Here is a 114,442-nt window from a genome sequence, read left to right on the forward strand (position 1 = left end):
GCCGCCAAGGTCGCGCAGGCTCCCGAGGCCGCCGAGGCCCCGGAGGCCGAGGCCAAGCCGCGCCGCACCCGCAAGACCGCGGCCGCCAAGGCGGAGACCGCCGCCGACACGGCCGCCGACACCGCCGAGGCGACGGACGCCAAGCCCCGCCGGACCCGCAAGACCGCCGCCAAGGTCGCGCAGGCTCCCGAGGCCGCCGAGGCCCCGGAGGCCGAGGCCAAGCCGCGCCGCACCCGCAAGACCGCGGCCGCCAAGGCGGAAGCCGCCGCCGACACCGCCGAGGCCACGGAGACCAAGTCGCGCCGACGCACCCGCAAGGCCGCCGACACCGCCGAAGCCACCGCCGGCATCCCGGCCCAGGCCTCGCAGGAGCCGGAGGCCGCCCCGCGGCGCCGGACCCGCAAGGCCGCCGCGGCTCCCGTCGACGGCGCCGAAGCGGCCGAGGCGAAGCCGAAGGTCCGCCGCACCCGCAAGGCGGCCGCCGCCGCCACGCAGCCCGCGGAGTCGGCCGAGAGCTGATCCCCCGCTCACCCGGCCGCCGGCCCGGTCCCGCGATCCACGCGGGGCCGGGCCGGCGTCGTCGTCCCCTGTCCGCGCGGCACCCCTTGGGCCCACCGTGAGTCGGCCCGGCGTCCCCGGGCCGGATAGCCTCTGCCCGTGAGCACGAACGCCAGTTTCACCCAGCCCCCCGGTGCCCGCGCCTACCGGCTGAGTACCGCACGCGGTGAGTTCGCCGTCGTCGACTCACCCGTGGCCGGCGGCGGTGAGCCGAAGGGGGTCGTGCTGATGCTGCCGGGGTTCACCGGCAGCAAGGAGGACTTCACTCTGCTGCACGAACCGCTGGCCGAGCGCGGGTACCGCACGGTCGCCGTGGACGGGCGCGGCCAGTACGAGTCCGACGGCCCCGAGCACGACGAGGCCGGCTACGCCCGGGACGAGCTGGCACGGGACGTGCACGCGCAGGTCGCGGCGCTCGGGACGCGCGTGCACCTGCTCGGGCACTCCCTGGGCGGCCAGATCGCCCGCGCCGCCGTGCTCCTCGACCACTCCCCCTTCCTCTCCCTCACCCTGATGTCGTCGGGCCCGGCGCGGATCTCGGTCTCCCAGCAGCAGCGCGTGAAGCTCCTGCGGGACGCGCTGGAGACCATGACGATGGCCGAGGTCTGGAACGTGATGCAGGCGATGGGCCCGCCCGAGGAGGTCGGCGGCCCGGTCCGCGGCCCCGGCGACCAGGAGCGGCTGCGCGACCGCTGGCTCGGCACGAGGCCCGCGCAGCTCCTCGCCACGGGACGCCAGTTGTGCACCGAGCCGGACAGGGTCGCGGAACTGGCCGCGGTTCCGCTGGCGGTCCACGTGATCTCGGGCGCCTACGACGACACCTGGCCGGTGCCCCTCCTGGACGAGATGGCGGTACGGCTGGACGCGCGCCGGACGGTGATCGAGGGGGCCGAGCACTCGCCGAACACGGACCAGCCGCCGGCGACGGCCCGCGCCCTCGCCGACTTCTGGGACGACGTCCCGGCGCGGTGAGCGGACGGCGGTCCGGCTAGTACTGCGCCCGCAGGTGCTCCCAGAAGCCGTCCCGCAGCGCCCGGCGCAGGTCGGCCTGGCCGCGCAGCGAGTACTGCAGCAGTCCCTCGGCCTCCACCAGCAGGTCCTGGTCCACCGAGCCGGGGAGGTAGGGGTGGCCGGGGAGCAGTTCCATCAGGGACTCGCGGCCCCGCGCCGCCAGCCACTTCGCCGCGATCTGCGCACCCACGAAGCGGACGTCCTCGCGGGCCGGCCGGGCCGCGCCCGTCGCCTCGAAGGCCTGGGCCGTGCGCCGGGAGACGTACGGCTTGAAGAACTCGAGGTCGAACGTGCGCTGGCTGTCGACCTCCCAGAGCAGCGGTTCGGCCTGGTTACGGCCCTCGGGGGCCTCGATGCCCCACAGGTGGACGCGGGCACCGTAGCCCTGGGCGGCCTCGACCGCGGACACCAGGTCCTCGTCGCCGCCGAGCAGGGCCGCGTCGCTGATGGCGCGGTGCCGGGCGAGGGACTCCAGGTCGGAGCGGATGAGGGAGTCGACGCCCTTCTGCTGGTTGTTGGCGTTGAGGTTGCCCAGGCGGACCTTGACGTCCGGCAGCTCGGCGATGGACTGCTGCTCGGCGGTGTGGATGCGGCGCCGGGCGCCGTCGTACCAGTAGACCCGCAGCAGACGGCTGTCGGCGAAGATCGTGCGGGCCTTGTCGATGAGCGCGTCGATCAGTCCCTCGGCGTCCAGGTCGAAGGCCCTGCGGTCCTCGGTCCCCGCGACCAGGCGGCCCGCCGCCGCGTAGAGGTACCCGGCGTCCACGAAGATCGCGTGGGTCGAGGGCGTCTTCGCCACCTCGGCGAGCATGCGCTGCAGCAGCTCGTTGGTCGCTTCGATGCGGGCGTTCAGGGACGCGAGGTCGTCGTTCATCACGTCCATTGTCCCGGCGGTCACGCTGCGAACACAACCGGTCCCGGTCAGTCTTGTGCCATGCGCAGATCGCTCCGAAACGGTCTCCTTACGTGTCAGTAATTAGATGTTCGAAAAATTTCCTTAGCGTAGGGAATGTTCCCGGCCCCCGGCCCGTTGACCCGTATGGACGCCCGGGCACCGACGATCCGGGGTCCGCACGAGTAGTTCTCCTCAGGAGGATGACCAGATCAAGGGAGAGGCCATGCGCTTTGAAGTCATGCGACTCGACGACGTCGACGGCACGCCCGTGGACACCACCGTCGTGGACGCCGCCTCCGTCAACCGAATCGTCCAGCAGGCGGCCGCCATCGGGCAGCGCCTGTGGATCCGCCCGGCCGACACGCCGACCCTGTAGCGCGTAGCGCCGCACACGCCGCGAGCCCCCGTACGGCACCTTCACCGGTGCCGGGCGGGGGCTCTGCCGTGGCCGGGGCTCAGGCGCCCCGGATCACCTGCGTGACGCCGTTGATGATCTGCTGCACGGCGATCGCGGAGAGCATCATGCCCGCGAGGCGGGTCACCAGGACGACGCCGCCGTCCTTGATGACGCGGATGATGAGCAGCGAGTACCGCATCACCAGCCACAGCACCACGTGGATGGCGAGGATCGCCGACCACACCGAGACCTGCGCGGTCACGCTGTCGGCCTTCTGCACGGCCAGGATGACCGACACGATCGCACCGGGCCCGGCCAGCAGGGGCATGCCCAGCGGCACCAGCGCGACGTTGACGTCCTTGGTCTGCTTGGGCTCGTCCGTCTTGCCGGTGAGCAGGTCGAGCGCGATCAGCAGGAGCAGCAGCCCGCCCGCGATCATCAGCGCGGGCACGGACACGTGCAGGTAGTCCAGGATCTGGTGCCCGAGCAGGCCGAACACCGTGATCACTCCGCCGGCCACGCAGACGGCCTGGAACGCCATCCGCTTCTGCATCTTGGCGGGCCGGCCGGCGGTAAGGGCCAGGAAGATCGGGGTGATCCCGGGGGGATCCATGATGACGAAGAGGGTCAGGAAGAGGGAGCCGAAGACGGCGAGGTCGAACATGAGCGTGACAAAGCCTTGCGATGACAGGAACAACGAACGGGGATGCGGTGCGGGAGCGGCGCGAAGCGGCCCTCAGGCTCCGCCGGCCCCCGGCACGGGGAACGCCCCGAACGCCCGCCGTGTGATCTCCCCGTACACGTCGGGGTCGGTCGTGTACTCGCCGAGCACACAGGTCTTCCGGCTGCCGTGGTAGTCGCTGGACCCGGTCACCAGCAGCCCCAGCTCCGCGGCGAGCCCCCGCAGCCGCGCGCGGGTGTCCGCGTCGTGGTCCATGTGGTCGACCTCGATGCCGTCGAGCCCGGCGGCGGCCAGCTCCGCGACGGCGGACTCCGGGACCGTCCGCCCGCGCTTCGCGGCGGCGGGGTGCGCGAACACGGCGACACCGCCGGCACCCTTGATCAGCCGCAGCGCCTCGAACGGGTCGGTCTCGTGCTTCTCGACGTAGGCCCGGCCGCCGTCGGCCAGCCACTCCTCGGTGAAGGCGTCGCTCACGGTCGGCACGACGCCGAGCTCCACGAGCGCGGAGGCCACGTGCGGGCGCCCGACCGAGCCCCCGCCGGCGATCCGCGCGACCTGCTCCCAGGAGACGGGCACACCGAGCGCCTGGAGCTTGGCGACCATGCTCCGGGCCCGCGGCACCCGGTCGTCGCGGACCAGCTCGCGCTCGGCGAGCAGCGCGGGCTCCTCGGGGTCGAAGAGGTAGGCCAGCATGTGCATGCTGACGCCGTCGAGACGGCAGGAGAGTTCGGCGCCGGTGACCAGCGTCAGCCCCTCGGGCAGCGCGGCGACGGCCTCGGCGTGTCCGCGGGTGGTGTCGTGATCGGTCAGCGCGACGACGTCCAGCCCGGCCGCGGCGGCCTTGCGCACCAGTTCGGCAGGGGTGTCCGTGCCGTCGGACGCGGTGGAGTGGGTGTGCAGATCGATGCGCACGACGCTGACTCCAGGGCGATGACGGGACGGAAGGGGACGCTCAAGGATAACCGGATTTTCCACCCCTGATGTCACACCCGCAGCGGCCCTGCGCCCCCTACGCACACGGGTTCACCCGGCGTGGTGCCCCGCCCCCCTTCGCGCACCGGGCCGGGTACGCGCGCACGGGCGAGCCCCGCGCCCCTCAGGGCGAGATCAGCCGCGGCGACAGCGCACCGCACGGCACCAGGTCTATCTCGGCCCCGGCGTCCCGCAGGTCGGTGAGCACCAGCTCGTCGTACATCAGCAGCCCCGACTGCTCGGGCCACAGGACGGCCCACAGCCACATCCCGAGCGCCTCCCCCGCGAACACCGCGCGGTCGCTCGGGGCGCCGGAGACATGCCACAGGGGGGTCGGACGGCCGGCGGCGAGCACCTTGGCCTGCGGCGGCTTCTCGACGTTCAGATAGGGACCGGGGTCGGGGGCGTCGATGCCCGCGTACCGCGCGCCGAGCCCGACGCCCAGTTCCTCGGCCACCAGGATCAGCTCACCCGGACCACCGAGCGGGCCCGGCCCCGAGCAGGCCACGGCGGTGGCCCGGCCGCCGCTGCGGTCGTCGCCCGCGCAGGCCACGCCGGTGAACAGCCAGCCCACCGGCAGGGGCCACGGCATCCACACCGGGACCTGGGTGCGGTGCACCACGACGCCGAGCGCCTCGACGCTGGGCGGGATCACGGGCTGCAGCGGATACACCGTGCCGTGCACGTCGCACTGCCAGGAATCGGCGAAGAGGCCGGGAGCCCTGACCCGGCCACCACACTTCGGGCAACTGGGTTCGCCCCTCATACAGCCCCACGGTCCTACCCTCACTCCCCCACGTCAAGGACGATCACCCATCCGAGCGGAACAGGCGGCCGGCGAAACTAGATGCGTGTTGCATTAATTAGCCACACTAACTTAGTGTGTGTATACGCCAACCATCACGCCATCCCTCTCCTGTCCGCATTGGAGCAACCATGGACCCCTTCGACGCGGGTGCGGGCGGCATCCTGCGACAGCCCAAGGCCGTATGGGCGACCGCCGGTGCGTCCGTCGTCGCCTTCATGGGCATCGGGCTCGTCGACCCGATCCTGCCGTCCATCGCCAAGGGCCTGGACGCGAGCCCCAGCCAGGTCTCCCTGCTGTTCACCTCGTACTTCCTGATCACGGCCGTCGCCATGCTGGTCACGGGCTTCGTCTCCAGCCGCATCGGCGGACGCAAGACCCTGCTGCTCGGCCTCGCCTTCGTCGTGGTCTTCGCGGGCCTGGCGGGCACCTCCGACACCGTCGGCCAGCTCGTCGGCTACCGGGCGGGCTGGGGACTGGGCAACGCCCTGTTCGTCTCGACGGCCCTCGCGGTCATCGTCGGCGCGGCGGCCGGCGGCAGCGCCGCGGCGATCCTGCTGTACGAGTCCGCCCTCGGCCTCGGCATGGCCTGCGGCCCGCTGCTGGGCGCGCTGCTCGGCGACGCGAGCTGGCGCTACCCCTTCTTCGGCACCGCGTTCCTGATGGCGATCGGCTTCCTGTGCATCACGGTGTTCCTGAAGGAGCAGCCGAAGCCGGCCCGCAGGACGTCCCTGCTGGACCCGGTCAGGGCGCTCGGCCACGGGGGCCTCGCCTCCGCCGCCGTGTCGGCGTTCTTCTACAACTACACGTTCTTCACCGTGCTGGCCTTCACGCCGTTCGTGCTGAACATGACCCCGTACAAGTCCGGTGCCGTGTTCTTCGCCTGGGGCGTGCTGCTGGCCGTCTTCTCGGTCCTGGTGGCACCGCGCATGCAGAGGCGGTTCGGCTCGCTGAAGGTGCTCGGCGGCTCACTGGTGCTGCTCGCCGCCGACGTACTGGTCCTCGGGTACGGCAACCACACGGCGGCGATCGTGTGCACCGTCCTGTCAGGTGCCTTCATCGGCGTGAACAACACCGTCTACACCGAGCTGGCCCTCGGCGTCTCGGACGCGCCGCGCCCGGTGGCGAGCGCCGGGTACAACTTCGTGCGCTGGTTCGCGGCCGCCGCCGCGCCGTACTTCGCGCCGAAGATCGAGGAGTGGACCGACGTCCACGTCCCGTTCGTGGTGGCCGCGGTCACCGCCGTGCTGGGCGCGGCCGTGGTCGTCGTACGGCGCCGCGCGCTCACCCACACGGCCGTGGAACTGGAGCCGAGGCACGCGACCGAGGACGGGGTCACCGTCTTCGCCGACTGAGCCGCGGCCCACGGCACTTGGTGAGTTGCGTCACTCCAGCGGGACGGACCTGCGGGACGGGTCCCGCAGGTCCGTCCCCTGGGTCAGCCAGCGCTCCTGGAGTGCCTGCGCGCCGTGCACCCGCTTCCAGGCGGCCTCGTTGGGCGTCATCGGCAGCAGCGGCAGGAACCGTACGGGGTCCAGCGGCGCGTCCAGCTCCAGGTCCTCCACCAGACCGCCCGGCTCGGCGACCAGCACCGAGGTGAAGGGGGCGCCGGGCCACAGCGGCTCGCCGACGTCCAGGGAGGCGCCGGGGGCCACGACGACACCCTCGACCTGCGGGGACGCGGCCAGCACGGCCAGCGGACGGAGCACCTTGTCGGTGTCGGCGACGCCCGCGCGGACGGAGAGGACCAGCTCGGCGCGGGGGCCCTTGACCGGGTCGGCGAGGACCGCCGTGGGGTCGGACATGGGCTGCGCGGACATGCCGAGGGTGGCGTAGCGGACGATGTCGCCCTCCGGGCCGCCGGCGGGGAAGCGCAGCACCTCGATGCGGTCGGTGCCGAGGAAGGTGACCGCCGCGCGCGCGTCCGGTTCGCCCAGTGCCGTACGCAGCCGGGCCTCGACCAGAGGAAGAACATCAGCCATGCGGCGAGCATAGAACTCGTCAGTACGCGGCAAAGCGGCACCTTGACACGTCGGGTGACTGATACTCTGGGCCAGCGATTCTGGGGCAGCCCGCTGAAGCGGTGCGATCACCGCCCCGACGCTGGGAACACTCCCCTACGGGGAACCCCTTCAAACAAGGGGTATGGATCGTCCCTCACGAGGGACCGGCCGGAGGAGGTGGGCGGCATGGACCGAAGTCGACCGTGCAGTACCACTCGCTCTTCCCGCCGCTGACGCAGTAGCTCCGGCTCTTCCCGCCGCCGCTCTCTGCCCGCGCGCTTCTCCACGGAAGAGCACTTCGTCTCGTATTGCCTGATCTGCCTGCCTGCGACAGCAGTCTGAATCAGCAGTGAAGCCGGCCACCGCGACGGTGCGGTGCCCCCCGCTTTGTGGACGCGCCGAGCACGCGTGGTCTGGACGTCCTCATTCCGGGTGGTTCCACCCTTCGCCGGCACGCTCGCTGCCCGTAGCGAAGGAGCCTGCCATGTCGATGATCCGTGACCTGCGCGCCGCGGTCCGCCCGTCCCGCGTCTCGCTGCGCAAGGACAGCGGCCCCTACGACACCACCCGGGACCCGGAGACCGCTTCCGCCGTCGTCGACTGCGCCGTCTACCGCGACGGCACCCGCGTGCCCTCGGACACGCCGCTGAGCCCGCACCGGGCGATGCGCCAGGTGCGCCGCGACGGCGGCTTCGTGTGGATCGGCCTGCACGAGCCCACCGAGGACGAATTCGCCGGCATCGCGCGGGAGTTCGGGCTGCACCCGCTGGCCGTCGAGGACGCCGTCCAGGCCCACCAGCGGCCCAAGCTGGAGCGCTACGACGACTCCCTGTTCACCGTCTTCAAGACCGTCCACTACGTCGACCACGACGAGCTCACCGCGAACAGCCAGGTCGTCGAGACCGGCGAGGTGATGTGCTTCACCGGGCGGGACTTCTTCATCACCGTGCGGCACGGCGGGCAGGGCTCGCTGCGCGCGCTGCGCCACCGGCTCCAGGACGACCCCGAGCTGCTGCTCAAGGGCCCCTCCGCGGTGCTGCACGCCATCGCCGACCACGTGGTCGACGGGTACATCGCGGTCGCCGACGCCGTGCAGGACGACATCGACGAGGTCGAGACGGAGGTCTTCTCGCCGGGCCGCAAGGGCACCCCGCGCGGCACCGACGCCGGCCGGATCTACCAACTCAAGCGCGAGGTGCTGGAGTTCAAGCGGGCGGTGGCTCCTCTGCTGCGGCCCATGCAGCTCCTCAGCGAGCGGCCGATGCGGCTGATCGACCCGGAGATCCAGAAGTACTTCCGGGACGTCGCCGACCACGTGGCCCGGGTGCAGGAGCAGGTCATCGGCTTCGACGAGCTGCTGAACTCCATCCTCCAGGCCAACCTCGCCCAGGCGTCCGTCGCGCAGAACGAGGACATGCGCAAGATCACCTCGTGGGCCGCGATCATCGCCGTGCCGACGATGGTGTGCGGGGTGTACGGCATGAACTTCGACTACATGCCCGAGACGCACTGGAAGTTCGGCTACCCGATGGTCCTGTCGATCACGGTCGTCATCTGTCTGGGCATCCACCGCACCCTCAAGCGCAACGGCTGGCTCTGAGGCCGCCGCCGGGCGCCTGGATAGGCTGACCGCATGACACGCGAGCTGCTCGACCAGGCCCTCGTCGAGGAGGCCACGAAGAAGTCCGGCCTCATCTGGGTCAAGGGCCCCGGGGTGCCCGCCCGTGCGCTGTGGCACGTCTGGCACGAGGGCGCGGCCTGCGTCGTCGGCGACGGGCCGGGCGAGCAGCCGCTGCCGGGGCTGGCCGACGGGGCCGCGGCCGAGGTGACCGTGCGCAGCAAGGACAAGGGGGGCCGGCTGGTCTCCTGGGCGGCGAAGGTCGTGGAGCTGCCCTCGGGATCCGAGGCGTGGCAGGCGGCGGTCGCCGACCTCAAGGGCAAGCGGCTGAACGCCCCGGACGGCGAGGCGATGACCGACCGCTGGGCCCGTGAGTGCCGGGTGCTGCGGCTGGAGCCGACGGGGACGCTCGCGCCGCTGCCCGACGGTTCGCTGGCCGAGGCGCCGCTGCCGAGCCCGGCGACGACGCGGGAGCCGGCCCCGGCGGGGCTGCCGCGGCTGCTGCTGAAGAAGCGGCGCCGCCGGTAGCCGGGGCGGCGGGGGTCAGGACGTCGGCAACTGCTTGCCGTAGTCGAGGGTGTCGTCCTTGGCCGGCTCGGTGAGCGGGAAGTCCTTGTTCCAGTCCGAGAAGCTGAGCGTGCCCGCGCTGCCCGCCCGCGTCAGGCGCAGCGGATAGGGCGTGCCCTCCAGGGAGACGTCCAGCGATCCGCCGGATCCCTTGTCACCGGTGATCCGGACGGTGCGGACGCCCGCCTGCTCGTGCCGGCCGTCCGTCTCGACCGTGCCGTGCAGGGTCAGCAGTCCGTCGAGGAGGACGTCCTTGTCGGTGAAGCCGCTGAACTTCTGGTACGCCGGGTCGCCCTCGGGCACCTTCACGTACTTGTCGGCGAGCTTCTCGGCCGCGGCCGCGTCGCCGCCGTCGTGGCTCCAGAATCCGGCGTCGGCCTTGAGGAAGAGCTGGTCGCCGACCCTCAGCAGCCCGAACGTGGCGCCCTCGGCGGCGACCGACCCGGTGCCGCCGTCGGACTTCAGACGCATGTCGAGGGTGTACGTGCTGCCGCCGGCGGCCACCGTGCCGTGCAGCCGTACCGCTCCGGCGGCCTCGGCGGCGGCGCGGGTCTTGGCCTGGATCTTCTGGGCGGAGAGCTTGCCGACCCCGTTGGTGCCCGCGTCCGGGTCCTCGCTGCTGCATCCCGTCAGCCCCGCTCCCGTCACGGCCAGGGCGCACACGGCGCCCAGCCAAGCGGCCCTGCGGAGTCGGCGCCGGGGAGTCACGGTCACAGGTGGTGCTGCCTTTCTGACGGAGGTCCAAGCGGCGTACGGCAGCGTACCGGGGTGGCGTGCCCCGGCCGGAGCCAGACCGTCCGGACCGGCCGCCGGAGCGGACCTCTTCGGGACGGGCTAGCCTGAAGGCCGTCCGAGCGGGCAATCCGGAAAAGAGACACCGTACGAAACACCTCTTACGGACCGACCGACGAAAAGGAGCCGCGGGCCATGGCAGCGGGCGCCCCCCGGATCTTCGTCTCCCACCTCTCCGCCATCGCCGTCTTCGACCCGGCCGGCGACCAGGTGGGGCGGGTGCGCGACGTCGTCGTCATGCTGCGCGTCGGCCGCAAGCCCCCGCGGGTGCTCGGCCTGGTCGTCGAACTCTCCACGCGCCGCCGCATCTTCCTGCCGATGACGCGGGTCACCGGGATCGAGTCGGGCCAGGTCATCACCACCGGGGTGGTCAACGTCCGGCGGTTCGAGCAGCGGCCCACCGAGCGTCTCGTCTTCGGCGAGCTGCTCGACCGTCGGGTGACGCTCACCGGCACCGGCGAGGAGGTCACCGTCCTGGACCTGTCGGTGCAGCAGTTGCCGGCCCGCCGGGACTGGGAGATCGACAAGGTGTTCGTCCGCAAGGGTCGCAAGGGCGGCGCGTTCCGGCGCAGCAAGGGGGAGACGCTGACCGTGGAGTGGTCCGGCGTCACCGGTTTCTCGCTGGAGGAGCACGGGCAGGGCGCCGAGAACCTGCTCGCCACCTTCGAGCAGCTCCGCCCCGCCGACCTCGCCAACGTGCTGCACCACCTGTCGGCCAAGCGCCGCGCCGAGGTCGCCGCCGCCCTCGACGACGACCGCCTGGCCGACGTGCTGGAGGAGCTGCCCGAGGACGACCAGATCGAGATCCTCGGCAAGCTCAAGGAGGAGCGTGCGGCGGACGTGCTGGAGGCGATGGATCCGGACGACGCGGCCGACCTGCTCGGGGAGCTCCCGGAGGCCGACAAGGAGCGGCTGCTGAGCCTGATGCAGCCCGGCGACGCGGCCGACATGCGGCGCCTGATGGCGTACGAGGAGCACACGGCCGGCGGTCTGATGACGACCGAGCCGATCGTGCTGCGGCCCGACGCGACCGTCGCCGACGCCCTGGCCCGCATCCGCAATCCCGACCTGTCGCCGGCGCACGCCGCGCAGGTCTACGTGTGCCGTCCGCCCGAGGAGACGCCGACCGGCAAGTACCTCGGCACGGTGCACTTCCAGCGGCTGCTGCGCGACCCCCCGTACACCCTGGTCGGCTCGATCCTCGACGACGACCTCCAGCCCCTGGAGCCGGACGCCGCGCTGCCGGTGGTCGCCGGGTTCTTCGCCACGTACGACATGGTGGCGGCGCCGGTGGTCGACGAGTCGGGGTCGCTGCTCGGCGCGATCACCGTGGACGACGTACTGGACCACATGCTGCCGGACGACTGGCGGGAGACCGAGTACCACCTCGACGAGGACGAGGCGGCGGAGGTGAGTGCCGATGGTGCCTGAGCGCGAGACGACGACCCGTGAACGCGCGGTGTCGGGGGCCACCGCGGCCTCCCGCCCGCGCGGCGCCCGTCTGGACCAGCCCCGGCCGCCGCGCCGCCGGCTCCTGCCCGAGTGGGACCCTGAGGCCTTCGGGCGGCTGTCGGAGCGCATCGCGCGCTTCCTGGGCACCGGACGGTTCATCGTCTGGATGACGGTCGTCATCATCGTCTGGGTGCTGTGGAACGTGTCCGTGCCGGGCAGCCTGCGGTTCGACGAGTACCCGTTCATCTTCCTGACGCTGGCGCTCTCGCTCCAGGCCTCCTACGCGGCCCCGCTGATCCTGCTCGCGCAGAACCGGCAGGACGACCGGGACCGGGTGAATCTGGAGCAGGACCGCAAGCAGAACGAGCGGTCGATCGCCGACACCGAGTATCTGACGCGTGAGATCGCCGCCCTGCGCATCGGCCTCGGGGAGGTCGCCACGCGGGACTGGATCCGCTCCGAGCTCCAGGACCTGATCAAGGAGATGGAGGAGCGGCAGAACGGCCATCACCGCGGTGAGGGCGTATTCCCGGCGGACCGGACCGCCGGGCGTGACGTACACGACCGCTGACGGGGCTTTCCGTGCCCGGTGGGCGGCGCCGTACCATCGTCCCTATGGCTACGGAAGACGCGGTGCGCGAGGCACTGGCGACGGTGAACGACCCCGAGATCAACCGGCCCATCACCGAGCTGGGGATGGTCAAGTCCGTGGAGATCGGCGCGGACGGAGCGGTCGCGGTCGCCGTGTACCTGACCGTCTCCGGCTGCCCGATGCGCGACACCATCACGCAGCGGGTGACCGACGCCGTCTCGCGGGTCGAGGGTGTCACCCGGGTCGACGTCGAGCTGGACGTGATGAGCGACGAGCAGCGCCGTGAGCTGGCCTCCGCGCTGCGCGGCGGCCAGACCGAGCGCGAGGTGCCCTTCGCCAAGCCGGGCAGCCTGACCCGGGTCTACGCGGTCGCCTCCGGCAAGGGCGGCGTCGGCAAGTCGTCGGTGACGGTGAACCTGGCGGCGGCGATGGCGGCCGACGGGCTGAAGGTCGGTGTCGTGGACGCCGACATCTACGGCCACTCCGTGCCGCGCATGCTGGGCGCCGACGGGCGTCCCACCCAGGTCGAGAACATGATCATGCCGCCGTCGGCGAACGGCGTGAAGGTCATCTCCATCGGCATGTTCACCCCGGGCAACGCGCCGGTCGTCTGGCGCGGCCCGATGCTGCACCGCGCGCTCCAGCAGTTCCTGGCGGACGTGTACTGGGGCGACCTGGACGTCCTGCTGCTCGACCTGCCGCCCGGCACCGGCGACATCGCGATCTCGGTCGCGCAGCTCGTGCCGAACGCCGAGATCCTGGTGGTGACGACCCCTCAGCAGGCCGCGGCCGAGGTGGCGGAGCGAGCCGGCGCGATCGCCGTGCAGACCCACCAGAAGATCGTCGGCGTGGTCGAGAACATGTCCGGCCTGCCCTGCCCGCACTGCGGCGAAATGGTCGACGTGTTCGGCACGGGCGGCGGCCAGACGGTCGCCGACGGCCTGACCCGCACGACCGGTGCCTCGGTGCCGGTGCTCGGCTCCATCCCGATCGACGTCCGCCTGCGCGAGGGCGGCGACGACGGCAAGCCGGTCGTGCTGTCCGACCCGGAGTCCCCGGCGGGCGCGGCCCTGCGGTCGATCGCGGGCAAGCTGGGCGGCCGTCAGAGGGGCCTGTCGGGGCTGTCCCTGGGGATCACCCCGAAGAACAAGTTCTAGGCGGCCGGGCCCGCGAGGCCCGCTGCCGAGGGGGCGCCGTGCGTGTGCGGCGCCCCTGCGTCACGTGTACGCGCTCGCGCCTGCGCGAGGCTCACGCGTACGCGGCGATGTCCTTCACCACGGCGAAGGCCAGCCCGTACGCGCTCATCCCCCGGCCGTACGCGCCCAGGTGGACGCCCCGGCCGGTGGTGCCGGCCAGCACCCAGCCGAATGCGGACTCCCGGTAGTGGAAGGGCGTCGGCACGCCGTCCACGGGCAGGGACAGGGTCGTCCAGTCCTCCCCGTCGAGGTCGTCGGCGAGGACCCACGCGGTCTCGGTCTGCTGCTCCAGCCAGTCGTCGCGCAGGGAGTGGTCCATCTGGCCGGGCCAGGTGAAGGACAGCAGTCCGACTCCGGCGAGCCAGGCCGCCGAGGAGACCGAGGTGGCCTCCAGCAGGCCGGTGCCGTCGGCGCTGCGCCGGTCGGGGTTGGCGGCCACGGTCACCACCACCGCGAACTTCTCCTTGGCGTCCTGCTCGTCGCCGGCCACGTGCTCGTTGCGCACGGACGGTTCGTCACCGTGTCCGATCGAGCCGTGTTCCACGGCCCCGTCGGCCGCCGTGCCGACCTGCATGAGCCAGCGCCGCCCCGTGAACGCCTCGTCGAGGCCGTACCAGGGGAAGGGCGCCCGCAGATAGCCGTCGACCGTGCGCCGGGCGGAGGGGACCTGTTGTCCGTCCTCCGCGGCCGGCGCCTGCGCGACCGCCGCGTTCGTCGTCTCCATGTGCCCGGACGCCTCCTCGATCTCGTCGGAGCGGCCCGCCCCCCTTCGGGCGCACTCGTCCCCGCTCCGCACAACAAGTCGGCAGCATAGCCACACCGCTGCGGAGAGCCCGGAAACCGCCCGGCGCGCGGGGCGTTCGGGGGACCGCGTTCAGGCCGAGGGCGACCGGTCCGGGGGAACGGCGATCAGGTGGCGTCCATGTCGAAGGGCGGGCGCTCGTCGCGGGCGGGGGTCTCGGGCTTCTTGGACATGTCGATCTTCTTGGACATGTCGACGGGACCGGGCGCCGTCGAGCCGGACGGCGACGTGCTGGACTCACGGCCGTGGACGGCGTCGGTGACCTCGGCCATCTCCTTCTTCAGGTCGAAGCCGTTGCGGATCTCCTTGAGCCCGAGTTCGTCGTTGTCGAGCTGCTTGCGGATGAACGTCTTGGGGTTGAGGTCCTCGAACTCGAAGTCCTTGAACTCGGGGCCCAGCTCCTCCCGGATGTCCCGCTTGGCGCTGTCCGAGAACTCCCGGATCTTGCGGATCGTCCTGGTCACGTCCTGGATGACCTTCGGGAGCTTGTCCGGACCGAAGACGAGCACGGCGAGGACGACGAGCGTCACCAGCTCGAGTGCGCCTATGTCATTGAACACCTGAAGCTCCTTGGATGTCCGGGCCGCAACCACGGTACCCGTCGATCCCGTCCGCCCGGTACCGTCCCGCGACCCCCGGCCGCGTGTACGCCACCGCTTTCCTGATTGTTTGCCTTACCGGCCCCCTTCGCGGCCCGGTGGGGGCGGCTCAGCCGCCGTCGGAGGAGCCGAGCACCAGTGAGACGTCCCTCTCCCTGCCGTCGCGCTCCACGGTCAGCTCCAGGCGGTCTCCGGGGCGGTGGGCGCGGATCTTGACGATGAGTTCCTCACCGGAGTGCACGCGCTGGCCGTCCACCTCGGTGATCACGTCCCCGGACCTGATGCCGGCCTTGGCGCCGGGGCCGCCCGCGACGACCGGGGAGCCGCCGTCGCTGCCCTCGGTGCCCACGCGGGCGCCGTCGCCGGAGTAGGCCATGTCGAGGGTGATGCCGATGACCGGGTGGGTCGCCCTGCCGGTGTTGATCAGCTCCTCGGCGACGCGTTTGCCCTGGTTGATCGGGATGGCGAAACCGAGGCCTATGGAACCGGCCTGGCCGCGGTCCGACTCGGCGCCGCCGCCGTCGGCGGACTGGATGGCGGAGTTGATGCCGATGACCCGGCCCCGGGAGTCCAGGAGGGGGCCGCCCGAGTTGCCCGGGTTGATGGGCGCGTCGGTCTGCAGCGCGTCGACGTACGACACGTCGCTGCCGTCGCCCTCCTCGCCGCCCGCCGTGATGGGCCGCTCCTTGGCGCTGATGATGCCGGAGGTGACCGTGCCGGCCAGGTCGAAGGGGGCGCCGATGGCGACGACGGGGTCGCCCACCTGCACGTTGTCGGAGTTGCCGAGCGGCATGGGGGTGAGCCCGCCGACGCCCTTCACCCGCACCACGGCGAGGTCGTAACCGCTGTCGCGGCCGACGACCGTGGCCTCGGCGGTGTCGCCGCTGTTGAAGGTCACGGTGATCTCGCCGCCCTTTCCGGCGGGCTCCACGACGTGGTTGTTGGTGAGGATGTGGCCGCTGCCGTCGAGCACGAAGCCGGTGCCGGTGCCCGCGGCGTCGGCGCCGCTCACGTGCAGCGTCACCACGCCGGGCAGGGCGCGGGCGGCGATCCCGGCGACGCTGTCCGGGGCCCGCTCGGCCGGTTCCTTCCCGGCCTGCGGCAGCTCCACGGACCCCAGGCCGCCGTGCCGCTCCAGGTACGCCCCCACGGCACCGCCGACGCCGCCGGAGACCACGGCGACCAGCACGACGGCGACGAGGAGGGTCCGCTTGGCCCGCCTCTTGCGCTGGTCGCGCGACGGGACGGCGGCGCCGGTCTGCTGCAGCGGGGCGGCGGACGCGGCGGCGGCCCAGGGGTCGTAGCGCTCCCACTGACCGGACGCGGGGGCGCCCGGGGCGCCGGTGCCCTCGTGGGACGGCTTGGACGAGGCGGGCCCGGTGGGAGCCGCGACGGCGGGCGGCGGGGCGTCCGCGTAGGCGGGGTCGGGCACGGGGGTGCCGAGGGAGGCCGCCGGGGGCAGGGGGGCGGGAGCCGTCGTGCCGTGGGCCGGGGTCGCCATGCCGTGGGTCGGCGTCAGCGTGCCGTGCGCCGGGGTCGTCGCCGGGTGCTGGACCGGCGGCGCGGGCGCCCAGGGACCGGGCTCGCCGTAGGGCGGTGTGCTGTACGGGTCGGGCTCGTGCAGGGGCTTCGGTCGCTCGGCGACGGGTGCGGGGACCGGGGGGCCGTCGGCGCCCGGGGCGGCCGGGGCGGGGGCATCCGCGGCGGCTGCGGGGTCGGTGCCCTCGGCGACGGGCGCGGGGGCCCAGGCTTCGGCGACGCCAGGGACAGCGCGAGCGTCGGCCTCCGCATCGGCCACGGAATCGGCGCCCTCGGCCTCAGTGGCGGGCGGGCCACCGGCTGGGGAAGCCGGGGGCTCGGGCGCGTCGGTGCGTGGTGCCGGGACCGCACCGGTGCCGGTGCTGTGCGGCGCCGCTCCGGCGTCCGTCGCCGGACCGGCGGGGCGTGCCGCCGGACCGTCCAGCTCGTAGTCCCCCGCGTCGTCCCGGGCGGGGTCCGCCGGGGCCGCCGAGGGGCGCGCCAGTTCGAAGTCGCCGTTCTCCGCGTCCTGCGCGCCACGCGGGCGGGCCAGCTCGAAGTCGCCGTCGGTGGCGTCCCCGGACGGGCGAGGACGGCTCCACCATTTCGCCTTCGTGGGCTTCCCCTCGTTCATGCTCTCCCCACACCTGGCCGCGGTTCTCGGCTCCAAGGGCTCTCGTGCCACCCCGGATTCAATCAGGTCCGCGGACCTGCGCGCAGACTCCCGTCAGGGGGCCTGCAGAGGGGACGCGGCGGGCGATGCCGAGACCTGCGGGGAGGCGGCCGGGTCGGGAACGACCGGTGCCACGAGCAGGCCGGGCGTCCCCGCGCCGAGCGGGGTCGGCCAGTCGGCCAGGGTGAGCGGCGGAACCGCGTCCAGCGGGCGTATCAACGGGGAGACGGCGACCGCCCCGGCCGTGACGGGGGCGGTCAGCGCCTTGGTGCGCTGCTCCCGGTGCGCGTCGGCCGAGGGGGCCGGCAGCCCGGGCAGCAGCGGCGCGGAGGCCCCGGACGAGGCCACGGGGGTCTCGCCGAGCGTCCGCTGGCCCCGGACCTGCCCCAGCAGCGGGGCGACCGAACGGCGGCGCTGGGCGTCGGGGGTGGCCGCCCCCGCGCTCTGGGTGCGCAGCGGCGTCACATTGCTGCCGGAGCCGGAGCCACGGGCCTCCGTGGTGGTGTCGGGGGTGCCGAGGGTGACACCGCCGAGCGCGATCGCGGCGAGCGAGACCGCCCCGGCGGCGGCGAAGGCGAACCGCATCCCGCGCGAGGCCGACCGCTCGGACTCGTGCCGGCTCACGTCGTGGATCCGGAAGCCCCGGTCCTGCGACGAGGGCAGCAGGGAGGAGTGCGGCCGCGCCGGGACGTACCCGAACTCGAACTTCCCCGGCATTCCGGGCATCCCGTCGGAGAAATCACCGCCGCCCAGCGGCGAGCCGCGGCGGCCGTCCGCGTCGCCGCCGCCGGGAAGGCCCTGGAGGCGGGCGAGGAAGCTCTCGGACGGGGCCGGCGGGGCCGCCTCGGCGAACACGCTCTTCAGCCGGCGCTGCGCGTCGACCTCCGCCTTGCACTTCGGACAGGTCGCCACATGTGCCAACACGCGCTCGCGCGCGTCATGACCGAGCTCTCCGTCCACCAGGGCGGAGAGTCGGTCTCCCAGGTGCTGCTCCGCGAGGTGCCCCTCGGGTTTCGGCCATGACCCACTCACGCGCTCGTGCCCCCTCCTCCCAGTGCGGGAACGCGGGCCACGAAGGAGCGGCGCTCCGCGCGGGCCTGGGGCGAACGGTGCGCGAGGGCCTTGCGGAGCTGGGAGCGGCCACGGTGGATACGGGAGCGGACGGTGCCGAGCTTCACGCCGAGGGTCGCGGCGATCTCCTCGTACGACAGTCCCTCGATGTCGCACAGGACGACCGCGGCGCGGAACTCGGGCGCGAGGGTGTCCAGCGCCTGCTGGACGTCCGCGTCGAAGTGGGCGTCGTGGAAGACCTGCTGCGGCGTGGGCTCCTTGCTGGGCAGCCGCTCGGCCGCGTCCTCGCCGAGCGCGTCGAAGCGGATCCGCTGCTTGCGGCGCACCATGTCCAGGAAGAGGTTGGTGGTGATGCGGTGCAGCCAGCCCTCGAAAGTGCCCGGGGTGTACGTCGACAGGGACCGGAAGACACGGACGAAGACCTCCTGGGTGAGGTCCTCGGCGTCGTGCTGGTTGCCGGTGAGGCGGTAGGCGAGACGGTAGACCCGGCCGCTGTGCGTGCTGACGATCTCCTCCCAGGTGGGCGGAGTCCACGCCTGCCCGTCCGCGTCGCTGGTGAAGGTCGCGGTCTGGGTGTGTCCTGCGGAAGGACCGGTGGCGTGGCTGTGGTCAGCAGCGGTGTCGTTCACGGATTTCGGCCTGCCCGCCGATCCGAGGAAGCGCCGCAGCACTCCTCCCCGGTCAACAGGTGCGGCCGCACCTCCCCTGTCGGCTCTGGTGGTGTCGAGTGGAGCCCCTACCATAGCCACCTCGCCCGTTAGCTCCGGATAAGCGGTTTTACGAGAATTTGATCTGAGCTGGTACCGCTCGTACGGCTGCGTCAGCACTTGCTCGGTGCTCGTCTGCATCCGCTGCCCCCCGCCGCAGTCCCGGCCGCTCGGTCGTTCGTTCCGCACCCCTTCAAACGACCGGTCCCATCTGCGGGTTCCCGAGGCCAACGGATACAGTCACGCCGAGGCAACCACGGGGACAGGAGAGGGTCATTACCGGCAACCGCCAGACGAGCTGGGCGTTCGCCGACGCCTATGTCGCCGAGGACGACGCGCTGCGCTGGGCCCGCGACCGGGCCTGCGAGGTGGGCCTGCGCTCGGTGACGCCCGGCACGGGCTCGGCGCTCGGGTTGCTCGCCGCCGCCGTGGACGCCAAGGCGGTCGCGGAGATCGGCACCGGCTGCGGCGTGTCGGGGATCCACCTCCTCCAGGGCATGCGGCCGGACGGGGTGCTGACCACCGTCGATCCGGAGCCGGAGCACCAGCAGTTCGCCCGCCAGGCCTTCCGGGCCGCGGGTTTCGCCAGCAACCGGGCCCGTTTCATCCCGGGCCGCGCGCTGGACGTCCTGCCCCGCCTCGCGGACTCGGGCTACGACCTCGTCTTCTGCGACGGCGACCGGCTGGAGTACCTGGACTACCTCGCCGAATCGTTGCGTCTGCTGCGGCCGGGCGGGCTCGTCGCCTTCGAGGGCGTCTTCGGCACCGGCCGCACGGTCGACTCCGGCCCGCAGCCCACCGAGGTGCTGCGGCTGCGGGAGGTGCTGCGCGCGGTGCGGGAGAGTCAGGAACTGGTGCCGTCACTGCTGCCGGTCGGCGACGGTCTGCTGTGCGCGGTGAAGCGGTAGCCGCACCGCCCGAGGGGTGCCCGGCGCACCCGGGAGAACAGTCGCCCCGGCACCGTGTACGGTACCGGGGCGACTGAACGGGTATGGTCGCTTGCGCGTCAGCCGACGACCTTCTTGAGGGCGTCGCCGAGCGCGTCGGCCTCGTCGGGGGTCAGCTCGACGACGAGTCGACCGCCGCCTTCGAGCGGAACGCGCATGACGATGCCCCGCCCCTCCTTGGTCACCTCGAGCGGGCCATCGCCCGTCCGCGGCTTCATGGCCGCCATGCTCGTTCCCCTTCCTGATACCAGCTCACCGTCACCGCCGACGGCCCGTGAAGGGCACACGCAGTCCGGCACAGGACGCGCGACACCGGCATCGAACACATTGCTTCCCAGCCATTATCCCGCATCCCAGGACCCGATGACCAACATCAGCAGGCATCGCTTGGGCAACGCGCGCGAGCAAAACCACTCAATTCGGCGATGTGACTGCGATACTGCGCGCCCCGCACCACTCCCGGCGAACACCGGGGGACCGCGATTCTTTGACGCAGGTCACACCCGCGGAAGGATCCGTACCCGGTGATCTCCGTCATGCTGGTGCGGACACAAGCCGACTCGGAGGGGATACCCATGGCCGACACCGTGCTCTACGAGGTGAGCGACGGACTCGCGACGATCACGCTGAACCGCCCCGAGGCGATGAACGCACTGAACGTCGAGACCAAGGTCGCGCTCCGGGACGCGGTGCGGTCCGCCGGCGCGGACGGCGCCGTACGGGCGGTGCTGCTGACGGCGGCCGGGGAGCGGGCGTTCTGCGTCGGCCAGGACCTCAAGGAGCACATCGGGCTGCTGGCCTCCGACCGGGAGACCGGCGAGGGCAGGACCATGAGCACGGTCCGCGAGCACTACAACCCGATCGTGCGGGCGCTGGTCGAGGCGCCCAAGCCCGTGGTCGCCGCCGTGAACGGCGTGGCGGCCGGCGCCGGATTCGGTTTCGCGCTCGCCGCGGACTACCGGATCGTCGCGGAGACGGCGGCGTTCAACACCTCGTTCGCGGGTGTCGCGCTGACCGCCGACTCCGGCGTCTCCTGGACGCTGCCCCGCGTCGTCGGCCCCGGACGTGCCTGCGACCTGCTGCTCTTCCCCCGCAGCATCGACGCCCAGGAGGCGTACGCGCTCGGCATCGCCAACCGGGTCGTCCCGGCCGCCGAACTGCGCGCCGAGGCCGAGCGGACGGCGCGGAAGCTGGCCGAGGGGCCCACGGTGGCCTACGCGGCGCTGAAGGAGTCGATGGCGTACGGGCTGTCGCACTCGCTCTCCGAGACGCTGGAGAAGGAGGACGAGCTGCAGACCCGGGCGGGGGCGTCGGAGGACCACGGGATCGCGGTGCGGGCGTTCGTCGACAAGGAGAAGCCGAAGTACCTGGGGCGCTGAGCCCGGGGCGGGCGGGCCGCGCCGCGCACCGCCCGCACGGGGTCGTCCGCCGAGCCCGTCCGCTCAGCCCGCGCAGGCCCGTCCGCCCGCTCAGGCGCGCCGGGCCACGCAGGTCGCCAGGTGGTCGTCGACCAGTCCGCACGCCTGCATCAGCGCGTACGCCGTCGTCGGGCCCACGAAGCGCAGGCCCCGCTTCTTGAGGGTCTTGGACAGGGCCGTGGATTCCGGGGTGACGGCCGGGACGTCGGCGAGGGTCTTCGGGACCGGCCGGCCGGCCGGGTCCGGGGCGTGGGACCAGATCAGCTCGTCCAGCTCGCCGGGGCTCCACCCGGCCAGCACCCGCGCGTTGGCGAGGGTCGCGTCGATCTTGGCGCGGTTGCGGATGATGCCCGCGTCGGCGAGCAGCCGTTCGCGGTCCTCGTCGGTGAACCGCGCCACCTCGGCGATCTGGAAGTCGGCGAAGGCGGCCCGGAAACCGGTGCGGCGGCGCAGGATCGTCAGCCAGGACAGACCGGACTGGAAGGCCTCGAGGCTGAGCCTCTCGAAGAGGGCGTCGTCGCCGTGGACCGGGCGGCCCCACTCCTCGTCGTGGTAGGTCACGTAGTCCGCGGTGGACAGGGCCCAGGGACAGCGCGCCGCGCCGTCCGGGCCGGTGACGGCCTCGCCCGCGCTCATCGCTGCTCCTCCTGGTCCGGCTTCTCCATGGAGACGTGGTGGGCGGCGGCCCGGGCGCCGGCCAGCGCGGACTCCAGGTCGGCGATGCGGGCGTCGCGCTCGGACAGCTCGGCGCCGAGGCGGCCGAGGGCGTCGTCGACGTCCGCCATGCGGTAGCCGCGCACGACGAGGGGGAAGCGGAGCCGCTCCACGTCGGCGCGGGCCACGGGGCGGTCCGGTGGCAGCGTGTCCCGCAGCCGCTCGGGGGCGGCCTCCGGCAGCGGTCCGCTGTCGCCGCCGCTCACCACGGCGAGCGTCACCGCGGCGACCACGACGGCGAGCGCGACGACGAGGAAGAGGAACATGACCATCGCTGGGCCCCCACGGTCGGATCGAGCACCGCGATCGCACGGGTTCGTCGGCTGATCGCGTCGGCTGGTTGGATCGGAGTCGGTTGTGTCGGGTCCGATCGTGCCATGCGAGTCTGACAGTCGGGGTCGCAGGCGGCCGAAGGACGCCGACGGCCGCCGGACAGCCGGGCAGCGGGACGTGGAAAGCCGGAGCGGGACGTGAGGGACGGTATGGGCGAGGAGAGGTCACAGGGGATGCTCAGGCTGGGCAGGCGCGAGTTCGCGCCGCACGAGCCGGTGATCATGGCGATCGTGAACCGGACCCCGGACTCCTTCTACGACCAGGGCGCCACCTTCCGCGACGAGCCCGCGCTCGCCCGCGTGGAGCAGGCCGTGGCCGAGGGGGCCGCGATCGTCGACATCGGCGGGGTGAAGGCCGGGCCCGGGGAGGAGGTGTCGGCCGAGGAGGAGGCGCGGCGCACCGTCGGGTTCGTCGCGGAGGTGCGGCGGCGGTTCCCGGACGTCGTGATCAGCGTGGACACCTGGCGGCACGAGGTCGGGGAGGCCGTGTGCGAGGCCGGGGCGGATCTGCTGAACGACGCGTGGGGCGGCGTCGACCCACAGCTCGCGCAGGTCGCCGCCCGGCACGGGGCGGGGCTGGTGTGCACGCACGCGGGCGGTGCCGAACCGCGGACGCGGCCGCACCGGGTGACGTACGACGACGTCATGGCGGACATCCTCGACGTGACGGTGGGGCTGGCCGAGCGGGCGGTGGCGCTGGGGGTGCCGCGGGAGTCGGTGCTGATCGACCCCGGGCACGACTTCGGGAAGAACACGCGGCACAGCCTGGAGGCGACGCGGCGGCTCGGGGAGATGGTGGAGACGGGGTGGCCGGTGCTGGTCTCCCTGTCCAACAAGGACTTCGTCGGCGAGACGCTGGACCGCCCCGTGAAGGAACGGCTGCTGGGGACGCTGGCGACGACGGCCGTGTCGGCGTGGCTCGGGGCGCGGGTGTACCGGGTGCACGAGGTGGCGGAGACACGGCAGGTGCTGGACATGGTGGCCACGATCGCGGGGCACCGGGAGCCCGCGGTGGCCCGGCGGGGACTGGCGTAGGGGGCCGGGGGCGGCCGCCCGCCCCCTTCGCCCCCGCCGCCGCTAGCGGCCCGCCTCCTTGGAGACCAGGGCGACGGCCTCGTCGACGTCGTCGGTGACGTGGAACAGGAGCAGGTCCTTCTCCGCGGCCTTGCCCTGGGCCACCAGGGTGTCGCGGAGCCAGTTCACGAGGCCGCCCCAGTAGTCGGTGCCGAAGAGGACGATGGGGAAGCGGGTGACCTTCTGGGTCTGCACCAGGGTGAGCGCCTCGAAGAGTTCGTCGAGGGTGCCGAGGCCGCCGGGCAGCACCACGAAGCCCTGGGCGTACTTCACGAACATCATCTTGCGGACGAAGAAGTAACGGAAGTTCAGGCCGATGTCCACGTAGGGGTTCAGACCCTGCTCGAAGGGCAGCTCGATGCCGAGGCCGACCGAGACGCCCTTCGCCTCCAGCGCGCCCCTGTTGGCCGCCTCCATCGCTCCCGGCCCACCGCCGGTGATGACGGCGAAGCCCGCCTCCACCAGGCCGCGGCCCAGCCGGACGCCCGCCTCGTACTCCGGCGAGTCGGCCCCGGTGCGGGCGGAGCCGAAGACGCTGATCGCGGGCGGCAGTTCGGCGAGCGTGCCGAAGCCCTCGATGAACTCCGACTGGATCCGCAGCACCCGCCACGGGTCGGTGTGGACCCAGTCCGTGGGAGCGCGCTCGTCCAGCAGGCGCTGGTCCGTGGTGCTCCTCTGAACCTGGCCGCGCCGCCGGAGGACCGGGCCCAGGCGCTGCTCCTCCGGCGGCCTCTTCTTCCCCTCGGGGTTGCCGGTAGCCATGTGCGCTCCCTCCGTTGTGCGGGTGGTTCCACCTCAGCGTAGATCTACGCGGGTTACGTGCGGGGGACCTCAGCATGTCCGGCACGCAGCGCGGTAAACCAGGACCTGATCATGCCGTCAGCCAGGACCGGAGCCGTTCCTCGCCCGCGAGGATCTTCGCCGTCTCCACCCGTTCGTCCCGCTTGTGGGCCAAGTGCGGGTTGCCCGGGCCGTAGTTGACCGCCGGCACGCCGAGCGCCGAGAACCGCGACACGTCCGTCCAGCCGTACTTGGGCTGCGGGGTGCCGCCCACCGCCTCGATGAAGGCCGCCGCGGCGGGGTGGGACAGCCCGGGCAGGGCCGCGCCGCTGTGGTCGTCGACCACGAACTCCGCCACGCCGCAGTCCGCGAAGACCTCCCGGACGTGCGCCAGGGCCTCCTCCGGCGAGCGGTCCGGCGCGTAGCGGAAGTTGACGGTGACGACGCACTCGTCGGGGATGACGTTGCCCGCGACGCCGCCCGTGATGCCGACCGCGTTCAGGCCCTCGCGGTACTCCAGGCCGTCGATCACGGGGTAGCGCGGCTCGTACTCCGCGAGGCGCGCGAGGATCGGGGCGGCGGCGTGGACGGCGTTGGAACCCATCCAGCTCCGCGCGGAGTGGGCCCGCTCCCCCGCCGTCTTCAGCAGCACCCGCAGCGTGCCCTGGCAGCCGCCCTCCACCTGGCCGTCCGACGGTTCCAGGAGCACCGCGAAGTCGCCCTCCAGCCACTCGGGGTGCGCGTCGGCGACGTGCCCGAGGCCGTTGAGGTCGGCGGCGACCTCCTCGTTGTCGTAGAAGACGAACGTCAGGTCGCGGTTGGGGGCCGGGACGGTCGCGGCGATGCGGAGCTGCACCGCGACGCCCGCCTTCATGTCGCAGGTGCCGCAGCCCCACAGCACGCCGTCCTCGTCCAGCCGGGAGGGGACGTTGCCGGCGATCGGCACGGTGTCGATGTGGCCGGCGAGGATCACGCGCTCCGCCCGGCCCAGGCCGGTGCGGGCCACGACGTTGTTGCCGTACCGGTCGACCGTGAGGTGCGGCAGGGCGCGCAGCGCGTTCTCGATCGCGTCCGCCAGGGGCTTCTCGGAGCCGCTCTCGGAGGGGAAGTCGACGAGCCGCGCGGTCAGCTCCGCGGCGTCCAGCGTGAGGTCAAGCGGGGTATCGGCCATGCCGTCGACCCTACCCGCCGGTCCCTGCGGGGTGTTTCGTCACTTCGTCCCCACGCGGCACCACGAGGCCCTACTCTCCAGTACCTTGTACGCGTGCTTGAGCCGTCCCCAACCCGCAGCCCAAGGAGCCGCCTTCTCCGTTTCGGGGCGGCCTTCGTCGTCCTGCTCGCGGTCGCCGGTTATGTCGCGGTCCAGTACGTCACCGGGGGCGCCGGCGCGCCGGGCTGCCGGGTCGTGTCGGGCGACGACGACGGGGCGACCTACGAGTTCACGCCGGAGCAGGCGGTCAACGCGGCGACGATCACCGCCGTGGGCACCGCGCGCAACCTGCCCGAACGGGCGGTGACGATCGCCCTGGCGACCGCGCTGCAGGAGTCCGCGCTGCGCAACATCGACTACGGCGACCGCGACTCGCTCGGTCTGTTCCAGCAGCGCCCCTCGCAGGGCTGGGGCAGCACCGAGGAGATCATGGACCCGGCGTACTCGGCGGGCGAGTTCTACGACCACCTGGTCGAGGTGCCGGGCTACACGCGGCTGCCGCTGACCGTCGCCGCGCAGCGCGTGCAGCGCAGCGGCTTCCCGCAGGCGTACGCCAAGCACGAGCCGGACGCCACGCTGCTGGCCGCCGCGCTGACCGGCCGGTCCGGGGCGACCCTGACCTGCGACGGCCGCCCCGGAGCGACCCGGGCCAAGGGGCCGGACGCGGTGCGCGCGGCGCTGGTGCGGGACTTCGGGCGGGACGTCCTCCAGCCGCTCGGCGCCGAGGTGGGCGCCTCGGCGGATTCCTCCCCGGCCCCGTCCGCGAGCGCCTCGGGCGGCTCCGGCGGGCGGACCGTGACGCTGCCCGTCGGCGAGGGCACGGGCGAGGACGCGGAGCGGCGCGGCTGGCAGCTCGCGCACTGGGCCGTGGCCAACGCGTCGTCGCTGCACATCGAGCGGGTCGTCTACGCCGGCCGGCAGTGGACCGCCGGGAACACGGACAGCAAGTGGTACCCGGTGGGCGGCGGCAGCTCCCACGGGGCGGAGCGGGCGCCCGGGCCGGTCCGGATCACGTCCGCGCGGTAGTACGAGCCGTCACTCGACGGAGGGATCCGTTCCGGCGGGGGCGAGGGGGCGCGGGTGTCCGCCACGCCCCCGCCGCATGCGCCTCGGGCCCCGGAAACACGGGGCTGCCCGGGTTCCGGAGGCTTTCCTGCCGCGTCCTTTTGCCCGCTTTTCCGCGCACCCGATAATGCGACGCATTGCCAACCCTTTACGTCGCGGCGCCGCAACCTTCGTCGCCCTCGCGCGGTAGTCACTGCGTCCGCGCCCGGTGGTCTTCGCCGGACGCGGCCGGAATCCTCATCGTTGACTTCCGTCGAAGGAGCATCATGTCCCTCCCCCTGACCCGCCGGATCGCCCGTGCCGCGCTGCTCGTCGCTGCGGGAGCGGCCGCCGGGGTCGGTGCGGCCGGCGCCGCGAGTGCCGCTCCCGAGCTGCCGGCCGCCCCGAACCTCGGCGGGCTGACCGCGCTGGACGGGGCGAACGTCGGCGGCACCGTCGACGGCGCCGCCCGGGACGTCACCGGCGGCAAGGCCGTCGGGAAGGCGGTGCCCGCGGCGGGCAGCGCCGGGGACCTCGTGGGTGACACGGCGTCCAGCGCGGCCAAGGGCGAGCTGCCGACGGACGCGCTGGGCAAGGGGCGTGCGCTGTCGGCGCAGGGGCTGCCGATCGGCTGAGGCCGGCTGCCTTGGGCCGTACGGCGCCGGGGTCCGGGGGCGCTGCCCCGGGCCCCGGCGTTTCGCTTGCCCGCGGGGGGCGGCGGCCGCGTCCGGCGTCGGACCGCGTCCGCCCTCCCCCGGCCGCCCGGCCGTCAGGCGAGGCGGGTCGCCGCCTCGCGGACCCGTTCGTCCGTGGCGGTGAAGGCCACGCGGACGAAGTTCTCGCCGGCGGGGCCGTAGAAGTCGCCGGGGGCGACCAGGATGCCGCGGCCGGCCAGGTGGGCGACCGTGTCCCAGCAGGACTCGTCACGGGTGGCCCACAGGTAGAGGCTGGCCTCGCTGTGCTCGATGCGGAAGCCGTGGCCGAGCAGCGCCTCGCGCAGGATCTCGCGGCGGGCCGCGTAGCGCTCGCGCTGGACACGCACGTGCTCGTCGTCGCCGAGGGCCGCCACGACGGCCGCCTGCGTCGGCGCGGAGGTCATCATGCCGCCGTGCTTGCGGATCTCCAGCAGCGGGCCGAGCACCGCCGGGTCACCGGCCAGGAAGGCCGCGCGGTAGCCCGCGAGGTTGGAGCGCTTGGAGAGGGAGTGGACGGCGACCAGGCCGTCGTAGGAGCCGCCGTTGACGTCCGGGTGCAGGACGGAGACCGGGTCGGCCTCCCAGCCCAGTTCCAGGTAGCACTCGTCGGAGACGACGAGGACGCCGTGCTCGCGGGCCCACGCGACGATCCGGGTCAGCTCGGCCCGCGACAGGACCTTGCCGGTCGGGTTGGACGGCGAGTTGAGCCACAGCAGCTTCAGGCCCGCCGGGTCCAGCTCGGTCGGGTCGTCGTAGGCCTCGTAGGCGGCCCGGGCGAGCCGGGCGCCGACCTCGTACGTCGGGTAGGCCAGGCGCGGGAAGGCGACGCGGTCGCCGGGGCCCAGGCCGAGCTGGGTCGGGAGCCAGGCGACGAGCTCCTTGGAGCCGACGATCGGCAGGACGTGGCGGTGGGTGACGTCGCGGGCGCCGAGGCGGCGCTCGACCCAGCCGGTGATCGCGTCGCGCAGTGCCGGGGTGCCCCACACCGTCGGGTAGCCCGGGGAGTCCGCCGCGTCGATCAGGGCCTTCTGGATCAGCTCGGGGACCGGGTCGACCGGGGTGCCGACGGAAAGGTCGACGATGCCGCCCGGGTGCGCCGCGGCCGTCTTCTTGTACGGCTCCAGCTTGTCCCAGGGAAAGGTGGGCAGGCGGTCGGAGACTGCGGACACGTTACTCGCTCACTTTCGTCGTGGCCGCCCGGAACGGCAAACGCCTCGGCCCCGTACGGCGACCGGGTTCGATCGGGCCGTACGGGACCGAGGCGGCGCTCGTGCGGGCCGCCGTTACTGGTTCTGCGGCGGCAGCGCGGCGACGAAGGGGTGGTCGCGCTCGATCAGACCCAGCTTGCTGGCGCCGCCGGGCGAGCCGAGCTCGTCGAAGAACTCGACGTTCGCCTTGTAGTAGTCCTTCCACTCATCCGGAGTGTCGTCCTCGTAGAAGATCGCCTCGACCGGGCAGACCGGCTCACAGGCACCACAGTCGACGCATTCGTCCGGGTGGATGTACAAGGACCGCTGGCCCTCGTAGATGCAGTCGACCGGGCACTCCTCGATGCACGCCTTGTCCTTCACGTCGACACAAGGCTGCGCGATGACGTAGGTCACGCTGTCGTTCCTCCTCGATTGGGCGCTGGCGGGCCTCCTCAGGCTCCGCCGCCTGGCGCGCGGGAGCGCGGCGTCGTCGATGCCCGCCCCTAGTATCTCCGTTCTTGGGCATGATCCGAACAGGAGGGGTGTACCGACCCGTGGAAATCTCCGCAGCAGGCCGTCTCGAGGTCCGTATCACCGCTGCTGACGTGGGCAAACGAGTCTCCGTACGGCGCTTGATCGAACCTGGTGTCACGGGTGGGGGGTTCACCGACACGGTCGGTGTTCTCACATCATGGGACAACGGTGTGGTGCTGATCACACGGAAGGACGGCGAGTCGGTCCGGATCCCGGAATCCGCGCTCGTCGCCGGCAAGGTCGTCCCGTCCGCCCCGGCGCGTCGCCGCGGTCCCGCCGCGTCGTACGAGGAGCTGGCGAGGGTCGCCTCGCGGGCCTGGCGGCCGGTGGAGAGCGAACGGCTCGGCGACTGGGAGCTGCGGGCCGCCGCCGGCTTCACGCGGCGTGCCAACTCCGTGCTCCCGCTCGGTGATCCCGGACTCCCCCTCGACGGCGCGCTGACGGCCGTACGCCGCTGGTACGGGGCGCGCGGGCTGCCCGCGTACGTCCAGACCGCCACCGGGGCCGAGGGCACGCAGGAGCTGCTGTGCGCGGAGCTGGAGCGGCGGGGCTGGGTGCGGGAGGTGACGGCCGAGGTGTGGACCGGCGCGCTGGCGCCGGTCGCCGACCGGGCCGGGGGGACCGGCGTGGCGCTGTCCCGGCGGGCCGACGAGGCGTGGCTGGCGCGGTACCAGCGCAAGGGGGTGAGCGACGTGGCGCTGCGGGTGCTGCACAGCGGGCCGTCGGTGTGGTTCGCGACGGTGCCCGGTGAGGACGCCCCGGCGGCGATCGGGCGGTGCGTCGTGGACGGGCGGTGGGCGTCCTTCGCGGCCGTCGAGGTCGATCCGGCGCGGCGGCGCCGGGGGCTCGCCACGGCCGTCATGGCCGCGCTGGCCGGGCGGGCGCTGGAGGAGGGCGCCTCGGCGGCGTGGCTCCAGGTCGAGGAGGACAACGCGGGCGCGCGGACGCTGTACGCGGGGATGGGATTCGCGGCGCACCACGCCTACCACCACTACCGCGCGCCGGAGGAGCCCGGCGGGGCGGAGCGGGACTGAGACCCGGTTCTCCGCGTCCGCCGCTCCTGTTCCACGACTCCCGCGTGAACCGCCCGGGTCCCGCCCCTCCAGTTCCGCCACTCCAGTTCCGCCACTCCTGTTCCGCCAGTCGCCGTTCGACGACCGCCGTGAGAGGGCACGAGCCTGCTATGCGCCACCTCCCCCATCCGCCGCCGCCCGAACGCTCCGCCGAGGTCCGGCGCAGGTTCGCCGAGGAGGCGCGGTCCGAGCGGCCCGATCTGTCGACGCTGTGCCTCCTGGTGGGCGCCGAGGCGGACGGCGGTCTGGACGAGGCGGGCCTGGACGCCGCGCAGATGGAGCTCGACCGGCTGGCCGGAGAGCTGCCGTTCCGCCCCGGTACGCCGGACGCCTGGGCGAGGGCGCTGCGGGACCTGCTCGGCGAGCGGTACGGCTTCCGGGGGACCGCGGCGGACTACCGGCGCCTGGAGTCCTCGCTGCTGCACGAGGTGCTGCGGCGCCGGCGCGGGCTGCCGATCCTGCTGTCGGTGGTGTGGCTGGAGGTGGCCCGGCGGGCGGGAGCCCCGGTGTACGGGGTCGGGCTGCCGGGGCATTTCGTGGTCGGGTTCGGGCCGGAGGAGGACCGGGTGCTCGCCGATCCGTTCGACGGGGGACGCGTGCTCACCGGGAACGACGCGGACGTGCTGGTCGCCGGCGCGACCGGGGCGCCGCCGCACCCGTCGATGCTGGAGCCCGCCGAGCCGCTGGACGTGGTGAAGCGGATCCTGAACAACGTCCGGGCCTGGGCGGCGGCCCGGCCGGAGCGGTCCGACGTGGCGCTGTGGGCGATCGACCTGGCGCTGCTGCTGCCGTCCCACGCCGCGCGGCTGCGGTACGAGCGGGCGCAGTTGCTGGTCCAGCGCGGGGAGTTCACGGCGGGCGCGGCGGAGCTGGACGCGTACGCCGACGTGGTCGGCGCGGTGGACGAGGCGGCGGCCGAGCGGGTGCGCTTCGAGGCGCGGGCCGCGCGGGCGCTGCTCAACTGAACGCCGTACGGGCAGGGCCCGGGTACGACGGCGAGGGGCGCCCGGCGCGGCCGGGTGCCCCTCGTCCGTGCGGGCCGCCTGTCAGCTCGGGTCGGTCTCGATGATCCCGGCGCGGTCGCTCCTGCTCATCAGCGCCGGGCGCAGGGCGGAGATCACGTCCTGGACGGTGACCGGGGTCTTCTGGCCGGTGCCGCGGGTGATGAGCACGCCGTCGAAGGTGTCGCCGTACAGCTCCTGGAGGGCGGCCTGGTCGTAGTACTCGACCAGCTTGCCGTTCTGCGGCTTGACGCCGAGGAACTTCCACAGCGACTTGCCGGGGCTGAACGCGATCCGGTGGTCCGGGTCGGTCTCGACGGTCACCAAACCGGACATGGCGGGCTCGGCGAACTCCTTCAGCATCCGGTTGACCTCCGCGTCGGAGACCGTCGGCTGCCGGGTGGTCGTCGGCACGCCGACCGGGGTTGTGGCGCCGGTCTCCACCTGCTTGCGGTACGCCTGCTCCACCGCCTCGGTCGACTTGGCGACGTCGATGGCCTTGCCGGGCTTGCCGTACACCGGTACGGCCTTGCCCGACTTGAACGTGATCGTGCCCTCGGTGACCGAGCCGGCGCCGCCGGCCACGTCCTTGAGGGCGGCGTGCAGTTTCTCCTCGTCGACGGGCATCACCGGCTCGACCACGCGGTGGTTGCCGAAGAGCGAGCCGATCACGGAGACCGGGTTGTAGTCGCTCTGCGCCGCCGCGCTGGCCGTGGCCTGGGTGTCGAACTGGAGCCCCGCCTGGTCCGGCTTCAGGGAGACCGTGTCGCCGTCCACCGTGAGCTTGAGCGGCTTGCCCGCCCGGGCGCCGAGGGCGGCGTCCAGCTTCTCCACGGCGTCGTCGCGGGTGCCGCCGCCGATGTCGACGCCGAGCACGGTGGTGCCCTTGGGCACGTCGGAGTGGTTCATGAGCAGGCCGGCGCCGTAGGCACCGCCGGCCACGACGATCAGGCCGCCGACGAGCAGCGGGAGCTTCCTGCGCCCCTTCTTCTTGGCCGGCCCGGCGGACGCGGCCGGGGGCGCGGGGGCCGGTGCGGGCGCCTTCGCGGGCGTGTGGGGGCGCGGTCCGTCCAAGGGCGCGCCGGGGAAGGGGGTGCCCCGGTCGCCGGGCGCGACGGGGCTGCCGCTGGTGACGGTGTTCCCGGAGACGTTGTCCGGGTTGGCGTAGAGGGGGCCGCCCGGCGGCTGCTGGGCCGGCCGCTGCGGGGTGAGGATCGCGGTGTCGTCGCTCAGCCCGCCGCCGGGGCCGGGCCGCGCGGTGTCGGGACCGGAGCCCAGGTGGCCGCCGGGCCTCGCGGCGGTGCCCGGTCCGGCGAGCGAGGGCGGCACCGACGGTCCGTCTCCGGTGACCGGGCCGGTCGTCGGGCCCGCGGGCGACTTCGGGCCGCCGAACGGGGCCTGCGGTCCGCGCGGGCCGTCCTGTCCGGCGGCGGTGCCGGGGCCGTCGTCGGTGAAGAGGGGGAGGTCGTTGCGGGTGCGCTCGGTGTCGTCGGCGCCGGGGCGGGTGCCGTTGCCGCCCAGCGGTCCCGCCGCCAATGCCTCGGTCACGTCGAAGGAACCGGTGCCGCCGCCGTGTCCGGGCGCCACGGGTCCGCCGGTCGCGCCGGGAAGGCCCGCGCCGTTGCCCGTGCCGCCGCGGCCCGCGCCGCCCGGCACGTTCATGGAACCGACGACGCCACCGGGGCGGCCACTCCCGCCGCCCGGTCGCGTACCGGAACCGGAGGGCGCGGAGCCCGCGACCGTACCCGGGGAACCGCCGTCGGACACGCCCGGAGGACCGGACGGTGCCGCGGAACCGCCGGACAGACCGGCGCCGTTGGTGGAGCCGCCGCCCTGACCGCCCTTGGGCGGCCCGGACTTGCGCGGCGCGAACCAGTCGCTGGTCTGCTTCTCCTCGGCGGACTGCGCGAGCTCGGTGGGCCCCGCGGGCTCGGCGGGAGCCTCGACGCCGCCCATGGCCGCGGTGGCGTCCGGATCGGGGTGCCCGGCCGCCCCGGCGTCGGCGGCGTCGCTCTCGGCGTCCGCGACGGGCTTGCGCATGACGACCGGCGGAATGGGCCGTGACCCGGGGATGTTGATCCGGATACGGGTCGTCAGCGTCGTCTCGGTCTTGCGCTCCTCCGGCCGCGCGGCCGAACGGCCCGCGTCCGCACCGGCGCCCGGAGCCACGGGGGTCCCGTAGGGCGGGGTGCCCGACGGGTACGCGGCTCCGCCGCGCCCGTTGGGCCCGGAGGACGGACTGTCAGTTTCACGACTCAAGGCAGGTTCTCCCGGTTGGCTCCGCCGCCCGGCACACCAGAAAGCGGGCGGCTCGGCGGCGCGCACCACCATACTGGCCACTTCCCGCGCGTATCCCACGACCGCCGGGGAAACCCACACGCGACTCGCACGCCCGCGCCACGGCGAAGTGGTACGTCACTTCCCAAGTCGGACGCCGCCGCCGTCCGGTTGCCGCACCGGGGCAAGGGTGGCGCACATCACAGCGACGGCGATGCCGCCGAGCAGGAAGAGATACGAGCCGCTGCCCGCGGCGAAGACGAAGTCGCCCTCCGGGCGGCTGGTGGTGAGCAGCACCACGGCGACGGCCCAGCCGGCGGCCGGCGCCACGGCCGCGCCGCGGCGGCCCACCGCCCGCCCGGCACCGAGGCACAGCCCGGCCTCGGCGGCCAGCGCGAGCAGCAGCCCGCCAGGGAACCAGGCCGGCTGGACGAGCGCTCCGGCGACGCCGGTCACCGCGCCGAGGAGGAGGAGCCCGAGGTAGAGGGCGGCCCGGCCGGCGGAGGGCGGGCGCAGCGGCTGGGCGAGCGCGGAGGTGTGGCCGGTGCGGTCGCTCACGACGCCTCCTCGACGCCCGCGAAGAGGTCGCTCTCACGCCCGGCGCCGTCGCCGGCCCGCTCGCCGCGCACCAGTTCGTAGTACTCGGTGGTGAACAGGGGCTGCGCCAGTTCGTTGGAGAGCGCGAAGTACGGCTCGGCCACCTCGATCTGGGTGGCGTGGGCGCGCATCGCGGCGGCCTTGGCGGCGGCGTACGCGGTGCCCTCGGCCCGGATCTCGGTGGTGATCCGCTCGTCTTCCACGACGCCCGGCACGTCGTCGACAGCGGCCGCCTTCGCGAAGGGGAGGCGGGGCAGCTCGTCACGGAGGCGGGCGAAGGCGGCCTCGGCCACGGCGCGCGGCACGCGGTTCCAGTAGACCCGGTCGACCGGGCAGCCCGCCTCGTCCGCGAGCTCGACGGCGCGCATCGCGATGCGGTGGGCCTGGATGTGGTCGGGGTGGCCGTAGCCGCCGTCGGGGTCGTAGGTGACGAGGACCTGGGGGCGTACCTCGCGGATCACCTCGACGAGGAGGGCGGCGGCCTCGTCGACGTCCGCCTGCCACAGGCAGCCGGGGTCGTCGTTGTCGGGCAGGCCCATCATCCCGGAGTCGGCGTACCGGCCCGGCCCGCCGAGCAGGCGGAAGTCGTCCACGCCGAGCGCGCGCATGGCCTCGGCCAGCTCGCCCCTGCGGTGTCCGCCCAGGGCGGCTCCGGTCAGGTGCGCGAGCGCGGGCGGGATGACCTCTCCGCGCTCGCCGAGGGTGCAGGTCACCAGCGTCACGTGGGCGCCCTCGGCCGCGTAGCGTGCCATGGTGGCGCCATTGTTGATCGACTCGTCGTCCGGGTGCGCGTGCACCAGCATCAGACGCCGGGCGGGCAGTTCCTTCATGCCCCCACCCTAAGAGGCCGGGGCCCGGTCCTCGCAGCGCCTCTCCCGTGCGCGGGCGCCGCACCCGCGGGCGGCCGCCGGAGCCACCCGGGGTGCCGGAGAGGCGCCGGGGCGCCCCGACCGGGTGGCTGCTCGGCGGGAGCCGCTGGACGGCGCGGCCCGCGTCAGAAGTTGATGCTCCCGATCATCCCCGCGATGTTCGTCGTCAGCTCACTGATCGTGGGCGCGACGGTCGAAGAGGCCAGGTAGAAGCCGAGCAGCATGCAGACGATCGCATGCCCGGCCTTCAGTCCTGACTTCTTGACCAGCAGGAAGACGATGATCGCCAGCAGCACCACCGCCGAAATCGAGAGTGCCACGGCGGCTCACCTCCAAAGAACCCAGGGACAGGGGGTCGGACGCGGTCGGACTTTCGCAACGCTTCGGAACACTGGAACAGATAAATCCACGCAGCAGGCACCCAGTTGATACCCACTATGCGCTAGTGATCATAACTATCCGTACGCGCGCATCGATCGGCGCACGGCCGCACAAGGGGGCGCATGGCCAATATGGTCGGGGCATGACGACCGAGACCGACTCCTTCCCCAAACGGCACGCCCGCACCCAGCGGTTCACGCTCGGCGCGCCGCGTTCGTTCACCGTGGCACCCGACGGTTCACGGGTCGCCTTCCTGCGCTCCGGCTCCGGTACGGACCGGGCCAACTCGCTGTGGGTGCTCGACGTCGCGGACGGAGGGGAGCGCGTCGCCGCCGACCCGCGCGCCCTCCTGGGCGGGGCCGAGGAGAGCCTGTCGCCCGAGGAGCGGGCCCGGCGGGAGCGCAGCCGCGAGGGCAGCGCCGGCATCGTCGGCTACGCCACCGACGCGGCCGTCGAGCTGGCCTCCTTCGCCCTGTCGGGGCGCCTCTTCGCGGCGGAGCTGCGGGCCGGGACGGCACGTGAACTCCCCGTCCCCGGGCCGGTGATCGACCCGCGCCCCTCCCCCGACGGACGGCACATCGCCTACGTCGCCCGGGGCGCCCTGCGCGTGGTGGGCGCCGAGGGCGACGGGGACAGGGCGCTGGCCGAGCCGGACGCCGAGGGTGTCTCGTACGGGCTCGCCGAGTTCATCGCCGCCGAGGAGATGGGCCGGGCGCGGGGTTTCTGGTGGGGTCCCGAGTCCGACCGGCTGCTGGTCGCGCGGGTGGACGACACGCCGGTCAGGCGCTGGTGGATCTCCGACCCCGCCCACCCCGGGCGTGACCCACACCACGTGCCGTACCCGGCGGCGGGCACCGCCAACGCGGACGTGCGGCTGTTCGCGATCGGGCTGGACGGGGGCCGCACCGAGGTCCTGTGGGACCGGGAGCGGTACCCCTATCTGGCGCGAGTGCACTGGTCAGCGGCGGGTGCGCCCCTGCTCCTCGTGCAGGCGCGCGATCAGCGCAGCCAGTTGTTCCTGGCGGTGGACACCGAGTCCGGCTCGACCCGGATGGTGCACGCGGATGAAGATCCAGTTTGGCTTGAACTCTTCCCCGGCGTGCCCTGCTGGAGCCCCTCCGGACAGCTCGTGCGGATCGCCGACGAGGGCGGCGCGCGGGTGCTGGCGGTCGGTGAACGCCCTTTGACGGGCGACCAGTTGCACCTGCGCGCGGTGCTGGACGTCTCGGAGGACGACGTCCTGGTCTCCGCGTCGGCGGGCGAGGGCGCGGCGGACCCGGAGACCGGCGAGGTCCATGTGTACCGGGTGAACGAGCTCGGTGTGGAGCGCGTGTCGCAGGAGCCCGGCGTGCACTCGGCGGTCCGCGCCGGGGGCGTGACCGTCCTCGTCTCCGCGGCGCTCGACCGGCCCGGGTCCCAGGCGCGGGTGCTGCGGGACGGGAAGCCGGTGGCGACCGTCGCGTCGCATGCGGAACATCCGGGTCTGTCCCCGCGCGTGACCCTCACACAGGGGGGCGCACGCCGTGTCCCGTGCGCCGTGCTTATGCCAACGGACTACCACGGTGACACCCCCCTCCCGGTGCTCCTGGACCCCTACGGTGGTCCGCACGGCCAGCGCGTGGTGGCCGCCCACAACGCGCACCTCACCTCGCAGTGGTTCGCCGACCAGGGTTTCGCGGTGGTCGTCGCCGACGGGCGGGGCACTCCCGGGCGCTCCCCCGCCTGGGAGAAGGCCATCAAGGACGACGTGGCCGCGGTCGTCCTCCAGGACCAGGTCGACGCGCTCCAGGCGCTCGCCGAGGACTTCCCGCTGGACCTGGGCCGGGTGGCGATCCGCGGCTGGTCCTTCGGCGGCTATCTGGCCGCGCTGGCGGCGCTGCGCCGCCCGGACGTCTTCCATGCCGCGATCGTCGGCGCGCCGGTCACCGACCTGCGGCTCTACGACACGCACTACCAGGAGCGGTACGTCGGTCACCCCGACGAGCAGCCGGACGTCTACCGCCGCAACTCGGTGATCGACGACGCGGGCCTGGTGGACGCCGCCGAGCCGCACCGCCCCATGATGATCATTCACGGGCTGGCGGACGACAACGTGGTGGTCGCCCACTCCCTGCGCCTGTCCTCGGCCCTGCTGGCGGCCGGCCGCCCGCACGAGGTGCTCCCGCTGTCCGGCGTCACGCACATGACGCCGCAGGAGTCGGTCGCCGAGAACCTGCTGCTGCTCCAGGTGGACTTCCTGAAGCGGTCGCTGGCCTGACCTCGCCCAAGGCACCGACCGCCTTAACACACGGGCAACTCCGGCGAAGCGCGGGCGACATGCGGCCCGGCCACACTGATCGGTGTACGGCCGTGCGGGTGCCGTGAGCGGGCCGGGGAGCGCCATGTCACCCCGGCCCGCTGCCGTCACCGGCGCCCTCCGCCTCCGGCGGCACCACCTGCTTCTCCTCCGCGAAGTGGCACGCCGAGTCGTGCGCGGCGGGGCCGGGGACGTCCCGGAACCGGGCGGGCACCGCCAGCGCCGGCACTTCCAGCGCGCACCGCTCCCGGGCCTTCCAGCAGCGGGTGCGGAAGCGGCAGCCGGAGGGGATGCCGGTCGGGGAGGGCACGTCACCGGCCAGGATGATCCGCTCCCGGTGCTCCCGCGCCTCCGGGTCGGGCACGGGGACGGCGGACAGCAGCGCCTGTGTGTAGGGGTGCGTGGGGTGGTCGTAGATCTCGGCGTCGCGGCCGGTCTCCACGATGCGGCCGAGGTACATCACGCCGATCCGGTCCGAGATGTGCCGGACGATCGACAGGTCGTGGGCGATGAAGACGTAGGACAGGTCGAACTCGTCCTGGAGCCGGCCCAGCAGGTTGATCACCTGCGCCTGCACCGACACGTCGAGGGCCGAGACCGGCTCGTCCGCGACGATGATCTCCGGGCGCAGGGCGAGTCCGCGGGCGATGCCGATGCGCTGGCGCTGGCCGCCGGAGAACTGGTGGGGATAGCGGTTGATGTACTCCGGGTCGAGGCCGACGACGTCGAGCAGGTGCCGGACCCTCGCCCGCCGGTCCCCCTTGGGCGCCGCCTCGGGGTGGATGTCGTACGCCTCCCCGATGATGTCGCCCACGGTCATCCGGGGGTTGAGGGAGGTGTACGGGTCCTGGAAGACCATCTGGATGTTGCGGCGCACGGCCTTGAGCGCCTTGCCGGACAGGCGGGTGATGTCCTCGCCCTTGTAGCGGATCTCCCCCGCCGTCGGCTTCTCCAGGTTGACCAGCATCCTGGCGACCGTGGACTTGCCGCAGCCGGACTCGCCGACGAGGCCGAGGGTCTCGCCGCGGCCGAGGTCGAAGTCCACGCCGTCGACCGCCTTGACGGCGCCGACCTGCTTCCTGAAGAGGATGCCGGAGGTCAGGGGGTAGTGCTTGACGAGGCCGCGGACCTGGAGGATCGGTTCGGCGGCTCCGGTCGCCTCAGCCATGCAGGCACTCCCTCCAGAAGTGGCAGGCGCTGCGCCGACCGGCGTCCGGCTCCGTCACCTCGTACAGGGGCGGTACGTCGGTGCGGCACACGTCCTGGGCCATCGGGCAGCGGGGGTGGAAGGCGCAGCCGGGCGGGATGCGGGTGAGGCTGGGCGGCAGGCCCTTGATGGCGTAGAGCTCCTGGCCCTTCTGGTCCAGGCGCGGGATCGACTCCAGCAGGCCGCGCGTGTACGGGTGCGCGGGCGCCTTGTAGATGTCGTGGACCGGCGCCGTCTCCACGATCCGGCCCGCGTACATCACGGCGATCCGGTCGGCGACGTCGGCGACCACGCCGAGGTCGTGGGTGATCAGGACGAGCCCCATCCGGTACTCGCGCCGGAGTTCCGCGAGCAGGTCCATGACCTGGGCCTGGACGGTGACGTCGAGGGCGGTGGTGGGCTCGTCGGCGATGATCAGCTTGGGTTCGAGGGCCATCGCCATGGCGATCATGACGCGCTGGCGCATTCCGCCGGAGAACTGGTGCGGGTACTGCCTCACCCGCTCCCCGGCGGCCGGGATGCGCACCCGGTCCATCAGCTCGACGGCCTTGGCGCGGGCGTCCTTGCGGGACATGCCGCGGTGCACGGTGAACATCTCGCCGAGCTGGTCGCCGACGGTGAGGACGGGGTTGAGGGAGGACAGCGCGTCCTGGAAGATCATCGCCATTTCGGCGCCGCGGACCTTCCGGCGTTCCTCCTCCTTCAGTTTCAGCAGGTCACGGCCCTCGAAGAGGACCTCGCCCGCGGTGATCCGCCCGGGCGGCACGTCGAGGATGCCCATGACGGTCTGGGCGGTGACGGACTTCCCGGAGCCGGACTCGCCGAGCACCGCCAGGGTCTCGCCCGCGTCGACGCCGTAGCTGACGCCGTTGACGGCCCTGGCGACGCCGTCGCGGGTGCGGAACTCCACGTGCAGGTCGCGTACGTCGAGCAGCATGGCGGCGGCTCACCTCAGCTTCGGGTCGAGGGCGTCGCGCACCGCGTCGCCGAGCATGATGAACGCGAGGACGGTGATCGCCAGGGCTCCGGAGGGCCAGAGCAGCGCGTGCGGGGCGTTGCGGACGTAGGGGGCGGCGGAGGAGATGTCGATGCCCCACGAGACGCTGGGCGGCTTCAGGCCGACGCCGAGGAAGGACAGGGTCGCCTCCAGGGAGATGTAGGTGCCGAGCGCGATGGTGGCCACGACGATGACGGGAGCCACCGCGTTGGGCGCGATGTGCCGCAGCAGCAGCCGGGAGTGGGAGGCGCCGAGCGCCCGTGCGGCCTGGACGTAGTCGTTCTGCTTGGCGGTGATGACGGAGCCGCGGGCGATGCGGGAGATCTGCGGCCAGCCGAGCAGCACGATGAAGCCGATGACCGGCCAGACGGTGTTGCTGGTGATCACGGAGAGCAGGACCAGGCCGCCGAGGACGACGGGGATCGCGAAGAAGACGTCGGTGATCCGGGACAGGACCGAGTCCGGGACGCCGCCGAAGAACCCGGCAAGTCCGCCGAGGACGCTGCCGAGGACGGCGACGCCGAGGGTGGCGAGGATGCCCACCGCCACCGACGTACGGGCGCCGTAGACGGTGCGGGTGTAGACGTCGCAGCCCTGGCCGTTGAAGCCGAAGGGATGGCCGGGCTGGGAGCCCTCCTGGGCCTTGGCCAGGTCGCACTTGAGGGGGTTGCCCGAGGTGATGAGGGAGGGCCACAGGGAGATGACGATCAGGAAGAGGATCACCAGGCCCGAGACGATGAAGACCGGGTTGCGGCGCAGGTCGTGCCAGGCGTCGGACCAGAGGCTGCGGGGCTTGTCCTGGGGCCCGGCGCCGTCGGGGCTCTCCGGGGGCTTCTCCAGCGTGACGGCCTCGCTCGCGCCGAGGTCCATCGTCCCGCCCATCCCGGTGGCGGCGATGGCGCGCTCGGGCTCGTAGGGCTCCTGCTCAGGCATAGCGGATCCTCGGGTCGAGTACGGCGTACAGGAGGTCGACGACGAGGTTGGCGACCAGGAAGACCAGGACCAGGACGGTGACGAAGCCGACGACGGTCTGTGTGTTCTGGCGCAGGATGCCCTGGTAGAGCTGGTAGCCGACACCGTGGATGTTGAAGATCCGCTCGGTGACGATGGCCCCGCCCATCAGGGCGCCGATGTCGGTGCCGATGAAGGTGACGACCGGGATGAGGGAGTTGCGCAGCAGGTGCCGGGTGACGACCCGGTGGCGGGGCAGGCCCTTGGCGACGGCCGTGCGGACGTAGTCGGAGCGCTTGTTCTCGGCGATGGACGTCCGGGTCAGCCGGGTCACGTAGGCGAGGGAGACCGAGGCGAGGACCAGGCCGGGCACGATCAGCTCGTCGAAGGGGGCCTCGGAGGAGACGGCGGGGTCGATCCAGCCCCACTTGACGCCGAGCAGGAGCTGGAGCAGCAGGCCTGTGACGAAGGTGGGCACGGAGACGACGACGAGGGTGAGCAGCAGCACGCCGGTGTCGACGGGGCGTCCGCGGCGCAGGCCGGTGACGACGCCGAGCACGATGCCGACGACGATCTCGAAGAGGATGGCGACGATGGTCAGCCGGATGGTCACCGGGAACGCCGTGCCCATCAGCTCGGTGACCGGCTGGCCGTTGAAGGCGGTGCCGAAGTCTCCGGTGAACAGGTTGCCCATGTAGGTGAGGTATTGCTGCCACACCGGCTTGTCGAGGCCGAACTCCGCTCTGAGCCGGGCCGCGGTCGCCGGGTCGCACTCCCGGTCGCCGCACAGGCCCGCGATGGGGTCGCCCATCACGTTGACCATCAGGAAGATCAGCAGCGTGGCCCCGATGAAGACCGGAATCATCTGGAGCAGCCGCCGGACGACGTAGCGTCCCATGGCGCCCCCTCAGCTCACTTTGATCTCGTTGTAGACCGGGACGCTGAACGGGTTGAGTTCGACGTTGGACAGCCGCTGCGAGTAGCCGGCGCTGCCGTTCTGGTACCAGAGCGGGATGGCGGCCATGTTGTCCCGGACGACCTCCTCGGCCTGCTGGAAGGTCTTCACGGCCTCCGCGGTGTCGGTCTGGCCGTTCGCCTTGTCGACCAGGCTGTCGAACTCCTTGTTGGACCACTTGCCGTCGTTGGAGGAGGCGTTGGTGTAGTAGAGCGGCTGGAGGAAGTTCTGGATGAGCGGGTAGTCCATCTGCCAGCCGGCGCGGAAGGGGCCGCTCATCTTCCGGCCGGTGATCTGGTTGCGGAAGTCGGCGAAGGTGCCGACCGGGTTGCCGACGCAGGCGCGGTCGTTGTCCAGGGCGTTGTTGATGGAGTTGCAGACCGCGTCGACCCACTGCTTGTGGGAGCCGGTGTCGGCGTTGTAGGTGATCTTGACCTGGCCGCCGGGCAGCCCGCCGCCCTCCTTGACGAGCTTCTTGGCCTCGTCCGGGTCGAAGTCGCAGGCGTCGCCGCACAGTCCGGCCTTGTAGCCGCCGTCCGCGCCGAGGACGGGTGAGGTCCAGTCGGTGGCCGGGGTGCGGGTCTGCTGGAAGAGCGTGTCGGTGATCTGCTTGCGGTCGATGGCCATGGACAGGCCCTTGCGGACCTTCTCGGAGCCGGGTTTGTTCCAGTTCCGGTCGTAGAACGGGAAGGCGAGGGTCTGGATGATGCCGGCCGGGGTGTTGATGTACCGGTCGCCGAGGTCCTGCTCGACGTTCTTGAGCTGCGCGGCGGGCACGTCGTCGACGAGGTCGAGGTTGCCCGCCATCAGGTCGGTGTAGGCGGTGTTGTTGTCGGTGTAGACCTTGAGGTCGACACCGCCGTTGTCGGCCTTGTCGGGGCCGGGGTACTTGTCCCAGGTGCGCAGGGACATCTGGGAGCCGCGGGTGTAGTTGTCGACCAGGTAGGGGCCGTTGCCGACCGGTTTCTTCAGCCAGGCGTCGTGGTCGTCGAAGAACGCCCGGGGCAGCGGGGCGAAGGCGGGGTAGCCGAGGGTGTCGGGGAAGGTCGAGAACTTCTGGCTGAGCTTGACGGTGAAGGTGCGGGGCCCGGTCACCTTCAGTCCGGACAGCGTGTCGGCGCTCTGCTCTCCGCCGTCCTCGGGGTGCACCTTGTCGTAGCCGTCGATGTACGCGAAGAAGTACGCGTTGCGCTGGTTGTTCCTCAGACTGGCGCCGTAGTTCCAGGCGTCCACGAAGGACTGGGCGGTCACCTTCTCGCCGTTGCTGAAGGTCCAGCCGTCCTTGACGGTGATGGTGAAGTTCTGCGAGTCGGAGCTCTCGATCTTCTCGGCGAGCATGTCCTTCGCCTCGCCGGTCTTCGGGTCGTACTTCTTCAGGCTCCGGAAGATCATGTCGAGGACCTTGCCGCCCTGCACCTCGTTGGTGTTGGCGGGCTCCAGCGGGTTCTGCGGGTCGCCCCAGGAGGAGCTGAGGACGGCACCGCCGCTGCCTCCGCCGGAGCCGCCCGCGCTGCCGCAGGAGGTCGCCGCGAGGGCCGCCACCGCCGCGCATGCGGCCCATGTGACGTGCGTGGCTGCGCGCATGGAGTGCCTCCCGGTGCCTGGCTCGTCCGCTGTCCGTTCCCGGCCAGCATCGAGGGGAGCTCCCTTTGGCGCACACCGGTCCGGTCCGTACGGGTTCGGCGGTTGCTCCGGACGGGCGGTGGCCGCCGACGGTGCCGGGAAACGCGGGAGGACCGGGGGCGGGAGCGATGTGCTCCCGCCCCCGGTCCTCGGGTGCGCGGGGTCCGGGCCGCCGGGGCGGCCGCCGGGTCAGCTCTTCGAGACGCCCGTGTCGCCGTCCTCCAGCGCCGCCAGGGCCGGGTCGAGGACGATGTCCTCGGCGCGGGCCTCGGTGCTGGGCTCCTCCGGGAAGTGGCAGGCGGTCAGGTGACCGGCCTTGCTGCCCTCGATCCGGACGAGCGGCGGCTCCTCGGTCGCGCACTTGTCCTGCGCCTTCCAGCACCGCGTGCGGAACCGGCAGCCGGAGGGCGGGGAGATCGGCGAGGGCACGTCCCCCTGGAGGCGGATGCGCTCCTTCTTCTCCGCGTCGATGTCCGCGTCCGGCACGGCCGACAGCAGCGCGTGCGTGTACGGGTGGCGGGGCCGGTTGTAGAGGGAGTCGCGGTCCGCGATCTCCACGATCTTGCCCAGGTACATCACCGCGATGCGCTGCGAGAAGTGCCGGACGATGGCCAGGTCGTGGGCGATGAAGACGAACGCGATGCCCATCTCCCGCTGCACTTCCTGAAGCAGGTTGACCACCTGCGCCTGGATCGACACGTCGAGGGCCGAGACCGGCTCGTCGGCGATGATCAGCTTCGGCTCGAGCGCGACGGCACGCGCCACACCGATGCGCTGGCGCTGGCCGCCGGAGAACTCGTGCGGGAAGCGGTTGTAGTGCTCCGGGTTGAGACCGACGATCTCCAGCAGCTCCCGGACGCGCTTCTCCCGGCCGCCGGGCGGGTTGATCCCGTTGATCTCCATCGGGCCCGAGATGATCGTGCCCACGGTCTGCCGCGGGTTCAGCGAAGCGTACGGGTCCTGGAAGATCATCTGGATCTCGGACCGGATCGGCGCGAGCTGCGACCGGTTGGCGTGGCTGATGTCCCGCCCGTTGTACTCGATGGTGCCCTCGGTGGGCTCGTACAGGCGGGTGATCAGCCGGCCGGTCGTCGACTTGCCGCAGCCGGACTCGCCGACGAGGCCGAGGCTCTCCCCCGCGAAGACCTCGAAGTCGACGCCGTCGACGGCCTTGACCGCGCCGACGGTGCGCCGGATCGGGAAGCCGCCCTTGATCGGGAAGTGCTTCTTCAGGCCCTTGACCCGCATGAGGGGTTCGCGTTCACCGTCCCGCTGCTGCGGAACGGAGTCGGCGACCGCCGTGTTCGTCTTGCTGTTGTCGCTCATGGTGATGCCCCAGTCGCCGGTTTCCGCTCAGCCCAGCCGGGGCTGAATCGTCTCGATGAACACCTGCTGCCGCTGGTCCGCCGTCAGGTGACAGGCGGCCGCGCGTCCCCGGGCGAGCGTCGGACGCTCGCTCGAGCACAGCCCGCCGGAGACCTTGTCGGTGAAGGCGCACCGCGGGTGGAACGCGCAGCCCGTGGGCGGGTTGAGCAGCGAGGGCGGCGATCCGGGGATCGGCACCAGCGGCTCGTCGACGTCCGAGGAGAGCCTCGGCATCGATCCCAGCAGGCCCCAGGCGTACGGGTGCTGAGGCGACTTGAGCACCTCGCGCACCGTGCCGCGCTCGACGGCCCGGCCGGCGTACATCACCAGGATGTCGTCGGCCATGTTGGCGACCACGCCCAGGTCGTGGGTGATCATGATGATCGCGGAGCCGAACTCCTGCTGCAGGTCCTTGAGCAGGTCGAGGATCTGCGCCTGCACCGTCACGTCGAGGGCCGTGGTCGGCTCGTCGGCGATCAGCAGGTCCGGGTCGCAGGCGAGCGCCATGGCGATCATGGCGCGCTGGCGCATACCGCCGGAGAACTGGTGCGGGTAGTCGTCGACCCGCTTCTGCGGGTGCGGGATGCCGACCTTTTCCAGCAGGTCGATGGCGCGCACCCGGGCGTCCTTCTTGGACGCGCCGGTGTGCTTCATGAACGGCTCGCCGATCTGGCGGCCGATCGTGTAGTACGGCGACAGCGCGGTGAGCGCGTCCTGGAAGATCATCGCCATCTTCTTGCCGCGAAGCTTTTCCATCTGCTTCTCGCTGGCGTCGATCAGTTCCTGGCCGTCCAGCTTGATCGACCCGTCGATGGCGGTCTTCTTGCGGTTGTGCAGGCCGAGCACGGCCAGGTTGGTCACCGACTTGCCGGAGCCGGACTCGCCGACGATGCCGAGCGTGCTGCCGCGCTCCAGGTCGAAGGAGAGCCCGTCCACCGCCTTGACGATGCCGCCCTCGGTGGAGAAGTGGACCTTGAGGTCGCGCACCGAGAGAAAGGAGTCCCCCGCGGCGGCGGCCGCGGCCTCTTCGGGCTTGGTCTGAGTGGTCACGGTGGTTCTCCTAGGACAGGCGCACGCGCGGGTCGATGACGGCGTACAGGGCGTCCACGATCAGGTTGAAGAGGATGATGAGCGCGGCGCTGACGAGCATGACGCCCATCAGCATCGGCAGGTCCTTGTTGGTGACGGACTCCAGCGCGAGCCGGCCGAGACCGGCGAGGCCGAACGTCATCTCCGTCACCATGCCGCCCGACAGCAGCGAGGACAGGTCGATGCCGAGGATGGTGACGATGGGGATGAGGGAGCCGCGCCAGGCGTAGCGGAAGAAGGTGTAGTTGCCCGACATGCCCTTGGCGCGGGCCGCCTTCACATGCTCTTCCTGGAGCTGCTCGATCATCGAGGAGCGGCTCATACGGGTGTAGTTGGCGGTGAAGATGGTCGCCATCACGAGCCAGGGGATCAGCAGACCCATGAACCAGCCGCCGAGATCCTCGGAGAACGGCACGTACTTGGGCTTGTTCAGCCAGCCGGTGCTGTAGACGAAGGCGAGCAGGACCAGCGGGCCGAGGAAGTAGATCTGCAGCGAGCTGATGACCAGCGAGCCGGAGCTGAAGGTCTTGTCCAGCCAGGTGCCGCGGTACTTGGCGGCCAGCATGCCGGCGCCGAGACCGACGACGAGGAAGACCAGCAGGCTGCCGACGGTGAGGGAGAGGGTCAGCGGGAAGCGGTCGACGATCGTGTCCCAGACGTTCTGGTTGTTCGCGAACGAGACGCCGAAGCACGGGGCGTCGCAGTGGCCGACGGCGAAGTCCCGTCCGGCGAAGATGCCGACGATGAAGTTCCAGTACTGGACGGTGACCGGCTGGTCGAGGCCGAGGTTCTTGTGGATGATCTCCAGCGCGTCCGGCGTGCAGTTCTTGCCACAGGCCAGCATGGCCGGGTCCTGCGGGATCGCGAAGAACATGAAGAACGTGAACGCACTGATCAACAGCAGAATCAGCGCCGCGCCGAACGTCCGGCGAATGAGGAATTGAAGCATGGCAGGCAGCTGCTCTCAGGACGGCGGCAATCGGTGGGAAGGTCTGGGAGGGTCCGGGCCCCGGTGGTGGGCGCTCCGCCGCGCGCCCACCACCGGTTTCCCGACAGGGCGGATTACTTCTTGAGGAAGATCCGGGTGACGTCCACGTAGCTCGAGTCCGAGCTGTAGCGGATGCCGCCGATGTTCGAACCGAAGATCTGGAAGACCTTGGTGTAGTAGATCGGCGCGGCCGGGTTGACGTTCTCGGTGATGTACTTGTTCAGCTCACCCCACGCCTTGGTGGCCTCGGCGGTGTCGGTGATCTTCTGGATGCGCGCGATCTCGGAGTTGACGTGGTCGTCGTTGATGTGCGAGTAGTTCGACGCGCCGTCCTGGATCTGGTTGCCGTCGTACAGCGGCGGGAAGACCGTGGACGCCGACGGCCAGTCCTGGCCCCAACCGGTCATGTACAGGTCGTAGCCGTTCTTGACCTTGCCGATCTGCTCGTACCAGGTGGCGGAGTCGATCTCCTTCTTCTGGATGTCGAGACCGATCTTGCCCAGCGCGTCGGCGATCAGCACGGCCTGCTTCTGGCGGACCGGGGTGTTGCCGTAGGCGTAGACGAGCGTCTTGCCCTCGAAGCCGCCTTCCTTGATCAGCTTCTTGGCCGCCTCGATGTCACCGTTCGGCTTCTTCAGGCGGTTGAACGGGTCGTACTTCTCGTCGTAGCCCGGAGTGGTGGGCGACATCAGCGAGTTGGCGACCTCACCGCCGTAGGCACCACCGTCGGCCTTGTAGACCGCGTCGGCGGGCAGGGCCATGGAGATGGCGTCACGGAGCTTCTTGTCCTTGACGCGGTCCATGTTGAAGTTGAGCTGCCACACGTAGGGCGCGTAGCCCTGGATCGTGCGGTTGGTCATCGCGTTCTTGTCGCTGACGACCTTCTGGAGCTGGGTGGTGGCGACCTGGCCCGTGAACATCATCGCGTTCTTGGCCTCGCCCTGGTCGGCGAGGAGGGTCTTGGTCTGGTCTTCGTCATCGTGGTTCATCTCGATGTTGAAGCCGTCCACGTACTGGTGGCGCACCGAGTCGGACTTGGGGTCCCACTGGGTGTTCTTGACCAGCGTCATGGACTTGCCCGGCTTGAAGTCCGAGATCTTGTACGGACCCGTGGCGACCGGGTCGGTGTCGTACTTCTCCTTGGTGTCCGTCTCCACCGGGACGACGCTGTAACCGGGCATGGTCAGCATCTGCGGGAGGTCGGGCTGCGCCTCCTTGAAGTGGAAGACGACGGTCTTGTCGTCCGGCGTCTCCAGAACGCTGTCGGGCAGGTGCTTGCCCTTGTCCGGACCCTCGTACGCCTTGCGGTACGTGGTGCCGGCGCCGGACAGCCACTGCTGCAGGTACGTCGGACCGTCGGTGATGTACGAGGTGTACAGGCGCTCGATCGTGTGGCGGATGTCCGCCGAGTTGATCGGGTTGCCGTTCTCGTCCTTCAGGTTGTCCTTGAGGGTGTACGTCCAGGTCTTGCCGCCGTCCGACGCCTTGCCGGCGTCGGTGGCGAGGTCGCCCACGACGGTCAGGTTGCCCTTGTCGTCCTCGTTGTACTGGGTCAGACCGCGGAAGATGAGGCGGCTGAGCAGCTTGCCGTCCGAGACGTAGATCTGGCCCGGGTCCAGGTGCGAGAAGTCCGCCTCCTGGTACACGGTGGCGACGCCGCCGGGCTTGGCGCCCGGGACCTCGGCGGCGGGGCCGGTCGACGCCTGGGCATCGCCGATCTGCACCGGCTTGGACTGCGCGGCGGCGTCCTGCTTGCTCTTGCTGTTGTCCTTCGCCGGGCTGTCGCTGTCGCCGCCGCCGCAGGCGGTGAGGGTCAGGGCGCCCGCTGCCACCGCGACGAGCGCGGCGGTGGCGGTGCGGTTACGGAAGATGCTCATGGAGTCGAATCCACCTGCCTGTGAGTAGTGAGCACTGCTGAAACGTGGCCGGATACGGGCTGTGTGGCACCGGGCCCGACCGGGGGCAGAGCAAGGAGTCCCCGTGGGGGCTCAGCGGCCCGTCTTGGGATCGAAGGCGTCCCGTACCGAGTCGCCGAGGAGGTTGAAGGCCACGATGAAGATCACCATGGCGATGCCGGGGAAGAGCATGTAGTAGGGGTCCTGCTCCACGATGTCCGCGCCGATGGCGAACATCCGCCCCCAGTCCGGCGTGGGTTCGACGTACCCCACACCCACGAAGGAGAGGAAGGCGATGCTCAGGATGGTGCTCGGCAGCGTCAGGGTCGCCTGCACGAGCGTCGGCGTCACGATGTTGGGCAGCAGTTCCTTGCGGATGATCCGCCAGGAGGAGGCACCCGAGATGCGCGCCGCCTCGACGAACTCCCGGTCCCGCAGCGACAGCGTGGCGGCCCGGACGATGCGCGCCATGCTCATCCAGCCCAGGAAGGACAGCACGATGATGATGGCGCTGGTGCGCACGTAGGTGGGCGTCTCCCGGTCGGGCGCGACGAAGACCGTGGTGATCACGGGCATCGCGGCGACGAAGAAGAGCTGGCTGGGCAGGGCCATGAAGAAGTCGGTCATCCGGCCGAGCCAGTAGTCGATCTTCCCGCCGAAGTAGCCGCCGGCGAGGCCGATCAGCACACCCAGGATCGTCATGATGAGCGTCGCGGCCACGGCCGTGGCGATCGAGGTCCGCATCCCGTACAGCAGCTGGGTGAAGACATCGCGTCCGAGGCCGGGTTCGATGCCGAACCAGAACTCGCCGTCGATGCCGCCGGCCGGCTTCGCCGGCATGGTGAACATGTCCAGGAGTTCGGGGTTTTCCTGGCCGTAGAGCGTATACGGGTTCTTGCCGTACACCTTCGAGATCAGCGGCGCCGCTGCCGCGACCACGAAGAAGAACAGGACGACGACGGCAGAAATCACACCGGCCCGGTCGCGCTTGAAGCGACCCCACATCAACTGCCCGGGGGTACGCCCCTCGGACTTCTTCGACTCCTTGGCGTCACTCTGCGGTGCGCTCTCCTTGTCCAAGACGGAAGAGGCTTCTGCACCCTCAATCTCGATTGGACTCGTCATGATTCGTCCATTTCACAGGTGTTGGAGGCCGTCGGCTGTGCCACGAGTGGTCCGACGGCCTTCGCACGGCGTATGTCATTCGAAGCGCGCGCGGGGAACAACGACTGGGCGGACCCGCCCTCGGGGGAACCCCGGCCCACGGCCTGGACCGGCCGGCCGGGGAGCCGTCAAGGGAGTTCGCACCGCCGGACCGCCGTCGCGGCGACGGCAACGGGACTGAACCCACCCGCGGGACCTACACCTGCCACCGGGGACGACGCGACCCATATGGCACTTGTGGCACCTCGCATGGGTTCCTCCTCATGAATCCGCTGGTTCACCGCAAAGAGGAGCACACGACAGCTCCCGGTCACGTCACCGCGGCCTGAGATCCATCACATGCCCCCGCGCTCGCGAGTCTGCGCCGTCAGCGCGTGACCCGTTCATACGAGCTCTACGCGCCTAACTATCTGCCATCCGCCAGGGACCGAACCACACTATCGAGGTCTCGGTTCGATCACAGATAGGGTCTAGATCTTCCAAAATCCGGACAAAGGGTTTGGTGAGAGATCACTGCGAAACGGACTTGTTACACATCTATCGGTAGCCGGTGCCCGAATAGCGGACGCCGGCGCGAGAAAAAACGATTGCGAGTAACGTGCCCGCCGTGCAGGGTGCCCGCAGGCATGCCCTGCCCTCATGTCCCGGCCGGGGCAAGGGCGTTGACCATCGGTCACGCACACCCCCCGCGCCATCGTCCGGCCGGCGCACGGCTTTGCGGCAGGGTAGTGCGATCCGGCCCTCCCCAGGGAACTCCACCCGGAAATCGAGGGTTTTCCCTACGCCGTGAAGCACCTTGCCTTCCAAGGCAACCCTTGAGGGTAATCCCTACTTTCAAAAGGGCCCGACCGCGAAAGCGCCGCAAAACAAAGAACGGCGCCGGGCACCCCCTCGGGGTGCCCGGCGCCGTCCGTCGCGGGGTCAGCCGTGCTTGGCGCGGCTCGCGGCGCGGGCGCGCTCGCGGGCGTCCAGGTTCACCTTGCGGATGCGGACCGCCTCGGGGGTCACCTCGACGCACTCGTCGTCACGGCAGAACTCCAGCGACTGCTCCAGCGAGAGCTTGCGCGGCGGCACGATCGACTCGGTCACGTCGGCCGTGGACGACCGCATGTTGGTGAGCTTCTTCTCCTTGGTGATGTTGACGTCCATGTCGTCGGCGCGGGAGTTCTCGCCGACGATCATGCCCTCGTACACCTCGGTGCCGGGCTCCGTGAAGAGCACGCCGCGCTCCTGGAGGTTGGTCATCGCGAAGGCGGTGACGGCACCGGCGCGGTCGGCGACCAGCGAGCCGTTGTTACGGGTCGTCAGGGTGCCGAACCAGGGCTCGTGGCCCTCGTGGATGGAGTGGGCGATGCCGGTGCCGCGGGTCTGGGTCAGGAACTCCGTGCGGAAGCCGATGAGGCCGCGGGAGGGGACCACGAACTCCATGCGGACCCAGCCGGAGCCGTGGTTGGACATGTTGTCCATCCGGCCCTTGCGCACGCCCATGAGCTGCGTGACGGCGCCCATGTGCTCCTCGGGCACGTCGATCGTCATGCGCTCGACGGGCTCGTACGTCTTGCCCTCGACCTCCTTGGTGACGACCTGCGGCTTGCCGACGGTGAGCTCGTAGCCCTCACGGCGCATCTGCTCGACCAGGATGGCCAGCGCCAGCTCACCGCGGCCCTGCACCTCCCAGGCGTCCGGGCGGTCGGTGTCCAGGACGCGGAGCGAGACGTTGCCGATCAGCTCGCGGTCCAGGCGGTCCTTGACCTGGCGGGCGGTGACCTTGCGGTCCTTGACGGCCGCCTTGTTGTCGGCGCCCTTGCCGGTGGCGCCGCGGCCGACCAGCGGGGAGGTGTTGGTGCCGATGGTCATGGAGATCGCGGGCTCGTCCACCGTGATCAGCGGCAGCGGGACCGGGTTCTCCACGTCGGCCAGGGTCTCGCCGATCATGATGTCGGGGATGCCCGCGACCGCGCAGATGTCACCGGGGCCGGCCTTCTCGGCGGGCTTGCGGGTGAGCGCCTCGGTCATCATCAGCTCGGAGATCCGCACGTTCTGCACGGAGCCGTCGCGCTTCATCCAGGCGACGGTCTGGCCCTTCTTCAGCTCGCCCTGGTGCACGCGCAGCAGCGCGATGCGGCCGAGGAAGTTGTCGGCGTCCAGGTTGGTGACGTGGGCCTGGAGCGGGGCGCCCTCCTCGTAGGTGGGGGCGGGGATGTGCTCCAGGATCGTCGAGAAGAACGGCTCCAGGCTGTCGGAGTCGGTGGGGACGGTGCCGTCCTCGGGCTTGGTGAGGGAGGCCACGCCGTCGCGCCCGCAGGCGTAGACGATCGGGAACTCGATCTGCTCCTCGTCGGCGTCCAGGTCGAGGAAGAGGTCGTACGTCTCGTTGACGACCTCGTCGATCCGGGCGTCGGGACGGTCCGTCTTGTTGATGCACAGGATGATCGGCAGCCGCTGCTGGAGCGCCTTGCGCAGCACGAAGCGGGTCTGCGGCAGCGGGCCCTCGGAGGCGTCCACCAGCAGCACGACGCCGTCGACCATCGACAGACCGCGCTCGACCTCGCCGCCGAAGTCGGCGTGGCCGGGGGTGTCGATGATGTTGATCGTGATCGGTTCCCCGCCGTCCTTCGGGTGATACTTCACCGCGGTGTTCTTGGCGAGGATCGTGATGCCCTTCTCACGCTCCAGGTCGTTCGAGTCCATCATGCGGTCGTCGACGGAGTCGAGCTGGTGCGCGGCGAACGCACCGGCCTGCTTGAGCATCCCGTCGACGATGGTGGTCTTGCCGTGGTCGACGTGGGCGACGATGGCGACGTTGCGGATGTTGTGACGCGTAACAGACACAGCCATGTGTGGCGTACTCCCGGAGGGTGTGAGGACGGCCCTCGCGGACGTCCGTGTCACGCGGGCCTGCCGGGCGATACATGCCACGGCCTCACCCAATGGTACGGGGCCGCGAGGGCAGGAGCTTGCCGGGCCGTTCTCGCAGGTCGGGGGCGGCCGGTCAGGAAGACGGGCTCGCGGACGCCGGCGCGCCCTCCGCGCCCTTCCTCAGGAAGCCCATGTCCTCGTAGACCGGAGTGGCGAAGCCGAAGGCTCCGGCGTTGACGAGGTTCTCGCGGGCGGCGGTGAGCTGGGGCCGCTGGTACAGCGGGATGGAGCCCGCCGCCGCCCAGATCCGGGAGTCCGCCTTGCGCAGCAGGCCGTGCGCCTCCTTCTCGTCCAGCGTCGCCATGGCCTGGTCGAAGAGCTGGTCGACCTGGTCGGTGCCGACCCGCGTGTAGTTCTGCGCGACGTTCAGGGAGCCGTCGGCGCCCGGGACGGGCTTGGCGTAGATGGGGCGGGCGTCGGTGGCGGGGAAGGCGGTGGCGGGCCAGGAGTAGAGCGCCAGGTCGTACTGGCCGGAGGCGATGTGGTCCTTGAAGTAGCTCTCGTCGGAGACCTTGGTGATCTCGGTGCCGACGCCGATCTTCTTCAGCATGCCGGTGATGCGGTCGGCCACGGTGCGCAGTGCCCCGGAGCCGGGGCCGGAGGGGAGCACGAAGCGCAGGGTGAGCGCCTTGCCGTCCTTGGCCAGCGGCTTCACCGCCGAGCCGGCGGGGGCGGCGGTGCCCTGGGGGGCGTAGGCGCCGGGAGCTCCGCCCTGGGCGGTGTTCTTGCCGCTGGTGTGCTGCTCGCCGCTGTCCTTGTCGGAGCCGTCGTCCCCGGCGCCGCTGTCGTCGTTCTTGCCGTCCTCGCCGACGATGTACGTGCCGTCGTCGCCGCCCTCGGACTGCTCGGCGTCCTTGGAGTCCTTGGAGTCCTTGGTCTTCCCGTGTTCGGCGCCGGCCGCCTTCTCGCCCTTCTCCCGCTCGTCCACCGGCCCGCCGGGCACCCACCCGGCGTCCGCGAGCAGGGCCCGGGCCTCCTTGGCGTCCTGGTCGCCGAGCGCGTCGCTGTTGTCGGCGTACGCGGGCTGGCCGGAGAGCGCGAGGTGGCTGCCGACCGGTTCGGCGGGCAGGCCGAGCGGCTTCAGCACCGCCTCGGCCAGCTCCTCGCGGTCCAGGGCGCGGGCGACGGCCCTGCGGACGCGCTCGTCGGCGAGGGGGCCGTCGGCGCCGTTGAGGGCGAGCTGCGTGAAGGCGGGTTCCAACGACTTGCGCAGCTCGAAGCCGCGCAGGGCCTGCCGGCGCTCCTTCTTCTCCGCCGCCTCGCGGGCGAGGGTGTCCTCGTCGGCCTCCTCGTCCTCGGACCCCTTGCCGTCCGACGCCTCGGACGGCGTGCCGTGCGGGGTGCCGCTCGCGCCCATCACCGGGGTGCGGGTGCCCGCGTCGCGGGGGCCGGCGGCCAGCGCGACCTCCTCGGCGGTGTCCGGGTCGATCTCGGCCAGGTCGACGTCGCCGGCGGCCAGCGCGGTGACCCGCTTGTCGCGCGGCACGGCGCGCAGCACGATCTCGGACAGCTTGGGCTGGTCGCCCCACCAGCGGGCGTTGCGGGTGAGGACGACCTCGTCGTCCTGCGTGTCGACCTTCTTCAGCGAGAAGGGGCCGGCGGTGACCTCGAGCTTGCGCCGGGCCCCGTCGTTGAAGGCGTCCGGGGTGCCCATGACGTCCTTCGGGTACAGCGGGCTGAACAGCGACTTCCAGTCGGCGTAGGGCCGGCTGAAGGTGACCTTGACCTCCAGGTCGTTGGCGCCGCGCTCGATCTTCTCGATGCGGTCGTAGCCGGCGTTGCGGGCGGTCCAGTAGGCGCTGTCCTTGCCGGACAGGGCGCGCCACTGGGCGGCGAAGTCGGCGGCGCCGATCTCCCGGCCGTCGCTCCAGACGGCCTGCTGGTTGAGCTTGTAGAGGACGACCTGCTTGGGCTCGGTGTCGACGACCTTCGCGGACTCCAGGTAGTCGGGGTTGCGCACCGGGCGGCCGGTCGCGTCCATCCGGTACATCGACGGCAGCACGGCCTGCGCGACGCGGGTGGTGGTGGCGTCGGCGTCCGACTGGAACGTGTTCAGGGTCTCCGGCACGGAGTCCACCGCCCAGTGCAGGGTGCCGCCGTCGGCGATCCGGGCGCGGGCGGCGGGGGCGATGTCCTGCTGCGCCAGGGGCTTGCCGGCGGGGTCCTCGGAGGTGCACCCGGCCAGCGCGGGGACCGCGAGCGCGCCCGCGGCGAGGAAGGCGGCCGAGCGCATGACCGCGCGGGGTCCGACACCGACGTGGGACATCTCTGCTACCTCCGAAAGGCCGCGGGACGGGTGATCACTTCCGTGGTGATCACTGCCGTGGTGATCACTTTTGGCGGTATATGGAGTTGATCATTTGTATTCGTGCGGATGCGGCCACTGAAGAGGAAAGGGTTCGGCAACACGGGGAGACACGGCGGCGGCGGGCGGCAAGCCCACCCGTGCGGCGCAACACCCGGCGGTGCGCCGCGCCCCCGCGCGCCCCGGCCGATCGGTGCACGTCCCTTCCCAGCGGCGGGTGTGACGCGCGACACTCACAGGCGCATGAACGTCGCCGTCCGAAGCCGCCCGCGCCGTGTCCGACGGAAGTGAGGTCACGTCATGTCCGTGCACGACGACCTGTCATCCCTCCAGCGCTGCCTCGACGACCTGTCCCGGTCGGTGAGCCGCCTGGCGCAGCAGCTCGGCGGTGACGGCCTGGAGATGCGCCGGGTCCGCACCGACGCCGACCATCTGCGCGAGAGCGTCACGCTGCTGCGGGCGGCGGCCGCCGTCCCCGAGGCCGCCGGGCGGCCGGACCTCGTCACGATCCCGGACACGCCGTACGACGGCTCCCTGTGGACGGACTCGGACGACGAGGGCCTCGGCGCCCGCGACCGCCGCGCCCCCTGACACCGACCCGGAGCCGCCCCGTGGCCACTGGAACGGAACCGTCCGCCGCCCGGCCCCGTCCCCGGGGCGGCGTCCACGCCCCGACGCGGGCCGCCCTCGGCGTCCGGCACCTGCGCACCGACCGCTGGTGGGCGGCCCCGGCCGCCACCGCCGCCGGGCTGCTGGCCTTCGTCGCCTACTCGACCTGGCGGGCCTTCGCCGGCGCCGACTACTACGCGGCCCCGTACGTCTCGCCGTTCTACTCGCCCTGCCTGGCGGAGAACTGCGTCCCGATGCGCCACGGCCCGAACTGGGAGCTGTTCGGGAGCTGGTGGGGTCTGTCCCCCGCGGTCGTCGTCCTGATCTTCCCGCTCGGCTTCCGCCTGACCTGCTACTACTACCGCAAGGCCTACTACCGGGCCTTCTGGGCGTCCCCGCCGGCCTGCGCGGTGGCCGAACCGCACGCGAAGTACACCGGCGAGACCCGCTTCCCGCTGATCCTCCAGAACGCCCACCGGTACTTCTTCTACGCGGCGCTCCCGGTCGCCGGGATCCTCACCTACGACACGGTGCTCGCCTTCCGCGACGAGCACTACGCGTGGGGGCACATGGGCGTGGGCACACTCGTGTTCCTCGTCAACATCGTGCTGATCTGGGCCTACACCCTCTCCTGCCACTCGTGCCGGCACATCGTGGGCGGCAAGCTGCGGCACTTCTCCCGGCATCCCGTGCGCTACCGCATGTGGCGGCTGGCCGGCACGCTCAACGCCCGGCACATGCAGCTCGCCTGGGCGTCGCTGGTGAGCGTGGCCCTCGCCGACCTCTACGTCTACCTGGTCGCGTCCGGTGCCTTCGACGATCCGAGGTTCTTCTGATGTCCGTGGCCGACCGGCAGGAATGGGACGTCGTCGTGGTGGGCGCGGGCGGCGCCGGGCTGCGCGCCGCGATCGAGGCCCGTGAGCGGGGCGCGCGTACGGCCGTGGTCTGCAAGTCGCTGTTCGGCAAGGCGCACACCGTGATGGCCGAGGGCGGCATCGCCGCGGCGATGGGCAACGTCAACTCCGGCGACAACTGGCAGGTCCACTTCCGCGACACCATGCGCGGCGGCAAGTTCCTCAACCAGTGGCGGATGGCGGAGCTGCACGCCCAGGAGGCCCCGCAGCGGGTGTGGGAGCTGGAGACCTGGGGCGCGCTGTTCGACCGGACGGCGGACGGCCGGATCTCGCAGCGCAACTTCGGCGGCCACGAGTACCCCCGTCTCGCGCACGTCGGCGACCGTACGGGCCTGGAGCTGATCCGCACCCTCCAGCAGAAGGTCGTCTCGCTCCAGCAGGAGGACTTCCGCGAGACCGGCGACCACGAGGCGCGGCTGAAGGTGTTCCAGGAGTGCACGGTCACCCGCGTCCTCACCGCGGACGGACAGGTCGCGGGCGTCTTCGGCTACGAGCGCGAGACCGGCCGCTTCTTCGTGCTGGAGGCGCCCTCGGTGGTCGTCGCCACGGGCGGCATCGGCAAGTCCTTCAAGGTGACGTCGAACTCCTGGGAGTACACCGGCGACGGCCACGCGCTGGCGCTGCTGGCCGGGGCGCCGCTGCTGAACATGGAGTTCGTCCAGTTCCATCCGACGGGCATGGTCTGGCCGCCGTCGGTGAAGGGCATCCTCGTCACCGAGTCGGTGCGCGGCGACGGGGGTGTGCTCAGGAACCGCGACGGCGAGCGGTTCATGTTCGACTACGTCCCCGACGTGTTCAAGGACAAGTACGCCGAGTCGGAGGCGGAGGCCGACCGCTGGTACGACGACCCGGACCACCACCGGCGGCCGCCCGAGCTCCTCCCCCGCGACGAAGTGGCGCGGGCCATCAACACCGAGGTGAAGGAGGGGCGGGGCTCCCCGCACGGCGGCGTCTTCCTCGACGTGTCGACCCGGATGCCCGCCGAGGTGATCCGGCGCCGGCTGCCCTCGATGTACCACCAGTTCAAGGAGCTGGCCGACGTCGACATCACGGCCGAGGCGATGGAGGTCGGGCCCACCTGCCACTACGTGATGGGCGGCATCGCCGTCGACTCGGACACGGCCGCCGCACGCGGGGTGCCGGGGCTGTTCGCGGCCGGTGAGGTGGCCGGCGGCATGCACGGCTCCAACCGGCTGGGCGGCAACTCCCTGTCCGACCTGCTGGTGTTCGGGCGGCGGGCGGGGCGGCACGCCGCCGGGCACGCGGCGCTGCGGGCGCCCGGGGACCGGCCACGGGCGGGCGACGCGGAGGTCGACGCCGCCGCGGCGGAGGCGCTGCGCCCGTTCTCCGCCGAGACGCGGGACCCGGAGGACGGGCCGCCGGAGAACCCGTACACGCTGCACCAGGAACTCCAGCAGACGATGAACGACCTGGTCGGCATCATCCGCCGGGAGCCGGAGATGCGGCAGGCCCTGGAGAAGCTGGCGGAACTGCGGGCCCGGGCCGCGCGGGCGGGTGTGGAGGGGCACCGGCAGTTCAATCCGGGCTGGCACCTCGCGCTGGACCTGCGGAACATGCTGCTGGTCAGCGAGTGCGTGGCGCGGGCGGCGCTGGAGCGCACCGAGTCGCGCGGCGGGCACACCCGCGAGGACCACCCGGCGATGGACCGCCGGTGGCGTGCGGTGAACCTGCTGTGCGCCCTGGCCGATCCGGCGGGCGACCCGGCGGCGACGGACCCGGCGCGCGGCCGGATCACGCTGGAGCGGGAGATCACCGAGCCCGTCCGCCCGGACCTGCTCGCCCTCTTCGAGAAGGAGGAGCTGGTGAAGTACCTCGCCGAGGAGGAACTGACGGAATGAGCGGCTACGAGGCCCGTTTCCGGGTGTGGCGGGGCGACGCGGAGGGCGGCGGGCTGGAGGACTTCCGCGTCGAGGTGAACGACGGCGAGGTGGTCCTCGACGCCGTCCACCGCATCCAGGCCACGCAGGCCCCCGATCTCGCCGTGCGCTGGAACTGCAAGGCGGGCAAGTGCGGTTCGTGCTCGGCGGAGGTCAACGGGCGGCCCCGGCTGATGTGCATGACCCGCATGTCGGTCTTCACCCGCGAGGAGACGGTCACCGTCACCCCGCTGCGGGCCTTCCCGGTGATCCGCGACCTGGTGACCGACGTCGGCTTCAACTACGCCAAGGCACGCGAGGTCCCGGCGTTCGTCCCGCCCGCCGACCTCGGACCCGGCGAGTACCGGATGGCGCAGGAGGACGTGGACCGCTCGCAGGAGTTCCGCAAGTGCATCGAGTGCTTCCTGTGCCAGGACACCTGCCACGTGGTGCGTGACCACGAGGAGAACAAGCCGGCGTTCGCGGGCCCGCGTTTCCTGATGCGGGTCGCCGAGCTGGACATGCATCCGCTGGACGCGGCCGGGGAGTCCGGCCTGGACCGCGCCCGCGCGGCGCAGGACGCGCACGGTCTCGGCTACTGCAACATCACCAAGTGCTGCACGGAGGTCTGCCCCGAGGGCATCCGGATCACGGACAACGCGCTGATCCCGCTGAAGGAGCGGGCCGTGGACCGCACGTACGACCCGCTGGTGTGGCTGGGGTCGAGGATCAGGCGGCGCCGCTCCTGACGTCGTGCGGCCCGCTCAGCGCACCCAGCCCTCCCGGTACGCCGTCCAGTCCTCCTCCGTCGCCGCGAAGTCGATGTAGGCGGCGACACCGAAGCGGGCGCGGCCGGGGTCGGTGCGGGACAGGCCCAGGCGGACGCCGCGGACGGCGGCCGAGACGGTCTCGGCGTGATTCCAGTGGCCGAAGCGGTTCTCGTGGTAGAAGGGCAGGCCCATCAGCAGGTGGGTGGTGGGCGGTGTGGCCTCCAGGGCGAGCGAGGTCTGCTGGGCGACGTAGCCGCCGTACAGGCTCTCCAGGGGCTGCATGGTGTCGTAGGACATGAGGGCGATCTGGTCGACGCGGCGGGCGACCTGGCCGAAGAACTCCTGCGACCACCACTTGGGGTGCCCGGTGACCGTGCCCCACACGGAGTGGAAGGCCGGGAGCGGGTCGATCTGGTGGGCGGCGACGGAGAGTTGGGCGCCCTCGGCCCGGGTGACGGCACGCAGGTCGTCCAGGAGGGAGAGGTAGTTCCGGTCGCCCGAGTGCAGGGGCTCCAGGTCGAGGTGGACGCCGTCGTAGCCGGCGTCCAGGACCTGGCGGGCGGAGCGCACGACGGCGGCGCGGGTCGCGGCCTTCTCCAGCCTCATGCCGTCGGGTCCCTCGGTGGCGAGGACGTCGCCGAGGAACGCCTGGACGCGGACGCCGGGCAGTTCGCGGTGGACGGCGTCGACCAGCCGGCGCGCCTTCGGGTAGAGGGACTCGCGCAGGGTGCCGTCGTGCTCCAGGGGGCCGGTGTGGACGTACAGGTCGCGGATGCCGGTGTCCTCGAGGCGGCGGGCGAGGGCGGCGAGGTCCGCGTCGGTCCTGCGGCCGTCGACCCAGGCGTGGCCGAGCCACATCGCGTCGCGGTCGCGGGTGCGGGTGCCGTCGGCGAGGTCGCCGGTGTAGTTGATGCGCAGGGCGGTCTCGGCGGCGAGGACGGGCACGAGGAGGACCAGCAGCAGCACGAGGGCGACGCGGCGCAGACGCCTTCTCCGCTTCCCCTTCCGAGCCACGCCGTCCGCGGGGCCGGCGGTGCCCGGCGCGGATGCCTCCTCGGACCCGCTCCCCCCGTCGACCGCTGCCGGGGCGGTGGTGCCCGGCGTGGGTGGCTTCTCGGGTCCGTTCGCGCCGTCGGCGGGTGCCTGGGTGGTGGTCCTCGGCTCGGTCGGCTCCACGGCGTTCCCCTCCCTGGCGGCCGTCCCCGGTCGCGGTGGCGCGTTCCCGCTCGTACGCTCCGAACGTGATGCCGTACGCCTGCCGGGAGCGGTCGTGGCTGGTGTTGCCGGTGAGGACGACTCGAACCGGTGTTCCGGTTGCGGTCGGGGGTGGGGCGCGGTGATGTCCGCGGACCTGGTGCCGCCCCTGGTCGCGGCCGGGGCGGCGCTGCTGCTGGCCGGGCACAGCCGGGTGCGCCGCGTCCGGCGCGCCCGCACCCGTACGACTCCCGGTCGGGCGGCCTCGGTCAGAACAGGCTCAGCAGGGCCTCCGCCGGATCGGTGAGCTGGGTCTCGTCGCCCGGCAGGGGCAGTTCGAACCAGACCGTCTTGCCGCGCGGTGTGCGCCGTGAACCCCAGGCCGCGCTGAGCAGGCCGACCAGTTGGAGGCCGCGGCCGCCCTCGTCGGTGTCGCGGGCCCGGCGCCGGCGTGGCTGGACCAGGCCCGAGTCCCAGACCTCGCAGACCAGGGTGCGGTCGAGCAGGAGCCGGAGTCTGATCTCCCCCTCGCCGTACCGCAGCGCGTTGGTGACCAGCTCGCTGACCAGCAGCTCCGTCGTGTCGACCAGAGGCTCCAGGTCCCAGCTCAGCAGTTGGGCGCGGGCGTACTCGCGGGCCCGGCCGACGCTGCGCGGTTCGCGGGGCAGGGTCCAGTCGCCGACGGACTCGGCGGGCAGGCCCTGGACGCGGGCCATCAGCAGGGCGATGTCGTCCTCGCCGTGGTGGCTGTCGAGGGTGTTGAGGACCTGGTCGCAGACGTCCTCGAGGGGGCGCGTGGGGTCCGTGAGCGCGCCGACGAAGGCCTGGAGCCCCTCGTCGAGGGGGTGGTCGCGGCTCTCGACCAGTCCGTCCGTGTAGAGCGCGAGCAGGGCCCCCTCGGGCAGTTCGACCTCCACCTCCTCGAACGGCTCGCCTCCGACGCCGAGCGGCAGGCCCGGCGGGACGTCCAGCATCAGCGCGGACTCGCCGGGCTCGACCAGGACGGGCGGCAGATGGCCCGCGTTGGCGAAGGTGCAGCGCCGGGTCACCGCGTCGTAGACGGCGTAGACGCAGGTCGCCAGGTAGACCTCGGACAGGTCGGCCTCGCGGGGGCGGCGGGCGGCGCGGGTCGCCTGCTGCACGCCTCCCGGCGCGCCGAGGCCGCGGGCGATCTCGTCCAGGTGGGAGAGGACCTCGGCCGGTTCGAGGTCGAGCTGCGCCAGCGTCCGCACCGCGGTGCGCAGTTCGCCCATCGCCACGGCGGCGCGCAGTCCGCGTCCCATGACGTCGCCGACCACGAGGGCGGTGCGGTGGCCGGGGAGTTCGATGACGTCGAACCAGTCGCCGCCGACCTCGCTGGACCGGCCGGTGGCCGCGTTGCCGGGCAGATAGCGGCAGGCGATGTCGAGGCCGGACGCCTCCGGGTCGCCGGGCGGCAGCAGGGAGCGCTGGAGGATCAGCGCGCGTTCGTGCTCGCGTCGGTAGAGGCGGGCGTTGTCGATGCAGACGGCGGCGCGTGCGGCCAGTTCCACGGCGAGGTCGCGGTCGCGGTCCCCGAAGGGTTCGCTGCCCTTGGTGCGGGCGAACTGCGCGAGTCCCACCACCGTGTCGTGGGCGACCATCGGGACGGCGAGAGTGGACTGCACCAGTCCCCCGCCCTCGGCGGCCACCGTGCGCGGGCGCGCCGTGCGCAGGGCGTCCGCGCAGGGCGAGTTGAACGGGTAGTGGTGGACGGCGCCGAGCTTGACGCGTTCTCCGGTGCCGTGGAAGGGCACTTCGGAGACGGCGCTGGAGAAGGCGACGCGGCGCAGTTCCGCGCTGCCGTCGGCGAGGCCGGGCGGGGTCTCGTCGCCGGCCAGGAGGCCCTGGTAGAGGTCGACGGTGGCCAGGTCGCAGAAGCCGGGGACGACGACGTCGAGGAGTTCGCGGGCCGTGGTCTCCAGGTCGAGGGAGTTGCCGATGCGGGCTCCGGCCTCGTTGAGCAGGGCGAGGTTGCGGCGGGCGGCGGCGGCCTCGCGGGCGGCGGCACGCCGGGCGGTGACGTCGGTGCCGAGCCAGGAGACGCCGATGGGCCGGCCCGAACCGCTGTGCACACGGTAGAGGTTGACGGACCAGTGGCGGCGTTCGTCGGAGCCGGGGACGAAGCCCGTGACGTGCATGTCGGTGATGGACTCGCCGGTCTCCAGCACCCGGCGCAGGGTGGCGCAGACCCGGTCGGCCTCGGCACGCGGCAGATAGTCGTGGACGCCCTTGCCGCGGTGGTCGTCGGGGGTGCCGCCGAAGACGGAGGCGAACCGCTGGTTGGCACGGCGCACCCGCAGATCGGTGTCGATCAGCAGGAAACCGAACGGAGACTGGCCGAATATGGCCTGCGAGGCGGCGAGGTCGGTCTCGATGCTGCGCAGGGTGCGCACGTCGACGACGATGCAGACGGCGGCCTTCTCGCCCTCCTCCGTGCGCGTCGGCATGACGTACACCTCGGCGAGGCCGCGGTGCACGCGGCGTCCGCGGTCCGTCCGTCCGGGGCCGGCGGCCGGGACGCGGAAGGGCACGACGCCGGTCCACTCGCGTCCGTCGAGGATCTCGGCCATCTTGCGCTGGCCGCGCTCGCGCAGGTCGGGGTCGATGAAGGTCTCGATGGGGTCGGTGCCGACGGCGACTTCGGCGGGGATGCCGAGCAGTTGCTCGGCGCGCAGGCTCCACTGGTCGACGAGTCCGTCGGGGCCGATGGAGAAGGAGGCGACCTTGATGTAGTCGTACATGGAGCCGGGCGGGCTGCTCTGCCACACGGCGTCGCCGACCGGGCCCGCGGCAGCCGCCGCGACAGCGTCCGACGGGCCCTCGGACCCCATGGCCCTCGCTGGTATCTCGCTCACGCGAACCGTCCCCTCCAGCTCACCGCTCCCGGCACCGGTCACCGGGGGGCGGCTGCCCACAGTATCCAGCACTACGGCGCCGCACGACACGGTGTTCACGATCACAGCACGGTCCCGATACTTTTCGGTCCGGACCGTGACAACACTTCCAGTCTTCTAACCAGCGGACACGGCATCGAATCCCGCCGTCCGGCAACGGTCTTCGGCCGGGGCCGGGCGCCCGCGCCAGGCCGACGGTCCGTCACTGCGGCACCGTGAGCTCGAACCAGACCGTCTTGCCCGTCGCGCCCGGCCGTGTGCCCCAGCGGCGGGCGGCGGAGGCGACGAGCTGGAGTCCCCGGCCGCCCTCGTCCTCGGGGCGGGCGACGCGTTCGCGGGGCGGGTCGGGCAGGGGGTCGGAGACCTCCACGAGCAGAACGCCGTCCAGGCCCTCGGGGCGGCGCACCATGCGCACGCCGATGGGTCCGGTGGCGTGCCGCAGGGCGTTGGTGACCAGCTCGCTGACCAGCAGTGCGGTGATGTCGCCTGCGCTCTCCAGGTCCCAGCCGCGCAGCCGTTCGCGGACCAGGGAGCGGGCGGTGCGCACGGCGCCCGGGTCATCGGGGAAGACCCACTCGATCCGGTCGTCTTCGGTCTCGATCACGCCGATCACTTCCCCGCCGGGCAACCCCACCTCGTCCCTTTTCGTGGGGTCAATGGGCCCATACCCGATATGCCGGGTCCGGTACCGTCCGACGGGCGCCTGTGCGCACCCGGGCGCATGGAAGCACCGCGGGCGTACGGGGGCTCGCCGCCGCGTGATTCATGCGCCCGGTACGTCCTTCGCCCGCGGCGCCAGGTGCGCGAGCGCGCGCTCGACGGCGGGTACGTCCTGGTCGAGCCAGGGCACGTCCCAGATCTCGTCGGGACCGAGCCAGCGCAGGGCGTCGTGGTCCTCGAGGGGTTCCGGTTCCGGGGAGCCGGGCAGCAGGCGGGCGGTCCACACCTGGAGGACGTAGGGGGGGCTGAGCGGCCACTGTCCCGGGACGCGTTCACCGGTCCGGGCCGTCACGCCGAGTTCCTCGCGCAGTTCGCGCACGAGGGCGGCCTCGGGCGTCTCGCCCTCCTCGACCTTGCCGCCGGGCAGCTCCCAGCGTCCGGCCAGCTCGGCCGGCGCGCTGCGGCGCGCGGCGAGGAGACGTCCGCCGTCGACCAGGGCGGCGCCCACCACGATCCGTTCCGTCATGCGGCGAAGCCTAGGACCCGCCCGACGGCCGGGACGGTCCGGGTCAGTCGGCGGAGCCGGTGGTGTTCGGGCCGAGCTTCTCGACCCAGTAGAGCTGCTTGTGACCGCGACCGTCGAGGGTGTCCGCGATCCGCTGGGCCTCGGCCCGGGTCGCGTACCGGCCCACGCGGTAGCGATTGCCGTTGTCGTCCTGGCGGAAGACCAGCCAGGGGTGAGTGACCGTGCTGTCGTTCATCGCGCCCCTCCACTTCCCGCCCGCGGTCCGCGCCGCGCCCCGCCCGCTAAGGAAACCGCAATCCGCATATGCCCGAGCCTACGCCTAACCTTCACGCAGCGAATACGGATTTTCACAAAGAGGTACGCAACCAGCCAGAACGCAGGGGGCGCACGATGCCGGACGCGCCGTCCGCGCGCGCCGACGCCTCCGGTCGGGGCATGTCCGGCGGGACGGAGGCGACCTGCGAGAACGACCGGAATCACGCGCCGCGGCAGCGGGGGAGTGGGATCCGGGGCGAGGGCGCCGGCACGGGTGAGGGGCGCGGGGGGCGCGCGGAGGCGTGCGCCATCTCACACCTGGGCGGACGCGGCGCCCGGCGTGCCCGGGGCCGCTCCGCTCGGCGGGCGCGAGGCCCTGTCCGACTGCCGGTACGGGGCCGGCTCGGCAGCGCCGCGCCCTACTTCACGGGCAGGTGGTACGCCACCCGGTAGCGGTCCGCGGGGACCACGAGATCGGCCGTCTCGACCGGGCGGCCCGAGGCGTAGAAGGTGCGCTGGACGACCAGGACGACGTGCCCGGGGACGCCGCCCAGGGCGAGGAGTTCCTCGGCGAGGCCGGGGCGGGCGCCGACCTCCTCGGTGACGTTGTCCACGACGACGTCGATCGCGGCCATCCGCTCGACGACGCCCATGCCGCCGAGCGGGCCCTCCTCGGGCAGCATCACCGGGGTGCGGCCGGTGAGGTCGAGGGGCTCCCAGGAGGTCGAGAGCATCATCGCCTCGCCGCCCTCCCGGAAGACGTACCGCGTGCACATCACCCGGTCCCCGGGCTTGATCCCGAGACGCTCGGCGACGGCGCCGCTCGCCTCGGTCTGTTCACTGCGGGAGTCCCAGGTGCCGCGCGCCTCACCGGCGGCCTGCTCCTGGCGGAAGGGGGTGGCGCCCCCGGCCGGCCGGTACCCGGAGCGGGCGATGCGCCGGGGCACGGGCCGCTCGCGCACATACGTGCCGGAGCCCGAGCGCCCCTCGACCAGCCCCTCGGCCATCAGCACCTTGCGGGCTTCCAGGGCGACGGTGTCCGAGACGCCGTACTCCTCGCGGATCCGGGCCTGGGAGGGAAGCCGGGTGTGGGGGGCCAGCAGGCCGTCGACGATCTTCTTGCGGAGATCACCCGCGACACGCAGGTACGCCGGCTGCTCACCGAATGTCACTGGCCGCTCCCATCAGGTTGTACAGACAGCAACAGCGTGGCAACCGTAGGTTGTGCCAGGCAAGTGAAGGCCAGAGAATCACTCGAAGTGATGACGTGTGCCGTCGGGCGCTTCACGCAGGCACTTTCTCCCCGCTGTGGACGTCCTCACACCTCCATGCCGGTGCCGCCCGGCCCGTCGCCGTCCTCCTCCTCGTACGACGGTGGCGTCGTGGGCAGCCCGAGGGCCTTGCGTGCCGTGACCGTCGTGTCGCCGTCGATCAGGTCGAAGCCCTTGTCGTAGTGCTCGTAGAAGGTGCCGACGTCGGTGGACCTCGCCGCGAGGCCCCACTCCTCCTCCGCCGCCTCCAGGTCCGCGATCAGGCCGGCGACCTCCCGCTCGGACCCGGCGGGCCAGTCGTGCCTGCGCAGGATCCACAGCTCGTGCTCCAGCGCGCCCGACACCTGCCCCGCCCAGACCGAGTACGCCGCGAAGTCGTCCTCGGGCGACTCCGCCTCGGGCGCCTCGTCCATGGCCCGGTTGAGGGAGCCCTCCCCCAGCAGGTAGGTGAACTGGTGCGGGTCGAGCGTCCTGGCGTCGTTGCGCAGCGAGCCGGTCAGGGTGCCCCGCTCGTCCGTGTTGCCGAACAGGCAGGTGATCTCCCGGTCGCCCGCGCGCCAGCTCTCCCGGGTCGGCGTCAGGTAGTACACGTCGACGTCCGCGGGCAGGGCCCAGCGGTCCATGGCGTAACCGTCCCGGAGCCCGTAGCACCGGTCGTCGGCGGAGCGCGTGATCTCGCCGTCGCCGGGATAGGCCCCGCCGGGCAGGTCGAAGGCGGCGAACACCTCGCCGTCGTGCTCCTGGTCGCAGGGCACCTCGTCGACGTCGTAGGTGACCCCTTGCAGGGATCCGCTGGGCGTGGTGAAGCACTGCCCCGGGGAGAGCGCGTAGGCGGTGCCCTCGCCGCGTGCGGCGTCCTTGAAGCTCTGCCAGACGTCGGAGGCGACGCCCGTGGACAACGACACCGCCCACAGGACCAGGCCCACGGAGGAGAGCAGGGAACCCGCCACCGCCAGCCCCTTGCCCCGCTCGCCCTTCTTCCTGATCTGGCCCAGCGCGACCAGGCCCAGCACGAGTCCGACCGCCGGAACGAAGCAGAGCACGCCGAGCACGAACGCGGCGATGGCGACGCCGTTGAGGGGCGCCGGCCCGGGGAACGCGCCGTAGGGCCGGCCCCACGCCGGCTGGGGCTGCGGCGGGGCGTACGGCCCCTGGGGGTACGGCCCTCGGGGACCGGGGGGCGGCGGTATGGACACCTGTGCCGTACTCCTCATCCGTGCGGTGCCGCGCGGCGCCGCGGGGTGAGCGCGACCGCCCGGACGCGGGCCGCCTGACTGAGCGCATGGTATGCGGGCAGCGTGCCGGGCCGGGCGCGCGAGCCGGTGCGCGGGACGCGGCGGCCCGTGCGGGTGCGCCGCCGACGGACCGTGGGACGGGAGCCCGAACGGGAGTGGTGTGGCTCGGCCGACGGGGTGCGGCGGGGCCCATTGTGCTTCTATGGAAGCCTCGTTGGCGTCGGGAGAGCTGCGAAGGACGGGGGTGCGCCGCATGTTGGACGACGCCTCCCTCTCCGCGGCGGCCGCGGCCGGCACCGCCGTGGCCGAGGCGGCCACCGTCGAGCGGTGGGCGGTCGTGCGCGACCGGGTGGCGCGGTTCCTCGCCCGGGGCGACCTGCGGGCCGAGCAGGAGCATCGGCACCGTCTGGACCTGAGCGCCGCCGCGTTGCGCGAGGCGGACGGTCCCGAACCGCGCATCAGGGTGGAGACCGCCCTGCAGACGCGCTTCGAACTGCTGCTGGAGCAGGCGGCGGCCGGCGAGCGCTCCGAACTCACGCGGCAGCTCGGCGAGTTGGCCCGGCTGGGTCTGGTCGCCCACGCCACGGTGGCGGCGCCCGTGACCGGTGGCGCGCTCGCCCTCGACGGCGGCCCGGACGCGTCCGTCACGCTGGTGGGGCGGATCCCGGCACCGGCGGAGCACTTCCGCGACCGGGGCGACGCGCTCGGGAGCCCGGCGCCGGTCCGGGTGCTCACCGGCCCCGCCGGGACGGGCAAGACGCAGCAGGCCGCGCACCTGGCCCGGCGCGCGCTGCGGGACGGCTCGGCGGACCTGGTGGTGTGGGTGACCGCCACCAGCGGCGACGCCCTCGTCTGCGGCTACGCGGACGCCGCCGCCGTCACCACCGACCACGACCCCGGCCGCCCCGAGCACTCCGCCGAGGCGTTCCGCTCCTGGCTGAGCTGGACCGACCGGCGCTGGCTGGTGGTGCTCGACGGGGTGCCGGACACGGCCGGCCTGGACGGCATGTGGCCGCCGTCCCGGCCCCACGGCAGGGTCCTGGTCACCGCCCGCCGCGCCACCTCCCTGCCCGACGGTGCCGAATGCGTCGGCTTCGGGCCGTATCCGGCCGGGGTCGCGGCCGACCAGCTCACGCGCGAACTCCTCGGCCACGGGCACCGGGACGACCCCACCGACGTCGCGGCCCTCGCCGCCGACCTGCGGTGGCACCCGGCGGCACTGTCCACGGCGGCCGCCTGCGTGGCACGGGCCGGGCCGACCTGTGCCGCCCACCGCGAGCGGCTGGCCCGGCGGACCCGCGCCGAGGTGACCGACGTGTCCGGTGCCGACGGGGCCGGGGACGCCTCGCGCGACGCCGTGACCGCCGGCTGGTGGCTCGCGGTCGGGGCGGCCGACCGGGAGTGCGCGGGGCTCGCCCGCCCCCTGCTCGAACTGGCCGCCGTACTCGATCCGCACGGCGTGCCGGTCGAGGTGCTCACCAGCGAGCCCGCGCTGGACCACCTCGCGCGCCGCAGCGGCTCGGGGGACGCCGGGACGCCCCCCGGGACGCGGGACGTCCTGGACGCCCTCGGCGTGCTGCACGGCCTGCGCCTGGTCGAGTACGACGGCGACGCGGAGTGTCCGGCCGTACGGCTGAGCACCCTCGTGCAGGAGGCCGTGCGCGAGGCGGTGCCCGAGGAGGACCGCGACGCCCTCGCCCTGAGCGCGGCCGACGCCCTGCGGGCGGTGTGGCGTACGGCGTCCGAGCGGCCCCGGTCCGCGCTGTGCCGGGCGCTGCGCTCGGGGACGGACGCGCTGACCGGGCACGCGAGGGAGGCGCTGTGGCGGCCCCACTGCCATGCGGTGTTGTTCCAGACGGGCCGCAACCTCATCGACGCGGGGCTGGTCCGGGCGGCCCGGATCCGCTGGGACTGGCTGCACGCGAAGCTGGAGCAGCGGTTCGGCCCGGACCACCCGGACACCCTGGCCGCCCGCGGCTACCAGGCGCGGGTGCGCGGCGCCTCGCGGGACGCGGCCGGTGCCGTCGCCGCCTACCGGGACCTGCTCGGCGACCTGGAGCGGGTCCTCGGCCCCGACAACCCCGACGTGTTCACCGTCCGGGACAACCTGGCGCGCTGGCAGGGCGTCGCGGGCGACCCGGCCAGGGCGGCGGCGGCGTACACCGATCTGCTGGCCGACCGGCTGCCCGTGCTCGGGCCCACCCACCCCGACACCCTGCTCACCCGGCACAACATCGCGCTGTGGCGCGGCCGGGCCGGTGACGCCGCGGGCGCGGCGGCGGCCTACGCGGCTCTCCTCGACGACATGGTGCGGGTGTTCGACGGCAACCATCCGGCCGTCGTGGAGACCCGCGACCAGTTGACGGAGTGGCGGAACAGGGCCGCCGACGTCGCCGCGGCCGTCCCCGCGACGGTCCGGCCCCGCCCGGAGACGACGGTCGCGGGTCCGTGGTCCGTCCCGGATTCCGGTCCGGCGTCCGGCTCCCCGGTCCCGCCGCCGGGCGGGGCCGCGCTGTCCGCGCGGAGCCTGCTGCTCGAACCGCCGTGGTCCGCCCGGCTGCTGCGCCGGCTGACCCGCCGCCGCGGGCCGGGCCGGGGCGCGTCCCGGCCCGTCGCGGAGCCCGGCCGGCCGATCGTCGGGTGCCACCGCGTCTCGGTGATCAGTCTGAAGGGCGGTACGGGCAAGACGACCACGGCCGCCGCGCTCGGCGCGACCCTGGCGGGACTGTGCGCCGACCCGGTGATCGCCGTCGACGCCTCCCCCGAGGGCGGCACGCTCGGCCACCGGGTGCGCCGCAGGAACGGTGCCACGGTCCTCGACCTGCTCGCGGCCCTCCCGGAGGCGGACAGCCGCGACGCCGTCCGCCGGTTCACCTCGACCGGCCCGGGCGGCCTGGAGGTCCTCGCGCACGACGTCGGGCCCGCGCTGTCCTGCCCGTTCGGCGCGCAGCAGTACCAGCGGGTCGTCGACGCCCTGAGCCGGGTCTACCCGGTCGTCGTGACCGACTCCGGTACGGGGCTGATGCAGGAGGCCATGCGCGGGGTGCTCGCGCTCACCGACCAGTTGGTGGTGGTCGCCACCGCGAGCGTGGACGGCGCGGCGGTCGCCGACGTGACCCTGGACTGGCTCGCCCACCACGGCCACGCCGAGCTGGCGCGGCGCGCCCTCGTGGTCCTCTCCGCCGTCCACCCCGGCACCACGCCGGTCAGGACGGACAGGATCGTCGAGCACTTCGCCGGGCGCTGCCGGGGCGTCGTCACGGTCCCCTTCGACGACCACCTCGCCACCGGCGCGGAACTCGACATGGCCCGGCTGCGGTCCGGCACCCGACGCGCGTACGACGAGCTGGCGGCGCTGGTGATCGAGGGGTTCCACGGGTCGGCGGGGCGCGGCGAGGCGGAGGGGGGACCGGCGGAATCGTCCAGCGCGGTGCCGGGGGTGCCGGGTGGGGTGCCGGGGGTGCCTGGGATCGCTGGGGCACCGGGTGAGGGCGCGGGGCGGTCCGAAGCGGCACCGGGACAGCCGGGCGCGGTGACGGGGCCGGCCGGTGGGGTGCCGGAGTCGGCCGGTGGGGGCACGAGACGGTTCGGCGCGGTCGCAGGGAAGTACGACGTGGTGTCGGGGACGTCCGATACGGTCACGGGCCCGCCCGGCACGGTCACGGACCCGCCCGGCACGGTCACGGACCCGCCCGGCACGGTCACGGACCCGCCCGGCGAGGTCCCGGGACAGCCCGGCGAGGTCCCGGGACAGCCCCCCGCCGTCACGCAGCAGCCCGGCACGGTCACGCAGCCACCCCGGACGGTCGCCGAACCACCCGCCGAAGCCCCGGGACGGCCCCACGCCACCACGCAGCAGCCCGGCACGGCCACCGCACCGCCCGGCACAGCAACGCGACCACCCGGCACGGCCACCGCGGCGCCCGGCGCGGTCCCGGGACAGCCCCCCGTGACCACGCGGCCGTCCAGCACGGCCTCCGCGCCGCCCTGCCCAGTCCCCCACCCCTCCGCCGCAGCCCCGGGACAGCCCCCCATGGCCACGCACTCGCCCGGCCTCGCCGCTGAGCCGCCCCGAGCGGTCACGGAGTCGACCGGCAGGGACTCGGCGGCGCCCGGCGCGGTCGCGGATCCGCCCACCCCACGCACCGGGCCCGCGCTGTACGGGCCGCCGGCCGAGCCGTTCGGGTCGTCGGTCGCGTCGGCCACGTCGGGCACGGGTGCCGGGCCGTTCGGGCGCCCCGCGTCGCGGCCGCACCCCGGCGCCGCCACGTGGCCCGCCTCGCCCCCGCGCCCCGGTGCCGCCCCCTGGCCCTCGTACTCCGGGCCCGCGTCCCCCGGACACCCCGAACCCGCGCCCCCTGCCGCGATCGCGGGCCCCGACCCGTCCGCGGGCCCTGGCGACCACGTGCCCCCGGCGGAACACCCCTCCCCGGACCCCGGCGCCTCCGTACCCCCGGCGGCACCGCCACCGCCTCCCGGCCCCGGAGCCCCCGAACCCCCGCCGGCCCCCTCCCCCTCCGCCGGTTCCGCGCGGGCTGCCCGGCCGGCGCGGCGGGCACGGCTGACCGTGGAGGACGACGTCGTGCGCGTCGGCGCCGCCACGACGATCGGCTTCACCCTGGCCGCCGTCGACCCGCGGGACGCCGAACTGGACCGGACGGCGCCCGTGTCCGTCCTCGTGATCGGCACGTCGCGGTCCTCCGCGACGCTGGAACCGTCCGCCCTCACCTGTGCGACGGACGACGCGGAGCCCGCGCGGTTCACCTTCACGGCCCGGGAGCCGGGCGAACACCGGCTGCGTTTCCGGGTGTACGACCCGGAGTACGGCAAGGTGCTCCAGGTCGTCGAGGCGACGCTGCCGGTCGCGGTCCCCGAACCGCTCGGGAGGCCCTGAGTCCATGCCGCACGAGCTGCACACCGAGGTCGTCCACGACCCGTCGGGCGACCTCACCCGCTGGCCCGGGGACCACGGACAGCGCCCCCTCGACCTGACCGTCGTCCTCACCGTCGGGTCCGACGACCGCGCCGAGATGATCGCGCTGCCCACCGGCAAACGCGCCCCGCGCACCCGCGTCCACCGCGCCCGGCTCCAGATCACCGGCACCGCCATCCGCCACCAGGCGGACCGGCTGCGCGGCCGGTGGCAGGAGTTCGTGCGCCACCAGCCCCTGGACGCCGACGGGATGCCGTACGGGCCGCCGTTCCCCTTCGCCGCCACCCATGACCTCAGGCACTCCCGGAACACGGTCGTCCCCCTCACCGGGGAACTCGCCAGGACCGGGGCGTACACGCTCGACCGCATCCTCGCCGGGACGGACGGCGACCTGGTGAGGTTCCGCGAGTTCCTGCTCGGCGAGCTGCGCCAAGAGGGCCTGCGCATCAGCTTCGACTCCGAGGTGTCCGTGCCGTGGCCGATGCTCGCGGTGCGGGCCGAGGATCCGGCGACGCCCTCCTTCCTCGGGCACCGGCACGAGATCGAGCAGACCGGGGCGTCGTACGCGCCCGTCCACGCCCCGGCCGTCCGGCCCCTCCCGGTCACCAGCCTGAACACCGACACCGCGCTCGACGGCGTCGGCTGCGCGGACGACGTGGCCCGGCTGCTGGGCGAGCGCACCAAGCTGACGGTGCGCACGCACGCGGACGACCTGCTCCGGTCCCTCGCCGACGCGGAGTTCGACGAGGACCTCATGTACTTCTGGTGCCACGGCGCCTTCGACGAGTACGGCGTCCACCGCACCGTCGGCATCCGGCTCTCGGACAGCAAGGTCGTCGACGCGGACCTCGTCCACCAGCACCGCGAGGAGGCCCGGGCCGCGCGGGACTCGGTGTTCCGCCCGTTCGTGCTGCTCAACGCCTGCCACGCGGGCGTACCGGCGGCCTCCGCCGAACTGGAGTACCTCGGCAGGGCCTTCGTCGAGCACGGCGCGACCGGGGTGCTGGGCCCGCAGATCGAGATCCCCCAGGTCTTCGCGTCGCAGTACGCCCGCGCGTTCCTCGATCGGTACCTGGCGGGCTCGCGGACGGCCGGGGAGATCTGCCGCGCGCTGGTCCGCCACTTCCTGGACGAGTTGCACAACCCGCTGGCCCTGGCCTACCTGCTGTACTGCGGCATCGACAGCCTCCTGGAGGTCCGACCGTGCACCTCATCACCGTTGACCTCGACGAGCGAGGACGCCTCCGCCGCCCCGACGGCCGTCATACCGTCCCAGGCCACCGGATCGCCGAGCATCTCGCCGAGCACGTCCGGCCCCCGGAGCGGGTGACGGACCTCTACGTCTACGTCCACGGCTGGCAGACCGCGCCGGAGGTCGCCGCGCGGCGGGCGACGGCCCTGGTCACGCGGGCCCGCGATCTGCGCGCCGCGCACCCGGACCGCTATCCGCGGCTCGCCCGCGGATACCGGCCCGCGCTGGTGGTGGTGCGCTGGCCGTCGTCCAGCCTCCCCACGCTCGGCGGCTACCGGCGTATCCGCGACCGCGCCCACGCGATGAGCGCACCGGGCGAGGGCCACGCCCCGTACGTCCTCGCCCACCTCCTCGGCTACCTCGACGCCCGGCGCCCCGACCCGGCGGCGCCTCCGGTGCTCGCCAACCGCGACGGCCAGTACCTGCACCTCGTGGGCCACTCGTTCGGGGGCCGCTTCCTGTGCGAGGCGGTGCAGTGGGCGGCGGCGCCGGACGCGCCGCGGGTCCTGGGGTGGAGCACTCCCGCGCAGCCGGGGCGCCCGTTCACCGTGGACAGCATGGTCGTCTTCCAGATGGCCGCGCCCCGCGACGCGTTCGACCGCGTCTTCCCGTCGCTGTTCCCGTCCGGCGCGGGGTCCGGGGCGCCGCTGCGCGGACCGCTGGTGCTGACCCACTCCCGCTGGGACCGGGCCACGGGGTTCTGGCACCTGCGCGCGGAGGGGGCCGCCGGGATCGGCCACTCGGGGGCGGGCGCGGCGCCGGTCCCCCAGTTCCACACGCGGCTGCTGCCGGTGCACGAGCCGTACCGGCTGTCGCGGCTGGACCACCGGCTGGTCAACGTGGACGCCGGGGAGCGTTTCCGCGGCAGCGCCGGCACCCGACTGGCCCCCGCCGGGGCGCACTCCGACTTCGACCACCCCGAGTCGGCCCATCTCCTGCTGAGCCTCGCGGAGCTGTCCCGGTGACGGCGCGAGCCGGCGCCGGCGGAGCGTGTGGCGCGCGGCGACCGGCCGTCCCCGGCGACCGGCCCCGACGTCGTCACCTGGAACGTCGTCCTGTGCCCGGGCCCTTCGGCTGCGCCGGGTGCCGCCGCGGCGGCAGGTGGAACACCAGGCGGACACGGTGGTGGCGGCGGACAGCGCGCTGAGCACGCCGGGCCGGTGGCCGGATGGTCCCGGCGTCACCCGGACGCCGTGAGACCGGCGTCCGTCATGCCGAGGCGTTCCTGTTCCTCCTCGACGATCCGGCGGGCCAGGTCGAGGTCCGACACGTCGACCGCGTCCGGGGTGGCTTCGGTGACGGCGCTGCGGCGGGCGTAGGCGTCGAAGAGACGGGTCTTCCTCTCCAGCATCCTCACCAGGCGTTCGTCCACTCCGCCGGTGGCCAGCAGGCGGTGCACGCGGACCGGCCTGACCTGGCCCATCCGGTGGGCGCGGGCGACCGCCTGGTGCTCGACGGTCGGCTTGATCTGCGGTTCGCACAGGACGACGACGGAGGCGGCCTGGAGGTTGAGGCCGACGCCCGCGGCCTGGATCTGCGCGAGGAGCACCGCCGGGCCGTCGGCCGCGCCGAAGTCGTCGACGATCCGCTGCCGCCGCCCGGCCGGGACGCTTCCGGTGAGCGGGCCGAACAGCGTGCTGCCGCCGTCCTCCGCGAGCGCTTCCCGCACCACGCCGAGGACGTCCTTGAAGTGGGAGAAGACCACCGTCTTCTGCCCGTTCTCGCCGGCCTCCCGGACGATCTCCCGCAGGCGGCCCAGCTTGGCCGACGTCTCGGGGCGCGCGTACGCGGCCCGGCGCATCGCCATGAGGTTTCTGGCGCGTACGGCCTCCCGGTACGCCTCCTCGTCCGGGGGGCTCGGCTCCTCCCATTCGTCGGTCTGCTGGAGGCTCGGGAGTTCCGTCAGCACGTCCTGCTGGTTGCGCCGCAGGTAGACCGGGGCGACGGCCTGGCGGAAGCCGACCGAGCCGGCCGGGGTGTCTGGTTCGCCCAGGGACTCGGCGAGGCGGGGATCGAGCATCCCGACGAGGTTGCGGAACTCGGCGACCCTGTTCTCCATCGGGGTGCCGGTCATGAACAGGGCGCGGTCGCAGTGCTCCGCCCACAGGGCGACGGCCCGGGACCTCTTGGCCTTCGGGTTCTTCACGGAGTGCGCCTCGTCGACGACGAGCAGGCCGACCTCCGCACCGTCCGGCCCGGGGAATCCGCGCAGCGCGTCGAACGTGGTCACCGCGACCCCTCCGCGCCCCTTCCAGTCGGCGAACGCGTCGTGCCGGTCGGGGCCGTGGAGCACGGCGACGCGCAGGGCGCTGCGGGCCTCGACCTCCCGCGTCCAGTTCACGAGGACACTCGCCGGGCAGACGACCAGGAAGTGGCTCCGCCCCTCGGCGGCCAGGTGCGCCATGACGGCGATGGCCTGGACGGTCTTGCCGAGACCCATCTCGTCACCGAGGATCACCCTGCGCTGCGCGAGGGCGAAGCGGGCGCCGAACGCCTGGTAGCCGCGCAGGGAGACGCGCCGCCGGGAGTCGTCGAGGCGCTGCGCCCGCACCCGCTCGGCGATCCCGTCCGGCAGGAAGCCCTCGGCGGCGGCCGTGTCGGGCATCCGCCCGGAGATCTCCGCGAGCAGGCTGTAGTACTCGGCGGAGCGCAGCTCGAAGTCCACCCAGGCGGCGACGTCCGAGGCCGGGCCCCGCAGCAGGTCCACGGAGGCCTGGGCGAACAGCTCGGGCAGCCCCGCCCGCTCGGCGTCCTCGACGAGCGCCCGGATCCCGGCCACGGCGTCCAGTGCGCGGGCCCGCTTCTCCTTGCCGGCGACGAGCATCCGCAGGCGCCCACCGACGGGCCGGGCGTCCTCCAGCAGGGGCCCGAGCCGTTCCGCCAGACCTTCGGCCCGGTCCACCGCGCGCCGGGCGTCCGGCCCGGCCTCCACCAGCACGTGCAGGGCGGTGACGAGCGCGGTCGTCCCCGGCTCCGGCCGGTCCACGTCGATGTGCACGGCCACGGTCTCGTGCACGGCCTCGGAGAGGCGGCGGGCGGCGGCGAGGATCTGATCGGCGGTGCGCTGCCCGACCCCGGGGACCTGCCGCAACCGGTGGGGCCCGGCGTCGAGCACGCCGCCGACCGTGCGCAGCCCGCTCTTCTCCACACCGCCGAGCCGCAGCCGGCCTTCGGTGACGTCCTGCAACCGGGCGACGGGGAGGGCGTCGAGTTCCCGCCGCACGGCGGCGTCCTGGATCGGCGCCAGCGCCGCCCGTACGGCGTCGGCCGCCCTGCCGTGGTCACCGGCCAGTGCCCGCGCCGCCTCCAGCAGCCGCCCTCCCCGGGCGATGTCCTCCCGCTCACCCCGCCCCACGCCCGGACCCCTCTCTCACGTCCCCGCATCCTCCCACCGCGCGGCCGCGGCGCTCCCCGGTCCGGCAGGGACGCCGGTGCCGGGCCGTCGGGCGGTACGGACCGGAGACGGGCGGGTCAGCTCAGGACCAGGAGGACGGCCAGGGCGAGGAGCAGGGAGTCGATCCTGTCCAGCAGGCCGCCGGACCCGGGCAGCCACTGCCCCGCGTCCTTGGCCCCCGCACCTCGTTTGACCATGGATTCGAGGAGGTCGCCGGCCGGGCCGCCGACCGCCACCGCGATCGCCGTCGGCCAGGTCAGGACGGACAGTACGGCGAGCACGGCCAGACCGGCGGCGGCCCCGGCGACGGTCCCGCTCCACCGCTTGGCCGGCGACAGCGTCGACAGCCGCGGCCCGCCGATGCTGCGGCCGGCGAAGTACGCCACGATGTCGGCGACCGACACCGCCACGAACAGCGCCAGCCCATTCGCCCCGAGCGGCACCAGCGCGGCCAGCACACTCAGCCAGGCCAGCCCGAGCAGTCCGGCGCCCAGTCGGCGCCCGCCGTCGTCGGCATCGCCGCCGAGGAGCGGCAACGCGGCCAGCGCGAGCGCCGAGACGGCGAGCACCCGCGGCACCTGACCGGGCGACAGCCACGCGGCCAGCACCACGCCCGTCACCCCGGCGGCCAGCACGACCCGGTCCGGCCGCCGCAGCCCCGCCAGCCCACCGAACTCCATCGCCGCGACCACCCCGACGACGACCGCGACGGCGGCGGCACCCGCGGGCCCCGCCCAGAACGCCCCGGTGACCAAGGGCACGCCGATCGCCCACGCGAACCACCGGTGCAGCAGCTCACGGCGCCGGGACGCGGCCACCGCCACGCCGCTCACCGCCAGCGCCCCACCGAGGTACGGCACCAGGGAGGCGACCGTGATCACCGGACGGACACCGCGGGCGAAGCCTGCCCCGGCCGCGGCAGCGCCAGGGCGGCCCGGCAGGCGGCCACGATGCGGGCGTTCTCCTCGGCGTCCTTGACGGCGACGCGCACGGTACGGCCCTGGTAGGCGGGCGACAGCGGCGACAGGTCACGCAGATGGACGCCGTGGCGCCGGCACTCGTTCACCAGCTCCGCGGCGCTCGGCCCGCCCGGTGGCAGGACCAGGGCGAGGAAGTTCGCCACCGACTCCTCCACCGTCACGCGCTCGTCCAACGCGGCGAGCCCGGCGGCCAGTTGCCCGCGCAGCTCGTGGGTGCGCGCCCAGCGGCCGCGGTAGTACTCCGGGTCGCGCAGGGCCGCCACGGCCGCCATCTGCGCGGGCAGGCCGACGGGCCAGGGCGGCGTCCGGCGGCGCACCCGGGCCGCGACGGCCGGCTCGGCGACCAGGTACGCGGCCCTCATGCCGGACAGCGCGTACATCTTGGACAGCGAGGCGCAGACGACCACACGGGGACTCACCGCCGCGAGGCCGGCCAGCGACTCGGCCTCGCCGACGTAGCCCAGGTACGCCTCGTCCACCCACCAGCGGGTGCGGGCGGGTGCCGCCTCGATCACCGGGCGCAGCTCGGCGGCCGGGGCGTGACGCCCCGTCGGGTTGTTGGGGTTGACGAGGACCACGAGGTCGTAGCGGCCGGTTCCCACGGTGGCGGCCAGCCGGTCCGGGTCGATCCGCCAGTCGTCCTCCCGGCGCAACCGGAAGCGGTCCACCCGGCATCCGATCACTCGCTCGGTGACATGGGCGTACTCGCCGTAGCAGGGGTCGGTCAGCAGCACCCTGCTCTCGGGGGTCAGCCACTGGCCGAACGCCCGGAAGATCAGGTCCGACGAACCGGCGCCGACGGCGAGTGCGCCCACCGGCAGCGCCCGGACCGCGGCGATCTCCGACAGCAGCCCCTCGGCACCGGCCGGCGGCGACGTACGGGCGATCCAGTCCGGGTCCTCCGCCAGCACCGCCCGCACCCCGGGGGCCGGCGGGAACCAGGCGTCCAGCACGTCGGCGGTGACGATCCGACGGCGCCGTTCGAGCGTACGGAAGTCGGCGCCGATCGCGGTGAAGGAGGCTCCGCCGTGTTCGCAGCCGTCGGGCCGGGCCGTGAAGGCCGTGTCGAGCCGCCAGTCCACGGCGGACCGCAGACGCTCCAGCGTGGTGCCGTACCTCTCGTGCGCGCGCCGCGCCAGCTCGGCGACCTCGCCGGTCAGCACCTCGAAGGTCACGGCACCGCTGCGCACGGTGCGGCCGGCCGGGCTGAGACCGGCGGCCAGGTACATGCCGAGCAGTTCGGTGCGCCCCATGGCCATCACCTTGCGCCCGCCCCGGGAGGCGATCCAGCGCAGCGCGGCGTCAGGCTGACGAAGCCGACCCGTTCCGCTCCCGCGGCCGCGACCAGGTACACGTTGTCCCCGTCGAGCCCGTCCCGGAGCCGCCCCGCCGGATCCAATGCATGCTGGCCCAGCTCCTGGGCGTACACCCGGTGACGCAGCTCGAAGATCCAGTCAAGGTCCTCCGGGGTAGCGGTGCGCAATTGCAGCAGGTCACGGCCCATCAAGTACCTCTCTCGACGCAGGGGCACTCGATGGTGCGCCCCACACGCCGACGAGGTGAGGGCTGTTCAGCACAGCGCTTCTGAGTACCCCTACTCAGGCCCTCCGCCCCTCGACGTGATCGGCGTCGGCCTCGGTCAGCGGTCCCGGGCTCCACGACCACTCGGCTCGCAGCCCGCTCACCGAGGCGATCACGGCGAAGTCGCCGTCGTCGTGCAGGATCGCGGCCCGGTGCCGCTCGGTGATCGCCGCGATGAGGACGTCGGCCGGCGAGAGACGGGCTCGTGCCCCCTGGAGGTCTTCTACTGCCGGACCCGGGAGATCGCGGTGGTGAAGGACCGGCTGGGTGCTCTTTTCCTGACTGCGTGCCCGGCTCCCCCTGGCCCGACTCGCACAGGACTACGGCCCGCGCCTCGAACCCGGCGCGGCTCCGGAACCAGCCGACTCCGCCGTCGCCACGATGGAGCTGGGCGCGATGTGGGGCGCGCACTGCGATGGCGCGATCAGCCTCGGACCCGCCGAGCGCCGTCGGCTGCGCATACCTCCGTGCCGGCCTCGTGTTCGAAGCCGACGCGGAGGCCAAAACGCCGCCCCGAGACCGCCCTTCTGATCGCGGGGCAGCATCCCTGAGCGCTTGACGAAGTACGGAAAGTGGCGAACCGATCACACGTTGAAGCGGAACTCCACCACGTCCCCGTCCTGCATCACGTAGTCCTTGCCCTCCATGCGGGCCTTGCCCTTGGCGCGGGCCTCGGCGACCGAGCCGGTGGCGACCAGGTCCTCGAAGGAGATGACCTCCGCCTTGATGAAGCCCTTCTGGAAGTCGGTGTGGATGACCCCGGCGGCCTCGGGGGCGGTGGCGCCCTTCTTGATGGTCCAGGCGCGGGATTCCTTGGGGCCGGCCGTCAGGTAGGTCTGGAGGCCGAGGGTGCGGAAGCCGACGTGGGCGAGGGTGGCGAGGCCGGGCTCGTCCTGGCCGACGGACTGGAGGAGCTCCAGGGCCTCGTCCTCGTCCAGCTCGGCGAGGTCGGCCTCGAGCTTGGCGTTGAGGAAGATCGCCTCGGCGGGGGCGACCAGGGAGCGCTGCTCGTTCTTGAAGGCCTCGTCGGTCAGCTCGTCCTCGTCCACGTTGAAGACGTAGAGGAAGGGCTTCGTCGTGAGGAGGTGCAGGTCGTGGAGGAGCTCCGCGCGCTCGGTGCCCTGGACGATGCCCTGCGAGAAGAGGGTGTCGCCCTTCTCCAGGATCTCCTTGGCCTCCTCGACGGCCTTGACCTTCGGCGCGACGTCCTTCTTGATCCGCGACTCCTTCTGGAGGCGGGGCAGGACCTTCTCGATGGTCTGGAGGTCGGCGAGGATCAGCTCGGTGTTGATCGTCTCGATGTCGTCCTTGGGCGAGACCTTGCCGTCGACGTGGACGACGTTCTCGTCCTTGAAGGCGCGGATGACCTGGCAGATCGCGTCGGACTCACGGATGTTCGCGAGGAACTTGTTGCCCAGGCCCTCGCCCTCGCTCGCGCCGCGCACGATGCCGGCGATGTCGACGAAGTCGACGGTGGCCGGCAGGACGCGCTCGGACGAGAAGATCTCGGCCAGCTTCGTCAGGCGCGGGTCGGGGACGCCGACCACGCCGACGTTGGGCTCGATAGTGGCGAACGGGTAGTTGGCCGCGAGCACGTCGTTCTTGGTCAGGGCGTTGAACAGGGTCGACTTGCCGACATTCGGCAGACCGACGATTCCGATCGTGAGCGACACGTTGCGACTTCCCGTACGTGAGGATGCGGAGGGCGGAGCAGGCCAGGCAGGGCCGATCCACCAGTCTACGGGGTGTCCGGTAACCGCCGTGCCGGACGTCGAACACATGGCCGGGCATGGTCCTACGGCGTGTCTGTCGGGCTATTCGGCACATAAACCGACCTAAGTTGGTCCAGTGGAGCAACACAGGACGCGACCCGCGCAGTACGGACCGCAACGAAGCCGCGCGCCGCTGCCCTCGCAGGGGCGGGGCGGCGGCCCGGCGAGACCCGCGGTCGCGCCCGCCGCGGGTGGCGCGACGCGTCGGCCGGCGGCGGTGGCGCGGCCCCGGCCCGCCGGGGCGCCCGCGGTGCCGCCCCTGCGGCGGTGGGTGCGGCGCGTGCGCGAGCTGCCCAATCCCCGGCTGACCGGGCTGGGCAGCGGTCTGTTCTGCACGGCGGTGATGGTCGTCCTGGGCTTCCTCGACGACGTACTGTTCGGCGGACCCCTGACGGTGTACGGCGTGCTGTTCCTGCCGGTGTGCGTGCTCACGGCGTTCTGGGTCAACCGCGGCGACGTGCTGACGGCGCCCGTCGTCGTGCCGATCGCCTTCGCTGTGGGTCTGCTGACCGTCGCCGACAGCGGGGACGGCCTCGGCGACCGGGTGATGGGCCTCGTGACCGCGCTGGCCACCGAGGCCGGCTGGCTGTACGGCGGCACGCTGATCGCCGGGTCGATCGCCGTCGTCCGGCGGATCCGCCTGGTCCGGCGCCGCAACGCCGCCGCCCGCGGCCGGCCGGCGGCGAGATGACGCGCCCACCGGTGACGTGAGGGCCGGTCCCCCGGCCCCGCACGCCGCCCCGGGCGCCGCTCAGCCCGCCGCCCGCATCGCCGCGCCCACGATCCCGGCGTTGTTCTGGAGCTGCGCCGGGACGATCTCGGCCTTGATGCCCTCGAAGTAGTGCAGGAACTTGTGGGACTTGCGGCTGACGCCGCCGCCGATGATGAACAGCTCCGGCGAGAACAGCATCTCGACGTGGGCGAGGTACTTCCGCACCCGGTGGGCCCACTGCTCCCAGGACAGGTCGTGGTCGTCCTTGACCTTGCTGGAGGCCCGCTTCTCGGCGTCGTGGCCGTCCAGTTCGAGGTGGCCCAGCTCGCTGTTGGGCACGAGGGCGCCGTCGGTGAAGACGGCGCTGCCGATGCCGGTGCCGAAGGTGAGCAGGATGACCGTGCCCTGCCGTCCGCGGCCGGCGCCGAAGTGCATCTCGGCGACGCCGGCCGCGTCCGCGTCGTTGACGACCGTCACGTCCAGCCCGCCCAGCCGCTCGCTGAACAGGGCGCGGGCGTCCGTGTCGATCCAGCTCCTGTCGACGTTGGCCGCCGTGCGGACCGTGGAGCCGCCGGTGACGACGCCCGGGAAGGTGAGTCCGACGGGGCCGGTCCAGCCGAAGTGGTCCACGACCTGCTTCACGCCGTCGGCCACCCCGTCCGGGGTCGCCGGACGGGGGGTCAGCACCTTGCAGCGCTCCTGGGCCAGGTCGCCCCTGCCGAGGTCCACAGGGGCGCCCTTGATACCGGATCCGCCGATGTCCACGCCGAAGATCTGCATGGCCCTACGTTACGACGGGCCACCGACCGTCACACGGGCCACTGCGCCGGCACGGCCGGACGGCCCTCCGGGCGATCATGCCTGCGCGGTGCCGGACCCGCCTCGCTCGGCCACCAGCGCGGCGGCCTCCTCGCGCAGGTCGCGGCGCAGCTCCTTGGGGAGCGAGAAGGTGATGGACTCCTCGGCGGCCTTGACGATCTCCACGTCCTCGAAGCCGCGCTGCGACAGCCACTCCAGGACCTGCTCGACCAGCACGTCCGGCACGGAGGCGCCCGAGGTGACGCCGACCGTGGTCACGCCCTCCAGCCATGCCTCGTCGATCTCGTCGGCGAAGTCCACCAGGTGAGCGGCGCGCGCGCCGGCCTGCTTGGCGACCTCGACCAGCCGCTTGGAGTTGGAGGAGTTGCGGGAGCCGACGACGATCACCAGGTCGGCCTCGGCGCCCATCTGCTTCACGGCGAGCTGCCGGTTCTGCGTGGCGTAGCAGATGTCGTCGCTCGGCGGGGAGACGAGCTGCGGGAACTTCTCCTTGAGCGCGTCGACGGTCTCCATCGTCTCGTCGACGGAGAGGGTGGTCTGCGACAGCCACACCACCTTCGACGGGTCGCGGACCTCCACCTTGGCGACGTCCTCGGGGCCGTCGACGAGCTGGATGTGGTCGGGGGCCTCGCCGGAGGTGCCGATGACCTCCTCGTGGCCCTCGTGGCCGATCAGGAGGATGTCGTAGTCCTCGCCGGCGAAGCGGACGGCTTCCTTGTGCACCTTGGTGACGAGCGGGCAGGTGGCGTCGATCGTGGCGAGCCGGCCGCGCGCGGCCTCCTCGTGGACGACGGGCGCGACGCCGTGCGCGGAGAACATGACGATGTTCCCCGGCGGGACCTCCTCCGTCTGCTCGACGAAGATCGCGCCCTTCTTCTCCAGGGTCTGGACGACGTACTTGTTGTGGACGATCTCGTGCCGGACGTAGACGGGGGCCCCGTACTGCTCCAGGGCCTTCTCGACGGCGATCACGGCGCGGTCCACACCCGCGCAGTAACCACGGGGGGCGGCGAGCAGGACACGGCGGCCAGGCGAAGCGGTCATGGGACCCATCGTAAGGCCGCGTTCGGCGGGTCAGAGATCGCGTGCGCGCGGTGTGGCCGGGGAAACTGACGGGGACATTCCGATGCACAGTCCGACGCGCTGGCGGAGGCACGATGTCCGAGACCGGTACGGCGGCCCCCGGGGCCGGCGAGGAGCACGAGCTGAGGCGCAGCCTGGGCTTCAGGGACCTGGTGGTCTACGGGCTTCTGTTCATCGCGCCGATGGCGCCGGTCGGCGTCTTCGGCACCCTGGACGCCAAGTCGCACGGCGCGGTGGCCCTCGTCTACGTCTTCGCCACGGTCGCCATGGCGTTCACGGCGTTCAGCTACGCCCAGATGGTGCGGGTGGTCCCCCAGGCGGGGTCGGTGTTCGCCTACGCGCGCGCGGGGCTCGGCAACGGTGCGGGGTTCATCGCCGGCTGGATGGCGATGCTGGACTACGTCCTCATCCCGGCGGTGGCGTACCTGTTCTCCGGCATCGCCATGGAGGCGCTGGTGCCGGAGGTGTCGCGGTGGGTGTGGACCGCGCTGGCGGTGGTGGTCACGACCGGGCTGAACCTGTGGGGGGTGCGGGCGGCGGCCCGGGTGGGGTTCCTGGTCCTCGCCATGGAGATCGCGGTGCTGCTGGTGTTCGTGGTGGCGGCGATCGTGGTCCTCGCGCGGGACGGCGCCGAGCGCGGCTGGCTGTCGCCGCTGTCCGGGGACGGCAGCCAGGGGGCGTTCGCGCTGTCGGCGGTGGTCGGCGCGGTGTCGGTGGCGGTGCTGTCGTACCTGGGCTTCGACGCGATCGCCACGTTCGCCGAGGAGGTCACGGGCGGGTCGGCGAAGGTCGCGCGGGCGCTGCTGTTCTGCCTGGCGCTGGCGGGTGTGCTGTTCGTGGCGCAGACCTATCTGGTGGCGCTGTTGGAGCCGGTGTCGTCGGCGCAGCTCGCGGCGGATCCGGAACGGCAGGGGTCGGCGTTCTACGACGCGGTGGACGCGTCCGTGGGGACGTGGCTGCACGACCTGGTGGCGGTGAGCAAGGCGATCGGCGCGGCGTTCGCGGCGCTGGCCGGGCAGGCGGCGGCCGGGCGGCTGCTGTTCGCGATGGGCCGCGACCGGCGGCTGCCGGGGGCGCTGTCGCGCACGGATTCCGGGGTGCCGCGCGTGGCGCTGGTGGTCGCGGCCGTGATCACGCTGATCGCGGCGGTGTGGGCGGCGCGGCGCTCGGACGGCCTGGACCACCTGGTGTCGGTGGTCGACATCGGCGCGCTGACCGCGTTCACCCTGCTGCACGCGAGCGTGGTGGGCTGGTTCGCGGTCCGCCGCCGCGGGGACCGGGTGAGCTGGTGGCGGCATGTGCTGGTGCCGGTGCTCGGCGCGGCCATCACCGTCGCGGTGATCGTGGAGGCCTCGGGGACCGCGCAGGTGGTGGGGGCGATCTGGCTGGTGATCGGACTGGTGGTGCTCGCGGTGCAGGGGCGGCGGAGGAGTTCGGTGGAGGTGTGAGGGGCGTCGGATCGCCGGGCGGGCGCGGGTGTACGCGGCCACCGGGCGCGCATGCGGCGGGGCGCACGACGGCGCCGGGTACGGGGGCTGCGCGGGGTGCGAGTCCGGCGGCCGGACGCCTGGAGGCGTGGCCCGGGGTGGCGGCAGGGGACTGTCCCCCGGCGCGGATGCCACGGGAGGGGCCCTCAGGCGCAGGGTGTGTCCCGCCCTGCGAGTCCGGCGGCCGGAGTCGTCCCGACGCTCCCTCGGGCGGGACCGGCCGCCCGGCGCGGTGTGCCGGGTCGGTGGCGCGGGGCAGGGGGCGTTGTCGTGGGGGGCCGTTACGCTCGGGCGCATGGCTGCGAAGACGACCCCCGAAGCTCCCCTGCCCGTCGGCGAGGTGTCGCGGCTGATCGGGGGCTGGATCGACCGGCTCGGCGCGGTGTGGGTGGAGGGCCAGATCACGCAGTTGTCGCGGCGGCCGGGCGCCGGCGTGGTCTTCCTGACGCTGCGCGACCCGTCGTACGACATCTCCGTGAGCGTGACCTGCTACCGGCAGGTGTTCGACGCGGTGGCGGACGTGGTCGGCGAGGGTGCCCGCGTCGTCGTGCACGCCAAGCCGGAGTGGTACGCGCCGCGGGGGCAGCTCTCGCTGCGGGCCGCCGAGATCAGGCCGGTCGGGGTCGGGGAGCTGCTGGCCCGGCTGGAGCAGTTGAAGAAGTCCCTCGCGCGCGAGGGGCTGTTCGCGCCGGAGCGGAAGAAGCCGCTGCCGTTCCTGCCGCAGTTGATCGGCCTGGTGTGCGGGCGGGCCTCGGCGGCCGAGCGGGACGTGCTGGAGAACGCCCGCCACCGCTGGCCCGCGGTCCGCTTCGAGGTGCGCAACGTCGCCGTGCAGGGCGTGCACGCCGTGCCGCAGGTGGTGCAGGCCGTGCGGGAACTGGACGCGATGGACGACGTGGACGTCATCGTCGTGGCGCGCGGCGGCGGCAGCGTGGAGGACCTGCTGCCGTTCTCCGACGAGCAACTGGTGCGGGCGGTCGCCGCGTGCCGTACGCCGGTCGTCTCGGCGATCGGGCACGAGCCGGACAATCCGCTCCTGGACCACGTCGCCGACCTGCGGGCCTCCACGCCGACGGACGCCGCGAAGAAGGTCGTGCCGGACGTCGGCGAGGAGTACGAGCGGGTACGGCTGCTGCGGGACCGGGCGCGGCGGTGCGTGGCGGCGTTCGTCGACCGGGAGGAGCGGGGGCTGGCCCACGCGCTGGCCCGGCCGTCGATACAGGATCCGCACCGGATGATCGACGAGCGGGCCGAGCAGGTGACGGCCCTGCTGGAGCGGGGGCGCCGCACGCTGCGCCACCAGCTCGACCGGGCCGACTCCGAGCTGACGCACACGCACGCGCGCGTGGTGGCCCTCTCCCCCGCCGCGACCCTCAAGCGCGGGTACGCCGTGCTGCAGCGGTCCGACGGGCACGCGGTGCGGGACCCCGGCGAGGTGGAACCGGGCGAGACGCTGCGCGCACGCGTGTCCGAGGGTGATTTCTCCGTACGAGTCGACGCATAGGGTGGGTGGATGACCAGCGAGGTGGAGCAGCCGGAGGCCGTGGCCGAGGCGCTCGGGTACGAGCAGGCGCGGGACGAGCTGATCGAGGTCGTACGGCGGCTGGAGGCCGGCGGTACGACGCTGGAGGAGTCCCTCGCCCTGTGGGAGCGGGGCGAGGAACTGGCGAAGGTGTGCCGCCGCTGGCTGGACGGCGCCCGCGCCCGCCTGGACGCGGCGCTCGCCGAGGAGGCCGAGGCGGACGAGACCGCCCCGGACGCGTAACCCACCCCGATTCCGCCCCGGTCCCCTTCCGACCGGGGCTGAGACCCGGGTCAGGCGTCCCGGGCATCCCTGCCCCGGGGTCTCGGCCTGGGGCCCACCGTTCCGAGCCGCACTGCGGCCGGACTCCCCGCGCCCGCACTCCCGCGGGCCCCGCGCGCCCGGACGGCCGCTCCCGGCGCCCGGTTCCCCCGACGGGAGCCCGAGACTCGTCCCCCGGCCCCGTCCGCTACTTCCCGTCCCCCTCCGCCGGCGTGTGGGCCACGAGGGCGTTCGCGTGGCCGTGGCCGTGTTCGGTCTTGAGCCAGGTGACGAGTTCCCTGTGCCTGGTCAGCGGCGAGGAGCGGATCAGCTCTTTCCACTCCGCGACGGGGCGGCCGTACGTCTTCTCGATCGACGGGAAGTAGCTCGCGGGACCCTTGGCGGCGCCTGTGCCGGTCATGTCGGTGCGTCCCCTCGGTGGGTGCCATTGCCACCCGTAGGACCGCGCCCGGCGCGCGAAGTGATCACCCCGCTCCTGTGTTCCGCGTCACGTCGGTGATCACCAAGGGCGCCTTTGGTTGAAGCTTGAACTTTTTTCGCGTAGCGTCTTCCCCGTCAACGGCCGCGTCCCCGATCCGCACGAGGCCGACGCACACCCCTAGGAAGTCCACGCATGTCCCTTGTTCTTGACCCCGCCGCCCAGGACCTGCTGTTCCGCGAGGCCCGCACCGCGAACACCTTCACCGACGAGCCGGTGACCGACGAGCAGGTGCAGGCGATCTACGACCTGGTCAAGTACGGCCCGACCGCCTTCAACCAGTCCCCCCTGCGCATCACGCTGGTCCGCTCCCCCGAGGCCCGCGAGCGCCTGGTCCAGCACATGGCCGAGGGCAACCAGCCCAAGACGGCCTCCGCGCCGCTGGTCGCCATCCTGTCGGCGGACAACGAGTTCCACGAGGAACTGCCGCAGCTCTTCCCGCACTTCCCGCAGGCCAAGGACGCCTTCTTCAGCGAGCGCCCGGTGCGTGAGGGTTCCGCCACCCTGAACGCCGCCCTCCAGGCCGCGTACTTCATCGTCGGCGTCCGCGCCGCCGGTCTCGCCGCCGGCCCGATGACCGGCCTCGACTTCGAGGGCATCCGCAAGGAGTTCCTGGACGACGACCACACCCCGCTGATGGTCGTCAACATCGGCCGTCCGGGCCCGGACGCCTGGTTCCCGCGCTCCCCGCGCCTCGCGTACGAGCAGGTCGTCACCACCGTCTGAGGCGCCGCCCGCCGGAAGACGAAGGCCCCCGGCATCCCGCCGGGGGCCTTCCTCGTGCGCGGGGCGCGGCGCGCGCTCAGTCCGTCCTCAGCGCCGCCGCCATCGTGGCGAGCTGCTCGTACGACCCGGTGCCCGCCACCACGGTCGTCGCGCCCTTGTCCTCCAGCACGAGCGCGTCGTACCGGCCGCCCTCGTACCGGGTCCACGTGCGGCCGGCGATCTCCTGGGTGGCGTCGGTCCTCTGCCCGCCCTGGCTGGCCTCCTCTATGAAGGTGGACGGCTTCTGCGCGGACTGCTCGACCGCCACGTACTCCCCGTCGGGGGCGCGGAAGCCCAGGTGCCAGGCGTCGAACTCGTCGCCGCGGAAGCGGACGGAGGTCGGCTTCCAGTCCTGGGACAGCCCCTCGGGCGCCGCCACCGGGTACGACGCGGCGCGGCGCGCGGTGAGCAGCTCGACGCGGTAGTCGACGCGCTTCAGGTCGGGCTCCCCCTCGTCGTGCGGGATGAAGAGCCACATCACGAGTCCCACGAGGACGATGACACCCAGGGAGAGGACCATGTCCCGGGCCGTCTTCTGCTTGCCGTTCGTACCTGCCACGCCCCTATCGTCGCAGGTCCCCGATCCGCTCATCCGTGGGGTCCCCTGCTCATTTTGTCGGACTGACGATAGAGTGCGAGTCATACCCTCATCCGGCCGTCGTCGTATCAGAAAGGTGCGCTCCGATGACCGAGCATCATCATCTGCCGTCCGAGCTGGACGTCCCCTCCGAGGCCCCCGACCGCAACCTCGCCCTGGAACTCGTCCGGGTCACCGAGGCCGCGGCGATGGCCGCCGGCCGCTGGGTCGGCCGCGGGGACAAGAACGGCGCGGACGGTGCCGCCGTGCGCGCCATGCGCACCCTCGTCTCCACCGTCTCGATGAACGGCGTCGTCGTCATCGGTGAGGGTGAGAAGGACGAGGCCCCGATGCTCTTCAACGGAGAGCGCGTCGGTGACGGGACCGGGGCCGAGGTCGACATCGCCGTCGACCCGATCGACGGGACCACCCTCACCGCGAAGGGCATGACCAACGCGATCGCCGTGCTGGCCGCCGCCGAGCGCGGCTCCATGTTCGACCCGTCGGCCGTGTTCTACATGGACAAGCTGGTCACCGGACCGGAGGCCGCCGACTTCGTCGACATCGACGCGCCGGTGTCCGTGAACATCCGCCGGGTCGCCAAGGCCAAGCGGTCCACGCCCGAGGACGTCACCGTCGTCATCCTCGACCGGCCCCGCCACGACGGCCTGATCAAGGAGGTCCGGGAGACCGGCGCCCGGATCAAGCTGATCTCCGACGGCGACGTGGCCGGCTCCATCCTGGCGCTGCGCGAGGGCACCGGCATCGACCTGCTGCTCGGCATCGGCGGCACGCCCGAGGGCATCATCTCGGCCTGCGCCGTGAAGTGCCTGGGCGGCACGATCCAGGGCAAGCTGTGGCCCAAGGACGACGAGGAGCGACAGCGCGCCATCGACGCCGGGCACGACCTCGACCGCGTGCTGACCACCGACGACCTGGTCTCCGGGGACAACGTCTTCTTCGTGGCGACCGGCATCACCGACGGCGAGCTGCTGCGCGGGGTGCGGTACCGCTCGGAGACGGCCACGACCGACTCGATCGTGATGCGCTCCAAGTCGGGCACCGTGCGCCGGATCGACTCCGAGCACCGGCTGAGCAAGCTGCGGGCGTACAGCGCGATCGACTTCGACCGGGCCAAGTGACGTCTTCGCTCGTGCCCCCGGAGGCATGAGCGCACCGCGCGACAAGGGCACCCTCTGTGCGGAGAGGGTGCCCTTTCGCGTGCGCGCCCGCTAGCCGGCGGCGGCTATGCGGCCCGTCGCGGCGCGGGACTTCTTCAGCTCCACGTCGCGGCGCCGGCGGCGGGCCAGGACGACGCGGCGCTCGGCAGCCGTCAGACCGCCCCACACGCCGTACGGCTCGGGCTGCAGCAGCGCGTGCTCGCGGCACTCGACCATCACGGGGCAGCGCGCGCACACGCGCTTGGCCGCTTCCTCGCGGGAGAGCCGGGCGGCCGTGGGTTCCTTGGACGGTGCGAAGAACAGTCCGGCCTCGTCGCGCCGGCACACCGCCTCGGTGTGCCACGGAGCGTCTTGGTCCCTGTCCCGCACGGGCACCCGCTGGGCCGGAACAGCAGCTACCTGCAGGGACGAATGCGGCGGTTGCAGCACGGTCTACTCCTGACGACGGCTTCGCGAGCGAGAGACGATGCGTCAGGCTTACCCGTTGTACGCGGGCCTATGCACTGGGTTCCGAACCGCTAGAGATGCTTGCGCACGCTCCTGTCGATCTTCCGCTGCACCCGGTCGAGGATGTCCGCGACGAGCTTGCCGCGCCGGGGACGCGCCTCGACGCTGCCCAGGATCGCCCACCCGTCCACGTAGACGACGGGGGCGTCGGCCTCGGGCGAGTCCAGCGTGGCGACCTCGAAGCTGCCGAGGACACCGCCGCCGGTGCCGCGCAGCGACACGTTCTCCGGGACGTCGATCTCGACGCTGCCGAAGACGGAGAACGCCTTGATCATGACCTGCCGGTGCTCGAAGAGCGCCTCGCTGAGGTCGATCTCGACGCTGCCGAAGATCGCGTAGGCGTGGATGCGGCGGCTCACGCGCCGGCGGCCCCTGCGGGTGGCGGCGCTGAACACCGCCACCACGTTCTCGTCGGGGTCCACGGGGATGGCGCCCGCGGTGGGCCGGTCGGGGGCGGGTGCGGGGCCGGCGTCCCGGCGGGCGTGCGCGGCGGGCAGGTCCCGTACGAACACGTCCAGCTCGCCGACGGTCTTGGCCGCCAGTACGCCCTCCACCCGCTCGGCGTGCTCGTCGGCGGTCAGCCGCCCCTCGGCGAGGGCGTCGCGCAGCATGTCGGCGATGCGGTCGCGGTCGGCGTCGGAGGCGCGCATCTCGGTGACGTCCGGTGCCGTGCCCGTGCCCTGCGGTCGGTCGTGCTTCTGAAGGTCCACGGCAGCAGCCTACCGATACGCGATAGATCGCGTTAAGGGGTGGGGACGACCGTGTCGCCGTCCCGGCCGCCCCGCCCGCCGCTCGCTGAGCCGTACCTCACACCCGCCCCACTGAGCCTTACCTCACAAGCCCGCCGCCGGCGTCAGGTTCTACGCTGGTGGACGCTGCCAATGGAGGCCAGCCGTCGTTGCTGAGGAATCCAGCCGCGCGTGATGTCGAGTGAGGAATGGGCGAGATGCCTGAGTTCGCGTACACCGATCTGCTCCCCCAGGGCGAGGACACCACTCCGTACCGGCTGGTGACCTCGGAGGGTGTCTCCACCTTCGAGGCCGACGGGCGGACGTTCCTCAAGGTGGAGCCGGAGGCGCTGCGCAAGCTGGCCGAGGAGGCCATCCACGACATCCAGCACTACCTGCGCCCGGCCCACCTGGCGCAGCTCCGCCGCATCATCGACGACCCCGAGGCGTCGAGCAACGACAAGTTCGTGGCGCTGGACCTGCTGAAGAACGCGAACATCGCGGCGGCGGGCGTGCTGCCGATGTGCCAGGACACCGGCACGGCGATCGTCATGGGCAAGCGCGGCCAGAACGTCCTGACGGCGGGCGGCGACGAGGAGGCCCTCAGCCGCGGCATCTACGACGCGTACAAGAACCTGAACCTGCGCTACTCGCAGATGGCTCCGCTCACCATGTGGGAGGAGAAGAACACCGGCTCCAACCTCCCCGCCCAGATCGAGCTGTACGCGACCGACGGCGGCGCCTACAAGTTCCTGTTCATGGCCAAGGGCGGCGGCTCGGCCAACAAGTCGTTCCTGTACCAGGAGACGAAGGCCGTCCTGAACGAGGCCTCCATGATGAAGTTCCTGGAGGAGAAGATCCGTTCGCTGGGCACGGCCGCCTGCCCGCCCTACCACCTGGCGATCGTGGTCGGCGGCACGTCGGCGGAGTACGCGCTGAAGACCGCGAAGTACGCCTCCGCGCACTACCTGGACGAGATCCCCTCCGAGGGCTCCGAACTCGGGCACGGCTTCCGGGACAAGGAGCTGGAGGAGAAGGTCTTCGAGCTGACCCAGAAGATCGGCATCGGCGCGCAGTTCGGCGGCAAGTACTTCTGCCACGACGTGCGCGTGGTGCGCCTGCCGCGGCACGGGGCGTCCTGCCCGGTCGCCATCGCCGTGTCCTGCTCGGCGGACCGGCAGGCCGTCGCCAAGATCACGGCCGAGGGCGTCTTCCTGGAGCAGCTCGAGACCGACCCGGCGCGGTTCCTGCCCGAGACGACGGACGAGCAGCTCGACGAGTCGGGTGACGTCGTGAAGATCGACCTCAACCAGCCGATGGACGACATCCTGGCCGAACTGACCAAGTACCCGGTCAAGACCCGGCTGTCCCTGACCGGCCCGCTGGTCGTGGCGCGCGACATCGCGCACGCCAAGATCAAGGAGCGGCTGGACGCGGGCGAGGAGATGCCGCAGTACCTGAAGGACCACCCGGTGTACTACGCGGGCCCGGCGAAGACGCCCGAGGGGTACGCGTCCGGATCCTTCGGGCCGACCACGGCCGGACGGATGGACTCCTACGTGGAGCAGTTCCAGGCGGCCGGCGGCTCGAAGGTGATGCTGGCCAAGGGCAACCGGAGCAAGCAGGTCACCGACGCGTGCGACGCGCACGGCGGCTTCTACCTGGGCTCGATCGGCGGGCCGGCGGCGCGGCTCGCGCAGGACTGCATCAAGAAGGTCGAGGTCGTCGAGTACGAAGAGCTCGGCATGGAGGCGGTCTGGAAGATCGAGGTGGAGGACTTCCCGGCGTTCATCGTGGTGGACGACAAGGGCAACGACTTCTTCCAGGACCCGGCGCCGGCGCCGACGTTCACGACGATCCCGGTGCGGGGGCCGGGCCTGGCGTAGCCCCGCCGTCCCTCACCGGGGGCTCCGCCTCCGGTGAGGGACCGGATCACCGCCCCGCCCGGAACATCCGTACCGCCCGGCACGCTGTACCGGGTATGAGCGACTACCGCATCGAGCACGACTCCATGGGAGAGGTCCGCGTTCCCGCGGACGCCAAGTGGCGCGCGCAGACGCAGCGTGCCGTCGAGAACTTCCCCGTCTCCGGGCAGCGCATCGAGCGCGCGCACATCGAGGCGCTGGCCCGCATCAAGGGTGCCGCCGCACGGGTGAACGCCCGGCTGGGGGTGCTCGACCGGGAGACCGCCGAGGCGATCGAGGCGGCGGCCGCGGAGGTCGCCGAGGGCAAGTGGGACGAGCACTTCCCCGTGGACGTGTTCCAGACGGGGTCGGGGACCTCGTCCAACATGAACACCAACGAGGTCATCGCCACCCTGGCCACGGAGCGGCTCGGCAGGGACGTGCACCCCAACGACCACGTCAACGCCTCGCAGTCCTCCAACGACGTCTTCCCCTCCTCCATCCACATCGCCGCGACCGCCGCCGTGAGCCGGGACCTCGTCCCTGCCCTCGGCCATCTCGCCGCCGCCCTGGAGCGCAAGGCGGAGGAGTTCGCCGACGTCGTCAAGTCCGGGCGTACGCACCTGATGGACGCCACGCCCGTCACGCTGGGCCAGGAGTTCGGCGGGTACGCGGCCCAGGTGCGGTACGGCATCGAGCGGCTGAACGCGTCGCTGCCCCGGCTCGCGGAGCTGCCGCTGGGCGGCACCGCCGTGGGCACCGGCATCAACACCCCGCCCGGCTTCGCCGCCGCCGTCATCGAGGAGGTGGCCCGGGCGACGGGGCTGCCGCTGACCGAGGCGCGCGACCACTTCGAGGCGCAGGGCGCCCGCGACGGCATCGTGGAGACCAGCGGGCAGCTCCGCACGATCGCGGTGGGCCTGACGAAGATCGCCAACGATCTGCGCTGGATGTCCTCCGGGCCGCGCACCGGGCTCGCGGAGATCTCGCTGCCCGACCTCCAGCCGGGCTCGTCCATCATGCCGGGCAAGGTGAACCCGGTCGTCCCGGAGGCCGTGCTCATGGTCGCCGCGCAGGTGACCGGCAACGACACGACCGTCGCCACGGCCGGGGCGGCCGGCAACTTCGAGCTGAACGTCATGCTGCCGGTCATCGCCAAGAACGTGCTGGAGTCGGTGCGGCTGCTCGCCAACGTCTCGCGGCTGCTGGCCGACCGGACCGTCGACGGCATCGTCGCGCACCGGGAGCGGGCCCGGGAGTACGCCGAGTCCTCGCCCTCCGTGGTGACGCCGCTCAACAAGTACATCGGGTACGAGGAGGCCGCCAAGGTGGCCAAGAAGGCGCTGGCCGAGCGGAAGACGATCCGTCAGGTGGTTCTGGAGGGCGGGTACGTCGAGCGCGGCGACCTGACGGGCGAGCAGTTGGACGAGGCGCTGGACGTGCTGCGGATGACCCACCCGTGAGGGTGCTCCTCGCGATCACCTCCGCACCGGATGGCCCGGGCACCTAATATCTGTCCATGGCAGACGGCGAAACGGTGGGCGCGGCGGCGCAGGAGGGCGGTCCGGCCGCCCCGGCCCGGTTCTGGGCGCCCGGCAGTCACATCCTGTGGCGCTATCGGGAGAACGGCGGACCGCACGTCCACATCGCGCGTCCCGTCACCGTCGTACGAGACGACGGGGACCTGCTCGCGGTGTGGATGGCGCCCGGCACCGAGTGCGTCAAGCCGGTGCTGGCCGACGGCACTCCGGTGCACCTGGAACCGCTGGCCACGCGCTACACCAGGCCGCGTGCCGTGCAGCGCGGCCACTGGTTCGGCACGGGCGTGCTGAAGCTGGCGCGGCCCGGTGCCCCCTGGTCGGTGTGGCTGTTCTGGGACCCGGGCTGGCAGTTCAAGAACTGGTACGTGAACCTGGAGGAGCCGCTGACCCGTTGGGAGGGCGGCGTCGACTCCGTGGACCACTTCCTGGACATCACCGTGCAGCCGGACCGCAGTTGGCAGTGGCGCGACGAGGACGAGTTCGCGCAGGCCCAGCGGGACGGGCTGGTGGACGCCCGGCTCGCCGAGCGGGTGCGTGAGGCGGGGCGTGCCGCGGTGGCGGAGATCGACGCCTGGGGTTCCCCGTTCGCGGACGGCTGGGAGCAGTGGCGGCCGGATCCCTCGTGGCCGGTACCGCCGCTGCCCGGCGACTGGGATCGCATGCCCGCGCACGTGTCCTCATGAGACCCTTGATGCGCCCCCGGGCACGAACCGTAGGATCGTCCTCCGCAACGGTGCGCAGCGGCAACGGGCGGAGCGCACACCGTGCTTGACCGATCGTCACCGAGGGGCGGCAGGACGTGAGCGAGGGGTACGACGGCAATGCCGGTACGGGCCGGGGACGGCCCGCCGGTGGCACAGGAACAGCCTCTGACCACGCGGGAATTCCGTTCCTGGGGCACCTCTTCCGGGTATCGGGATTTCTGCGGGACGAACTGCACGCGCCGCGCGCAGTCCCGGACGGATGGATTCGACACGCGTGACGGAGCACCCGACCTCCTTCGAACGCCCCCCGGCGGGCGCCGACCCCACGGACCCCCGTGGGGCGTTCCTGAGCGCCCCGGCGCCGCCGCGGGGCCCCCAGGCAGCCTTACCGGCGCAGGGCCGCACGGGAGAGACGCCGCCCACCCCCGGTACGGGTGCCTTCGAGCACTCCCAGCCGGGCACCGAGCAGTCCGCCGAGCCCGGCACGCACCGTCCGCGGCCCGCGCCCGAGGGCGTCCCGGTACAGCCGGACGGCGCGCGGGACGGGGCCGGTGCGCCGGCCGGGCAGGGCGGACGCGCGGTGCCGGAGCCGGACCGCCGGACCGGGCAGCCCACCGCGCCCGGACGGCCCACGCCCATGCGGCGGGACGGGGACCGGCTGCGGTTCGTCGGCGCCGCGACCCGGCGGATCGCCCGGGGCATGGACCTGGACGAGATCGTGATGGGCCTGTGCCGGGCCACCGTGCCGACGTTCTCGGACGCGATCCTGGTCTATCTGCGCGAGCCGCTGCCGGTCGGCGACGAGCGGCCCACCGGTCCGCTGGTGCTGCGGCTTCGCCGCACCGACCGGATACCGGCCGAGCGGGACACCGAGGGCGGTTTCCTGCCCGCGGCCCAGCCGGAGCCCTCCGAGCTGGAGGCGGTCGGCTCGGAGCTGTGCGAGGTACGGCCGGGCAGCGCGCTCGCCGAGGTGCTGCGCGGGGTGCGCCCGGTCTTCACGGACACCGCCGCGGCCCGCGCCGCCCTGCCCGAGCTGCTGGGTGACGAGGGCGACTTCGCCGTGCCCTCCGGCCGGCGCGCGATCCTCGCGCCGCTGCGGGGGCGGCGCCGGGTGATCGGTGCCGCGCTGTTCCTGCGCGGGCCGGAGCGCGTCGCCTTCGAGGGCGACGACCTGCTGGTGGCCGCCCAGTTGGCCACGCACAGCGCGCTCGGCATCGACAAGGCGGTGCTGTACGGGCGCGAGGCGTACATCGCCGACGAACTCCAGCGCACGATGCTCCCGGAGAACCTGCCGCGCTGCACGGGCGTACGGCTGGCGTCCCGTTATCTGCCGGCCGCCGAGACGGCCCGGGTCGGCGGCGACTGGTACGACGCGATTCCGCTGCCGGGCAGCCGGGTCGCGCTGGTCGTGGGCGACGTGATGGGCCACTCCATGACGTCGGCGGCCATCATGGGCCAGCTCAGGACCACCGCGCAGACCCTGGCCGGGCTCGACCTGCCGCCGCAGGAGGTGCTGCACCACCTCGACGAGCAGGCCCAGCGCCTGGGCACCGACCGCATGGCGACCTGCCTGTACGCCGTGTACGACCCGGTCTCGCACCGCATCACCGTCGCCAACGCCGGTCATCCGCCGCCCGTCCTGCTGCACCTGGGCGGCCGGGCGGAGGTGCTGCGGGTGCCGGCGGGCGCCCCGATCGGCGTGGGCGGCGTGGACTTCGAGGCCGTGGAGCTGGACGCCCCGGCGGGCGCGACGCTGCTGCTCTACACCGACGGGCTGGTCGAATCCCGGCTGCGGGACGTGTGGACCGGCATCGAGCAGCTCCGGGAGCGCCTCGCCGCGACCGCGCAGCTCACCGGCCCGGACCACCCGCCGCCGCTGGAGGCCCTGTGCGACGAGGTGCTGGACATGCTCGGCCCGGGCGACCGGGACGACGACATCGCGCTGCTCGCCGCCCGCTTCGACGGCATCGCGCCCAGTGACGTGGCGTACTGGTCGCTGGCCCCGGAGGACGCGGCGCCCGGGCAGGCCCGCCGCCTGGCCCGGCGTGCTCTGGCCCGCTGGGGCATGGAGGAGCTCACGGACTCGGTGGAGCTGCTGGTCAGCGAGGTGGTGACCAACGCGGTGCGGTACGCGTCCCGGCCGGTGTCGCTGCGGCTGCTGCGCACGGACGTGCTGCGCTGCGAGGTCGGCGACGACGTGCCGCAGCTTCCGCGGCTGCGGCAGGCGCGGGCCACGGACGAGGGCGGGCGCGGGCTGTACCTGGTGAACCGGCTGGCCCGGCGCTGGGGCGCGACCCGGCTGAGCACGGGGAAGGTGGTCTGGTTCGAACTGAACCGGGGCTGAGGCGTATGTGAAGGGGCGCCCGGTGCGTGCACCGGGCGCCCCTTCACGTCTGGGTCGTCCTCGCGGCGGCTACTGCTCGCGCCGGTCGTTGCCCGGGAACAGCGGGTCCTCGGGCTCCGTGGTCGGCCCGCCGGTCGGCGGTTCGGTCGACGGGCTGCCGGACGGGGACATGGACGGCGACTCCTCCGGCGCCTCGGTCGTCTCCTCCTGGGTCGGCTCCTCGGACGTCGGCTCCTGGGTCGGCGTCTCCTCGGCCGTCTCCTCCTCGGTCGGCGACTGCGACGGCGACTCGCTGGCCGTGGCGGAGCTGCTGGGCTTCACCGCGGCCCCCTGCTTGGTCTCCAGGTCGAACTTGCTGACCCCGTCCATCACGCCGAAGGTGTAGGCGGCCCAGATCTGCGCCGGGAAGCCACCGCCGTTGACGCGGGGTTCGCCGCCGGCCTTGTACATCGGGACCTGACCGAAGGTCTTGGAGTCCTCGCCGAACAGGCCGACGGCGGTGACCAGTTCGGGCGTGTAGCCGGTGAACCAGGCCGACTTGTTGTTGTCGGAGGTACCCGTCTTGCCGGCCACCTGCTGGCCGTCGCGCATCGGGTTGTCGCGCACGGACTTCTTGGCCGTACCGTCGTCGACCACGCCGGTCAGCACGGACGTCACCGTGTCGGCGGCCTCCCGGCTGATGACCTGGTCACCGATCGGGTCGGGGAAGTCGACCTTGCGGGAGTTGTGCTCGACGGACTTCACGACGGCCGGGGTGACCTTCTTGCCGTGGTTGTCGAGGGTGGCGTAGACACCCGCCATCTCCAGCGGGCTCGCGCCCATGCTGCCGAGGGTCTGCGCGGGGACGGGGTCCATGCCCTCGGTCTCCATGCCGAGCTTGCCGGCGACGTCGACCACCTCGGACATGCCGACGTCGACGCCCATCTGCGCGAAGACGGAGTTGACCGACTTGTTCATGGCCTCCTGGACGTCGATCTCGCCGTAGTTGCCGTCGTCCTCGTTCTCCGGGGCGAAGCCGACCTCGCGGCCGTTGTCCACCACGGGGCGCTCGCTCGTGCCGTCGTACAGCGTGTTCGCGGTGATCGGCACGCCGTCCTGGGTCTCGGCGTCCTCGTCCACGGCCGCGGCGAGGATGACCGGCTTGAAGGTGGAGGCGGGCTGGTAGTCGTCGCGGGTGGCGTTGTTGCGGTAGTGCTTCACGTAGTCCACGCCGCCGTACATCGCCACGACCGCGCCCGTCTTCGGGTCCACGGAGGCGGCGCCGGCCTGGACGTCGGCGTCCACGTCGCGCTTCTTCGGGTCGAGCTTGCTGGTGAGCTGCTCCTTGACGGCCTTCTCCAGCGCCGCCTGCTTCTTCTTGTCGATGTTGAGCGTGACGGTCCAGCCGCCGGCCTCGACCATCGCCTCGGCTTGCTTCATGTCCTCGGCGGTGCCGCCCGCGACGAGCTGCTTCTTGAGCGCCGTGTTGGCCGCCTCGACCAGATAACCGGTCTGCCCCTCCATGCCGGGCGCCGGCTTGGGCTCCTTCGGCACCGGGAACTTCATGCCCTCGCGGTCGCTCTTGTCGAGCCACTTCTGCTCGACCATGTTGTCCAGGACGTAGTTCCAGCGCTCCTCGACGAGCCTCTTGCCGGTCTCGCTGGCGATCGCCCAGTCGTACTGGTTGGGCGCCTGGAGCAGCGCGGCGAGGTAGGCGCCCTGCTCGACCGTGAGGTCCTCGGCGTCGACGCGGTAGTAGGCCTGCGCGGCGGCCTGGATGCCGTAGGCGCTGCGGCCGTAGAAGCTGGTGTTGATGTAGCCGGCGAGGATGTAGTCCTTGGGCTTCTCCCGGTCCAGCTTCAGGGAGATGACCAGCTCCTTGAGCTTGCGGGAGACGGTCTGGTCCTGCGTCAGGTAGTAGTTCTTGACGTACTGCTGGGTGATCGTGGAACCGCCCTGCGCGCCCTTGCCGGAGAGCGTGTTGAGCACACCGCGGGCGGTGCCCTTGAGGTCGACGCCGGAGTCCTTGTAGAAGGTCTTGTTCTCGGCGGCGACGAAGGTGTGCTGGACGTCCTTGGGGACCTTGGCCAGGTCGACGATCTCGCGGTTGTAGCCCTTGCGGGTCATGATCGAGCCGTCGCTGTACTTGTAGACGTTGCCCTGTCGCTGGGCGTCGGCGTTGCCCTCGGGGATGTCGATCACCATGTACAGCACGATGAAGGCGCCCATGCCGAGCAGGATCACGCCGAAGAACGTGCCGAGGATCTTCTTCCAGGTGAACAGCCGGCGTATGAGGCTCCGGTCGGCCGCCGGTGACGAGCGGCGTCCCCTCGGCGCCGCGCGGCGGCCACCACGCTGACGCGCTCGTCTCTCTTCCGCTCGTCCCATGGGTCCGATCCGCTCCGATTCGGTCGTGTGTGCTCACCCGTCACACAGGTGCGCCGCTCAGGTCAGCTCAGAAAGCTAACACCGAGAGATATGACAAACGGCTGCCGATCCGCCCTTGTGCGGACGTGAGAATCAGCACCTGTCCCACAGGAACCGACGTACGGGAGGGGGCGAAGGTTGCGGTCTTCCGATAAAGTGCTATCACTTAGATAGACCAACGCTAGATAGCGGGGCGCGTCCGACGCGCCCCGCGAGAACGGGGGGCCACCCATGTCCGTACCGGAGACACCGCAGACTGGAGCCGATGTGCCCGAGATGCCCGCCCCGCGGGTGCGGGAGACCCAGGCGCCCAGCATCGGCGGCGGACTGGCGCTGCTGCTGGGGCTGGTGGGGCTGCTCGTGGGCGCCGGGCTGATAGCCGTCGCCACGGCGGTGACGGCGACCGGAGCGAAGGCCGCGCTGATCGTCGGGGGCGTGGTGATCGCCCTGGCGGCGTTCCTCGCCATGTGCGGGCTGAACATGGTGGCGCCGGGCGAGGCCCGGGTGGTGCAGCTCTTCGGGCGGTACCGGGGGACGATCCGGGAGGACGGGCTGCGCTGGGTCAACCCGCTCACCTCGCGCACCAAGATCTCGACGCGGGTGCGCAACCACGAGACGGCCGTCCTGAAGGTGAACGACGCCTACGGCAACCCGATCGAGCTGGCCGCCGTCGTGGTGTGGCGGGTCGAGGACACCGCGCAGGCCACTTTCGAGGTGGACGACTACGTCGAGTTCGTCTCCACGCAGACCGAGGCGGCCGTGCGGCACATCGCCATCGAGTACCCCTACGACGCCCACGAGGAGGACGGCCTCTCGCTGCGCGGCAACGCCGAGGAGATCACCGAGAAGCTCGCCGTCGAGCTCCACGCGCGCGTAGAGGCGGCCGGGGTGCAGATCATCGAGTCCCGCTTCACCCATCTCGCCTACGCTCCGGAGATCGCCTCGGCGATGCTCCAGCGGCAGCAGGCCGGCGCGGTGGTCGCGGCGCGGCGGCAGATCGTGGACGGCGCGGTCGGCATGGTGGAGGCGGCGCTCGGCCGCATCAGCGAGCAGGGCATCGTGGAGCTGGACGACGAACGGAAGGCGGCGATGGTGTCCAACCTGATGGTCGTGCTCTGCGGGGACCGTGCCGCCCAGCCGGTACTGAACACGGGAACGCTCTACCAGTGACGACCCCCTCCGGGGGCTCGGCCCCCAAGCGACGGCCGCAGCAGCGCAAGCAGGTGCTGCTGCGGCTGGACCCGCAGGTCTACGAGGCGCTGGCCCGCTGGGCGGGCGACGAGCTGCGCTCGGCAAACGCCCAGATCGAGTTCCTGCTGCGCAGGGCGCTCGCGGACGCGGGCCGCCTGCCCGGGGACGCCGGACCGCTGCCGCGCCGGGGCCGGCCCCCGCGAAGCGGGCCGGGGAGCACCGGGACGCAGGGAGCCGCACCCCCTTCGTGACCGGCCGGCCGAAAACTCGGCCTTCGCTGTAGCGGAACCGTGACAAACGGCCCCGACCTGCGGCCCCGCACCTCACGCCACCATCTCTGCACTGCGCGTATACATGCCGCGTATACACCGTGTGTAGAGTCCTTCCATGTCCATCGGTCACACCCTCCTGGGACTCCTGGAGTCCGGGCCGCGCCACGGCTACGACCTCAAGCGCGCCTTCGACGAGAAGTTCGGCCACGACCGGCCGCTGCACTACGGCCAGGTCTACTCGACGATGTCCCGACTGCTGAAGAACGGCCTCGTCGTGGTCGACGGCATCGAGGCGGGCGGCGGTCCCGAACGCAAGCGGTACGCGATCACCGACGCCGGCATCACCGACGTGCAGCAGTGGCTCGCCACGCCGGAGAAGCCCGAGCCGTACCTGCAGTCCACGCTCTACACCAAGGTCGTCCTCGCGCTGCTCACCCACCGCGACGCCGCCGACGTCCTCGACACCCAGCGCTCGGAGCACCTGCGCAGCATGCGCATCCTCACCGACCGCAAGCGCAACGGCGACCTCGCCGACCAGCTCATCTGCGACCACGCCCTGTTCCACCTGGAGGCGGACCTGCGCTGGCTCGAGCTGACCGCGGCGCGCCTCGACAAGCTCCGTGAGGCGGTGACCCGATGACCGTCCCCGCGGGCACCCTGCTCTCCGCCGAGAAGCTGACCAAGGCCTACGGCCCCACCCTCGCGCTCGACGGCGCCGAGTTCTCCATCCACCCCGGCGAGGTCGTCGCCGTGATGGGCCCCTCCGGCTCCGGCAAGTCCACCCTGCTGCACTGCCTCGCCGGCATCGTGACCCCCGACTCGGGGACGATCACGTACGACGGACGTGAGCTGTCCGCCATGTCCGACGCCCGGCGCAGTGCCCTGCGCCGCTCGGAGTTCGGCTTCGTGTTCCAGTTCGGGCAACTCGTGCCGGAGCTGACCTGCGTCGAGAACGTCGCCCTGCCGCTGCGGCTGAACGGCACCTCACGCAAGGAGGCCGAACGGGCCGCGCTGACCTGGATGGAACGGCTGGAGGTCGACGGCCTGCGCAAGAAGCGCCCCGGCGAGGTCTCCGGCGGCCAGGGCCAGCGCGTCGCCGTGGCGCGGTCGCTGGTCACGAACCCGCGCGTGCTGTTCGCCGACGAACCGACCGGCGCGCTGGACTCCCTCAACGGCGAGCGCGTGATGGAACTGCTCACCGACGCCGCCCGGTCCACCAACGCCGCCGTCGTGCTGGTCACGCACGAGGCGCGGGTGGCCGCGTACTCCGACCGCGAGGTCGTCGTGCGCGACGGCAGGTCGCGGGACATGGAGCGCGCCGTATGACACCGCGCGGGGGGAGGCGCCCACGCGGGCGGAGCCGGGCGTGGGGATGGGCCCACGACCTGGCGCTGGGCGTCCGCTTCGCCGTCACCGGCGGACGGGAGGGCTGGACCCGCGCCCTGCTGACGGCCACCGGCGTCGGGCTGGGGGTGGCCCTGCTCCTGCTGACGACGGCGCTGCCGAACGCGCTGGAGGTCCGTCACCAGCGGGAGGAAGCGCGCACCGACATCACGTTCAACAACGAGCCGATCGCCGAGGCGGACGACACCCTGATCGTCGCCGACGTCGGCACGGACTTCCGCGACGACACCGTCCGGGGCCGCGCCCTGGAGCCCGAGGGGCCCCGTGCGCCGCTGCCGCCGGGGTTGGAGGAGTTCCCCGCGGTGGGCGAGATGGTGGTCTCCCCCGCCCTGCGGGAGCTGCTGGAGTCGGACTCCGGCGCGCTGCTGCGCGAGCGGCTGCCGGACCGGATCACCGGCACGATCGCGGAGAGCGGGCTGATCGGCGCCCACGAACTCGCCTTCTACCGGGGCGCCGAGGGACTCGCGGCGCATCTCGAACCGTCCCGGATCGTGCGCATCGACCACTTCGGCGCCCAGCGGGGACCCGTGGACTCCGACCCGGTGCTCGTGCTGCTGATCCTCGTCGTCTTCGTGGTGCTGCTGATGCCGGTCGCGGTGTTCATCGCGGCGGCCGTGCGGTTCGGCGGCGAGCGGCGCGACCGGCGGCTCGCGGCGCTGCGGCTGGTGGGCGCCGACGGCGGCATGACCCGGCGGACCGCGGCCGGCGAGGCGATGGCGGGCGCGGTGCTCGGCCTCGTCCTCGGCGCCGGGTTCTTCCTGATCGGCCGCCAACTCGCGGGAACGGCGAAGGTGTACCGCATCAGCGTGTTCCCCAGCTATCTCGACCCCTCGCCGCTGCTCGCCCTGCTGGTGGGGGTGACGGTGCCGGCGGCGGCCGTCCTGGTGACGCTGTTCGCGCTGCGCGGGGTGGCCATCGAGCCGCTCGGCGTCGTGCGTACGGCCAAGCCCACGCGGCGGCGCCTGTGGTGGCGGCTGCTGCTGCCGGTGGCCGGCCTCGCCATGCTGTACCCGATGATCGGCCAGGGCCGCGGCAACGGGGACTTCAACCAGTACCTGGTCACCGGTGGTGTCGTCCTGCTGCTGGTCGGCGTCACCGCGCTGCTGCCGTGGATCGTGGAGACGGTCGTGGCCCGGCTCGGCGCGGGCTCCGTGTCCTGGCAGCTCGCCGTGCGCCGGCTTCAGCTCAGCAGCGGCACGGCGGCCCGGATGGTCAACGGCATCGCGGTGGCCGTCGCCGGGGCCATCGCGCTGCAGATGCTGTTCGCGGGCGTGGACGACGACTACACCCAGTCCACCGGGCGGGACGTGACGTGGGCACAGATGGAGGTGGTCCTGCCGAGCGAGGTGGCTCTCGCCCCGGCCGCCGGGAAGCTCCGCGACACCGAGGGGGTGAAGGCGGCCCACGCCTTCTCCGAGGGCTACCTCGGAGACCGCGCCATGACCCCGGACCTCGTCACGATGATGACCGTGGGCGACTGCACCGCGCTGCGGGAGATCGCCGAGCTGCCCTCGTGCGGCGACGGGGACGTGTTCGCCGTCCGCGGCGCCGAGTGGGACGCCGGTGCCGACGTGGGGAAGCTGGTGGAGCCGGGGCGGAAGCTGTACCTGGACCCGGCGTACGAGCGGGTGGCGGGGCTGGCCGTCCCCTGGACCGTGCCGCGGGGCGTCAAGGCCGCGACGCCGCGTGACGGTCTGCTGCCCGGCATCGACCGGGGCGGCTTCCTGGTCACGCCGAAGGCGATGCCGGCCGCGCTCGCACCGGCGCTGACCGGGCACACCTACCTCAGGCTCGACGAGTCCCTGCCGGACGTGCGGGAGCGGGTGCGCAACACCGCGGTGGCCATCGATCCGCTGGCGCAGCCGCTGGACTGGGCGGCCACGGAGCGGCAGGGCCGCTTCGACACCATCCGCACCGGGCTGTTCGTCGGCGCCGCGTGTGTGCTGGCGCTGATCGGCGCGAGTCTGCTGGTGTCCCAGCTCGAGCAGTTGCGCGAGCGCAGGAAGCTGCTGTCGTCCCTGGTCGCCTTCGGCACCCGGCGCCGCACGCTGAGCCTGTCGGTGCTGTGGCAGACCGCGGTCCCGATCGCGCTGGGGCTGGTGCTGGCCTCGGTGGTCGGCCTGACGCTGGGCACGGTGCTGCTGAAGATGACGGGCACCCCCGTGGCCGTCGACTGGGCCGGCGTCCTGCTCATGACCGGCATCGGCGCCGCGGTCGTCCTGGTGGTGACCCTGGCCAGCCTGCCCCCGCTGCTGCGCCTGATGCGCCCGGAGGGCCTGCGGACGGAGTGAGGTGCGGGGGCCCGCGGCACCCGCGGGGTGCGGACGTCCCGGCGGCTCGCGGCACCCGCGCCGCGCCGCCGGGGCGTTGGCGTACGCGGGCGGGTCAGCCGGTGACGACGCGCACCGGCAGCTCGGTCATCGCCTCCCGCAGGGCCGCCGCCAGTTCCTCGTACTCCGCGGAGCGGGCCGCGCCCGTGCGCATGGCGAGCGCGATCCGCCGGGTGGGGGCCGGGTCGGCGAAGGAGCCGGTGAGGAGCTGGCTGGAGCGGGAGGTCTCCACCCGGACCGCCGTGCGCGGCAGCAGCGTCACGCCGAGCCCGCCGGCCACGAGCTGGACCAGCGTCGACAGCCCGGCCGCGGTCGTGGTCGCCGGGACGTCCGCGCGGCCGGCCTCCCGGCAGATGTCGAGCGCCTGGTCGCGCAGGCAGTGCCCCTCGTCGAGCAGCAGCAACCGCAGCTCGCGCAGCACCGAGCGCTCGATTCCCTCGCGGCCGCCGAGCGGGTGGTCGAGCGGGGTGACCAGTACGAAGTCCTCGTCGAACAGCGGGAGTTCGGTGACGCCGGGGACGCCGAGCGGCACCGCGAGCAGCAGCAGGTCGAGGCGGCCGGTGCCGAGGCCGTCCAGCAGGTTCGCCGTCTGCTCCTCGTGGACCTGGAGGTCGAGGTCGGGGTAGCGGTCGTGGACCAGCCGCAGCACCGTCGGCAGCAGATACGGCGCCACGGTCGGGATGACGCCGAGCCGCAGCGCCCCGGTGAACGGCGCCCGCACCGCCTCGGCCTCCTCCATGAGCGCACCGACCTCCGCGAGGACCGCCTTCGTCCGCACCGCGAGCCGTTCCCCCGCCGGTGAGAGCAGCACCTTGCGCGTCGTACGCTCCAGGAGGGTGACACCGAGTGCCTCCTCCAGGGCGGAGACGGCGCCCGAGAGCGCGGGCTGGCTCATGCCGATCGCGGCGGCGGCGTCACGGAAGTGCAGATGCTCGGCGACCGCCGCGAAAGCCCGCAGCTGGGCGAGGCTGGGCTGCCTCTTCCTGCCCGTCACTGATAGCCACCTCCGATCAACTCGACCGAGTGTAGCTATTTCACTAATCAATGCACCGTGTGCCAACATCAATAACGTCCAACCCATGGGAAACACCTGTAAAAGGGGTGTTTCTTCGCTACAAGGAGAGCGCGTGCTCACTGTCGGTGACAAGTTCCCCGAGTTCGATCTGACCGCCTGCGTCTCGCTGGAGAAGGGCAAGGAGTTCCAGCAGATCAACCACAAGACCTACGAGGGTCAGTGGAAGGTCGTCTTCGCGTGGCCCAAGGACTTCACCTTCGTGTGCCCGACCGAGATCGCCGCCTTCGGCAAGCTGAACGACGAGTTCGCCGACCGTGACGCCCAGGTCCTCGGCTTCTCCGGCGACTCCGAGTTCGTGCACCACGCCTGGCGCAAGGACCACCCGGACCTGACCGACCTGCCCTTCCCGATGATGGCGGACTCCAAGCACGAGCTGATGCGCGACCTCGGCATCGAGGGCGAGGACGGCTTCGCCAAGCGCGCCGTGTTCATCGTGGACCAGAACAACGAGATCCAGTTCTCCATGGTGACCGCCGGCTCGGTCGGCCGTAACCCCAAGGAGGTCCTGCGGGTCCTGGACGCCCTGCAGACCGACGAGCTGTGCCCGTGCAACTGGACCAAGGGCGACGAGACCCTCGACCCGGTCGCGCTGCTGGCCGGGGAGTGAGCTGACATGTCCCTCGACTCCCTGAAGTCCGCCATACCGGACTACGCCAAGGACCTGAAGCTCAACCTGGGCTCGGTCATCGGCAACTCCGACCTCCCGGCGCAGCAGCTGTGGGGCACCGTGCTGGCGACCGCGATCGCCTCGCGCTCCCCGATCGTGCTGCGCGAGCTGGAGCCGGAGGCGAAGGCGAACCTCACGCCGGAGGCGTACACCGCCGCCAAGTCGGCCGCCGCCATCATGGCGATGAACAACGTCTTCTACCGCACCCGGCACCTGCTGTCGGACCACGAGTACGGCACCCTGCGCGCCGGTCTGCGGATGAACGTCATCGGCAACCCGGGCGTCGACAAGGTCGACTTCGAGCTGTGGTCCTTCGCGGTGTCCGCCATCAACGGCTGCGGCATGTGCCTGGACTCGCACGAGCAGGTGCTGCGCAAGGCCGGTCTGGACCGCGAGGTCGTCCAGGAGGCCTTCAAGATCGCCGCCGTGATCCAGGCCGTCGGCGCGACGCTGGACGCCGAGGCGGTTCTCGCCGCCCAGTAGGTCCCCCGCCGGGACCCGGCAGCGCGAGGGCCCCGCTCACCGTCGTGGTGAGCGGGGCCCTTGGCGTCGTCACGCCGGGGTCGTGTCCGCCGACGGCCCGGACCCGTCGGGCCGCGCCCCCACGGCCGGGGAGGCGTCCGTGGAGGTGGCGCCGTGCGGCCTCGGTGCCTGCCGCAGGGCTGCCTCGCGGGAGTACGCCCGCAGATAGCCCACGACGGTGTTCGTCACCGCGACCAGCGGTACGGCGACCACCGCGCCGCCGATGCCGGCCACCATGCCGCCGGTGGCCACCGCCAGCACCACCGCGAGCGGATGGACCCGCACGGCGCGCCCGAGGATGAAGGGCTGCAGGATGTGGCCCTCGATCTGCTGGACCACCAGGACGACGACGAGCGTCATGACCGCGGCGAACATGCCCTGCGTCACCAGCGCCACGACGACCGCGAGCGCGCCCGACACGACGGCGCCGACGAGCGGGACGAAGGCGAACAGGAAGATGAACACGGCCAGCGGGACGGCCATCGGCACGTCGAGGAAGTAGATGCCGAGACCGATGAAGATGGCGTCGATCAGGGCCACCACCACCGTGCCGCGCACGTACGCCGTCAGCGTCCGCCAGGCGCGCGGGCCGGCACCGGCCACGCCCGGCCGGGCCGCGGCCGGCACCAGCTTCAGCGTCCACTGCCAGATGCGCTTGCCGTCGTAGAGCAGGAACAGGGTCGAGAAGGCGGCCAGCAGGATGCCGGTGAGCGCCTCGACGACGACCGTGACGCCCTCCAGTCCGGCGGAGGTGATCTGGTCGGTGTTGGCGCCGACCGCCTCGCGCAGGTTCTTGGCGATCTCGTTGATCTGCTTGTCGGTGACGTGGAAGGGGCTGTTGAGCAGCCAGTTGCGCAGCTCGTCGATGCCGTCCTGGACCTGGTCGGAGAGGTTGTCGATGTTCTCCATGACCTGCCAGGTGACGAACCAGCCCATGAGGCCCATCACCACGAATCCGAGGATGGCGGTCAGCGCCGTGGCCGGTCCCCTCGGCACCCCGTGCCGGCGCAGCAGGGCCACGGCCGGCTGGAGGAGCGCGGTGATCAGCAGCGCGGCCACGAACGCCAGCACCACGAGCTGCACGGCGCTGATGACCTTCATCAGCACCCACACGGTGCCGGCGAGGACCAGCAGCCGCCATCCGGCCTCCGCCGCGACCCGCATGCCCCAGGGCACCGCCTGCGCGGGGTCGGGCCGCTGCTGGACGACGAGCGGGTGCTCCAGGAGGAGGTCTCCCGCGGCCTCGTGGTCCGTGGCCGCCGGCGATCCGCCGCCCGGGGCCGTGTCCGGCCCGGCGTCGGCCGTCTCGGGGTCGTCGGCCTCCACCTCGGCGCGGCGCTCGTCCAGTCGATTGCTCATCCGGGTCAGCCCGGCACCGAGCCGGCCGAGCCACCCTGGCACGCGTGACATGATCCGTCCTCTTCCCCCGGCTCTCCCCACCACTCCCCCCTGGAGTCGTTCGGATCCGACCGTACATGGCGGGAACGCGAAAGCCCCTCACCGTAGGACGGCGAGGGGCTGCGCGAGGTTGAGCGGCGGTGCGGGCCGGGCCCTGCTCAGTACCAGTGGTTGTTCTGCCAGAAGTTCCAGGCGTCACAGGGGCTGCCGTAGCGGCTGTCCATGTAGTTGAGGCCCCACTTGATCTGGGTGGCCGGGTTGGTCTGCCAGTCGGCGCCGACCGAGGACATCTTGGAGCCGGGCAGTGCCTGGAAGAGACCGTAGGCGCCCGAGGACGGGTTGACGGCCTTGTAGTTCCAGCTCGACTCGTGGTCCACGATGTTGCTGAAGCACTGCCACTGGCCGCTGGGGACCATCTGACGCGCCATCGCCTGGATCTGGCCGACGGTGTAGGAGCTCTGGACGGCGAAGGTCGTGGACTCGCGCTTGGCGTCGCGGCTGGCGGCTTCCTGCTCCGCCTTGCGCTTCGCGGCCTCCTCGGCCGCCTTCTTCGCCTTCTCCTGCTTGGCGACGGCGGTCTCGGCCGCTGCCTTGCGGGCGGCCTCCTCCGCGGTCTTCTTGGCGCTCACGTCCGCCGCGATGGCCTGCGCGTCGGCCTGCTGCGTCAGGGACGCGGTCTGCACCTGGGCCTGCTGCCCGACGGGAATGTCCGCGAGCAACGTCATGCCACTGGCCGTCGCTTCGGCGTCGTTGTTCTGCGCGCTGCTGCCCGAGGCAACACCGACGACGCTACCGACAGCGGTGACCGCCGTGGCCGAGGCCACTGCGAATCCCCGGACCGAGATCCGGCTCACACGGTTTCCTTCCAGCATCGCCCGCTTCGGTGACCCTCGCGGACGCAATCGTGCCCCTGGCACTGGCCTCCCCAACTACGGGTCACGGGAGGCGCGGGCCCGGTGGACAACTCCCCCGAGGGGAAGCGCCGCATGGTGCTCGGGCGGCATACGACGCTGCTATGGAGTTGGAACGGGTGTTTCCGTGGTGCCGTACCGCTGGGGGTACAGGTGTGTCGTATGCGGGGCCTGACAGGAGTGAGACTCTGCCGTAACCCGGCGGGGTGAGGCAATTCTGTGTTGCGTGTGAAAGCTCACATCCCGTTTGGGCCTGGGGATTTCGAGAAACCTCCACGCGCGAGGACGCCGCCCGGCTAGGCTCTCGGCCTTTCCGGACGGCGTCGACCGCCGGACAACCGACCCTTGTCGGGTCGGAGTTCTCAGATGTGCCCGTCCTCCAGCATTTCGGTGACGAGCGCCGCGATCCGGGATCTCTCGGACCGCGTCAGGGTGACGTGGGCGAAGAGCGGATGGCCCTTCAGTTTCTCGACGACGGCGACGACTCCGTCGTACCGCCCCACCCGCAGGTTGTCCCGTTGTGCCACGTCGTGGGTCAGCACGACCCGCGAGTTGGCGCCGATGCGGGACAGGACGGTCAGCAGGACGTTGCGTTCGAGCGACTGCGCCTCGTCCACGATCACGAACGCGTCGTGCAGCGAACGGCCGCGGATGTGGGTGAGGGGGAGGACCTCCAGCATGCCGCGGGCGGTGACCTCCTCGATGACCTCGCGGCTGGTGACCGCCGAGAGCGTGTCGAAGACCGCCTGGGCCCAGGGGCTCATCTTCTCCGCCTCGGAGCCGGGCAGATAGCCCAGTTCCTGGCCGCCCACCGCGTACAGCGGGCGGAAGACCATCACCTTCTGGTGCTGCCGGCGCTCCAGCACGGCCTCCAGCCCGGCGCACAGCGCGAGCGCCGACTTGCCGGTGCCGGCCCGGCCGCCCATGGACACGATCCCGACGTCCGGGTCGAGGAGCAGGTCGAGCGCGATCCGCTGCTCGGCGCTGCGGCCCTTGATGCCGAACACCTCCCGGTCGCCGCGCACCAGCTTGACGGTGCCGTCGGGCGTGACGCGGCCGAGGGCCTTGCCGCGCTCCGACTGGATCGTCAGCCCGGTGTGCACGGGCAGGCCGTCGGCCTCGGGGACGTGGACGTGCCCTTCCTCGAAGAGGATGTCCACCTGTTCGCCGGGCAGCGTCAGTTCGGACATGCCGGTCCAGCCGGAGGCGTCCGTGATGGCGAGCTCGGCGCGGTACTCCTCGGCGAGCAGACCGACGGAGGACGCCTTGATCCTCAGCGGGAGGTCCTTCGACACGACGGTGACGTCGAACCCCTCGGCCTGCAGGTTGCGGGCCACCGCGAGGATGCGGGAGTCGTTGTCCCCCAGGCGGTAGCCGGTGGGCAGCACGCTGGGGTCCGAGTGGTTGAGCTCGACACGCACGGTCCCGCCGAGATCCCCGATCGGGAAGGGGGCGTCGAGGCGGCCGTGCCGGACGCGGAACTCGTCGAGCAGGCGCAGGGCCTGCCGGGCGAAGTAGCCGAGTTCGGGATGGTGCCGCTTGGCCTCCAGCTCCGTCACCACGACGATGGGGAGCACGACCTCGTGCTCGTCGAAGCGGCTCAGGGCGCTCGGGTCGGCCAGCAGGACGCTGGTGTCGAGAACGTAGGTGCGCCGATCTGGCTTGTGGCGCTTTGTGCTGGTCACCACGGAAGGACGTACCCCCTCGGAAGAGGTCGGGGAGCGACGGAGTGGACGCTGGGCCGGGAGAGCGGGAGCGGGCCGGCCGGTCGCCGGCCGCCATGCACGGGCGCGGGCCGCGAACCGGCCCTTCGCCGCTTCTTCCGCGCCGTGACCGCACGGTGGGGCTGGTGCAAAGGGCCTCCCGGGCGGACGGCTCCGTGCCGTCCGCTGAGGATCCGATGCCCGTGGTTCGGGCGTCGACCTGCTTGGCTTATGCCCTCTCAGGAGCGCCGCCATGCAACGGCGCCGGGGGGCGCACCGGTGAACTCCTCGTTACGGGCGTCCCCCGTGTGCCGCGGCGCGGCGCCCGGGATGAGTGGGGCAAGAAAAAACGGGCCGGTCCGTGGGGGGGAGACGGACCGGCCCGAGGGGGGGTTTCCACCATAACCCTTCGTAAGTGATGCTGGGTGCATCGGCGGCCCGCAACTACTCTCCGAATTCACACGATGACGCCCGGATGCCCATGGAACCGCCCATTCCGCCCTGAATCATGGCCAGAACGCGGCAGACGCACAGGGAATTCACAGGGAAACGGGTGACGGAAGGGACGATCCGGAAGTCCCGGGACGGGCCGGGGCGGGCCCGGCCGGGGTGCGGCGGCGTGTCGCCTGTCCCCCCACCGGGTGACACCGCGGGCGAACGCCCGCTTGACCCGGCACCGCGCAGCCCCCTCCACTGCGCGGTGCCGCACGCGCAGCTTTGCTCACGCGAATTACCTGCTTCGAATTTACGTGATCTCCACCCGCGGTTTCGACCCGTGCGGGGCGACCACGGATAACGATGTGGAAACCCCCTGAGGATCGCGGGGCGATTCGGGACGCTCCCTCCGGGGGCGCCGATATTCGCACAGGTATGCCGCTTGTGCCCGGAAGATCACGCCGAGGATGTTTCCGGCCGTCTCCTCGCGCGGCTCACCCGTTCCCCGCCCCCGGGCTCGGGCGGGCCGCCCCGGAGCCTAGGGACGCGGTTTGCGGGCCACGACGAGGTGGCGGGTGCTGTGGGCGACGAAGGGGCCCTCCGACTCGATGCGTTCGTGGAGGTCGCGCAGGCGGGGCCGGTACTCCTCCACGGTGAACCCGGGGACCATCCACACGACCTTGCGCAGGAAGTGCACGACCGCGCCGATGTCCTGGAACTCCATGCGCAGCCGCTCCGCCCGCAGGTCGACGACGTCGAGACCGGCGGCCCGCGCGTCCGCCCGCTCGCGGTCGGGGTGGCGGGCGGTGCGGATCTCCTCGGGCTGGGGGCCGAGGAAGTACTCGACGAGCTCGAAGACGCTGCCGGGGCCGACGTGCTGGGCGAAGTACGTGCCGCCGGGCATCAGCACGCGGGCGATCTCCGCCCAGTGCGGCCGCACGGGGTGCCGGCTGACGACCAGGTCGAAGGCCCCGTCGGCGAAGGGGAACGGCGCCTCGTCGGGCGAGGCGACCACGGGGACGCCGCGCGGCCGGAGCAGTTCGGTGGCCTTGGCGACGTTCGGCGCCCATCCCTCGGTCGCGACGGCGAGCCCGGGCCGGTGGGGTGCGGCGGCCGCGAGGGCGATGTCCAGGACCTCCCCGCCGCCGGTCTGCACGTCCAGTACGGCGGCGGCCTCGGCCAGCCGTCCGGCCAGGGACCGGGCGTACCCCCAGGAGGGCCGGGCCTCGGTGGCCCGCCCCTCGAACCAGGAGAAGTCCCACCCTTCGGTGGGGGCGGCGGCTCCCTCCGCCACGAGGTCGTCGAAGCAGCGGGAGGTGGGGGGTGCCATGGGCCGGGTCCGATCGGTGGGGATGTGGAGGGTGCGTTGCTGTCGGGCAGACGGCGCACGGCCGGTGCGCCGTGCCGGTGGGTCAGTCCAGCAGGGGGCGGACCTGCTCGGCGGTGAAGCGGACGAAGCCCTCCGGGTCGGGTTCGTCCGCCGTCGGCTGGAGGACGACCGTGTCGGCGCCGGCCTCGGCCAGGCGCCGGACGGCCTTGGCGACGGCCTCCGCGTCGCCGGCGGCTCCCAGGTCCGTTACGTCGGCGACGCCCTCGGCGCGCAGCTCGGCCCGCACCCGTTCGGCGGCGTCCGGGCCGGTCGCGGCGAGGAGGTAGACGACCACCTTGTGCGGATCCGTGCGCCCGGCCGCCGCCCGCCCCTCCTCGATGATCCGGCACGCGCGCCGCACCGCGTCGGGAGAGTTGGTCATGGTGAGGATCGTCCCGTCCGCCGCCTCCCCGGCGATCCGCAGCGAACGGGGCCCGGTGACCCCGGCGAGCACCTCCGCGCGCCGGGCGGGCGGCCAGTCGAGGGCGACGTCGTCGAGGCGGACGTAGCGTCCCTCGGTCGTCACCCGCTCCCCGGCCAGCAGGGCGCGCAGGGCGAGCAGGTACTCGCGCAGCAGGGTGACCGGCGACTCGGCACGTGCCCCGACCTGGCCCATCCAGTCCTGTACGCCGTGCCCGACGCCGACGATCGCGCGGCCGGGGAACATCCGGTGCAGCGAGGCGGCCTCCATGGCGGTGACGGCCACGTTCCGCAACGGCACGGGCAGCAGCCCGATCCCGACGCGGAGCCGCTCGGTCCACGCGAGGGCCGCGGCCGCCGTGGAGACGCCTCCCTCCAGGAAGCAGTCCTCCCACAGCCACAGCTCCTCCAGCCCAGCCTCCTCCGCGACACGGGACACCGCGCGCAGGCGTTCGGGGGCGAGCTGGGGACGGAACACGGCGCCGAGTGTGGTCATGGTGACCTTCCTACCCCCGGCCCGGGACGGGGACAACGGCATTTCGCCGGGCGGGGTTAGGTTCGGGGTGCGGCACGCGCGGAAGGGGAGCGGCTATGGGTCGGCGGCGGTGGCGGGACGGGCGGGGGCGGTTGGTCGTGGAGGGCGGGGCGGTCGCGGTGCCACTGGAGATCGCGGCGTCCTGGCGGGCCCGTACACGCGGGCTCTTGGGACGGGACTCCGTGCAGGGGGCGCTGCTGCTGTCGCCCGCCGGCAGCGTGCACACCTTCCG

General features: G+C 72.5%; 97 protein-coding genes and 3 pseudogenes (1 of these 100 cut by a window edge). 42 read left to right on the forward strand and 58 right to left on the reverse strand.

Going from position 1 to position 114,442, the window contains the following annotated elements; translation table 11 throughout:
- Together ACH499_RS15335 and ACH499_RS15340 are read left to right on the forward strand one after the other, a co-directional pair.
- A pseudogene (locus tag ACH499_RS15335) lies at positions 1-519 on the forward strand (ATP-dependent helicase); the annotation flags it as partial.
- A 138-nt stretch (positions 520-657) separates the two neighbouring features.
- Positions 658-1,530, forward strand: coding sequence for an alpha/beta fold hydrolase (locus ACH499_RS15340; RefSeq protein ID WP_399016115.1), 873 nt, complete (start codon positions 658-660; stop codon positions 1,528-1,530).
- A 16-nt stretch (positions 1,531-1,546) separates the two neighbouring features.
- Here ACH499_RS15340 and ACH499_RS15345 read toward each other — a convergent pair whose 3' ends face one another.
- Positions 1,547-2,452, reverse strand: coding sequence for an NYN domain-containing protein (locus ACH499_RS15345; protein ID WP_356199903.1), 906 nt, complete (start codon positions 2,450-2,452; stop codon positions 1,547-1,549).
- A 235-nt stretch (positions 2,453-2,687) separates the two neighbouring features.
- Between ACH499_RS15345 and ACH499_RS15350 the strand changes: the two genes are divergently transcribed.
- Positions 2,688-2,840, forward strand: coding sequence for a hypothetical protein (locus ACH499_RS15350; protein ID WP_356199645.1), 153 nt, complete (start codon positions 2,688-2,690; stop codon positions 2,838-2,840).
- Between the two features lie 79 nt (positions 2,841-2,919).
- Here ACH499_RS15350 and ACH499_RS15355 read toward each other — a convergent pair whose 3' ends face one another.
- The 3 genes from ACH499_RS15355 to ACH499_RS15365 form a co-directional block, all read right to left on the reverse strand.
- On the reverse strand, positions 2,920-3,525 hold the full coding sequence (locus ACH499_RS15355) for a MarC family protein (RefSeq protein ID WP_399016118.1): 606 nt from the start codon (positions 3,523-3,525) through the stop codon (positions 2,920-2,922).
- 72 nt (positions 3,526-3,597) lie between these two features.
- Entirely contained in the window at positions 3,598-4,455 is an 858-nt protein-coding gene (locus ACH499_RS15360; protein WP_399016120.1) for a PHP domain-containing protein, read from the reverse strand.
- A 184-nt stretch (positions 4,456-4,639) separates the two neighbouring features.
- On the reverse strand, positions 4,640-5,281 hold the full coding sequence (locus tag ACH499_RS15365; RefSeq protein WP_356199649.1) for a DUF6758 family protein: 642 nt from the start codon (positions 5,279-5,281) through the stop codon (positions 4,640-4,642).
- A gap of 170 nt (positions 5,282-5,451) precedes the next feature.
- Between ACH499_RS15365 and ACH499_RS15370 the strand changes: the two genes are divergently transcribed.
- Entirely contained in the window at positions 5,452-6,675 is a 1,224-nt protein-coding gene (locus tag ACH499_RS15370; protein WP_356199650.1) for an MFS transporter, read from the forward strand.
- Between the two features lie 30 nt (positions 6,676-6,705).
- Here the strand turns inward: ACH499_RS15370 and ACH499_RS15375 are convergent, their stop codons facing one another.
- Positions 6,706-7,302, reverse strand: coding sequence for a suppressor of fused domain protein (locus ACH499_RS15375; protein WP_399016123.1), 597 nt, complete (start codon positions 7,300-7,302; stop codon positions 6,706-6,708).
- Positions 7,303-7,807: 505 nt separating this feature from the next.
- Between ACH499_RS15375 and ACH499_RS15380 the strand changes: the two genes are divergently transcribed.
- Positions 7,808-8,923, forward strand: coding sequence for a magnesium and cobalt transport protein CorA (locus ACH499_RS15380; RefSeq protein ID WP_399016126.1), 1,116 nt, complete (start codon positions 7,808-7,810; stop codon positions 8,921-8,923).
- A gap of 33 nt (positions 8,924-8,956) precedes the next feature.
- A complete protein-coding gene (locus tag ACH499_RS15385; protein ID WP_399016128.1) occupies positions 8,957-9,469 on the forward strand; it encodes a hypothetical protein in 513 nt (170 codons plus the stop codon).
- Positions 9,470-9,484: 15 nt separating this feature from the next.
- On the opposite strand, the gene ACH499_RS15390 is transcribed toward ACH499_RS15385, so the two are convergent.
- On the reverse strand, positions 9,485-10,222 hold the full coding sequence (locus ACH499_RS15390; protein ID WP_356199656.1) for a hypothetical protein: 738 nt from the start codon (positions 10,220-10,222) through the stop codon (positions 9,485-9,487).
- Between the two features lie 213 nt (positions 10,223-10,435).
- Here ACH499_RS15390 and ACH499_RS15395 point away from each other — a divergent pair, with 213 nt between their 5' ends.
- The 3 genes from ACH499_RS15395 to ACH499_RS15405 are packed head-to-tail and all read left to right on the forward strand — an operon-like array spanning position 10,436 to position 13,501.
- Positions 10,436-11,731 (forward strand): magnesium transporter MgtE N-terminal domain-containing protein, encoded by a 1,296-nt coding sequence (locus tag ACH499_RS15395; RefSeq protein ID WP_399016131.1) that lies wholly within the window; start codon positions 10,436-10,438, stop codon positions 11,729-11,731.
- Positions 11,721-12,323 (forward strand): DUF1003 domain-containing protein, encoded by a 603-nt coding sequence (locus ACH499_RS15400; RefSeq protein WP_356199660.1) that lies wholly within the window; start codon positions 11,721-11,723, stop codon positions 12,321-12,323. Before ACH499_RS15395 ends, ACH499_RS15400 begins: the two co-directional genes overlap by 11 nt.
- A 44-nt stretch (positions 12,324-12,367) precedes the next feature.
- Positions 12,368-13,501, forward strand: coding sequence for an Mrp/NBP35 family ATP-binding protein (locus ACH499_RS15405; RefSeq protein ID WP_356199661.1), 1,134 nt, complete (start codon positions 12,368-12,370; stop codon positions 13,499-13,501).
- A 91-nt stretch (positions 13,502-13,592) separates the two neighbouring features.
- Here the strand turns inward: ACH499_RS15405 and ACH499_RS15410 are convergent, their stop codons facing one another.
- The 5 genes from ACH499_RS15410 to sigE all read right to left on the reverse strand — a co-directional run bounded on the left by ACH499_RS15410 (position 13,593) and on the right by sigE (position 18,832).
- On the reverse strand, positions 13,593-14,264 hold the full coding sequence (locus ACH499_RS15410) for a hypothetical protein (RefSeq protein WP_356199663.1): 672 nt from the start codon (positions 14,262-14,264) through the stop codon (positions 13,593-13,595).
- 185 nt (positions 14,265-14,449) lie between these two features.
- Positions 14,450-14,902, reverse strand: coding sequence for a sec-independent translocase (locus tag ACH499_RS15415; RefSeq protein WP_356199665.1), 453 nt, complete (start codon positions 14,900-14,902; stop codon positions 14,450-14,452).
- A gap of 148 nt (positions 14,903-15,050) precedes the next feature.
- The gene (locus ACH499_RS15420) at positions 15,051-17,093 is read right to left on the reverse strand and encodes a trypsin-like peptidase domain-containing protein (RefSeq protein ID WP_399016135.1); all 2,043 of its coding nucleotides are present in this window, start codon (positions 17,091-17,093) and stop codon (positions 15,051-15,053) included.
- A gap of 93 nt (positions 17,094-17,186) precedes the next feature.
- Positions 17,187-18,164: a zf-HC2 domain-containing protein gene (locus ACH499_RS15425; protein WP_399016137.1), complete on the reverse strand. Its 978-nt coding sequence runs from the start codon at positions 18,162-18,164 to the stop codon at positions 17,187-17,189.
- Positions 18,161-18,832, reverse strand: a complete 672-nt coding sequence (sigE, locus tag ACH499_RS15430) for an RNA polymerase sigma factor SigE (protein WP_356199670.1) — start codon at positions 18,830-18,832, stop codon at positions 18,161-18,163. Before sigE ends, ACH499_RS15425 begins: the two co-directional genes overlap by 4 nt.
- Before the next feature lie 287 nt (positions 18,833-19,119).
- On the opposite strand from sigE, the gene ACH499_RS15435 reads away from it, so the two are divergent.
- Positions 19,120-19,818 carry an O-methyltransferase gene (locus ACH499_RS15435; protein ID WP_356199905.1) on the forward strand — a complete coding sequence of 233 codons (699 nt, stop codon included), beginning with the start codon at positions 19,120-19,122 and terminating at the stop codon, positions 19,816-19,818.
- 98 nt (positions 19,819-19,916) lie between these two features.
- Here the strand turns inward: ACH499_RS15435 and ACH499_RS15440 are convergent, their stop codons facing one another.
- Positions 19,917-20,084: a DUF3117 domain-containing protein gene (locus ACH499_RS15440; RefSeq protein ID WP_003966491.1), complete on the reverse strand. Its 168-nt coding sequence runs from the start codon at positions 20,082-20,084 to the stop codon at positions 19,917-19,919.
- Between the two features lie 348 nt (positions 20,085-20,432).
- Here ACH499_RS15440 and ACH499_RS15445 point away from each other — a divergent pair, with 348 nt between their 5' ends.
- The gene (locus ACH499_RS15445) at positions 20,433-21,236 is read left to right on the forward strand and encodes an enoyl-CoA hydratase-related protein (protein WP_356199672.1); all 804 of its coding nucleotides are present in this window, start codon (positions 20,433-20,435) and stop codon (positions 21,234-21,236) included.
- 90 nt (positions 21,237-21,326) lie between these two features.
- Here ACH499_RS15445 and ACH499_RS15450 read toward each other — a convergent pair whose 3' ends face one another.
- Both ACH499_RS15450 and ACH499_RS15455 read right to left on the reverse strand, forming a co-directional pair.
- Entirely contained in the window at positions 21,327-21,911 is a 585-nt protein-coding gene (locus tag ACH499_RS15450; protein ID WP_356199674.1) for a DNA-3-methyladenine glycosylase I, read from the reverse strand.
- Positions 21,908-22,261 carry a DivIVA domain-containing protein gene (locus tag ACH499_RS15455; protein WP_356199906.1) on the reverse strand — a complete coding sequence of 118 codons (354 nt, stop codon included), beginning with the start codon at positions 22,259-22,261 and terminating at the stop codon, positions 21,908-21,910. Before ACH499_RS15455 ends, ACH499_RS15450 begins: the two co-directional genes overlap by 4 nt.
- A 234-nt stretch (positions 22,262-22,495) precedes the next feature.
- Here ACH499_RS15455 and folP point away from each other — a divergent pair, with 234 nt between their 5' ends.
- Positions 22,496-23,356: a dihydropteroate synthase gene (folP, locus tag ACH499_RS15460; protein WP_356199908.1), complete on the forward strand. Its 861-nt coding sequence runs from the start codon at positions 22,496-22,498 to the stop codon at positions 23,354-23,356.
- 42 nt (positions 23,357-23,398) lie between these two features.
- Here the strand turns inward: folP and ACH499_RS15465 are convergent, their stop codons facing one another.
- Complete coding sequence (locus tag ACH499_RS15465; RefSeq protein ID WP_356199676.1) at positions 23,399-24,157, reverse strand: TIGR00730 family Rossman fold protein; 759 nt, start codon at positions 24,155-24,157, stop codon at positions 23,399-23,401.
- A gap of 109 nt (positions 24,158-24,266) precedes the next feature.
- Positions 24,267-25,346, reverse strand: a complete 1,080-nt coding sequence (gene dapE, locus ACH499_RS15470; protein ID WP_356199678.1) for a succinyl-diaminopimelate desuccinylase — start codon at positions 25,344-25,346, stop codon at positions 24,267-24,269.
- Between the two features lie 93 nt (positions 25,347-25,439).
- On the opposite strand from dapE, the gene ACH499_RS15475 reads away from it, so the two are divergent.
- Positions 25,440-26,411 (forward strand): heavy metal transporter, encoded by a 972-nt coding sequence (locus ACH499_RS15475; protein ID WP_356199680.1) that lies wholly within the window; start codon positions 25,440-25,442, stop codon positions 26,409-26,411.
- A 305-nt stretch (positions 26,412-26,716) separates the two neighbouring features.
- Positions 26,717-27,064: an ATP-binding protein gene (locus ACH499_RS15480; RefSeq protein ID WP_399016142.1), complete on the forward strand. Its 348-nt coding sequence runs from the start codon at positions 26,717-26,719 to the stop codon at positions 27,062-27,064.
- Positions 27,065-27,198: 134 nt separating this feature from the next.
- On the opposite strand, the gene ACH499_RS15485 is transcribed toward ACH499_RS15480, so the two are convergent.
- Positions 27,199-28,293 (reverse strand): bifunctional succinyldiaminopimelate transaminase/glutamate-prephenate aminotransferase, encoded by a 1,095-nt coding sequence (locus tag ACH499_RS15485; RefSeq protein ID WP_356199683.1) that lies wholly within the window; start codon positions 28,291-28,293, stop codon positions 27,199-27,201.
- A 114-nt stretch (positions 28,294-28,407) separates the two neighbouring features.
- Positions 28,408-28,728 (reverse strand): ferredoxin, encoded by a 321-nt coding sequence (gene fdxA / locus ACH499_RS15490; RefSeq protein ID WP_077966227.1) that lies wholly within the window; start codon positions 28,726-28,728, stop codon positions 28,408-28,410.
- 140 nt (positions 28,729-28,868) lie between these two features.
- Between fdxA and ACH499_RS15495 the strand changes: the two genes are divergently transcribed.
- Positions 28,869-29,882 (forward strand): GNAT family N-acetyltransferase, encoded by a 1,014-nt coding sequence (locus ACH499_RS15495; RefSeq protein ID WP_356199685.1) that lies wholly within the window; start codon positions 28,869-28,871, stop codon positions 29,880-29,882.
- Positions 29,883-30,031: 149 nt separating this feature from the next.
- Positions 30,032-30,886, forward strand: coding sequence for a tetratricopeptide repeat protein (locus ACH499_RS15500; RefSeq protein ID WP_399016147.1), 855 nt, complete (start codon positions 30,032-30,034; stop codon positions 30,884-30,886).
- Positions 30,887-30,967: 81 nt separating this feature from the next.
- Here ACH499_RS15500 and ACH499_RS15505 read toward each other — a convergent pair whose 3' ends face one another.
- From ACH499_RS15505 to ACH499_RS15520, 4 genes are all read right to left on the reverse strand, one after another.
- A complete protein-coding gene (locus tag ACH499_RS15505) occupies positions 30,968-33,181 on the reverse strand; it encodes a hypothetical protein (RefSeq protein WP_399016149.1) in 2,214 nt (737 codons plus the stop codon).
- Between the two features lie 156 nt (positions 33,182-33,337).
- Entirely contained in the window at positions 33,338-33,757 is a 420-nt protein-coding gene (locus ACH499_RS15510) for a DUF6113 family protein (RefSeq protein ID WP_356199690.1), read from the reverse strand.
- Entirely contained in the window at positions 33,754-34,626 is an 873-nt protein-coding gene (gene mshB / locus ACH499_RS15515) for an N-acetyl-1-D-myo-inositol-2-amino-2-deoxy-alpha-D-glucopyranoside deacetylase (protein ID WP_399016153.1), read from the reverse strand. Before mshB ends, ACH499_RS15510 begins: the two co-directional genes overlap by 4 nt.
- A 164-nt stretch (positions 34,627-34,790) precedes the next feature.
- Positions 34,791-34,985 (reverse strand): hypothetical protein, encoded by a 195-nt coding sequence (locus tag ACH499_RS15520; protein WP_356199694.1) that lies wholly within the window; start codon positions 34,983-34,985, stop codon positions 34,791-34,793.
- Between the two features lie 203 nt (positions 34,986-35,188).
- On the opposite strand from ACH499_RS15520, the gene ACH499_RS15525 reads away from it, so the two are divergent.
- Complete coding sequence (locus tag ACH499_RS15525) at positions 35,189-37,303, forward strand: prolyl oligopeptidase family serine peptidase (RefSeq protein ID WP_399016156.1); 2,115 nt, start codon at positions 35,189-35,191, stop codon at positions 37,301-37,303.
- A gap of 127 nt (positions 37,304-37,430) precedes the next feature.
- Here the strand turns inward: ACH499_RS15525 and ACH499_RS15530 are convergent, their stop codons facing one another.
- The 12 genes from ACH499_RS15530 to ACH499_RS15585 all read right to left on the reverse strand — a co-directional run bounded on the left by ACH499_RS15530 (position 37,431) and on the right by ACH499_RS15585 (position 54,761).
- Entirely contained in the window at positions 37,431-38,510 is a 1,080-nt protein-coding gene (locus ACH499_RS15530; protein ID WP_399016158.1) for an ABC transporter ATP-binding protein, read from the reverse strand.
- The gene (locus ACH499_RS15535) at positions 38,503-39,486 is read right to left on the reverse strand and encodes an ABC transporter ATP-binding protein (protein ID WP_399016160.1); all 984 of its coding nucleotides are present in this window, start codon (positions 39,484-39,486) and stop codon (positions 38,503-38,505) included. Before ACH499_RS15535 ends, ACH499_RS15530 begins: the two co-directional genes overlap by 8 nt.
- Before the next feature lie 9 nt (positions 39,487-39,495).
- Positions 39,496-40,479 (reverse strand): ABC transporter permease, encoded by a 984-nt coding sequence (locus ACH499_RS15540; protein ID WP_399016162.1) that lies wholly within the window; start codon positions 40,477-40,479, stop codon positions 39,496-39,498.
- Positions 40,472-41,395: an ABC transporter permease gene (locus ACH499_RS15545; RefSeq protein ID WP_356199702.1), complete on the reverse strand. Its 924-nt coding sequence runs from the start codon at positions 41,393-41,395 to the stop codon at positions 40,472-40,474. Before ACH499_RS15545 ends, ACH499_RS15540 begins: the two co-directional genes overlap by 8 nt.
- Before the next feature lie 9 nt (positions 41,396-41,404).
- Positions 41,405-43,036, reverse strand: a complete 1,632-nt coding sequence (locus tag ACH499_RS15550; protein ID WP_399016164.1) for an ABC transporter substrate-binding protein — start codon at positions 43,034-43,036, stop codon at positions 41,405-41,407.
- A gap of 228 nt (positions 43,037-43,264) precedes the next feature.
- On the reverse strand, positions 43,265-44,401 hold the full coding sequence (locus ACH499_RS15555; RefSeq protein WP_356199705.1) for a dipeptide ABC transporter ATP-binding protein: 1,137 nt from the start codon (positions 44,399-44,401) through the stop codon (positions 43,265-43,267).
- 27 nt (positions 44,402-44,428) lie between these two features.
- Entirely contained in the window at positions 44,429-45,490 is a 1,062-nt protein-coding gene (locus tag ACH499_RS15560) for an ABC transporter ATP-binding protein (protein WP_356199707.1), read from the reverse strand.
- Positions 45,491-45,500: 10 nt separating this feature from the next.
- Complete coding sequence (locus ACH499_RS15565) at positions 45,501-46,478, reverse strand: ABC transporter permease (RefSeq protein ID WP_356199708.1); 978 nt, start codon at positions 46,476-46,478, stop codon at positions 45,501-45,503.
- A gap of 113 nt (positions 46,479-46,591) precedes the next feature.
- Positions 46,592-48,394, reverse strand: coding sequence for an ABC transporter substrate-binding protein (locus ACH499_RS15570; RefSeq protein WP_399016168.1), 1,803 nt, complete (start codon positions 48,392-48,394; stop codon positions 46,592-46,594).
- A 111-nt stretch (positions 48,395-48,505) separates the two neighbouring features.
- Positions 48,506-49,537 (reverse strand): ABC transporter permease, encoded by a 1,032-nt coding sequence (locus ACH499_RS15575; RefSeq protein ID WP_356199710.1) that lies wholly within the window; start codon positions 49,535-49,537, stop codon positions 48,506-48,508.
- Between the two features lie 960 nt (positions 49,538-50,497).
- A complete protein-coding gene (gene typA, locus ACH499_RS15580) occupies positions 50,498-52,414 on the reverse strand; it encodes a translational GTPase TypA (protein ID WP_356199711.1) in 1,917 nt (638 codons plus the stop codon).
- Between the two features lie 154 nt (positions 52,415-52,568).
- Positions 52,569-54,761, reverse strand: coding sequence for an ABC transporter family substrate-binding protein (locus ACH499_RS15585; RefSeq protein WP_399016171.1), 2,193 nt, complete (start codon positions 54,759-54,761; stop codon positions 52,569-52,571).
- A 339-nt stretch (positions 54,762-55,100) separates the two neighbouring features.
- On the opposite strand from ACH499_RS15585, the gene ACH499_RS15590 reads away from it, so the two are divergent.
- The 4 genes from ACH499_RS15590 to ACH499_RS15605 are packed head-to-tail and all read left to right on the forward strand — an operon-like array spanning position 55,101 to position 58,949.
- Positions 55,101-55,391, forward strand: a complete 291-nt coding sequence (locus ACH499_RS15590) for a hypothetical protein (protein WP_399016174.1) — start codon at positions 55,101-55,103, stop codon at positions 55,389-55,391.
- A 20-nt stretch (positions 55,392-55,411) separates the two neighbouring features.
- Positions 55,412-56,245, forward strand: a complete 834-nt coding sequence (locus ACH499_RS15595) for a hypothetical protein (RefSeq protein ID WP_399016176.1) — start codon at positions 55,412-55,414, stop codon at positions 56,243-56,245.
- Positions 56,245-58,182, forward strand: a complete 1,938-nt coding sequence (locus ACH499_RS15600; protein WP_399016178.1) for a fumarate reductase/succinate dehydrogenase flavoprotein subunit — start codon at positions 56,245-56,247, stop codon at positions 58,180-58,182. The genes ACH499_RS15595 and ACH499_RS15600 overlap by 1 nt, the downstream gene beginning before the upstream one ends.
- A complete protein-coding gene (locus tag ACH499_RS15605) occupies positions 58,179-58,949 on the forward strand; it encodes a succinate dehydrogenase/fumarate reductase iron-sulfur subunit (protein ID WP_356199720.1) in 771 nt (256 codons plus the stop codon). The genes ACH499_RS15600 and ACH499_RS15605 overlap by 4 nt, the downstream gene beginning before the upstream one ends.
- A gap of 15 nt (positions 58,950-58,964) precedes the next feature.
- On the opposite strand, the gene ACH499_RS15610 is transcribed toward ACH499_RS15605, so the two are convergent.
- From ACH499_RS15610 to ACH499_RS15640, 7 genes and pseudogenes are all read right to left on the reverse strand, one after another.
- A complete protein-coding gene (locus tag ACH499_RS15610) occupies positions 58,965-60,146 on the reverse strand; it encodes a glycosyl hydrolase family 18 protein (RefSeq protein WP_399016180.1) in 1,182 nt (393 codons plus the stop codon).
- A 287-nt stretch (positions 60,147-60,433) separates the two neighbouring features.
- Positions 60,434-63,040: a SpoIIE family protein phosphatase gene (locus tag ACH499_RS15615; protein WP_399016183.1), complete on the reverse strand. Its 2,607-nt coding sequence runs from the start codon at positions 63,038-63,040 to the stop codon at positions 60,434-60,436.
- A gap of 241 nt (positions 63,041-63,281) precedes the next feature.
- Entirely contained in the window at positions 63,282-63,692 is a 411-nt protein-coding gene (locus tag ACH499_RS15620; RefSeq protein ID WP_399016426.1) for an ATP-binding protein, read from the reverse strand.
- A 150-nt stretch (positions 63,693-63,842) separates the two neighbouring features.
- Positions 63,843-64,265 carry a (deoxy)nucleoside triphosphate pyrophosphohydrolase gene (locus tag ACH499_RS15625; protein ID WP_399016185.1) on the reverse strand — a complete coding sequence of 141 codons (423 nt, stop codon included), beginning with the start codon at positions 64,263-64,265 and terminating at the stop codon, positions 63,843-63,845.
- A gap of 43 nt (positions 64,266-64,308) precedes the next feature.
- Positions 64,309-64,548: pseudogene (locus ACH499_RS15630) on the reverse strand (SPOR domain-containing protein); the annotation flags it as partial.
- A 391-nt stretch (positions 64,549-64,939) separates the two neighbouring features.
- A complete protein-coding gene (locus tag ACH499_RS15635; RefSeq protein ID WP_356199727.1) occupies positions 64,940-65,692 on the reverse strand; it encodes a GntR family transcriptional regulator in 753 nt (250 codons plus the stop codon).
- A 146-nt stretch (positions 65,693-65,838) separates the two neighbouring features.
- The gene (locus tag ACH499_RS15640) at positions 65,839-66,987 is read right to left on the reverse strand and encodes a DUF4190 domain-containing protein (RefSeq protein WP_399016187.1); all 1,149 of its coding nucleotides are present in this window, start codon (positions 66,985-66,987) and stop codon (positions 65,839-65,841) included.
- Positions 66,988-67,279: 292 nt separating this feature from the next.
- Here ACH499_RS15640 and ACH499_RS15645 point away from each other — a divergent pair, with 292 nt between their 5' ends.
- Genes ACH499_RS15645 through ACH499_RS15655 form a run of 3 tightly spaced genes read left to right on the forward strand, consistent with a single transcriptional unit; the run spans position 67,280 to position 74,176 of the window.
- The gene (locus ACH499_RS15645) at positions 67,280-71,920 is read left to right on the forward strand and encodes a hypothetical protein (RefSeq protein WP_399016190.1); all 4,641 of its coding nucleotides are present in this window, start codon (positions 67,280-67,282) and stop codon (positions 71,918-71,920) included.
- Positions 71,921-71,924: 4 nt separating this feature from the next.
- Positions 71,925-73,289, forward strand: a complete 1,365-nt coding sequence (locus tag ACH499_RS15650) for a CHAT domain-containing protein (RefSeq protein WP_356199732.1) — start codon at positions 71,925-71,927, stop codon at positions 73,287-73,289.
- Entirely contained in the window at positions 73,286-74,176 is an 891-nt protein-coding gene (locus ACH499_RS15655) for a hypothetical protein (RefSeq protein WP_399016193.1), read from the forward strand. The genes ACH499_RS15650 and ACH499_RS15655 overlap by 4 nt, the downstream gene beginning before the upstream one ends.
- A gap of 215 nt (positions 74,177-74,391) precedes the next feature.
- On the opposite strand, the gene ACH499_RS15660 is transcribed toward ACH499_RS15655, so the two are convergent.
- The 4 genes and pseudogenes from ACH499_RS15660 to ychF form a co-directional block, all read right to left on the reverse strand.
- On the reverse strand, positions 74,392-76,566 hold the full coding sequence (locus ACH499_RS15660; RefSeq protein WP_399016195.1) for a DEAD/DEAH box helicase: 2,175 nt from the start codon (positions 76,564-76,566) through the stop codon (positions 74,392-74,394).
- Positions 76,567-76,682: 116 nt separating this feature from the next.
- Positions 76,683-77,486 (reverse strand): phosphatidate cytidylyltransferase, encoded by an 804-nt coding sequence (locus ACH499_RS15665; RefSeq protein WP_399016197.1) that lies wholly within the window; start codon positions 77,484-77,486, stop codon positions 76,683-76,685.
- Positions 77,483-79,089, reverse strand: a pseudogene (locus ACH499_RS15670) (pyridoxal phosphate-dependent aminotransferase). Before ACH499_RS15670 ends, ACH499_RS15665 begins: the two are co-directional and overlap by 4 nt.
- Before the next feature lie 661 nt (positions 79,090-79,750).
- A complete protein-coding gene (gene ychF, locus ACH499_RS15675; protein WP_399016200.1) occupies positions 79,751-80,839 on the reverse strand; it encodes a redox-regulated ATPase YchF in 1,089 nt (362 codons plus the stop codon).
- A 175-nt stretch (positions 80,840-81,014) separates the two neighbouring features.
- Between ychF and ACH499_RS15680 the strand changes: the two genes are divergently transcribed.
- Positions 81,015-81,629, forward strand: coding sequence for a DUF6542 domain-containing protein (locus tag ACH499_RS15680; protein ID WP_399016202.1), 615 nt, complete (start codon positions 81,015-81,017; stop codon positions 81,627-81,629).
- Between the two features lie 60 nt (positions 81,630-81,689).
- Here the strand turns inward: ACH499_RS15680 and ppgK are convergent, their stop codons facing one another.
- Both ppgK and ACH499_RS15690 read right to left on the reverse strand, forming a co-directional pair.
- Complete coding sequence (gene ppgK / locus ACH499_RS15685; RefSeq protein WP_399016204.1) at positions 81,690-82,430, reverse strand: polyphosphate--glucose phosphotransferase; 741 nt, start codon at positions 82,428-82,430, stop codon at positions 81,690-81,692.
- A 75-nt stretch (positions 82,431-82,505) separates the two neighbouring features.
- Positions 82,506-83,522, reverse strand: a complete 1,017-nt coding sequence (locus ACH499_RS15690; protein WP_399016206.1) for a 4-hydroxy-3-methylbut-2-enyl diphosphate reductase — start codon at positions 83,520-83,522, stop codon at positions 82,506-82,508.
- A 104-nt stretch (positions 83,523-83,626) separates the two neighbouring features.
- Between ACH499_RS15690 and ACH499_RS15695 the strand changes: the two genes are divergently transcribed.
- The 3 genes from ACH499_RS15695 to ACH499_RS15705 all read left to right on the forward strand — a co-directional run bounded on the left by ACH499_RS15695 (position 83,627) and on the right by ACH499_RS15705 (position 86,804).
- On the forward strand, positions 83,627-85,000 hold the full coding sequence (locus tag ACH499_RS15695) for an APC family permease (protein ID WP_399016209.1): 1,374 nt from the start codon (positions 83,627-83,629) through the stop codon (positions 84,998-85,000).
- Between the two features lie 334 nt (positions 85,001-85,334).
- Entirely contained in the window at positions 85,335-86,543 is a 1,209-nt protein-coding gene (xseA, locus tag ACH499_RS15700) for an exodeoxyribonuclease VII large subunit (RefSeq protein WP_399016212.1), read from the forward strand.
- Between the two features lie 9 nt (positions 86,544-86,552).
- Positions 86,553-86,804, forward strand: coding sequence for an exodeoxyribonuclease VII small subunit (locus tag ACH499_RS15705; protein WP_356199755.1), 252 nt, complete (start codon positions 86,553-86,555; stop codon positions 86,802-86,804).
- Positions 86,805-87,030: 226 nt separating this feature from the next.
- Here ACH499_RS15705 and ACH499_RS15710 read toward each other — a convergent pair whose 3' ends face one another.
- A complete protein-coding gene (locus ACH499_RS15710; protein WP_399016215.1) occupies positions 87,031-87,243 on the reverse strand; it encodes a DUF4287 domain-containing protein in 213 nt (70 codons plus the stop codon).
- Positions 87,244-87,456: 213 nt separating this feature from the next.
- Between ACH499_RS15710 and ACH499_RS15715 the strand changes: the two genes are divergently transcribed.
- Positions 87,457-88,047 (forward strand): malonic semialdehyde reductase, encoded by a 591-nt coding sequence (locus ACH499_RS15715; RefSeq protein ID WP_356199759.1) that lies wholly within the window; start codon positions 87,457-87,459, stop codon positions 88,045-88,047.
- 76 nt (positions 88,048-88,123) lie between these two features.
- On the opposite strand, the gene ACH499_RS15720 is transcribed toward ACH499_RS15715, so the two are convergent.
- Positions 88,124-88,645 carry a DUF4245 domain-containing protein gene (locus tag ACH499_RS15720; protein ID WP_356199760.1) on the reverse strand — a complete coding sequence of 174 codons (522 nt, stop codon included), beginning with the start codon at positions 88,643-88,645 and terminating at the stop codon, positions 88,124-88,126.
- A 125-nt stretch (positions 88,646-88,770) separates the two neighbouring features.
- Here ACH499_RS15720 and glpX point away from each other — a divergent pair, with 125 nt between their 5' ends.
- Positions 88,771-89,805 (forward strand): class II fructose-bisphosphatase, encoded by a 1,035-nt coding sequence (gene glpX / locus ACH499_RS15725; RefSeq protein ID WP_356199761.1) that lies wholly within the window; start codon positions 88,771-88,773, stop codon positions 89,803-89,805.
- Positions 89,806-89,895: 90 nt separating this feature from the next.
- Here the strand turns inward: glpX and ACH499_RS15730 are convergent, their stop codons facing one another.
- Both ACH499_RS15730 and ACH499_RS15735 read right to left on the reverse strand, forming a co-directional pair.
- On the reverse strand, positions 89,896-90,273 hold the full coding sequence (locus ACH499_RS15730) for a WhiB family transcriptional regulator (protein WP_356199763.1): 378 nt from the start codon (positions 90,271-90,273) through the stop codon (positions 89,896-89,898).
- An 89-nt stretch (positions 90,274-90,362) separates the two neighbouring features.
- Positions 90,363-91,061: a DUF1707 domain-containing protein gene (locus ACH499_RS15735; protein WP_356199765.1), complete on the reverse strand. Its 699-nt coding sequence runs from the start codon at positions 91,059-91,061 to the stop codon at positions 90,363-90,365.
- 227 nt (positions 91,062-91,288) lie between these two features.
- Here ACH499_RS15735 and ACH499_RS15740 point away from each other — a divergent pair, with 227 nt between their 5' ends.
- The 4 genes from ACH499_RS15740 to ACH499_RS15755 all read left to right on the forward strand — a co-directional run bounded on the left by ACH499_RS15740 (position 91,289) and on the right by ACH499_RS15755 (position 97,572).
- The gene (locus ACH499_RS15740; protein ID WP_356199766.1) at positions 91,289-92,965 is read left to right on the forward strand and encodes a fumarate hydratase; all 1,677 of its coding nucleotides are present in this window, start codon (positions 91,289-91,291) and stop codon (positions 92,963-92,965) included.
- Between the two features lie 95 nt (positions 92,966-93,060).
- On the forward strand, positions 93,061-94,446 hold the full coding sequence (locus ACH499_RS15745; RefSeq protein WP_392829567.1) for a class II fumarate hydratase: 1,386 nt from the start codon (positions 93,061-93,063) through the stop codon (positions 94,444-94,446).
- Positions 94,447-94,502: 56 nt separating this feature from the next.
- Positions 94,503-95,207: a DUF402 domain-containing protein gene (locus ACH499_RS15750; protein WP_399016221.1), complete on the forward strand. Its 705-nt coding sequence runs from the start codon at positions 94,503-94,505 to the stop codon at positions 95,205-95,207.
- A gap of 280 nt (positions 95,208-95,487) precedes the next feature.
- Entirely contained in the window at positions 95,488-97,572 is a 2,085-nt protein-coding gene (locus ACH499_RS15755; RefSeq protein WP_356199771.1) for a SpoIIE family protein phosphatase, read from the forward strand.
- A gap of 69 nt (positions 97,573-97,641) precedes the next feature.
- On the opposite strand, the gene ACH499_RS15760 is transcribed toward ACH499_RS15755, so the two are convergent.
- Positions 97,642-99,939, reverse strand: a complete 2,298-nt coding sequence (locus tag ACH499_RS15760; protein WP_356199773.1) for a transglycosylase domain-containing protein — start codon at positions 99,937-99,939, stop codon at positions 97,642-97,644.
- A 270-nt stretch (positions 99,940-100,209) separates the two neighbouring features.
- Between ACH499_RS15760 and ACH499_RS15765 the strand changes: the two genes are divergently transcribed.
- From ACH499_RS15765 to ACH499_RS15785, 5 genes are all read left to right on the forward strand, one after another.
- The gene (locus ACH499_RS15765; RefSeq protein WP_356199774.1) at positions 100,210-101,148 is read left to right on the forward strand and encodes an SPFH domain-containing protein; all 939 of its coding nucleotides are present in this window, start codon (positions 100,210-100,212) and stop codon (positions 101,146-101,148) included.
- The gene (locus tag ACH499_RS15770) at positions 101,145-101,420 is read left to right on the forward strand and encodes a hypothetical protein (protein ID WP_392829559.1); all 276 of its coding nucleotides are present in this window, start codon (positions 101,145-101,147) and stop codon (positions 101,418-101,420) included. Before ACH499_RS15765 ends, ACH499_RS15770 begins: the two co-directional genes overlap by 4 nt.
- Positions 101,421-101,556: 136 nt before the next feature.
- Positions 101,557-102,081 (forward strand): PadR family transcriptional regulator, encoded by a 525-nt coding sequence (locus ACH499_RS15775; protein WP_356199777.1) that lies wholly within the window; start codon positions 101,557-101,559, stop codon positions 102,079-102,081.
- Positions 102,078-102,767, forward strand: a complete 690-nt coding sequence (locus ACH499_RS15780) for an ABC transporter ATP-binding protein (RefSeq protein ID WP_356199778.1) — start codon at positions 102,078-102,080, stop codon at positions 102,765-102,767. The genes ACH499_RS15775 and ACH499_RS15780 overlap by 4 nt, the downstream gene beginning before the upstream one ends.
- On the forward strand, positions 102,764-105,136 hold the full coding sequence (locus ACH499_RS15785) for an ABC transporter permease (protein ID WP_399016227.1): 2,373 nt from the start codon (positions 102,764-102,766) through the stop codon (positions 105,134-105,136). Before ACH499_RS15780 ends, ACH499_RS15785 begins: the two co-directional genes overlap by 4 nt.
- A 94-nt stretch (positions 105,137-105,230) precedes the next feature.
- Here the strand turns inward: ACH499_RS15785 and ACH499_RS15790 are convergent, their stop codons facing one another.
- On the reverse strand, positions 105,231-106,169 hold the full coding sequence (locus ACH499_RS15790; protein WP_399016230.1) for a LysR substrate-binding domain-containing protein: 939 nt from the start codon (positions 106,167-106,169) through the stop codon (positions 105,231-105,233).
- 133 nt (positions 106,170-106,302) lie between these two features.
- Here ACH499_RS15790 and ACH499_RS15795 point away from each other — a divergent pair, with 133 nt between their 5' ends.
- Positions 106,303-106,857, forward strand: coding sequence for a peroxiredoxin (locus ACH499_RS15795; protein ID WP_356199783.1), 555 nt, complete (start codon positions 106,303-106,305; stop codon positions 106,855-106,857).
- Between the two features lie 6 nt (positions 106,858-106,863).
- The gene (locus ACH499_RS15800; protein WP_356199785.1) at positions 106,864-107,400 is read left to right on the forward strand and encodes an alkyl hydroperoxide reductase; all 537 of its coding nucleotides are present in this window, start codon (positions 106,864-106,866) and stop codon (positions 107,398-107,400) included.
- 69 nt (positions 107,401-107,469) lie between these two features.
- Here ACH499_RS15800 and ACH499_RS15805 read toward each other — a convergent pair whose 3' ends face one another.
- The 5 genes from ACH499_RS15805 to ACH499_RS15825 form a co-directional block, all read right to left on the reverse strand.
- Entirely contained in the window at positions 107,470-108,849 is a 1,380-nt protein-coding gene (locus tag ACH499_RS15805) for an AI-2E family transporter (RefSeq protein ID WP_399016233.1), read from the reverse strand.
- A 146-nt stretch (positions 108,850-108,995) separates the two neighbouring features.
- Positions 108,996-109,691: a transglycosylase SLT domain-containing protein gene (locus ACH499_RS15810; RefSeq protein ID WP_356199789.1), complete on the reverse strand. Its 696-nt coding sequence runs from the start codon at positions 109,689-109,691 to the stop codon at positions 108,996-108,998.
- 419 nt (positions 109,692-110,110) lie between these two features.
- The gene (locus ACH499_RS15815; protein ID WP_399016236.1) at positions 110,111-111,436 is read right to left on the reverse strand and encodes a PhoH family protein; all 1,326 of its coding nucleotides are present in this window, start codon (positions 111,434-111,436) and stop codon (positions 110,111-110,113) included.
- Between the two features lie 988 nt (positions 111,437-112,424).
- Positions 112,425-113,216, reverse strand: a complete 792-nt coding sequence (locus tag ACH499_RS15820; protein ID WP_399016238.1) for a methyltransferase domain-containing protein — start codon at positions 113,214-113,216, stop codon at positions 112,425-112,427.
- 82 nt (positions 113,217-113,298) lie between these two features.
- Entirely contained in the window at positions 113,299-114,171 is an 873-nt protein-coding gene (locus tag ACH499_RS15825) for an LLM class flavin-dependent oxidoreductase (protein ID WP_399016240.1), read from the reverse strand.
- 95 nt (positions 114,172-114,266) lie between these two features.
- Here ACH499_RS15825 and ACH499_RS15830 point away from each other — a divergent pair, with 95 nt between their 5' ends.
- On the forward strand, positions 114,267-114,442 hold the 5' end (the start) of the coding sequence (locus ACH499_RS15830; RefSeq protein WP_399016243.1) for a DUF192 domain-containing protein. Its footprint extends 187 nt past the window's final position; the window shows 176 of its 363 coding nt (coding positions 1-176); its start codon is at positions 114,267-114,269; its stop codon lies beyond the right edge, outside the window.

The organism is Streptomyces sp. NPDC018947 (genome assembly GCF_044390505.1).
In the GTDB taxonomy this organism is placed as follows: domain Bacteria; phylum Actinomycetota; class Actinomycetes; order Streptomycetales; family Streptomycetaceae; genus Streptomyces.

Excerpts from the sequence above, each read along its gene's own strand:
- ACH499_RS15345 (WP_356199903.1), bottom strand. The coding sequence starts at position 2,452 with ATGGACGTGATGAACGACGACCTCGCGTCCCTGAACGCCCGCATCGAA.
- ACH499_RS15350 (WP_356199645.1), top strand. The coding sequence starts at position 2,688 with ATGCGCTTTGAAGTCATGCGACTCGACGACGTCGACGGCACGCCCGTG.
- ACH499_RS15355 (WP_399016118.1), bottom strand. The coding sequence starts at position 3,525 with ATGTTCGACCTCGCCGTCTTCGGCTCCCTCTTCCTGACCCTCTTCGTC.
- ACH499_RS15365 (WP_356199649.1), bottom strand. The coding sequence starts at position 5,281 with ATGAGGGGCGAACCCAGTTGCCCGAAGTGTGGTGGCCGGGTCAGGGCT.
- ACH499_RS15370 (WP_356199650.1), top strand. The coding sequence starts at position 5,452 with ATGGACCCCTTCGACGCGGGTGCGGGCGGCATCCTGCGACAGCCCAAG.
- ACH499_RS15375 (WP_399016123.1), bottom strand. The coding sequence starts at position 7,302 with ATGGCTGATGTTCTTCCTCTGGTCGAGGCCCGGCTGCGTACGGCACTG.
- ACH499_RS15380 (WP_399016126.1), top strand. The coding sequence starts at position 7,808 with ATGTCGATGATCCGTGACCTGCGCGCCGCGGTCCGCCCGTCCCGCGTC.
- ACH499_RS15385 (WP_399016128.1), top strand. The coding sequence starts at position 8,957 with ATGACACGCGAGCTGCTCGACCAGGCCCTCGTCGAGGAGGCCACGAAG.
- ACH499_RS15395 (WP_399016131.1), top strand. The coding sequence starts at position 10,436 with ATGGCAGCGGGCGCCCCCCGGATCTTCGTCTCCCACCTCTCCGCCATC.
- ACH499_RS15400 (WP_356199660.1), top strand. The coding sequence starts at position 11,721 with ATGGTGCCTGAGCGCGAGACGACGACCCGTGAACGCGCGGTGTCGGGG.
- ACH499_RS15405 (WP_356199661.1), top strand. The coding sequence starts at position 12,368 with ATGGCTACGGAAGACGCGGTGCGCGAGGCACTGGCGACGGTGAACGAC.
- ACH499_RS15410 (WP_356199663.1), bottom strand. The coding sequence starts at position 14,264 with ATGGAGACGACGAACGCGGCGGTCGCGCAGGCGCCGGCCGCGGAGGAC.
- ACH499_RS15420 (WP_399016135.1), bottom strand. The coding sequence starts at position 17,093 with ATGAACGAGGGGAAGCCCACGAAGGCGAAATGGTGGAGCCGTCCTCGC.
- ACH499_RS15440 (WP_003966491.1), bottom strand. The coding sequence starts at position 20,084 with ATGGCGGCCATGAAGCCGCGGACGGGCGATGGCCCGCTCGAGGTGACC.
- ACH499_RS15445 (WP_356199672.1), top strand. The coding sequence starts at position 20,433 with ATGGCCGACACCGTGCTCTACGAGGTGAGCGACGGACTCGCGACGATC.
- ACH499_RS15450 (WP_356199674.1), bottom strand. The coding sequence starts at position 21,911 with ATGAGCGCGGGCGAGGCCGTCACCGGCCCGGACGGCGCGGCGCGCTGT.
- ACH499_RS15455 (WP_356199906.1), bottom strand. The coding sequence starts at position 22,261 with ATGGTCATGTTCCTCTTCCTCGTCGTCGCGCTCGCCGTCGTGGTCGCC.
- folP (WP_356199908.1), top strand. The coding sequence starts at position 22,496 with ATGCTCAGGCTGGGCAGGCGCGAGTTCGCGCCGCACGAGCCGGTGATC.
- ACH499_RS15465 (WP_356199676.1), bottom strand. The coding sequence starts at position 24,157 with ATGGCTACCGGCAACCCCGAGGGGAAGAAGAGGCCGCCGGAGGAGCAG.
- dapE (WP_356199678.1), bottom strand. The coding sequence starts at position 25,346 with ATGGCCGATACCCCGCTTGACCTCACGCTGGACGCCGCGGAGCTGACC.
- ACH499_RS15480 (WP_399016142.1), top strand. The coding sequence starts at position 26,717 with ATGTCCCTCCCCCTGACCCGCCGGATCGCCCGTGCCGCGCTGCTCGTC.
- ACH499_RS15500 (WP_399016147.1), top strand. The coding sequence starts at position 30,032 with ATGCGCCACCTCCCCCATCCGCCGCCGCCCGAACGCTCCGCCGAGGTC.
- mshB (WP_399016153.1), bottom strand. The coding sequence starts at position 34,626 with ATGAAGGAACTGCCCGCCCGGCGTCTGATGCTGGTGCACGCGCACCCG.
- ACH499_RS15525 (WP_399016156.1), top strand. The coding sequence starts at position 35,189 with ATGACGACCGAGACCGACTCCTTCCCCAAACGGCACGCCCGCACCCAG.
- ACH499_RS15530 (WP_399016158.1), bottom strand. The coding sequence starts at position 38,510 with ATGGCTGAGGCGACCGGAGCCGCCGAACCGATCCTCCAGGTCCGCGGC.
- ACH499_RS15535 (WP_399016160.1), bottom strand. The coding sequence starts at position 39,486 with ATGCTGCTCGACGTACGCGACCTGCACGTGGAGTTCCGCACCCGCGAC.
- ACH499_RS15540 (WP_399016162.1), bottom strand. The coding sequence starts at position 40,479 with ATGCCTGAGCAGGAGCCCTACGAGCCCGAGCGCGCCATCGCCGCCACC.
- ACH499_RS15545 (WP_356199702.1), bottom strand. The coding sequence starts at position 41,395 with ATGGGACGCTACGTCGTCCGGCGGCTGCTCCAGATGATTCCGGTCTTC.
- ACH499_RS15550 (WP_399016164.1), bottom strand. The coding sequence starts at position 43,036 with ATGCGCGCAGCCACGCACGTCACATGGGCCGCATGCGCGGCGGTGGCG.
- ACH499_RS15555 (WP_356199705.1), bottom strand. The coding sequence starts at position 44,401 with ATGAGCGACAACAGCAAGACGAACACGGCGGTCGCCGACTCCGTTCCG.
- ACH499_RS15565 (WP_356199708.1), bottom strand. The coding sequence starts at position 46,478 with ATGCTTCAATTCCTCATTCGCCGGACGTTCGGCGCGGCGCTGATTCTG.
- ACH499_RS15570 (WP_399016168.1), bottom strand. The coding sequence starts at position 48,394 with ATGAGCATCTTCCGTAACCGCACCGCCACCGCCGCGCTCGTCGCGGTG.
- ACH499_RS15575 (WP_356199710.1), bottom strand. The coding sequence starts at position 49,537 with ATGACGAGTCCAATCGAGATTGAGGGTGCAGAAGCCTCTTCCGTCTTG.
- typA (WP_356199711.1), bottom strand. The coding sequence starts at position 52,414 with ATGGCTGTGTCTGTTACGCGTCACAACATCCGCAACGTCGCCATCGTC.
- ACH499_RS15585 (WP_399016171.1), bottom strand. The coding sequence starts at position 54,761 with ATGTCCCACGTCGGTGTCGGACCCCGCGCGGTCATGCGCTCGGCCGCC.
- ACH499_RS15590 (WP_399016174.1), top strand. The coding sequence starts at position 55,101 with ATGTCCGTGCACGACGACCTGTCATCCCTCCAGCGCTGCCTCGACGAC.
- ACH499_RS15600 (WP_399016178.1), top strand. The coding sequence starts at position 56,245 with ATGTCCGTGGCCGACCGGCAGGAATGGGACGTCGTCGTGGTGGGCGCG.
- ACH499_RS15605 (WP_356199720.1), top strand. The coding sequence starts at position 58,179 with ATGAGCGGCTACGAGGCCCGTTTCCGGGTGTGGCGGGGCGACGCGGAG.
- ACH499_RS15625 (WP_399016185.1), bottom strand. The coding sequence starts at position 64,265 with ATGACGGAACGGATCGTGGTGGGCGCCGCCCTGGTCGACGGCGGACGT.
- ACH499_RS15645 (WP_399016190.1), top strand. The coding sequence starts at position 67,280 with ATGTTGGACGACGCCTCCCTCTCCGCGGCGGCCGCGGCCGGCACCGCC.
- ACH499_RS15650 (WP_356199732.1), top strand. The coding sequence starts at position 71,925 with ATGCCGCACGAGCTGCACACCGAGGTCGTCCACGACCCGTCGGGCGAC.
- ppgK (WP_399016204.1), bottom strand. The coding sequence starts at position 82,430 with ATGCAGATCTTCGGCGTGGACATCGGCGGATCCGGTATCAAGGGCGCC.
- ACH499_RS15690 (WP_399016206.1), bottom strand. The coding sequence starts at position 83,522 with ATGGGTCCCATGACCGCTTCGCCTGGCCGCCGTGTCCTGCTCGCCGCC.
- ACH499_RS15695 (WP_399016209.1), top strand. The coding sequence starts at position 83,627 with ATGTCCGAGACCGGTACGGCGGCCCCCGGGGCCGGCGAGGAGCACGAG.
- xseA (WP_399016212.1), top strand. The coding sequence starts at position 85,335 with ATGGCTGCGAAGACGACCCCCGAAGCTCCCCTGCCCGTCGGCGAGGTG.
- ACH499_RS15705 (WP_356199755.1), top strand. The coding sequence starts at position 86,553 with ATGACCAGCGAGGTGGAGCAGCCGGAGGCCGTGGCCGAGGCGCTCGGG.
- ACH499_RS15710 (WP_399016215.1), bottom strand. The coding sequence starts at position 87,243 with ATGACCGGCACAGGCGCCGCCAAGGGTCCCGCGAGCTACTTCCCGTCG.
- ACH499_RS15715 (WP_356199759.1), top strand. The coding sequence starts at position 87,457 with ATGTCCCTTGTTCTTGACCCCGCCGCCCAGGACCTGCTGTTCCGCGAG.
- glpX (WP_356199761.1), top strand. The coding sequence starts at position 88,771 with ATGACCGAGCATCATCATCTGCCGTCCGAGCTGGACGTCCCCTCCGAG.
- ACH499_RS15740 (WP_356199766.1), top strand. The coding sequence starts at position 91,289 with ATGGGCGAGATGCCTGAGTTCGCGTACACCGATCTGCTCCCCCAGGGC.
- ACH499_RS15745 (WP_392829567.1), top strand. The coding sequence starts at position 93,061 with ATGAGCGACTACCGCATCGAGCACGACTCCATGGGAGAGGTCCGCGTT.
- ACH499_RS15750 (WP_399016221.1), top strand. The coding sequence starts at position 94,503 with ATGGCAGACGGCGAAACGGTGGGCGCGGCGGCGCAGGAGGGCGGTCCG.
- ACH499_RS15755 (WP_356199771.1), top strand. The coding sequence starts at position 95,488 with ATGGATTCGACACGCGTGACGGAGCACCCGACCTCCTTCGAACGCCCC.
- ACH499_RS15760 (WP_356199773.1), bottom strand. The coding sequence starts at position 99,939 with ATGGGACGAGCGGAAGAGAGACGAGCGCGTCAGCGTGGTGGCCGCCGC.
- ACH499_RS15765 (WP_356199774.1), top strand. The coding sequence starts at position 100,210 with ATGTCCGTACCGGAGACACCGCAGACTGGAGCCGATGTGCCCGAGATG.
- ACH499_RS15775 (WP_356199777.1), top strand. The coding sequence starts at position 101,557 with ATGTCCATCGGTCACACCCTCCTGGGACTCCTGGAGTCCGGGCCGCGC.
- ACH499_RS15780 (WP_356199778.1), top strand. The coding sequence starts at position 102,078 with ATGACCGTCCCCGCGGGCACCCTGCTCTCCGCCGAGAAGCTGACCAAG.
- ACH499_RS15785 (WP_399016227.1), top strand. The coding sequence starts at position 102,764 with ATGACACCGCGCGGGGGGAGGCGCCCACGCGGGCGGAGCCGGGCGTGG.
- ACH499_RS15800 (WP_356199785.1), top strand. The coding sequence starts at position 106,864 with ATGTCCCTCGACTCCCTGAAGTCCGCCATACCGGACTACGCCAAGGAC.
- ACH499_RS15805 (WP_399016233.1), bottom strand. The coding sequence starts at position 108,849 with ATGTCACGCGTGCCAGGGTGGCTCGGCCGGCTCGGTGCCGGGCTGACC.
- ACH499_RS15820 (WP_399016238.1), bottom strand. The coding sequence starts at position 113,216 with ATGGCACCCCCCACCTCCCGCTGCTTCGACGACCTCGTGGCGGAGGGA.
- ACH499_RS15825 (WP_399016240.1), bottom strand. The coding sequence starts at position 114,171 with ATGACCACACTCGGCGCCGTGTTCCGTCCCCAGCTCGCCCCCGAACGC.